Annotated in this window: 103 protein-coding genes and 1 pseudogene (2 of these 104 only partly in view); 59 read left to right on the top strand and 45 right to left on the bottom strand. The window is 66.2% G+C overall.

Annotated features, from left to right (window positions below):
- The 3 genes from ACR9Y6_RS09045 to hutG form a co-directional block, all read left to right on the top strand.
- Positions 1-25: the end of an NAD(P)/FAD-dependent oxidoreductase gene (locus tag ACR9Y6_RS09045; RefSeq protein ID WP_481280984.1), read on the top strand. The gene continues 1235 nt to the left of window position 1, outside the view; only the last 25 of its 1260 coding nucleotides appear in the window; its start codon lies off the left edge, out of view; it ends in the stop codon at positions 23-25.
- Between the two features lie 62 nt (positions 26-87).
- A complete protein-coding gene (gene gorA, locus ACR9Y6_RS09040; RefSeq protein WP_481280983.1) occupies positions 88-1449 on the top strand; it encodes a glutathione-disulfide reductase in 1362 nt (453 codons plus the stop codon).
- Positions 1450-1465: 16 nt separating this feature from the next.
- A complete protein-coding gene (hutG, locus tag ACR9Y6_RS09035) occupies positions 1466-2263 on the top strand; it encodes an N-formylglutamate deformylase (RefSeq protein ID WP_481280982.1) in 798 nt (265 codons plus the stop codon).
- Positions 2264-2363: 100 nt separating this feature from the next.
- Here the strand turns inward: hutG and ACR9Y6_RS09030 are convergent, their stop codons facing one another.
- The 6 genes from ACR9Y6_RS09030 to asnS are packed head-to-tail and all read right to left on the bottom strand — an operon-like array spanning position 2364 to position 7626.
- Positions 2364-2786 (bottom strand): RidA family protein, encoded by a 423-nt coding sequence (locus ACR9Y6_RS09030; protein WP_481280981.1) that lies wholly within the window; start codon positions 2784-2786, stop codon positions 2364-2366.
- Complete coding sequence (locus tag ACR9Y6_RS09025; protein WP_481280980.1) at positions 2776-4227, bottom strand: aldehyde dehydrogenase; 1452 nt, start codon at positions 4225-4227, stop codon at positions 2776-2778. The genes ACR9Y6_RS09030 and ACR9Y6_RS09025 overlap by 11 nt, the downstream gene beginning before the upstream one ends.
- Positions 4228-4237: 10 nt before the next feature.
- A complete protein-coding gene (locus ACR9Y6_RS09020) occupies positions 4238-5026 on the bottom strand; it encodes an SDR family oxidoreductase (RefSeq protein WP_481280979.1) in 789 nt (262 codons plus the stop codon).
- Positions 5027-5059: 33 nt separating this feature from the next.
- Complete coding sequence (locus ACR9Y6_RS09015) at positions 5060-5392, bottom strand: hypothetical protein (protein ID WP_481280978.1); 333 nt, start codon at positions 5390-5392, stop codon at positions 5060-5062.
- A 5-nt stretch (positions 5393-5397) separates the two neighbouring features.
- Positions 5398-6207, bottom strand: a complete 810-nt coding sequence (locus ACR9Y6_RS09010) for a MalM family protein (RefSeq protein ID WP_481280977.1) — start codon at positions 6205-6207, stop codon at positions 5398-5400.
- A 15-nt stretch (positions 6208-6222) separates the two neighbouring features.
- Entirely contained in the window at positions 6223-7626 is a 1404-nt protein-coding gene (asnS, locus tag ACR9Y6_RS09005; RefSeq protein WP_481280976.1) for an asparagine--tRNA ligase, read from the bottom strand.
- Between the two features lie 121 nt (positions 7627-7747).
- Here asnS and ACR9Y6_RS09000 point away from each other — a divergent pair, with 121 nt between their 5' ends.
- The 9 genes from ACR9Y6_RS09000 (at position 7748) to radA (ending at position 15891) form a co-directional block, all read left to right on the top strand.
- Positions 7748-8074, top strand: a complete 327-nt coding sequence (locus ACR9Y6_RS09000) for a HesB/IscA family protein (RefSeq protein ID WP_481280975.1) — start codon at positions 7748-7750, stop codon at positions 8072-8074.
- A 265-nt stretch (positions 8075-8339) separates the two neighbouring features.
- A complete protein-coding gene (rpsF, locus tag ACR9Y6_RS08995) occupies positions 8340-8762 on the top strand; it encodes a 30S ribosomal protein S6 (RefSeq protein WP_306851350.1) in 423 nt (140 codons plus the stop codon).
- A 15-nt stretch (positions 8763-8777) separates the two neighbouring features.
- Positions 8778-9008: a 30S ribosomal protein S18 gene (gene rpsR / locus ACR9Y6_RS08990; protein ID WP_029214018.1), complete on the top strand. Its 231-nt coding sequence runs from the start codon at positions 8778-8780 to the stop codon at positions 9006-9008.
- Positions 9009-9113: 105 nt separating this feature from the next.
- Complete coding sequence (rplI, locus tag ACR9Y6_RS08985; protein WP_481280974.1) at positions 9114-9560, top strand: 50S ribosomal protein L9; 447 nt, start codon at positions 9114-9116, stop codon at positions 9558-9560.
- A gap of 181 nt (positions 9561-9741) precedes the next feature.
- On the top strand, positions 9742-11157 hold the full coding sequence (locus tag ACR9Y6_RS08980) for a replicative DNA helicase (RefSeq protein WP_429197508.1): 1416 nt from the start codon (positions 9742-9744) through the stop codon (positions 11155-11157).
- Between the two features lie 210 nt (positions 11158-11367).
- Positions 11368-12141, top strand: coding sequence for an SGNH/GDSL hydrolase family protein (locus ACR9Y6_RS08975; protein WP_481280973.1), 774 nt, complete (start codon positions 11368-11370; stop codon positions 12139-12141).
- Between the two features lie 103 nt (positions 12142-12244).
- A complete protein-coding gene (locus ACR9Y6_RS08970; RefSeq protein ID WP_481280972.1) occupies positions 12245-13213 on the top strand; it encodes a CsgG/HfaB family protein in 969 nt (322 codons plus the stop codon).
- Positions 13214-13331: 118 nt separating this feature from the next.
- Positions 13332-14420 carry an alanine racemase gene (gene alr / locus ACR9Y6_RS08965; protein WP_481280971.1) on the top strand — a complete coding sequence of 363 codons (1089 nt, stop codon included), beginning with the start codon at positions 13332-13334 and terminating at the stop codon, positions 14418-14420.
- Between the two features lie 82 nt (positions 14421-14502).
- Entirely contained in the window at positions 14503-15891 is a 1389-nt protein-coding gene (radA, locus tag ACR9Y6_RS08960; RefSeq protein ID WP_481280970.1) for a DNA repair protein RadA, read from the top strand.
- A gap of 148 nt (positions 15892-16039) precedes the next feature.
- Here the strand turns inward: radA and ACR9Y6_RS08955 are convergent, their stop codons facing one another.
- Positions 16040-16837 carry a cytochrome C assembly family protein gene (locus ACR9Y6_RS08955; protein WP_481280969.1) on the bottom strand — a complete coding sequence of 266 codons (798 nt, stop codon included), beginning with the start codon at positions 16835-16837 and terminating at the stop codon, positions 16040-16042.
- A gap of 121 nt (positions 16838-16958) precedes the next feature.
- Here ACR9Y6_RS08955 and ffh point away from each other — a divergent pair, with 121 nt between their 5' ends.
- The 5 genes from ffh to rplS all read left to right on the top strand — a co-directional run bounded on the left by ffh (position 16959) and on the right by rplS (position 20451).
- Positions 16959-18347 carry a signal recognition particle protein gene (gene ffh, locus ACR9Y6_RS08950; RefSeq protein ID WP_481280968.1) on the top strand — a complete coding sequence of 463 codons (1389 nt, stop codon included), beginning with the start codon at positions 16959-16961 and terminating at the stop codon, positions 18345-18347.
- 126 nt (positions 18348-18473) lie between these two features.
- Positions 18474-18725 carry a 30S ribosomal protein S16 gene (gene rpsP / locus ACR9Y6_RS08945; RefSeq protein ID WP_029213716.1) on the top strand — a complete coding sequence of 84 codons (252 nt, stop codon included), beginning with the start codon at positions 18474-18476 and terminating at the stop codon, positions 18723-18725.
- A complete protein-coding gene (gene rimM / locus ACR9Y6_RS08940; protein ID WP_481280967.1) occupies positions 18725-19240 on the top strand; it encodes a ribosome maturation factor RimM in 516 nt (171 codons plus the stop codon). Before rpsP ends, rimM begins: the two co-directional genes overlap by 1 nt.
- A gap of 19 nt (positions 19241-19259) precedes the next feature.
- Positions 19260-20021, top strand: coding sequence for a tRNA (guanosine(37)-N1)-methyltransferase TrmD (gene trmD, locus ACR9Y6_RS08935; protein ID WP_371024937.1), 762 nt, complete (start codon positions 19260-19262; stop codon positions 20019-20021).
- A gap of 34 nt (positions 20022-20055) precedes the next feature.
- Positions 20056-20451, top strand: coding sequence for a 50S ribosomal protein L19 (rplS, locus tag ACR9Y6_RS08930; RefSeq protein WP_371024938.1), 396 nt, complete (start codon positions 20056-20058; stop codon positions 20449-20451).
- A gap of 192 nt (positions 20452-20643) precedes the next feature.
- Here rplS and ACR9Y6_RS08925 read toward each other — a convergent pair whose 3' ends face one another.
- Together ACR9Y6_RS08925 and epmB are read right to left on the bottom strand one after the other, a co-directional pair.
- Positions 20644-22707 (bottom strand): EAL domain-containing response regulator, encoded by a 2064-nt coding sequence (locus ACR9Y6_RS08925; protein ID WP_481280966.1) that lies wholly within the window; start codon positions 22705-22707, stop codon positions 20644-20646.
- 99 nt (positions 22708-22806) lie between these two features.
- Positions 22807-23832, bottom strand: coding sequence for an EF-P beta-lysylation protein EpmB (gene epmB, locus ACR9Y6_RS08920; RefSeq protein ID WP_481280965.1), 1026 nt, complete (start codon positions 23830-23832; stop codon positions 22807-22809).
- Between the two features lie 88 nt (positions 23833-23920).
- Between epmB and efp the strand changes: the two genes are divergently transcribed.
- The 7 genes from efp to folE2 all read left to right on the top strand — a co-directional run bounded on the left by efp (position 23921) and on the right by folE2 (position 29456).
- The gene (efp, locus tag ACR9Y6_RS08915) at positions 23921-24499 is read left to right on the top strand and encodes an elongation factor P (protein ID WP_481280964.1); all 579 of its coding nucleotides are present in this window, start codon (positions 23921-23923) and stop codon (positions 24497-24499) included.
- A 96-nt stretch (positions 24500-24595) separates the two neighbouring features.
- A complete protein-coding gene (locus ACR9Y6_RS08910; protein ID WP_481280963.1) occupies positions 24596-25933 on the top strand; it encodes a TRZ/ATZ family hydrolase in 1338 nt (445 codons plus the stop codon).
- On the top strand, positions 25930-26214 hold the full coding sequence (locus ACR9Y6_RS08905) for a YciI family protein (protein ID WP_481280962.1): 285 nt from the start codon (positions 25930-25932) through the stop codon (positions 26212-26214). The genes ACR9Y6_RS08910 and ACR9Y6_RS08905 overlap by 4 nt, the downstream gene beginning before the upstream one ends.
- Before the next feature lie 3 nt (positions 26215-26217).
- Positions 26218-26925 (top strand): bifunctional 2-polyprenyl-6-hydroxyphenol methylase/3-demethylubiquinol 3-O-methyltransferase UbiG, encoded by a 708-nt coding sequence (gene ubiG / locus ACR9Y6_RS08900; RefSeq protein WP_481280961.1) that lies wholly within the window; start codon positions 26218-26220, stop codon positions 26923-26925.
- Positions 26922-27602 carry an HAD family hydrolase gene (locus ACR9Y6_RS08895; protein ID WP_481280960.1) on the top strand — a complete coding sequence of 227 codons (681 nt, stop codon included), beginning with the start codon at positions 26922-26924 and terminating at the stop codon, positions 27600-27602. Before ubiG ends, ACR9Y6_RS08895 begins: the two co-directional genes overlap by 4 nt.
- Positions 27599-28435: a squalene/phytoene synthase family protein gene (locus ACR9Y6_RS08890; RefSeq protein ID WP_481280959.1), complete on the top strand. Its 837-nt coding sequence runs from the start codon at positions 27599-27601 to the stop codon at positions 28433-28435. Before ACR9Y6_RS08895 ends, ACR9Y6_RS08890 begins: the two co-directional genes overlap by 4 nt.
- A gap of 97 nt (positions 28436-28532) precedes the next feature.
- Complete coding sequence (gene folE2, locus ACR9Y6_RS08885; protein WP_481280958.1) at positions 28533-29456, top strand: GTP cyclohydrolase FolE2; 924 nt, start codon at positions 28533-28535, stop codon at positions 29454-29456.
- A 170-nt stretch (positions 29457-29626) separates the two neighbouring features.
- Here folE2 and ACR9Y6_RS08880 read toward each other — a convergent pair whose 3' ends face one another.
- Genes ACR9Y6_RS08880 through yidD form a run of 3 tightly spaced genes read right to left on the bottom strand, consistent with a single transcriptional unit; the run spans position 29627 to position 31951 of the window.
- Entirely contained in the window at positions 29627-30418 is a 792-nt protein-coding gene (locus ACR9Y6_RS08880) for a M23 family metallopeptidase (protein ID WP_481280957.1), read from the bottom strand.
- Positions 30415-31752: a dihydroorotase gene (locus ACR9Y6_RS08875; RefSeq protein ID WP_481280956.1), complete on the bottom strand. Its 1338-nt coding sequence runs from the start codon at positions 31750-31752 to the stop codon at positions 30415-30417. The genes ACR9Y6_RS08880 and ACR9Y6_RS08875 overlap by 4 nt, the downstream gene beginning before the upstream one ends.
- Positions 31745-31951, bottom strand: a complete 207-nt coding sequence (yidD, locus tag ACR9Y6_RS08870) for a membrane protein insertion efficiency factor YidD (protein WP_481282710.1) — start codon at positions 31949-31951, stop codon at positions 31745-31747. The genes ACR9Y6_RS08875 and yidD overlap by 8 nt, the downstream gene beginning before the upstream one ends.
- 170 nt (positions 31952-32121) lie before the next feature.
- On the opposite strand from yidD, the gene dksA reads away from it, so the two are divergent.
- Positions 32122-33237: an RNA polymerase-binding protein DksA gene (dksA, locus tag ACR9Y6_RS08865; RefSeq protein ID WP_481280955.1), complete on the top strand. Its 1116-nt coding sequence runs from the start codon at positions 32122-32124 to the stop codon at positions 33235-33237.
- Between the two features lie 70 nt (positions 33238-33307).
- On the opposite strand, the gene ACR9Y6_RS08860 is transcribed toward dksA, so the two are convergent.
- Together ACR9Y6_RS08860 and cysS are read right to left on the bottom strand one after the other, a co-directional pair.
- Entirely contained in the window at positions 33308-33745 is a 438-nt protein-coding gene (locus tag ACR9Y6_RS08860; protein WP_481280954.1) for a SufE family protein, read from the bottom strand.
- Positions 33742-35121 carry a cysteine--tRNA ligase gene (gene cysS / locus ACR9Y6_RS08855; RefSeq protein ID WP_481280953.1) on the bottom strand — a complete coding sequence of 460 codons (1380 nt, stop codon included), beginning with the start codon at positions 35119-35121 and terminating at the stop codon, positions 33742-33744. The genes ACR9Y6_RS08860 and cysS overlap by 4 nt, the downstream gene beginning before the upstream one ends.
- Before the next feature lie 204 nt (positions 35122-35325).
- On the opposite strand from cysS, the gene ACR9Y6_RS08850 reads away from it, so the two are divergent.
- A complete protein-coding gene (locus tag ACR9Y6_RS08850) occupies positions 35326-35889 on the top strand; it encodes a glycine zipper 2TM domain-containing protein (RefSeq protein ID WP_306851298.1) in 564 nt (187 codons plus the stop codon).
- Between the two features lie 306 nt (positions 35890-36195).
- Here ACR9Y6_RS08850 and ACR9Y6_RS08845 read toward each other — a convergent pair whose 3' ends face one another.
- A complete protein-coding gene (locus tag ACR9Y6_RS08845; RefSeq protein ID WP_481280952.1) occupies positions 36196-36354 on the bottom strand; it encodes a hypothetical protein in 159 nt (52 codons plus the stop codon).
- A 49-nt stretch (positions 36355-36403) separates the two neighbouring features.
- Here ACR9Y6_RS08845 and ACR9Y6_RS08840 point away from each other — a divergent pair, with 49 nt between their 5' ends.
- From ACR9Y6_RS08840 to ACR9Y6_RS08805, 8 genes are all read left to right on the top strand, one after another.
- A complete protein-coding gene (locus ACR9Y6_RS08840) occupies positions 36404-37438 on the top strand; it encodes an N-acetylornithine carbamoyltransferase (RefSeq protein WP_481280951.1) in 1035 nt (344 codons plus the stop codon).
- A gap of 42 nt (positions 37439-37480) precedes the next feature.
- The gene (locus tag ACR9Y6_RS08835) at positions 37481-38686 is read left to right on the top strand and encodes an argininosuccinate synthase (protein ID WP_426287278.1); all 1206 of its coding nucleotides are present in this window, start codon (positions 37481-37483) and stop codon (positions 38684-38686) included.
- A 9-nt stretch (positions 38687-38695) separates the two neighbouring features.
- Positions 38696-39793: an acetylornithine deacetylase gene (locus ACR9Y6_RS08830; RefSeq protein WP_481280950.1), complete on the top strand. Its 1098-nt coding sequence runs from the start codon at positions 38696-38698 to the stop codon at positions 39791-39793.
- The gene (locus ACR9Y6_RS08825) at positions 39783-41099 is read left to right on the top strand and encodes an acetylglutamate kinase (protein WP_481280949.1); all 1317 of its coding nucleotides are present in this window, start codon (positions 39783-39785) and stop codon (positions 41097-41099) included. The genes ACR9Y6_RS08830 and ACR9Y6_RS08825 overlap by 11 nt, the downstream gene beginning before the upstream one ends.
- Before the next feature lie 6 nt (positions 41100-41105).
- Positions 41106-42053 carry an N-acetyl-gamma-glutamyl-phosphate reductase gene (gene argC / locus ACR9Y6_RS08820; RefSeq protein ID WP_481280948.1) on the top strand — a complete coding sequence of 316 codons (948 nt, stop codon included), beginning with the start codon at positions 41106-41108 and terminating at the stop codon, positions 42051-42053.
- Positions 42054-42069: 16 nt separating this feature from the next.
- Positions 42070-43374, top strand: coding sequence for an argininosuccinate lyase (locus tag ACR9Y6_RS08815; RefSeq protein WP_481280947.1), 1305 nt, complete (start codon positions 42070-42072; stop codon positions 43372-43374).
- A 147-nt stretch (positions 43375-43521) separates the two neighbouring features.
- Positions 43522-44649 (top strand): glutamate 5-kinase, encoded by a 1128-nt coding sequence (gene proB, locus ACR9Y6_RS08810; RefSeq protein ID WP_481280946.1) that lies wholly within the window; start codon positions 43522-43524, stop codon positions 44647-44649.
- An 11-nt stretch (positions 44650-44660) separates the two neighbouring features.
- Positions 44661-45938: a glutamate-5-semialdehyde dehydrogenase gene (locus ACR9Y6_RS08805; protein ID WP_481280945.1), complete on the top strand. Its 1278-nt coding sequence runs from the start codon at positions 44661-44663 to the stop codon at positions 45936-45938.
- Here the strand turns inward: ACR9Y6_RS08805 and ACR9Y6_RS08800 are convergent.
- The 10 genes and pseudogenes from ACR9Y6_RS08800 to ACR9Y6_RS08755 all read right to left on the bottom strand — a co-directional run.
- A complete protein-coding gene (locus ACR9Y6_RS08800; protein WP_481280944.1) occupies positions 45935-46636 on the bottom strand; it encodes a hypothetical protein in 702 nt (233 codons plus the stop codon). The two genes, ACR9Y6_RS08805 and ACR9Y6_RS08800, sit on opposite strands and share 4 nt — an antisense overlap.
- On the bottom strand, positions 46633-47910 hold the full coding sequence (kynU, locus tag ACR9Y6_RS08795; RefSeq protein ID WP_481280943.1) for a kynureninase: 1278 nt from the start codon (positions 47908-47910) through the stop codon (positions 46633-46635). Before kynU ends, ACR9Y6_RS08800 begins: the two co-directional genes overlap by 4 nt.
- Positions 47911-47928: 18 nt before the next feature.
- Positions 47929-48426 carry a hypothetical protein gene (locus ACR9Y6_RS08790; RefSeq protein WP_481280942.1) on the bottom strand — a complete coding sequence of 166 codons (498 nt, stop codon included), beginning with the start codon at positions 48424-48426 and terminating at the stop codon, positions 47929-47931.
- 95 nt (positions 48427-48521) lie between these two features.
- On the bottom strand, positions 48522-49547 hold the full coding sequence (locus ACR9Y6_RS08785) for an amidohydrolase family protein (RefSeq protein ID WP_481280941.1): 1026 nt from the start codon (positions 49545-49547) through the stop codon (positions 48522-48524).
- A gap of 110 nt (positions 49548-49657) precedes the next feature.
- A complete protein-coding gene (locus ACR9Y6_RS08780) occupies positions 49658-51727 on the bottom strand; it encodes an FUSC family protein (RefSeq protein WP_481280940.1) in 2070 nt (689 codons plus the stop codon).
- 67 nt (positions 51728-51794) lie between these two features.
- Positions 51795-52361, bottom strand: a complete 567-nt coding sequence (gene efpL / locus ACR9Y6_RS08775; RefSeq protein ID WP_306847907.1) for an elongation factor P-like protein EfpL — start codon at positions 52359-52361, stop codon at positions 51795-51797.
- 20 nt (positions 52362-52381) lie between these two features.
- Complete coding sequence (locus ACR9Y6_RS08770) at positions 52382-53149, bottom strand: SDR family NAD(P)-dependent oxidoreductase (RefSeq protein WP_481280939.1); 768 nt, start codon at positions 53147-53149, stop codon at positions 52382-52384.
- A gap of 93 nt (positions 53150-53242) precedes the next feature.
- The gene (locus tag ACR9Y6_RS08765; RefSeq protein ID WP_481280938.1) at positions 53243-53812 is read right to left on the bottom strand and encodes an N-acetyltransferase family protein; all 570 of its coding nucleotides are present in this window, start codon (positions 53810-53812) and stop codon (positions 53243-53245) included.
- The gene (locus ACR9Y6_RS08760; RefSeq protein WP_481282709.1) at positions 53809-54219 is read right to left on the bottom strand and encodes a GNAT family N-acetyltransferase; all 411 of its coding nucleotides are present in this window, start codon (positions 54217-54219) and stop codon (positions 53809-53811) included. The genes ACR9Y6_RS08765 and ACR9Y6_RS08760 overlap by 4 nt, the downstream gene beginning before the upstream one ends.
- A gap of 75 nt (positions 54220-54294) precedes the next feature.
- A pseudogene (locus tag ACR9Y6_RS08755) lies at positions 54295-54780 on the bottom strand (GNAT family N-acetyltransferase); the annotation flags it as partial.
- A gap of 408 nt (positions 54781-55188) precedes the next feature.
- On the opposite strand from ACR9Y6_RS08755, the gene ACR9Y6_RS08750 reads away from it, so the two are divergent.
- A complete protein-coding gene (locus ACR9Y6_RS08750; protein WP_481280937.1) occupies positions 55189-56325 on the top strand; it encodes a hypothetical protein in 1137 nt (378 codons plus the stop codon).
- Here the strand turns inward: ACR9Y6_RS08750 and ACR9Y6_RS08745 are convergent.
- Positions 56322-56777: a hypothetical protein gene (locus ACR9Y6_RS08745; protein ID WP_481280936.1), complete on the bottom strand. Its 456-nt coding sequence runs from the start codon at positions 56775-56777 to the stop codon at positions 56322-56324. The two genes, ACR9Y6_RS08750 and ACR9Y6_RS08745, sit on opposite strands and share 4 nt — an antisense overlap.
- Here ACR9Y6_RS08745 and ACR9Y6_RS08740 point away from each other — a divergent pair.
- The 3 genes from ACR9Y6_RS08740 to ACR9Y6_RS08730 all read left to right on the top strand — a co-directional run bounded on the left by ACR9Y6_RS08740 (position 56776) and on the right by ACR9Y6_RS08730 (position 67895).
- Positions 56776-61449: an RHS repeat-associated core domain-containing protein gene (locus tag ACR9Y6_RS08740; protein WP_481280935.1), complete on the top strand. Its 4674-nt coding sequence runs from the start codon at positions 56776-56778 to the stop codon at positions 61447-61449. The genes ACR9Y6_RS08745 and ACR9Y6_RS08740 overlap by 2 nt on opposite strands.
- A 171-nt stretch (positions 61450-61620) precedes the next feature.
- A complete protein-coding gene (locus ACR9Y6_RS08735) occupies positions 61621-62691 on the top strand; it encodes a hypothetical protein (RefSeq protein ID WP_481280934.1) in 1071 nt (356 codons plus the stop codon).
- 50 nt (positions 62692-62741) lie between these two features.
- Entirely contained in the window at positions 62742-67895 is a 5154-nt protein-coding gene (locus ACR9Y6_RS08730; RefSeq protein ID WP_481280933.1) for an RHS repeat domain-containing protein, read from the top strand.
- 5 nt (positions 67896-67900) lie between these two features.
- On the opposite strand, the gene ACR9Y6_RS08725 is transcribed toward ACR9Y6_RS08730, so the two are convergent.
- Together ACR9Y6_RS08725 and ACR9Y6_RS08720 are read right to left on the bottom strand one after the other, a co-directional pair.
- Positions 67901-68809, bottom strand: coding sequence for a hydroxymethylglutaryl-CoA lyase (locus ACR9Y6_RS08725; RefSeq protein WP_481280932.1), 909 nt, complete (start codon positions 68807-68809; stop codon positions 67901-67903).
- Between the two features lie 11 nt (positions 68810-68820).
- Positions 68821-70815: an acetyl/propionyl/methylcrotonyl-CoA carboxylase subunit alpha gene (locus tag ACR9Y6_RS08720; protein ID WP_481280931.1), complete on the bottom strand. Its 1995-nt coding sequence runs from the start codon at positions 70813-70815 to the stop codon at positions 68821-68823.
- Positions 70816-71004: 189 nt separating this feature from the next.
- Between ACR9Y6_RS08720 and ACR9Y6_RS08715 the strand changes: the two genes are divergently transcribed.
- A complete protein-coding gene (locus ACR9Y6_RS08715; RefSeq protein WP_481280930.1) occupies positions 71005-71487 on the top strand; it encodes an FKBP-type peptidyl-prolyl cis-trans isomerase in 483 nt (160 codons plus the stop codon).
- 44 nt (positions 71488-71531) lie between these two features.
- On the opposite strand, the gene ACR9Y6_RS08710 is transcribed toward ACR9Y6_RS08715, so the two are convergent.
- Both ACR9Y6_RS08710 and ACR9Y6_RS08705 read right to left on the bottom strand, forming a co-directional pair.
- On the bottom strand, positions 71532-72599 hold the full coding sequence (locus ACR9Y6_RS08710) for a phospholipase A (protein ID WP_481280929.1): 1068 nt from the start codon (positions 72597-72599) through the stop codon (positions 71532-71534).
- Positions 72600-72737: 138 nt separating this feature from the next.
- Positions 72738-73265, bottom strand: coding sequence for a hypothetical protein (locus ACR9Y6_RS08705; protein ID WP_481280928.1), 528 nt, complete (start codon positions 73263-73265; stop codon positions 72738-72740).
- 118 nt (positions 73266-73383) lie between these two features.
- Between ACR9Y6_RS08705 and ACR9Y6_RS08700 the strand changes: the two genes are divergently transcribed.
- Positions 73384-74652, top strand: a complete 1269-nt coding sequence (locus ACR9Y6_RS08700) for a winged helix-turn-helix domain-containing protein (RefSeq protein WP_481280927.1) — start codon at positions 73384-73386, stop codon at positions 74650-74652.
- Here the strand turns inward: ACR9Y6_RS08700 and ACR9Y6_RS08695 are convergent, their stop codons facing one another.
- Positions 74653-75120, bottom strand: coding sequence for a hypothetical protein (locus tag ACR9Y6_RS08695; RefSeq protein WP_481280926.1), 468 nt, complete (start codon positions 75118-75120; stop codon positions 74653-74655).
- Between the two features lie 340 nt (positions 75121-75460).
- Between ACR9Y6_RS08695 and ACR9Y6_RS08690 the strand changes: the two genes are divergently transcribed.
- From ACR9Y6_RS08690 to ACR9Y6_RS08675, 4 genes are all read left to right on the top strand, one after another.
- On the top strand, positions 75461-75670 hold the full coding sequence (locus ACR9Y6_RS08690; RefSeq protein ID WP_371024729.1) for a cold-shock protein: 210 nt from the start codon (positions 75461-75463) through the stop codon (positions 75668-75670).
- A 1274-nt stretch (positions 75671-76944) separates the two neighbouring features.
- The gene (cspE, locus tag ACR9Y6_RS08685) at positions 76945-77148 is read left to right on the top strand and encodes a transcription antiterminator/RNA stability regulator CspE (protein ID WP_089973954.1); all 204 of its coding nucleotides are present in this window, start codon (positions 76945-76947) and stop codon (positions 77146-77148) included.
- A gap of 99 nt (positions 77149-77247) precedes the next feature.
- The gene (locus ACR9Y6_RS08680; RefSeq protein ID WP_481280925.1) at positions 77248-78114 is read left to right on the top strand and encodes a pirin family protein; all 867 of its coding nucleotides are present in this window, start codon (positions 77248-77250) and stop codon (positions 78112-78114) included.
- A 16-nt stretch (positions 78115-78130) separates the two neighbouring features.
- Positions 78131-78436 (top strand): Mpo1-like protein, encoded by a 306-nt coding sequence (locus tag ACR9Y6_RS08675; RefSeq protein ID WP_481280924.1) that lies wholly within the window; start codon positions 78131-78133, stop codon positions 78434-78436.
- Positions 78437-78463: 27 nt separating this feature from the next.
- Here the strand turns inward: ACR9Y6_RS08675 and cqsA are convergent, their stop codons facing one another.
- The 4 genes from cqsA to ACR9Y6_RS08655 form a co-directional block, all read right to left on the bottom strand.
- Complete coding sequence (cqsA, locus tag ACR9Y6_RS08670; RefSeq protein ID WP_481280923.1) at positions 78464-79729, bottom strand: alpha-hydroxyketone-type quorum-sensing autoinducer synthase; 1266 nt, start codon at positions 79727-79729, stop codon at positions 78464-78466.
- Between the two features lie 275 nt (positions 79730-80004).
- On the bottom strand, positions 80005-81042 hold the full coding sequence (locus tag ACR9Y6_RS08665) for a response regulator (RefSeq protein ID WP_306847883.1): 1038 nt from the start codon (positions 81040-81042) through the stop codon (positions 80005-80007).
- Entirely contained in the window at positions 81042-82418 is a 1377-nt protein-coding gene (locus ACR9Y6_RS08660; protein ID WP_481280922.1) for a sensor histidine kinase, read from the bottom strand. The genes ACR9Y6_RS08665 and ACR9Y6_RS08660 overlap by 1 nt, the downstream gene beginning before the upstream one ends.
- A 46-nt stretch (positions 82419-82464) precedes the next feature.
- Positions 82465-82854 carry a cytochrome c gene (locus ACR9Y6_RS08655; protein ID WP_481280921.1) on the bottom strand — a complete coding sequence of 130 codons (390 nt, stop codon included), beginning with the start codon at positions 82852-82854 and terminating at the stop codon, positions 82465-82467.
- 65 nt (positions 82855-82919) lie between these two features.
- On the opposite strand from ACR9Y6_RS08655, the gene ACR9Y6_RS08650 reads away from it, so the two are divergent.
- Positions 82920-83735: a tRNA threonylcarbamoyladenosine dehydratase gene (locus tag ACR9Y6_RS08650; protein WP_481280920.1), complete on the top strand. Its 816-nt coding sequence runs from the start codon at positions 82920-82922 to the stop codon at positions 83733-83735.
- Between the two features lie 4 nt (positions 83736-83739).
- Here ACR9Y6_RS08650 and ACR9Y6_RS08645 read toward each other — a convergent pair whose 3' ends face one another.
- On the bottom strand, positions 83740-84810 hold the full coding sequence (locus ACR9Y6_RS08645) for an aminotransferase-like domain-containing protein (RefSeq protein ID WP_481280919.1): 1071 nt from the start codon (positions 84808-84810) through the stop codon (positions 83740-83742).
- A gap of 46 nt (positions 84811-84856) precedes the next feature.
- Here ACR9Y6_RS08645 and ACR9Y6_RS08640 point away from each other — a divergent pair, with 46 nt between their 5' ends.
- From ACR9Y6_RS08640 to ACR9Y6_RS08625, 4 genes are all read left to right on the top strand, one after another.
- Complete coding sequence (locus ACR9Y6_RS08640) at positions 84857-85108, top strand: GIY-YIG nuclease family protein (RefSeq protein ID WP_481280918.1); 252 nt, start codon at positions 84857-84859, stop codon at positions 85106-85108.
- Between the two features lie 91 nt (positions 85109-85199).
- The gene (locus ACR9Y6_RS08635; protein ID WP_481280917.1) at positions 85200-86060 is read left to right on the top strand and encodes a 2OG-Fe(II) oxygenase; all 861 of its coding nucleotides are present in this window, start codon (positions 85200-85202) and stop codon (positions 86058-86060) included.
- 74 nt (positions 86061-86134) lie between these two features.
- Positions 86135-88387, top strand: a complete 2253-nt coding sequence (locus ACR9Y6_RS08630) for a M1 family metallopeptidase (protein WP_481280916.1) — start codon at positions 86135-86137, stop codon at positions 88385-88387.
- On the top strand, positions 88384-89295 hold the full coding sequence (locus tag ACR9Y6_RS08625; protein ID WP_481280915.1) for a hypothetical protein: 912 nt from the start codon (positions 88384-88386) through the stop codon (positions 89293-89295). Before ACR9Y6_RS08630 ends, ACR9Y6_RS08625 begins: the two co-directional genes overlap by 4 nt.
- 7 nt (positions 89296-89302) lie before the next feature.
- Here ACR9Y6_RS08625 and ACR9Y6_RS08620 read toward each other — a convergent pair whose 3' ends face one another.
- The 3 genes from ACR9Y6_RS08620 to ACR9Y6_RS08610 all read right to left on the bottom strand — a co-directional run bounded on the left by ACR9Y6_RS08620 (position 89303) and on the right by ACR9Y6_RS08610 (position 90768).
- A complete protein-coding gene (locus ACR9Y6_RS08620; protein ID WP_306847975.1) occupies positions 89303-89839 on the bottom strand; it encodes a GNAT family N-acetyltransferase in 537 nt (178 codons plus the stop codon).
- A 21-nt stretch (positions 89840-89860) separates the two neighbouring features.
- Positions 89861-90322, bottom strand: a complete 462-nt coding sequence (locus tag ACR9Y6_RS08615; protein ID WP_481280914.1) for an SET domain-containing protein-lysine N-methyltransferase — start codon at positions 90320-90322, stop codon at positions 89861-89863.
- 110 nt (positions 90323-90432) lie between these two features.
- Complete coding sequence (locus ACR9Y6_RS08610) at positions 90433-90768, bottom strand: ComEA family DNA-binding protein (protein ID WP_481280913.1); 336 nt, start codon at positions 90766-90768, stop codon at positions 90433-90435.
- Positions 90769-90962: 194 nt separating this feature from the next.
- On the opposite strand from ACR9Y6_RS08610, the gene ACR9Y6_RS08605 reads away from it, so the two are divergent.
- From ACR9Y6_RS08605 to ACR9Y6_RS08590, 4 genes are all read left to right on the top strand, one after another.
- Positions 90963-92405, top strand: coding sequence for a M20 family metallopeptidase (locus tag ACR9Y6_RS08605; RefSeq protein WP_481280912.1), 1443 nt, complete (start codon positions 90963-90965; stop codon positions 92403-92405).
- The gene (locus ACR9Y6_RS08600; RefSeq protein ID WP_481280911.1) at positions 92402-93109 is read left to right on the top strand and encodes a YggS family pyridoxal phosphate-dependent enzyme; all 708 of its coding nucleotides are present in this window, start codon (positions 92402-92404) and stop codon (positions 93107-93109) included. Before ACR9Y6_RS08605 ends, ACR9Y6_RS08600 begins: the two co-directional genes overlap by 4 nt.
- A 264-nt stretch (positions 93110-93373) precedes the next feature.
- Positions 93374-94075, top strand: coding sequence for a C40 family peptidase (locus ACR9Y6_RS08595; RefSeq protein WP_481280910.1), 702 nt, complete (start codon positions 93374-93376; stop codon positions 94073-94075).
- A gap of 1039 nt (positions 94076-95114) precedes the next feature.
- Positions 95115-95951 (top strand): pseudouridine synthase, encoded by an 837-nt coding sequence (locus ACR9Y6_RS08590; protein ID WP_481280909.1) that lies wholly within the window; start codon positions 95115-95117, stop codon positions 95949-95951.
- On the opposite strand, the gene kbl is transcribed toward ACR9Y6_RS08590, so the two are convergent.
- The 3 genes from kbl to tdh all read right to left on the bottom strand — a co-directional run bounded on the left by kbl (position 95911) and on the right by tdh (position 101884).
- On the bottom strand, positions 95911-97110 hold the full coding sequence (gene kbl / locus ACR9Y6_RS08585) for a glycine C-acetyltransferase (protein WP_481280908.1): 1200 nt from the start codon (positions 97108-97110) through the stop codon (positions 95911-95913). The genes ACR9Y6_RS08590 and kbl overlap by 41 nt on opposite strands.
- An 80-nt stretch (positions 97111-97190) precedes the next feature.
- On the bottom strand, positions 97191-100778 hold the full coding sequence (locus ACR9Y6_RS08580; protein ID WP_481280907.1) for a DUF748 domain-containing protein: 3588 nt from the start codon (positions 100776-100778) through the stop codon (positions 97191-97193).
- Between the two features lie 83 nt (positions 100779-100861).
- Positions 100862-101884 (bottom strand): L-threonine 3-dehydrogenase, encoded by a 1023-nt coding sequence (gene tdh / locus ACR9Y6_RS08575; RefSeq protein ID WP_481282708.1) that lies wholly within the window; start codon positions 101882-101884, stop codon positions 100862-100864.
- Positions 101885-102056: 172 nt separating this feature from the next.
- Between tdh and ACR9Y6_RS08570 the strand changes: the two genes are divergently transcribed.
- The gene (locus tag ACR9Y6_RS08570) at positions 102057-104222 is read left to right on the top strand and encodes a S46 family peptidase (protein ID WP_481280906.1); all 2166 of its coding nucleotides are present in this window, start codon (positions 102057-102059) and stop codon (positions 104220-104222) included.
- Positions 104223-104297: 75 nt separating this feature from the next.
- The gene (locus tag ACR9Y6_RS08565) at positions 104298-105071 is read left to right on the top strand and encodes a hypothetical protein (RefSeq protein WP_481280905.1); all 774 of its coding nucleotides are present in this window, start codon (positions 104298-104300) and stop codon (positions 105069-105071) included.
- Between the two features lie 44 nt (positions 105072-105115).
- Here the strand turns inward: ACR9Y6_RS08565 and ACR9Y6_RS08560 are convergent, their stop codons facing one another.
- Positions 105116-105805: a type 1 glutamine amidotransferase domain-containing protein gene (locus ACR9Y6_RS08560; protein ID WP_481280904.1), complete on the bottom strand. Its 690-nt coding sequence runs from the start codon at positions 105803-105805 to the stop codon at positions 105116-105118.
- A 183-nt stretch (positions 105806-105988) separates the two neighbouring features.
- Here ACR9Y6_RS08560 and ACR9Y6_RS08555 point away from each other — a divergent pair, with 183 nt between their 5' ends.
- The 4 genes from ACR9Y6_RS08555 to ACR9Y6_RS08540 all read left to right on the top strand — a co-directional run bounded on the left by ACR9Y6_RS08555 (position 105989) and on the right by ACR9Y6_RS08540 (position 112139).
- Positions 105989-106894 carry a LysR family transcriptional regulator gene (locus tag ACR9Y6_RS08555; RefSeq protein ID WP_481280903.1) on the top strand — a complete coding sequence of 302 codons (906 nt, stop codon included), beginning with the start codon at positions 105989-105991 and terminating at the stop codon, positions 106892-106894.
- Positions 106895-107097: 203 nt separating this feature from the next.
- On the top strand, positions 107098-109260 hold the full coding sequence (locus tag ACR9Y6_RS08550; RefSeq protein ID WP_481280902.1) for a S46 family peptidase: 2163 nt from the start codon (positions 107098-107100) through the stop codon (positions 109258-109260).
- Positions 109261-109303: 43 nt separating this feature from the next.
- On the top strand, positions 109304-110155 hold the full coding sequence (locus ACR9Y6_RS08545; protein ID WP_481280901.1) for a helix-turn-helix transcriptional regulator: 852 nt from the start codon (positions 109304-109306) through the stop codon (positions 110153-110155).
- A 1000-nt stretch (positions 110156-111155) separates the two neighbouring features.
- Positions 111156-112139 carry an alpha/beta fold hydrolase gene (locus tag ACR9Y6_RS08540; protein WP_481280900.1) on the top strand — a complete coding sequence of 328 codons (984 nt, stop codon included), beginning with the start codon at positions 111156-111158 and terminating at the stop codon, positions 112137-112139.
- Here ACR9Y6_RS08540 and ACR9Y6_RS08535 read toward each other — a convergent pair.
- Together ACR9Y6_RS08535 and ACR9Y6_RS08530 are read right to left on the bottom strand one after the other, a co-directional pair.
- A complete protein-coding gene (locus ACR9Y6_RS08535) occupies positions 112134-112946 on the bottom strand; it encodes a DUF4198 domain-containing protein (protein ID WP_481280899.1) in 813 nt (270 codons plus the stop codon). The two genes, ACR9Y6_RS08540 and ACR9Y6_RS08535, sit on opposite strands and share 6 nt — an antisense overlap.
- 32 nt (positions 112947-112978) lie before the next feature.
- On the bottom strand, positions 112979-113055 hold the end of the coding sequence (locus tag ACR9Y6_RS08530; protein ID WP_481280898.1) for a hypothetical protein. 145 nt of this gene lie beyond the right edge of the window; 77 of the gene's 222 nt are visible here — the last part of the coding sequence; its start codon lies off the right edge, out of view — the gene reads right to left on this strand; it ends in the stop codon at positions 112979-112981.

Genomic DNA, 113055 nt, shown 5'->3' with positions numbered 1-113055 from the left:
TTCACCCGCGCGATTCGGGCTGTAGACGCGAGGATCTTCGCAGTCGCATTTGCTACGGTGTCTCCTCCCCATCCCAAGGAACATGGCATGACTTCGGAAGCTTTCGACCTGATCGTGATCGGCGGCGGCTCGGGCGGACTCGCCGCGGCGATCAGGGCATCGAAGCACGGCGCGAAGGTCGCGCTGCTGGAACCGAACGAGCTGGGTGGCACCTGCGTCAATTCCGGCTGTGTTCCGAAGAAGGCGATGTGGTACGCGGCGCAGATGGCCGAGGCGCAGTACATCGCGGTGGACTACGGTTTCCACGACAAACCCGGCAGCCTCGACTGGCCCCGCTTCATCGAGCGGCGCCAGGCGTACGTCGAGCGCATCCGGGTGAAGTACCAGCAGGCGCTCGACACGGGCCACATCATCGTCCTGCGTGAATACGGGCGCTTCCTCGCGCCCGGTCGCGTCCAGGCGGGCACGCGCGAACTGACCGCGCCGCATGTGCTCATCGCCACCGGTTCGAGGCCCAATCGGCTGGACAAGCCGGGCTTCGACCTCGGCATGACATCCGATGGCTTCTTCGACCTGCGTGCCTGCCCGCGCCGCACGGCCATCGTGGGCGGCGGCTATATCGCGGTGGAACTGGCGGGCGTGCTGCGCGCCCTGGGCAGTGACGTGGACATGTACGTGCGTGGCCGCCTGATGAGCGGCTTCGACGAGGAAATGGCGTATGGCCTCGGCGACGAGATGCGCCAGCATGGCATCCGTGTCCACTACGAATGCCAGATCGACGCGGTGCACGAGAAGGACGGCGTGCTCCTCCTGGACTGCGACCGTGGCGACCATCCGGGGCCCTACGACGCCTTGATCTGGGCCGTGGGCCGGCATGCCGATACCTCCTCGCTCGACATCGGCCGCATCGGACTCGTCACCGGCGACGACGGGTACGTGGAGATCGACGATTACCAGAACACCAATGTGCCCGGTGTCTACGCGGTGGGCGATGTGACCCAGCGCATGGCGCTGACGCCCGTGGCCGTCGCGGCGGGCCGCAAGCTCGCCGATCGCCTGTTCGGCGGCAAGCCGGATGCGAAGCTGGACTACCAGAACATTCCCAGCGTGGTGTTCTCGCATCCGCCGCTGGGCACCATCGGCATGTCGGAGCAGCAGGCACGCGAGCAATACGGCGCCGACGTGCACCTCTACAAGCAGTCGTTCGTACCGATGCAGCTGGCGCTGGCGCATCGGCCGATCACCACGCGCTTCAAGCTGATCTGCGTGGGGGAGGATTCCCGCATCGTCGGCATGCAGATGCTCGGTCCGGGCGTGGACGAGATCCTGCAGGGCTTCGCCGTGGCGATCAAGATGGGCGCCACCAAGGCCGACCTCGACGCCACCCTGGCCATCCATCCGACCTCGGCCGAGGAAATGGTGCTGATGGGCGATCGGGTGCCCGGATGAGCGGTACACTCTTGCCATGAGCCCGTACACCCTTCATCGCGGCACCGCGCCGCTCCTGATCAGCCTGCCGCACAACGGCAGCGCGATCCCCGATGACCTCGCCGCACGCATGAAGCGTCCGGCGCGCCGCTCGCCGGACACCGACTGGCACGTGGCCGAACTGTACGATTTCGCCCGTGGCATGGGCGCGAGCGTGATCAAGCCGTTCGCCTCGCGCTACGTGGTCGACCTGAACCGCCCTGCCGACGGTCATGCCCTCTATCCGGGGCAGAGCGAGACCGGCCTCGTACCCACCGTGCTGTTCAACGGCGAGCCGATCTACCGCGCCGGCGCCGAGCCGGATGCGGCGGAAATCGCCGATCGCGTGAAGCGGTGGTGGAAGCCTTATCACCGCGCGCTCGCCGACGAACTGGCACGCCTGAAAGCGGAGTTCGGGCATGTGGTGTTGTGGGAAGGACATTCCATTCGCAGCCATGTGCCGATGCTCTTCGAGGGCCGCTTGCCGGACCTCAACCTCGGCACGGCCGATGGCGCGAGCTGCTCGCCCGCCTTGCAGGCGAAACTCGCCGCCGTGCTGGAGGGGCAGGACGAGTATTCCTTCGTGGTGAACGGCCGTTTCAAGGGCGGCTATATCACCCGTCATTACGGCAAGCCCGCGCACGGGATCGACGCCGTGCAACTCGAACTCGCGCAACTGAACTACATGGACGAGGATTCATTCGAGTACCTGCCGAAGAGCGCGGCGAGCGTGCAGGTGCTGATCGGGGAGATGCTGAAGGTCTGTCTCGACAGCGCGCGGATGGTCACTCCCTAGGCCGATCGCCGACAGGGTCGGCTCCCACCAGGTAGCTCAACCTGGTGGTGGGAGCCGACCCTGTCGGCGATGCTCTTGCACGCGTGGGAGCCGGCGATGCCTACGAAGCCAGTGCCGCCACGCACTTCAGTTCGATCGCTATCGGTGTAGGCAACGCATGGATCCCCACCGTGGTCCGGCAGGCATCCACTCCCTGGAACGCTTCCGCATAAAGCCGGTTATACGCGGCGAAGTCGCGCCCCATGTCGGTCAGGTACACCGTGACATCCACCAGGTCTTCGAAGCGCGCGCCACTGGCTTCGAGCACCGCGCGTACATTGGCGAACACCTGCCGGCACTGTGCCTCGATGTCGTACGACACGAGCGTTCCCGTGTCGTCGACGACGTTGCCGGGAATGGCATCGGTGGACGGCACTCGCGGACCGATACCCGAAAGGAACAGAAGGGAACCGACACGCCGTGCGTGCGGATAAGCGCCGACCGGCGCGGGTGCGCCCTCGGCGCGGATGACGTCATTGCCCATGGTCGATGCAGATATTCCTGGCTTCGGTGAAGAAACGCATGGCTTCGAAGCCGCCTTCGCGGCCGACGCCGGATTGCTTCGTACCGCCGAACGGCGTGCGCAGGTCGCGCAGCATCCAGCAGTTGACCCAGACGATGCCGAACTCCAGCCGCGCAGGGAAACGATGCGCGCGCGACACGTCATGGGTCCACACCGAAGCGGCAAGGCCGTAGGGCGTTCCGTTGGCGATGGACAACGCCTCGTCCTCCGTATCGAACGGGATCAGCGTGACGACCGGGCCGAAAATTTCTTCCTGATTGGTGGCCGTGTCGGGGCCGAGGCCCTCGATGACCGTCGGAGCGATGAACCAGCCATCGGCGCAACGGCCTCCCACATCCACCTGACCGCCCCCGACGAGGATGCTGCCGCCTTCCGCACGGGCACGCTCGATACAGCCGCTGACCTTGTCGAAATGCGCCTTGGAGACGAGTGCGCCGAGCTGGTTGCGCTCGTCGAGCGGATCGCCCACCCGTAACGTCCGCACGCGCTGCAGGTATTCGCGACGGAAACGTTCGTAGATCGGGCGCTGGACCAACAGCCTCGATCCACAAAGACAGATCTCGCCCTGGTTGGCGAAGCCCGAGCGGACGATCGTCGCCATCGATGCGTCGGCGAAGTCGAAATCGTCGAAGACGATGGTCGGATTCTTCCCGCCCAGCTCCAACGAGACCTTCTTCAGGCGTGGCGCCGCCGCCGCGGCGATGGCCACGCCGGTGCGCGTGCTGCCGGTGAAGGAGATCGCCTTCACCGTGTCGTGGACGACGATGGCTTCACCGACCGCCGGGCCGCTGCCATGGACGATGTTCAGCACGCCGGACGGAAATCCGGCCTCCTCGGCGAGCGTGCCCAGCAACCAGGCGGTATACGGCGTGACTTCGGATGGTTTGGCCACCACCGTGTTGCCGGCGGCCAGGGCAGGGGCGATCTTCCAGGTGAACAGGTAGAGCGGCAGGTTCCATGGACTGATGCAGCCGACCACGCCCAGCGGCAGGCGCAGCGTGTAGTTGATGGCCCCTTGTTCCATGGCATGCGATTCGGCGCTCCATTGGCCCGCCGCCGCCGCGAAGAAACGCAGGTTCGCCACGGCTCGCGGTATGTCGAGCGTGCGGGCGAGCGCCAGCGGCTTGCCGCTGTCTTGCGATTCGGCCGAGGCAAAGGATTCCAGCCGCGCCTCGATTGCATCGGCCAGTCGCCGCATGCAGCGGGCACGGTGTTCGGCCGGCATCGCCGCCCAGCCCGGCGCGGCACGCGACGCGGCATCCACCGCGTCGGCGACGTCGGCGGCGTCGGAATCCGGGCATCGTGCGAAGGCTTGCCCGGTCGCGGGATCGACGACGTCCAGATAACGGCCACCTCGCGGTGCGCGCGAATGCCCGTCGATCAGGTTGGCGAGGACGATCATGGCCTGCCTGTCAGTTCAGGCCGCGGGTGCGACCGCCATCGACGGAGATGCTGGTGCCGTTGACGTATCCCGCGGCTGGACTGGCGAGGAAGGCGATCATGGCGGCGATTTCGGCCGGTTCGCCGAAACGGGCGGCGGGCACGCTGGCGAGCAGGCCCCGTTCGACCTCGTCACGGCTGCGGCCGGCGTCCACGCTGGCTTTCACCAGGGCCTCCAGCCGCGGCGTACGGGTGTAGCCGGGAAGGATGTTGTTCACGGTGATGCCGTCGGGTGCGACCTCGGCGGCGAGGGTCTTGGCCCAGCCGGCCATGGCGGCCCGCGTGGTGTTGGACACGCCCAGGTTGGGGATCGGTTCCTTCACGGACGTGGAGATGATGTTCACGATCCGGCCGTAACGTGCCTCGCGCATGCCGGGAAGGCAGGCATGGGTGATCACCTGCGCGGCGATCACGTGCTGGCGGTACGCGGTGAGGAAGGCCTCCGGCTCCGCGTTCCACACCGGGCCGGGCGGGGGGCCGCCGCTGTTGTTCACCAGCACGTGTACGGCATGGTTCTTGACCACCTCGCCGATGGCCCGGGCCAGGGCGGCGGTGTCGAGCATGTCGACGGCGACATGGCTATGGGTCTGCCCGGGTTGCGTGGCCGGCAACTCGGCGGCGAGCGCGACGAGCGCATCGGCGGAGCGGGAGAGCAGGGTGACGCTGGCTCCGAGTTCCGCCAGCTCGAAGGCGGTGGCGCGTCCGAGCCCTTGCGAAGCGCCGCAGACCAGCGCGTGACGACCGGTGAGGCGAAGATCCATGCGGCGCTCCCTGGAGTGAGGGTGGTGGGGCGGTCAGCCCTGTTTCATTGCCCACCACTGTATCGCCATTGCGATGAACCAGCACGGCCAGGCGAACCACGGCGAGCGTTTCCACCAGGCCTGCCAGCGGCTGAGGGCGTCGTCATTGAACAGCGCCGGCGCGTCCGAGCGCAGCACCCGGCGCACGCGCAGCCAATTGGCCATGCCGTTGGGGCGGCCGGTGTCGGCCTCCACGATGGTCTTCCACTGGTCGGGATAACGCTTGCGCAGCAACGCGGTGAAACGCCACTGCGCGACGAAGTGCAGGACGAAGAAGGCGACCGAGCCGAGCAGGAGCAGCAGGTAGAGATAGACCGCGATCTGCATGTCGGTCAGCTACCTTTCTCTTTGTCTTTCTTCGTGTCGTCGGTACGGAGAAGGTCGGTGGTGACCACCTCGCGGATCGTCGAGATCACGCCGTTGCCCTGCTGGGCCTTCGAGCAGACCGCGTTGTTGATCGCCTTCTTGTAGGTGTCGTTCTGCATGCCGACATACAGCACGCCGTCGGGACCATGGGCGATCTTGAAGCTGCCCGCCGGGTTCATCTTCACCGGCGCCTCGGCCGAGAACGTGGTGGGCGACTGCTCCCAGTAGGTCTGGCTCTTCTGCTGTTTCGCCGACGAATACACCACGAGGTAGCGGGCCTTGTCGTCCACGACCTTGAACTTGCCGAACGCTCCCGTCGTCTCGCTCGTCCAGCCGATGTATTCGCACAGCTGGATATCTTCCGAATGCAGCGGCTGGAAGGCGTCGTCCAGCAGCACCACCGTGGGCGCGAAGAGGTAGCTCGAACTGAGCCAGCGGCCGTTGAGCTCGGACTTCATCGCGATGGTGTAGGGCAGGTGCGCACCCTGCGGCAGGCGGAAGGCGAGGAAGTAGCTGCGGTCGCCGTTGAGGTTGGCGACGGGACTGTCCTTGCTCAGTTCGAACCGCTGCGGCTGCCAGGGCAGCATGTCCTGGTAGGAAAGGTCGGCGAAGCTGCCGCAGCAAGGCGACGCGTCGTCGAGCGTCTTCCGGGCGATGTCGATGGTGTTCGTCGGGTTCTCCGGCGGACGGAAGTTCGGCGGCACGATCGTGCGGCAAGCCCCCAGCGCGATGAGCGCCAGGGCGAGGAGCAGGAGACGGGGGAGGGATGGGGGCATGATCGTCTCAGTGGGTCAGAACTCGGCACTCCCTGCCGCGCGGGGATACGGAATGGCGTCGCGAATGTTGGCCAGGCCACAGACGTAGACCAGCAGGCGCTCGAAGCCGAGGCCGAAACCGGCATGCGGTACCGTGCCGTAGCGGCGCAGGTCGCGATACCAGTCGTAGGTGGTCTTGTCGAGATGGAACTGGTCCATGCGCCGGTCGAGGTAGTCGAGGCGTTCCTCGCGCTGGGAACCGCCGATGATCTCGCCGATGCCCGGAGCCAGCACGTCCATCGCCGCCACGGTCTTGCCGTCGTCGTTGAGGCGCATGTAGAACGCCTTGATCTGTTCGGGGTAGTTCATGACGACCACGGGACGGCCGATATGTTCCTCGGCGAGGAAGCGCTCGTGTTCGGTCTGGAGGTCGACGCCCCAGGCGACCGGGTGCTCGAACTTCTTGCCGGACTTCTGCAGGATCGCCACGGCCTCGGTGTAATCGATACGCTCGAACGGCTTGGCGATGAAGGCTTCCAGTCGCGTGATGGCGTCCGGCTGCACGCGTTCGGCGAAGAACGCCATGTCGTCGGGGCGCTCATCGAGCACGGCCTTGAAGATGCCCTTGAGGAACAGTTCGGCGAGGTCGGCGTTGTCGTCGAGGTTGGCGAAGGCCACCTCGGGCTCCACCATCCAGAACTCGGCCAGGTGACGCGTGGTGTTGGAGTTCTCGGCGCGGAAGGTGGGGCCGAAGGTGTAGACCTTGCTCATCGCCAGGGCATAGCCCTCGACATTGAGCTGGCCGGACACGGTGAGGAAAGCCTCGCGGCCGAAGAAATCCTTGCGGAAATCGATGCCGCCCTTGTCGTCGCGTGGCAGGTTGGCGAGGTCGAGCGTCGACAGGCGGAACATGTCGCCCGCGCCCTCGGCATCGGACGTGGTGATGATCGGGGTATTGATCCAGAAGAAGCCCTGTTCGGTGAGGATCCGGTGGATCGCCGTCATCATCGTGTGACGAACGCGGGTCACGGCGCCGAAGAGGTTCGTGCGCGGGCGCAGGTGGGCGACCTCGCGGAGGAACTCCATCGAGTGCTGCTTGGGCTGGATCGGGTAGGTGAGGGGGTTCTCGACGAAACCGGTGACTTCGATCCGGGTGGCCTGGATCTCATAGGCCTGGCCCTTGCCCTGTGAAGGCACGAGCTTGCCGGTGGCGATCACGGCGGCCCCGGCCGAGAGACGTTTGACGTCAGTCTCATAATTATCGAGATCGGACGTGGCCACGACCTGGATCGGGGCGAAGCAGGAGCCGTCGCTCACGTTGACGAACGAGAGGCCGCCCTTGGACTCGCGCAGGGTGCGTACCCACCCGCGGACCGTGACTTCGTGTTCCCCCGCGGTCGTACCGCCGGCGAGGGCCTGCTTGACGCTTACCACCGTCATCGATTGAAACTCCAGAAGAGGCGCCGCATCTAAGGGCGCGTAGGACGCGACCTTGCATGATAATGTAAGGGTCGCGTGAACGGCACCGTTCATCGGTATACCACGGGCAGAAAACGTCTTCATGAGCATCCAGATCACCGCCGCCGCTTCCGACCGCATGCGCGCGTTCCTCGCCAAGGCGCCCGACGCCGCGGGCGTGCGCTTCGCCGTCAAGCGGATGGGTTGCTCCGGTTTCGGCTATGTGGTCGATCTGGCCGACACCGTCGCCGAGGACGACCGGGTGCTGGACATCGACGGCATCCGTGTCGTCGTGGACCCGAAGAGCATGCCGCTGGTCGATGGCACCCTGATCGATTTCCAGCGCCAGGGCCTCAACGCGTCCTTCGTCTTCCACAACCCCAACGCCACGGGCGAATGCGGCTGCGGAGAGAGTTTCACCGTTTCCTGAGCCATTTCATGGGCCGAAGGCCCAGTGGTGGGAAGTTCTGTGGGAGCCGCTTCAGCGGCGAAAAGCCAGCGGAGCGGCGTAACCCAGCGGCAATCGCCGGCATGGCCGGCTCCCACACAAGGCCCCCTCCGGCCTGTCCCTTGCGATAACCCCCCGTTTCTCCTTACAATGCGCGGCTGGCCCTCTCTCAGGAGGGTCTTCTTGCCTCACCGCCACGCGCGGGAGGCTGCCATCCCCGGAAGGGGTGCATCCACAAGGAGCCACCATGCGTCATTATGAAGTCGTGTTCCTGGTCCATCCGGACCAGAGCGAACAGGTGCCCGCCATGATCGAGCGTTACAAGACGCTGATCGAAGGCGACAACGGCAAGATCCACCGTCTCGAAGACTGGGGCCGCCGCCAGCTGGCCTACCCGATCGAGAACCTCGCCAAGGCTCACTACGTGATGCTGAACATCGAGGTTTCGCAGAGCGTCCTGAACGAGCTCGAGACGGGTTTCCGTTTCAACGACGCCGTCCTTCGCCACCTCGTGATCCGTCGCGACGAAGCCGACGTCGAGCAGTCCTTCATCCTCAAGAGCAAGGAGAAGGACGAGCAGAAGGGTTCGCGTCGCCGTGACGACGACAGCGACGGCGACGACCGCCGTGGTGGTCGCGACAACGACAACGATCGCGACAGCGACGACTAATCGGGGATCACAACCATGTCCAAGTTTTTCCGCCGCCGCAAGTTCTGCCGCTTCACCGCCGAGGGCGTGAAGGAGATCGATTACAAGGATCTCAACACCCTCCGCCAGTACGTCACCGAAAACGGCAAGATCGTCCCGAGCCGCATCACCGGCACGAAGGCCCGTTACCAGCGCCAGCTGGCGACCGCGATCAAGCGCGCTCGCTTCCTCTCGCTGCTGCCGTACACCGACAACCACGACGTCTGATCTTCCAGGCCCTTCCCGTCAGCGGGAAGGGCCCGATGAAAGACACTCGGACAACCATTATTGGCTGCACGGGGCCCATCCCGTGCTAACGAAAAGGAACATCCCATGGAACTCATCCTCCTCGAGAAGGTGAAGAACCTCGGCAACCTCGGCGACAAGGTCACTGTCAAGCCGGGCTACGGCCGTAACTTCCTCCTCCCGACAGGCAAGGCCGCCCGCGCGACCGCCGCCAACCTCGAAGCGTTCGAAGCCCGTCGCGCCGAGTACGAAGCCAAGGCCAAGGAGCAGCTCTCCGGTGCCGAGGCTCGTGCCGCCAAGCTCGATGGCGCCGAAGTCACCATCGAAGTGAACGCGTCGCCGGAAGGCAAGCTGTTCGGTTCGGTCACCCCGCGTGACGTCGCCGAGGCGCTCACCGCCAAGGGTCTGGACGTCGACAAGAGCGAAGTGATCCAGTCCGAAGGCCCCTTCCGCGTCGTGGGCGAATACGAGGTCGTCATCGTCCTCCACGCCGACGTGCAGCAGACGGTCAAGGTGAAGGTCGTCGGCGCGTAAGCTCCGCGCCACCCGCGATCCCGAGACGGGCGCCGAAAGGCGCCCGTTTTCGTTTCCACCCACAAGTTATCCACAGATTTACCACAGACTTATCCTCTCAACGGGTGAGACGAGCCCGCGTATGATCGACGTCGCGGCCAGCCGTTCCGGCGTGGGCGCCGTCTGCAACACGAGGTAATCCATGTCCTTCAATCCCGAGCGAGGCGAGCGCGGCGAACGCAAGCGCCGTCGCGAGCCCTCCGCCATCGATTCACTGCGCATTCCGCCGCATTCCATCGAGGCCGAACAGGCCGTGCTGGGTGGCCTGATGCTTTCGCCGGATTCCCTGGACAAGGTCGCCGACAAATTGTCGGAGGAAGATTTCTACCGTAGGGATCACCGCCTCATCTGGCGTGCGATCAATGAACTGGCGAACAAGGGCATGCCTTGCGACGCCATCACGCTCGGCGACTGGTTCGTCGCCAACGAGACCGCCGAGATGGTCGGCGGTGCCACCTACCTGATGGAACTGGCGAACTCGACGCCCAGCGCCGCGAACATCGGCGCGTATGGCGACATCGTTCGCGAGAAGTCCGTGCTGCGGCAGTTGATCGATGCCGGTACGTCGATCACCGAGGACGGCTTTCGCCCGGAGGGCAAGAGTGTCCAGGAAGTGATGGAACTGGCCGAGCAGCGCGTCTTCCGCATCGCCGAGTCCGGTGCCCGTGGCAAGAAGGACATCGTGTCGGTGCGCGAGGCCGTGGGCGAAGCCTTCCGCATGCTCACCGAGCGCTACGAGAAGCGCGGGCAGCTCACCGGCCTGTCCACGGGCTTCACCGACCTGGACGAACTGACCTCCGGGTTGCAGCCGTCCGACCTGGTCATCATCGCGGCGCGTCCGTCGATGGGTAAGACCGCGTTCGCGCTGAACCTCGCCGAGGCCGCCGCCATGCGTGGAAAGAAGGCGGTGGCGGTGTTCTCGATGGAAATGTCCGCCTCGCAGCTGGCCTTCCGACTCATCTCCTCGCTGGGCCGTGTCCACGCGCAGCACCTGCGCAACGGCGATCTCGCGGAAGAAGACTGGCCGCGCGTCACCTCCGCGATCACCATGCTTTCGGACGCGAAGATCTTCATCGACGACACGCCGGCGATGTCGCCGGTGGAAATGCGCTCGCGAGCCCGCCGCTTGCAGCGCGAGCACGGTCTGGGCCTCATCGTCATCGACTACCTGCAGCTGATGCAGGTACCCGGCAACTCCGAGAACCGTGCGACGGAGATCTCCGAGATCTCACGCGGCTTGAAGGCGCTGGCGAAGGAACTCAACGTGCCGGTGATCGCCCTCTCGCAGTTGAACCGCTCGCTGGAGCAGCGTGCCGACAAGCGCCCGATGATGTCCGACCTGCGAGAATCCGGCGCTATCGAGCAGGACGCCGACGTGATCATGTTCATCTACCGCGACGAGTACTACAACAAGGAATCGCCCGATAAGGGCCTGGCCGAGATCATCATCGGCAAGCAGCGAAACGGCCCCACGGATACGGTGAAACTGGCCTTCCTCGGTCACTACACGAAGTTCGAGAATTGGGCGCCGGATTCCTACGTGGGCTCGTTCGACTAGGCACCACCAGGCCGTGGGAGCCGCTCGATCTTCTGTGGGAGCCGCTTGATCCGTGGGAGCCCCTCGATCACTGGGATCCGCTTGACCTGTGGGAGCCGCTTCAGCGGCGATCCCGCGGCAGCGGGCCAGGTCGAGGCAAGCACCCATCGCCGCTGAAGCGGCTCCCACACCACCATACGACCGCACGATAGGAACGCGAGGGGACCCGGGATGAAGCGCATCGGTTTCTGGATGGCTGTGTGGTGTCTCGTCTTGGCCGTGGCGTCCGTGGCGACAGCGTCGGCCGCGAATCGCATCGTCCTTCCGGAACATCCCACCCCCGACCAGCGCGCGGACATCGAGCAACGGCTCAACGACTGGCCCTTGCTCGCCCGCTACGCCAGGGATAACGCCACCTACCCGCCACCGAAGCCCGGCGAGAAACGCGTGGTGTTCATGGGTGACTCGATCACGGATTTCTGGGGGCGTCCCGTTGGCGAGTTCTTTCCCGGCCGCGGATACATCAACCGGGGCATAAGCGGACAAACGACGCCGCAGATGCTCGTGCGTTTCCGCGCGGATGTGATCGCGTTGAAGCCGGCGGTGGTGGTGATCCTCGCGGGAACCAACGACATTGCCGGTAATACCGGTGCCTCCTCGCTGGAAATGATCGAGGACAACCTCGCCTCCATGACGGAGCTGGCGCGCGCGCACGGCATCCGTGTCGTGCTGGCCTCGCTGTTGCCTGTCAACGATTACGTGGTGAAGGATCAGACGGCGCGCCGGCCGCCGGCGACGATCCGTACGCTCAACGCATGGATTCGGGAATACGCGGCGCGCGAGCAACTGGCCTTCATCGATTACTACGCCGCGATGGTCGACGCCCACGACGCCTTGAGGAAGGAACTCAGCGACGATGGCCTGCATCCGAACGCGGCGGGCTACAAGGTGATGGCGCCGCTGTCGCAGAAGGCGATCGATGGCGTGCTCGACAGCGGACACTGATGAATCGTGGCGGGCGATCGCTTGCCAATTTTAGGACGACATCCTACTGACCTTCGGGTTGCGGTTCCTTAGCATTTCCGTCGCCCTCAGCAAAGGATCGACCATGGAATTTTTCATCAGGCCGGCCGCCGTCGTCGCGGCTGCGGTGTTCTGCGCCTCGCTGGCCTCGCCCGCCCATGCGGGATTGCCCTTCTTCAACAAGAAGAACAAGGAGCACGACGCGAAGGTGGCGCAGATTCCCCACTGTGCGAAGAAGCTGGGTTCCATTTCGGTCATCGAACCGGAAGCGGGCTTGAAGTGGTGGACGGGGCAGCAACTCCCGGCGCCGTCGAAGCTCATCAAGGTGTTCGTCTCGAAGTCGGGCTGTTTCACCCTCGTCGATCGCAGCAGTGGCATGGACGCCGCCATGCGTGAACGCGCGCTGGCGTCGGGCGGCGAATTGCGTGGGGGCTCGAACATCGGCAAGGGTCAGGTGAAGGCGGCCGACTACGTGCTCGTGCCCGACCTCGTCGACAGCAATCGCGATGCCGGCGGCGGTGGCATTTCCGGCCTCGCGCAGAGCGTGCTCGGCGGGACGGCGGGACGTATCGCCGGCTCGGTCAAGCTCAGCTCCAAGACCGCCGACGTCACTCTTACCGTCACGGACGTGCGTTCGTCCGAGCAGGTGGCGATGGTGGAAGGCCACGGCGAGAAGAACGATATCGGGTTCGGAGGCCAGGGCAATATGTGGGGTAGCCAGAGCCTGGGCTCCGCGGGCCTCGGCGGATACACGAATACCACCCAGGGGCAGGTCATCACCATGGCCTACCTCGACGCGTATACCAAGCTGGTTTCCGAGTTGGGTGGCCTGCCGTCCGATGCGTCGGCGGCGAATAGCCGGCAGTCCGGCACGATGCGCGTCGCCAGCCGCATGTCCGCCAAGGCGGACGGCAAGGGCAACACGATCCGCTCGCTCGAACCCGGCATGCTCGTATACCCGACGGGCGACCGGATCGGACTCATGTGGGAAGTGGAGGACGAACACGGTAATCGCGGGTGGGTATCGTCGGCGGACTTCGACCTCGCTCGATAACCTGGGGGACGCAGGGGGACGCGCTATCCGCCGTGACGCGCCATCTTTGCGCCATACGGTCGCCCAATCGTTACGGCTAGACTGGGCGACCGATCACTACCGCGTTGCTTCGATAGCCATGAGCCGTACCACCGTCGCGACCATCCATCTCGGTGCCCTGCGCCACAACCTCGCCCGCGTCCGCGAGCTCGCGGGCAGCGCCAGGGTCATGGCGGTGGTCAAGGCGGATGCCTACGGCCATGGGCTGGAACGCGTGGCCCGCGCGCTCGATGGCGAGTCCGAGGCGTTTGCCGTGGCGGCCATCGCCGATGGCTTGCGCTTGCGCGCGGCGGGGCATCGGCAGCGGATCGTCGTGCTTTCCGGGCCGGACACGCCCTCCGACATCGCCGAGATGCAGCGCCTGCGTCTGGAGGCGTTGATCCATCACGACGCACAGTTGCCCTGGCTGGCCAGAGCCGATCCGGCCCGTGGACCGCTGCGGGTCTGGATCAAGGTGGATACCGGCATGCACCGGCTCGGTTTTCCACCGGAGCGCGCTCGCGAGGTCCATGCCGCCGTTCTCGCGATGCCCGCGATCGATCGCGAGGTAGGCCTCATGACCCATTTCGCTTCGTCGGAGGAGTTCGAAGGACGAGACACCGCATTGCAGATCGCCCGCTTCAGGGAGGCCACCGAGGGTCTCCAGGGCCCGCGCGCGCTGTCCAACTCGGCGGCCGTGCTCGGCTGGCCGGACGCGCGTGGTGACTGGGTGCGCACCGGTGGCCTGTTGTACGGATTGTCGGTCGTGGAAGGACGTTCGGGCGCCGATTTCGGTTTCCGTCCCGCCATGTCGCTGACGACGCGCCTCGTGGCGATCAACCACCTCGCGAAAGGCGAACGCGTGGGCTACAACGGCACCTACGTCTGTCCCGAGGACATGGCGGTCGGTGTCGCCGCGATCGGCTACGGCGATGGCTACCCACGCAGCGCCATGGTCGGCACGCCGGTGCTGGTCAACGGGCGGATCGCGCCGCTGGTCGGAAGGGTTTCGATGGACCTGATCACGTTGGACCTGCGCCTGGTCCCGGATGCGCGTGTCGGCGACAGGGTGACGCTGTGGGGCGATGGCCTGCCGGTGGAAACCGTGGCGGCCTCGGCCGGCACGATCTCCTACGATCTCACCTGTGGCATGACCCGGCGCGTGCTCTTCGTCGAAGACGAGGCATGACCGCTGCCGAGTTCTTCGCGTATCGTCCCTTGCGACGGCCACGCGCTATATAGCGTCTACTTTTCCACGGATATCTCGAACGATGGCCAAGGCCAAGACCGCCTACGTCTGCACCCAGTGCGGCGCCGAACACAGCAAGTGGCAGGGCCAGTGTGCCGAGTGCAACGAATGGAACGTCCTGTCCGAGTTCGTCGTCCAGGCGGCGAAGCCGAACGCGGTGTCGACCGGTGCGCGTCGTGGCGGCTACGCCGGCGAGGCGGCGGGCGCGCCCAGGATCACGCCGCTCACCGAGGTGTTGCTTACCGCCGAGGCGCGCACGAACACGGGCATCGGTGAACTGGACCGCGTTCTGGGTGGCGGCCTGGTCGATGGATCGGTGGTGCTGATCGGTGGCGATCCCGGCATCGGCAAGTCGACCCTGCTCCTGCAGATGCTCGGTACGTTGGGCGCGGTCCTGCCTAGCCTGTACGTCACCGGCGAAGAATCGCTGGCGCAGGTCGCCGGGCGCGCCCAGCGACTGGATCTTCCGCTCGCCCCACTGCATGCGCTGGCGGAGACGTGCATCGAGCGCATCCTGGAGCAAGCCGCGTCGGCCCGGCCGCGGGTCCTGGTGATCGACTCGATCCAGACGATCTGGACGGAGCTGCTCACGGCGGCCCCGGGATCGGTCAGCCAGGTGCGCGAATCGGCGGCAAAGCTCACGCGTTTCGCCAAGGAGACCGGTACCTCGGTGTTCCTGGTGGGGCATGTGACCAAGGAGGGCGGCATCGCCGGCCCGCGCGTGCTCGAACACATGGTCGACGCGGTGCTGTATTTCGAGGGCGAATCCGGTAGCCGCTTCCGCGTGCTGCGAGCCTTCAAGAACCGCTTCGGTGCGGTGAACGAACTCGGCGTGTTCGCGATGTCCGAGAAGGGTCTGCGCGAGGTCCCCAATCCGTCGGCGATTTTCCTTTCCGCGCACGCCGGCCCCACGGCCGGAAGCGCCGTGATGGTGACCCGCGAGGGCACCCGTCCGCTGCTCGTGGAAGTGCAGGCGCTGGTCGACCAGTCGTCGTTGGGCAATCCTCGCCGCGTCGTGCTGGGCCTGGAACAGAATCGTCTGGCGATGCTGCTCGCCGTATTGCACCGCCACGGTGGCGTGGCCGCCTACGACCAGGACGTCTTCGTCAACGTGGTCGGCGGTATCCGTGTGCAGGAAACCGCATCGGATGTCCCGGTGCTGATGGCGGTCCTGTCGAGCTTGCGCGACCGGCCCTTGCCGGAAAAATCCATCGCCTTCGGCGAGGTCGGCCTATCCGGCGAGATACGGCCGGTGCCCAATGGCGAAGAACGCCTGAAGGAGGCGGCGACGCACGGTTTCCGCCGCGCCGTGGTTCCGGCGGCGAACGCTCCCAAGCGCGGACGGGTGGGCGAGATGGAAGTCATCGGCGTGGAACGCCTCTCGCAAGCGATCGACGCCAGCCGGGAGTGACGGCGAGCCAGGTCGAGGCAAGCATGGTGGGAGCCGACCTTGTCGGCGATCCCGCGGCAGCGGGCCAGGTCGAGGCAAGCACCCATCGCCGACAAGGTCGGCTCCCACCCCTCCACCACGGCGGATTCGCACTGGACGGACGCGGCAACTACGCCGTGCGGTGCAGGATCAGTTCCAGCACCGCCTTGGTGCCGAAGAAGGCAAGCAGCAGGATGCCCATCCCGATCAGGGTGAGGTAGACCGCGCGGATGCCACGCCAGCCGTATTTCCAGCGGCCCCACAACAGTACCCCGAAGACGATCCAGGCGATGATCGACAGCACCGTCTTGTGCACCAGGTGCTGGCTGAACAGGTCGCCGACGAAGAGCGCGCCGGTGATCAGCGTGAGCGTCAGCAGCACGAAACCCACCGCGATCAGGCGAAACAGCAGCACCTCGGTGAGCGTGAGAGGGGGCAGGGCGCGCAGCCAGTGCCCGAAGCGACTGCGGCGCAGCGCGCGTTCCTGGATCGCGAGCAGGATCGCCAGCGCCGCGGCGATCGAGAGGATGCCAAAGGCGAATACCGCGATCGTCACGTGCAATTCGATCTGCCAGCTCATCGACTCCGGCGCCGTGCGCGGCGCCAGGAAGGCATCGACGGCGAGGAAGGCGGCGGACAGCGGGAAGATCAGGATGCCCAGCCCGGCGACGGGCCGCGAGAGGTTGACCACCAGGGTCAGGGCCGATGCGATCCAGGCGACGAGCGACAGGGCGGCGAAGAAGTGCAGGTCCAGGGTGCCGCGATGCGCCGTGAGCAGCAGCGCGGCATGCGCCAGTGCGGCGATCGTCGCCAGTGCCATGCCGACGCGGGCCAGCGGTTGTCCGCCTGTCGCCAGCGGCCGCGCGAGCACGCCCGCGGCGGACAGGTAGAAGGCGACGGCGGCCAGCGAGAGGATGGTGACGATCATGGACGCGCAGTGTGGCATAGCCATCCCGCAGCGTGAATGCGACACGTTGGCATTCGAAGCGTCGCGGCATGGCGGGAGTCCGCTATAATCCGTCGTTTACAGCATTCCGACCCGAATCCCCATGTTCGAATCGCTCAGCCAACGCCTTTCCGAAACCGTCAACCGCCTGCGTGGTCGCGGCCGGCTGACCGAGGAAAACATCCGCGAGACCCTGCGCGAGGTGCGCATCGCCCTGCTCGAGGCCGACGTGGCCCTGCCGGTGGTGAAGGCGCTCATCGAGCGCGTGAAGGTGCGCGCGGTCGGCCAGGAAGTGCTGAAAAGCCTTTCGCCCGGCCAGGCCCTGGTCAAGGTCGTCAGCGACGAACTGACCACGCTGATGGGCGCCGCCAATACGGAACTGAACCTGGCGGCGCAACCGCCGGCGGTCGTGCTGATGGCGGGCCTGCAAGGCGCCGGCAAGACCACCACGGTGGGCAAGCTCGCCCGGTTCCTCAAGGAGCGCAAGAAGAAGCGCGTGATGGTCGTCAGCTGCGACGTCTACCGTCCGGCGGCGATCGAACAGCTGCGCACGCTGGCGGCCCAGGTCGAGGTCTCGTTCTTCCCTTCGGAAGCCGGCCAGGACCCCGTCGCCATCGCGAAGGCGGCCGTTGCCGCCGCCCGGCGCGAGGTGATCGACGTGCTGCTGGTCGATACCGCCGGCCGTCTGCACGTCGACGAGGCGATGATGGGCGAGATCAAGGCCCTCCATGGCGCCCTCGACCCCATCGAAACCCTGTTCGTCGTCGATTCGATGACGGGCCAGGACGCCGCCAACGTGGCCAAGGCCTTCGCCGACGCGTTGCCGCTCACCGGCGTCGTGCTGACCAAGACCGATGGCGACGCCCGCGGCGGTGCGGCGCTGTCGGTGCGTTACATCACGGGCCGTCCGATCAAGTTCCTCGGTGCCGGCGAGAAGAGCGACGCCCTGGAGCCCTTCCACCCGGACCGCGTGGCCCAGCGCATCCTCGGCATGGGCGACGTCTTGTCGCTGGTCGAGGAAGTCGAGCGCAAGGTCGACCAGGAAAAGGCGCAGAAGCTCGCCGAAAAGGTCATCAAGGGTAAGCGCTTCGATCTCAACGATATGCGCGACCAGCTCGAGCAAATGAGCAACATGGGCGGCCTGGCCGGCCTCATGGACAAACTCCCGGGCATGTCCGGAATTCCGGACAGCGTGAAGTCCAAGGTCAACGACAACGAACTCAAGCGCATGGTCGCCATCATCGGCTCCATGACCAAGAAGGAGCGCCGTCACCCGGATCTCCTCAATGGATCGCGCAAGGCTCGCGTCGCCAGGGGCTCGGGGACCCAGCCGGCGGACGTGAACCGCCTGCTCAAGCAGTTCATGCAGATGGAAAAGATGATGTCCAAGCTGTCCAAGGGTGGCAGCAAGGGCCTGCTTCGCCAGATGCGCGGCGCCATGAAGGGCATGGGCGGCATGGGCGGCATGGGCGGGATGATGCCGCCGCGCTGAGCGCTATTCACGGAAGGGGCTGAACCCCCTTCCATTTTTGGAAACTTTCGCTAAAATGTCCGGCTTTACCGCGCCCGCTTCTCGCGCGCGCCTTGCCGGTCTGCGGCATTCTGGAGCTCGTAACTTATGGTCAAGATTCGTCTTTCGCGCGGTGGCGCCAAGGGCCGTCCGTTTTATCACGTCGTCGTGACCGACCAGCGCAGCCCGCGCGACGGTCGTAACATCGAGCGTGTCGGCTACTACAACCCGGTTGCTTCGGGCGCCGACAAGCGCCTCGAACTCGACGTCGCCAAGGTCCAGGCCTGGGTGGCGAAGGGTGCGCAGCTGACCGACAAGGTCCGTGCCCTCGTGAAGGAAGCCGGCAAGCTGGCTGCTTGATGTCGACGGAGTCCGGTAAGCGCGTCCGGGTCGGACGCATTGTCGGGCTCCACGGCGTGCAGGGTCAGGTCAAGCTCGAAAGCTGGACCGAGCCCCGCATCCAGATTTTCCGTTACCAGCCCTGGCTGCTGACCGCGCCGGGCGTGGAACGGGAGATGGACGGAATCCGAGGACGCGCGCAGGGCAAGGGCATTGTCGCCAGCCTGCCGGGTATCGAGGATCGCGACCAGGCGGCTGCGCTGGTCGGCTGCGAGATCACGGTCTCGCGCGATACACTGCCGCCGCCCTCGCCGGGCGAGTTCTACTGGACCGACCTCGAGGGTCTCGAGGTCGTCACCACGGAGGACACGAACCTGGGACGGGTGAGCCATCTTTTCGCCACCGGCGCCAACGACGTCATGGTGGTGAAGGACGGCGACAGGGAGCGATTGATTCCGTTCGTCCAGGGCCCCTACGTGCATTCGGTCGATTTCGACGCCGGGCGCATCGTGGTGGACTGGGACCCCGAGTTCTGAACAGCGATACCTGAAGATCATGCGCATCGACGTGGTTTCGCTGTTTCCCGATTTCGTCCGCCAGTCGGCCGCGATCGGGGTGGTCGGCAGGGCGCAGCAGCGCGAACTGTTACAGGTGGAAGCCTGGAACCCTCGCGACTTCGCCACCGACAACTACCGCACCGTGGACGGCCGGCCCTTCGGGGGTGGACCGGGCATGGTGATGCTGATCGAACCATTGCGGGCGGCGCTCGCGGCGATTCGCGAGGCGGCACCGGAACCGGTGCACGTGATTTACCTCAGCCCGCAAGGTGCGCGGCTGACGCAGAAGCGGGTGGAAGCGCTGGCCGAGATGCCGCGAATCGCCCTCATCTGCGGACGTTACGAGGGTGTGGACGAACGCCTGCTCGAGCACGAGGTCGACGAGGAGCTCTCAATCGGCGATTATGTGCTGTCTGGCGGTGAACTCGGCGCAGCGGTGATCATCGATGCGGTGGGTCGTCTACAGGAAGGCGCGTTGAACGACGCGCAATCCGCCCAGCAGGACTCCTTCTCGGATGGCTTGCTGGATTGCCCGCATTACACCCGTCCCGTGCAGCACGACGCATGGGGTGGCGTGCCGGAGGTGCTGCTTTCCGGCGATCACGCGGCTATCCGTCGCTGGCGTCGCAAGCAGTCGCTGGGTCGTACCTGGCTACGCCGGCCGGATCTGTTAACGCAGTGTGCGCTCGACGATGAGTCGAGGGCATTGCTGGATGAATTCCGCCGTGACTATGCACGGCCAAACGGTGCGGCCGAATAACTCGGTCGCCGTAAACAATTGCGACAGGTGTGCCATGAACAAACTTCTCCAACAGTTCGAAGCCGAGCAGATCACCCGCCAGCTGCCGGATTTCGGTCCTGGCGACACCGTGATCGTCAACGTCAAGGTGAAGGAAGGTAACCGCGAGCGCGTCCAGGCGTTCGAAGGTATCGTCATCGCCAAGCGCAGCCGCGGCCTGCACTCCGCCTTCACCGTGCGCAAGATCTCGCACGGCACCGGCGTCGAGCGCGTGTTCCAGTCGCACAGCCGTGCGATCGACTCGGTCGAAGTGAAGCGCAAGGGTAAGGTCCGCGGCGCGAAGCTGTACTACCTGCGTGGCCTGGAAGGCAAGGCTGCCCGCATCAAGGAAGACGTCGCCGCCGCCGCTGCCGCCAAGGCCGCGAAGAAGGCCGCTGCCGTCGCCGAGTAATCGGTTGCCGCAAGGCGAAGAAAAAGCCCGCGAGCGATCGCGGGCTTTTTTGTTGTCCCGCGCTTGGTGGGAGCCGACCCTGTCGGCGATGGTTGCTTGCCGTAACCTGGCCCGCTGCCGCGGGATCGCCGACAAGGTCGGCTCCCACCAGTCACTGGATGGCTGGTTCCCGGATGGCTGGGCAGTCGCCGGTCAGACCGGCATGTATTCCTCGGCCAGCACTTTCGCTGGCTCTTGCAGGAAGTTGCCTTGGATGAAGTCCACGCCGCAGGCGAACAGCAGCGACGTGCTGACGGCGTCCTCGACCCACTCGGCCACGGTCTGCTTGCCGGAGGCATGGCCTTCCTTGCAGATCTCCGCGATCTTCTTCTGGTTTTCCGGGTGCTGCGGCAGGTCGGTCATGAAACTGCGGTCGATCTTCAGGAAGTCGGCTTCGACGTGGTTGAGCATCTGGAACGAGTTCAGGCCGGAGCCGAACTGTTCGATGGCGAAACCGCCGCCCGCCTTGCGCCAGCCGCTCACGAATTCCTGGGTGGGGCGCAGGCTCGTGAGCACTTTCGATTCCGGCATCTCGATCACCAGCTTGCTCCGGCGCAGGTTCGCCGATTCGAGGCGGCGGACGAGCCAGGGAAGCAGGTCGGGATCTTCCAGCGACTGCAAGGTCATCTTCACGAAGTAGGTCGTGGTCAGGCCATCGTTCTCGCGGTGGGCGAGGGCGTCGATCGCATGGCCGAGTACCCAGCGGTCGATCGCGGGAAGCAGGCCGTTGCGTTCCGCCACCGGGAAGAAATACGACGGCAGCACGTCGCCCTTGGGCCCCCGCATGCGGACCAGGATCTCGTAGAACTCGCCCGCGGCGTCCTGCAGGCTGATGATCTGCTGGTGGTACAGGCGCAGGCCATCCTCGGCGAGCGCCTGGCGAACGAGGTCGAGCCAGTACTGCTCGCGTTCCGCGTCGGCTTTCTCGCGCGCGCTGGGGTCGTGCAGTTCCACGCGGTTGCCGCCCTGGTTCTGCGCGGCCCGCAACGCCGTACTGGCCTGGTCGAGCACGGTCTCGGTATTGGCGTTTTTCTCGGCCAGCAGCGTTCCGCCGAGCGTGATGGTGACCGTGAGCGAGCGCGAGCCGGCGTCGAAGATGCTTTCGGCAACGGCATGGCGCAGGCGTTCCGTGAGCGCGGCGTGCTCGAGGTCGCCACGCGAGTGGAGAACCAGTCCCAGCGTGTGATCGCCGAGTACGCCGGCGATGTCCTCGTCGTCGATCGATTCGTTGACCTTGGTGGCGATCGCGGCCAGCAGATGGTCGGCGTTACCGATGCCCGCGCTGGCGACGATGTCTTTCCAGTTGTCCGGTTCGAGCAGGATCACGGCCTGTCCGGCACGTCCCGCCGCTGCCGCCGCCACCGCCTCGTCGATATGCGCGAGCGTGTGGGCGCGATTGAACAGGCCGGTGACGGGATCCCGTTGCAGTTGCGCCACCAGGGCCGCGTCCACCGTTTGCTGGCGGAACACGATTTGCAGGCAGGACTCGCCTTCGAAGGTGGCATGGGCGAACTCGACCATGGCCTTGAAGGTACCGCCATCGTCGCGGCGCGCGAGCAATTCCATCGGCGGTGGTGTCTTGTCGCCCTTGGAAAGGCCGCGCAGGACGGCCTTGAACTCATCGGCATGCGTGCCGGCGACCAGGTCGAGGATCGGCAGGCCGATGATGTCGTCGAACTCGGCGAGCCCGAAGGCCTCCAGGTAAGCCTGGTTCACGCGCACGTGCATGCCTTCGTGGACATAGGCGATGGCGTCGCGCGAGGAGTCGAGCAGCGCGTCGCAGCGGCGCTCGGTCTCGCGCAGCGAGGTTTCCAGCCGGCGCACCTGGCGGCGGGTGGACAGGGCGTCGAATTCACGGCGGACCACGGCCAGCACCTGGTCCGGACGCTTGCGCAAGGCCACGCCACGGCAGCCATTGGCGAACAGGTCGGCGATGGCGTCGTCGTGCAGGCTGTCCACCACGGCGATCAAGGAGAGGTCGCGACCGCTGGCATCGAGCTGGCGCATCACCGCGCCGGCATCGATACCCGGCACGCCGGGGTTCATGAGAACGAGGTCCGGCCCGATATCGTCGAGCGCAGTCCGGATTTCGTCCGCGTTCGTCGCGCGGGCGGGGCGAACGGCGATGCCACCGTTGCGCAATACGTTGATCAAGAGTTCGGCGTCTTCCACCGAGTTCTCGATGAAGAGGATCCTGATGACGTTGTCGTGTTTCATGCCGTTCCGAATGACCGCTTGCCCACCCCGCGAACCGGCTTGCCGGCCCGCTCCCCCCAGCGCGTCCGGACAGGTCATGCTGACCGGATGCCGCCCATACTAACGCGCGAAATCGGCAATAGGTCGCTTGGAGGCATCACCCTGCAGTTCGCGTACCAGCCTGGGCACGAGGAAACCCGGCAAGCGGTTGCGCAGTTCGGCCATGAGGGCGAGGGCCCGGTCGTCGTCCACCTCGAAATGGGCGGCCCCCTGTACCTTGTCGAGCTGGTGCAGGTAGTAGGGCAGCACGCCGGCCGCGAACGAACGTTCGCACAGGCCCACCAGCGCTTCCGCGTCGTCGTTGACGCCACGCAGCAGGACCGACTGGTTCAGCAAGGTGGCGCCCGCGGCACGCAGGCGGGCGCAGGCGGCATCCACCGCATCGTCGAACTCGTTCGCGTGGTTGGCGTGCAGCACGACCACCTTCTGCAGGGGCAACGCGGCCAGCCACTCGGTGAAGCCCTCGTCGACCCGCTCGGGCAGGACCACCGGCAGCCGGGTGTGGATGCGCAGGCGGATCACGTGGGGCAGGTGGGCGAGCCCGCGGGTGAGTTCCTGGAGCTTGTGCGTGGACAGCGACAGCGGATCGCCGCCGGACAGGATCAATTCGCGGATGGACGTGTCCGCCCGCACGTGTGCCAGTGCCTCGCGCCATTGGGCCGCCGCGGCGATTTCCTCGCCGTAGGGGAAGTGCCGGCGGAAGCAGTAGCGGCAATTCACGGCGCAGCTGCCGCTGGCGATCAGCAGCGCGCGCCCGTCGTATTTGTGCAGCAGGCCGTGCCCGGCGCGCGCCGCCATGTCGCCGACCGCGTCGATGGCGAATCCCTCCGCCACTTCGTGCTCGGCCGCCCGGGGCAGCACTTGCAGGAGCAGCGGATCGGAAGGATCGCCGTGGCGCATGCGCGCCACGAAGCCCCGTGGCACGCGAAGCGGGAAGCCCGCGTCGTCCGGGGGAAGCAGGTCGGGCCGGTGGCCCAGGCCCACGGCGGTCAGCAGCTCCCCGGCATCGGTGATGGCGTCCCGCCACAGCTCGCGCCAGCCAGGAAGGGGCGGCGATAGGCGGGAAGTGGGGCTTGCGGTTATCATTACGGACCTTGGATCGGGCCCAGGAGCCCGTGACAGACCCCATTTTAGCCGCCCAGCGGGGCGGATTTAACCCTGGAGCAGAAAGCGCATGGCGACCCTTGGCCTCAATGATGTCAAAACGGGCAAGAAGATCCTTCACAACGGCGATCCGTGGATCATCACCGAAGCCGACTTCATCAAGCCGGGCAAGGGCCAGGCCTTCACCCGCATCCGCATCCGTAATCTCAAGGATGGCCGCACCACCGAGCAGACGCTGAAGTCCAGCGATTCGTTCGAGGAAGCCGATGCCGTCGATACCGATGCCCAGTTCTCGTACGTCGAGGGCTCCGGCAACGAACGCGAATGGGTCTTCATGCACTCGGAAACCTTCGAGCAGTACCGTGCGAACCTCGCCGCGATGGGCGACGCCTGGAAGTGGCTCAAGGGCGACGAGGAATGCGTGGTGACGCTGTTCAACGGCAATATCATCGCCGTGACGCCGCCGAAGTTCGTCGAACTGAAGATCGTCGAGACCGATCCTGGCGTTCGTGGCGACACCTCGGGCGGTGGCGGCAAGCCGGCGACCCTCGAGACCGGCGCCGTGGTTCGCGTGCCGCTCTTCGTGAACCAGGACGAAGTGATCAAGGTCGATACCCGCACCGGCGAGTACGACAGCCGCGTCAAGTAAGGCCACCGGCGTTTTGCCTGGTATCGCGGCACGGCGGCCCCCGAGGGCGCCGTGCCGTTCTTGTATGAGGCTCCCGTTTCCCCACCGAGGCCCCGAATGACCGCCAGCCCCACCGACATCGACCTCCTCATCGAGGCCCGTTGGATCGTCCCCGTCGAGCCCCACGCCGTGGTCCTCGACGACCACGCGGTCGCCGTGCACGGCGGCGAGATCCTGGCCGTGCTGCCGGTCGCCGCCGCCCGCGCGGCCTACGCGCCGCGAGAGCGGATCGAATTGCCCGAGCACGCGCTCATCCCCGGCCTGGTCAACGCGCATACACACAACCCGATGACCTTGCTGCGCGGCCTGGCCGACGACCTGCCGTTGATGACCTGGTTGCAGCAGCATATCTGGCCGGCGGAAGGTCGCGTGATGGGTCCGGAATTCATTCGCGACGGCGTCGAGCTCGCCGTGGCCGAGATGATCCGTGGCGGCACCACCTGCGCCAACGAGAACTATTTCTTTCCCGACGTGATAGCGGCCACCTACCGCCGGATGGGTTTTCGTGCGGTCATCGGTTTGCCGGTGATCGATTTTCCCACCGCCTGGGCGACCACGTCGGACGAATACTTCAGCCGCGCCGTCGAGGTACACGATGCCTTGCGCGGCGAGTCCCTGCTCACGACGGCATTCGTGCCGCATGCGCCGTACACGGTCTCGGACGAGAACTTCGAGCGCATCCGCATCCTCGCCGACCAGCTCGACATCCCGGTCCACCTGCACACGCACGAGACGGCGCACGAAGTGGAAGAGGCCGTGGCGAAAGACGGCATCCGTCCGTTCGCGCGCCTGCAGAAGCTCGGCATCGTCAATGAGCGCCTGGTGGCGGTGCACATGACCCAGCTGACGGATGGCGAGATCGCCGCCTGCGCCGTCGCCGGGGTTTCCGTGGTGCATTGCCCCGAATCCAACCTGAAACTCGCCTCGGGCTTCTGTCCGGCGGAAAAACTGCGTGCCGCCGGCGTGAACGTCTGCATAGGCACCGATGGCTGCGCCTCGAACAACGACCTGGACATGTTCGGTGAAATGCGCACCGCCGCGCTCCTGGCCAAGGCCGTGGCGGGCGACGCCGCCGCCTTCGACGCCGCCTATGCGCTGCGTGCCGCCACGCTCAACGGCGCAAAGGCGATCGGCCTGGGCGACCGCGTGGGCTCGATCGAGCCGGGCAAGCGAGCCGATCTCGTGGCCGTGCGTCTCGACGCCCTGGAAACCCAGCCGCTCTACCATGTGGCATCGCAGCTGGTCTATGCCACGGGCCGCCACCAGGTCAGCGACGTGTGGATCGATGGCGTGCGCAAGCTCGCCTCGGGCGAACTCCTGGGCATCGACACCGCCGCCATCCGCGCCAAGGCACGTGCCTGGCGCGAACGCATCGCCGCGGAGGATCCGGCATGAACGAACCCTTGCACCTCTATCTCGTGCTTGCCATGCGCAATCCAGGCTTCAAGCCGGAAGCGGGCGAAGCGCACCAGGCCTTCCTTGCCGACCTGATCGAGCAGGGCCTGCTCGAACTCACCGGGCCCTTCACCGATGGCAGCGGCGGCGCATATATCCTGCGCGCGACCGATCTCGCCACCGCGATGCGGATCGCGCACTCCGATCCACTGCACATCACCGGCTCGTCCACGCTCACCGTGCATGAATGGCGTGCGCGGCGCCCCGTGACGGAGGACTGAATCATGCAGAACAACACCAACGTCAGCGCGGAAGAAATCGCGCGCTTCGAAAAGCTCGCCGCGCGCTGGTGGGACCCCGATGGCGAATCGCGTCCCTTGCACGACCTGAATCCGGTGCGCGCCGCCTATGTCGCCGGCCACGCCAACCTCCGTGGCGCCAAGGTGGCGGACGTCGGTTGTGGTGGCGGCCTGCTCAGCGAGGCGCTGGCGCGCGCCGGCGCGAACGTCACGGCCATCGACCTCGGTGAAAAGCTCATCGAGATCGCGAAGCTGCACCTGTTCGAGTCGAACGTGCAGGTCGACTACCGCGTGCAGTCGTCCACCGCGCTGGCGGAAGCCGAACCGGCCTCGTTCGACGTGGTTTGCTGCATGGAGCTGATAGAGCACGTGCCCGACCCGGCCGAACTGGTCCGCGATCTCTCGGCGATGCTCAAGCCCGGCGGCCAGCTGTTCCTGTCCACGCTCAATCGCACGCCGGCCGCGTTCGGTGCGGCGATCGTGGGCGCCGAATACCTCATGCGCCTGCTGCCGCGTGGCACGCACCATTACGCGCAGTTCCTCAAGCCTTCCGAAGTGGCCACGATGCTGCGCCGCTTCGACCTCGAGCTGGAGGACATCAAGGGCCTGGCCTACAACCCGCTCACGCGCAACGCCAGCCTGTCGGCCAACACGGCGGTGAACTATGTGCTGGCGGCCAGGAAGACGGCATGAGCCGGCTTCCCTTCAAGCCCGAGGGCGTGTTCTTCGACCTCGACGGTACCCTGCTCGATAGCGCCCACGAGCTGTACGCGGCCTTGCTTGAACTGTGCGAGGAGCAGGGTGTCGCACCGCCGCCGTACGAGCGCGTGCGTCCCGTGGTCTCGCGTGGGTCGCGCGCCATCATCGGCGCCGGCTTCCCGGGCATCGCCCCGGACGAGCTGCTGAAGCTCGTTCCGCGCTACCTCGAACTGTACGAGGCGTGCATGGCCAGCCACACCGTGGTCTTCGATGGCGTCGAGCCCCTGCTCGCGGCGCTCGGCGCGGCGGGCATCCGCTGGGGCATCGTCACCAACAAGCCCGGCTTCCTCACCGACGCCTTGCTGCCGCGGGCCGTTCCGCACTGGAAGCCCGCCGCCGTCGTCTCCGGCGATACCCTGCCGGTGAAGAAACCCGATCCCGCACCCGTGCTGCATGCCTGCGCACTGGCGGGCTGCGATCCCACCCGCTCGGTGTACGTCGGCGACGACCGCCGCGACGTCCTCGCGGGCCATGCCGCCGGGCTCTTCACCGTGGCGGTGCGCTGGGGCTATCTCGACGGTGGCGATCCGGATGCCTGGGGTGCCGATGCCGTGCTGGATCATGCCGATGAACTGGCCGTCCTGCTCGGCGTGGGGGAGGTTGCCGCGTGATCGACGGTGCGACCGGGAGCTTCGTCGACAAGTGGCTCGCCGTGCAGCCGCAACAGCGGGTCGCGCTCGGCTTCGTGGACGAACGCATGCGCGACGAACGGGTCGCGCTGGCCGCGTTCGAACAGGAGCTGGTCTCCTCGGCCTACGGCATTCGCGAGCCGCAGGTGGCCGCGGCCAAGCTGCAATGGTGGGCGGAGGAACTCTCCGGCGCCGCCGCCAGCGGTGGACGCCACCCGCTTACCAAGCTGCTGTTCGGCGGCGATCGCGCACGCGCCATCCCGGCGAACATGTGGCTGGCTCCCGTGCTCGCGGCCATGGCGCAACTGGAACAGGGCACGCCGTCGGATTTCGGCGCCCAGGTCGCCGCGTCCCGTGGCCTGCACGGCGCGCTGGCGACCCTGGAAAACGCCTGGTGGTTCGGCCCCGGCGCGCCAGTGGAATCGGCGTCGCGGATCGCCACGCTGTCGCACCTCGTCTTCGCGTTGTCGCGGCTGGAACTGGACGCCGAGCGTGAGCGCCTGCCATTGCCGATGACGCGGCTGGCCCGCCATGGCCTCGCGCGCGCGCACCTGAAGACCGATTCCCCGGCGCGGCGCGAGGCGCTGCGCGCGCAGCTGGGCGAACTCGCCGGCGGGCTGCGCGAAGCGTTGGCGCTGGGCGAGCCGCTCAGCACCTTTCGCGGGCTGGAGGGCCGCACGGCGCTGTCCACGGCCCGTGGCGCGGCGCGCGCGGGCGAACCGCTGGCCGAGCTGCACCGCCGCCAATCGCGCTCCGGTCCGGCCACCGCCCTCCGTGCCTGGCTCGCGGCGCGCCACGCCGCGCGATTTACCTGAACGGATCGTTTCCCCGCAAGGACCATTGAGCCCACCCTCCTGGCCCCCATGTCGGGCACGGTAAGCCGCATACCGGCACGTCCCAAGGACCTTCCCGATGTACATCCACGATTCCCCGACCCGCCTGCTGCCCGACGTGGCGTCGCAGGAGCATGCCCTGGCCATCGGCACGCTCGACTGGGTCGGGATGGACGGCATGGAGATGCCCGTCGCTTTCGACGCGGGGGATGGCGACGTGCGCTCCACGGGGGCTCGGGTGGGGGCCTTCGTCAACCTCAACAAGCCGGAAGCGCGTGGCATCCACATGTCGCGGCTCTACCTGCTGGTCTCGGATGCCCTTTCGGCCGGACCTCTCACGGTGGGCGGTATCCGTGCGCTCCTGGAATCGTTCCTGGCCTCGCACGAGGGCCTCTCGGACCACGCCCGGATTACCATCGGTTTCGAGCACCTGGTGCGCCGCAAGTCGCTTCGCAGCGAAAACAGTGGCTGGCGCGCCTATCCGATCACCATCGACGCGACACTCAGCGGCGACGCTTTCCGCATCGAGATCACCACGGACGTCCTCTATTCGTCGACCTGCCCGGCCTCGGCGGCGCTGTCACGCCAGCTGATCCAGGATAATTTCGCGAAGACGTTCTCGGCGGGCGAACCACTGGACCGCGAGACCATATTGGCCTGGCTGGGCACGGAGCAGGGCATCGTCGCCACGCCACATGCGCAACGCAGCACTGCCACCATCCGCGTGCGCCCCACGGGCGAGGGCGTCTTCCCGCTGATCGGCATGATCGACAACGTGGAATCGGCGCTGGGCACGCCGGTGCAGACGGCGGTGAAGCGCGCGGACGAACAGGCCTTCGCGCTGGCCAACGGACAGAACCTCATGTTCTGCGAGGATGCCGCGCGACGTATCCAGAAAGCGCTGGAAGCCGACCCGAACATCGCCGACTTCCACCTTCGCGTGGCACATCATGAGAGCCTGCATCCGCACGACGCGGTGGCGTTCGCTTCGAAGGTGCGCTGAAGCCGCTAACCAGTCCTGGCGCGGACCAGGTCACAACAACCTGGTGGGAGCCGACCTTGTCGGCGATCCCGCGGCAGCGGGCGAGGTTACGGCAAGCCTCCATCGCCGACAGGGTCGGCTCCCACCAAGACCTGCCTCACCAAGGCCTGTCATCAGTCGGTTGCTGCGTCTCAGTGGATGCCCGGCAGCAGCAGCGGGTCCAGGCGCGTGCCGAACCAGTTGAAACCCCAGTGCAGGTGCGGACCGGTGGCACGCCCGGTCTTGCCCGCCGCGCCGATCACCTGGCCCTGGCGCACCCGCTCGCCGACCTTCACATCGATCCGCGACAGGTGCAGGAAGTTCGACGACAGGCCAAAGCCGTGGTCGAGCAGCACGGTGCCGCCGGTGAGGTAGAGGTCCGGTTTGGCGAAGGTGATCACGCCATCGGCCGGGGCTTTCACCGGGGTGCCTTCGGGCACGGCGATATCCATGCCCGAATGCGGCGCCTTGGGATCGCCGTTGTAGATCCGCTGGTTGCCGAAGCGTCCGCTGATGCGTCCGCTCACCGGCCAGGTGAAACCCCGGACGAAGTCCTCGCGGGCATCGTCGCGATCGCGCGCGGCGACCACCTCGGCCTGCTCGCGTTCGATCCGCGCGGCGATCTCCGGTGGCGGGTTCACCGTTTTCGGCGGGACGCCATTCACGCGCTCGACAGGCCAGTCACGCGGCGAGACCGCGACACTGCGCCGCGTATTTCCGAGGGTGACGACGATAGGCCCGCGTTCGTCGCGTCCGGCGCCGAAGACGAAGAGGCCGTCGTCGCCCACATGCACCGGCTTGCCGGCCACGGTGACGCGCGTGCCGGGCACCGCATGGCCGATGACGAGGCCTCCTTGCGAGACGCTGGCGGGCAGGTCGGGGACGGCCGCGACCGCGAGCGCGGGAAGCACGAGCGTGGCGAACACGCTTGCGAATCCTCTCATCGATCGAACGCGAGACGCTGGCCGCGGATGTTGCCGTCCACGTTCCGGCCATCCCACACACGCTGGCCATTGACGAAGGTCGCGGCGATGCTGCTGCTGAACGTCGTGCCTTCGAACGGCGACCAGCCGCACTTGGACAGGACTTCCTCGCGCGTCACCGTGTGCCGGCGTTTCGGATCCACCAGCACGAGGTCGGCCGCGTAGCCTTCGCGGAGGAAACCGCGCTTGTCGACGTCGAAAAGCTTGGCCGGTGCATGGCTGACCGCCTCGACGACGCGCTCCAGGGTGAGCTTGCCCTCGAACACGCGCTCCAGTGCCGCCTGCAAGGCGAACTGCACCAGTGGCAGGCCCGACGGCGCCTTGTCGTACTTCTGCGCCTTTTCCTCGAGCAGGTGCGGCGCGTGGTCCGTCGCGAGCACGTCGAGCCTGCCCTCGGCCAGCGCCTTGGTGATGGCCTCACGGTCGGTTTCGTCCTTGATCGCCGGATTGCACTTGATCAGGAAACCGAGGCGCTCGTAATCCGGCGCCGCGAAGTGCAGGAAGTGCACGCAGGTCTCGGCGGTGATCTTCTTGCCTTCGATCGGGCCCGGTTCGAACAGGGCCAGTTCGTCGGCGGTGGAGATGTGCAGCACGTGCAGGCGGGTGCCGTGCTTCTTCGCCAGGGATATGGCCAGCCGGGTGGACTTGATGCAAGCCTCCCGCGAACGGATCAGGGGATGTTCGCGGGCCGGGATGTCCTCGCCGTAGACCGCATGCGCCTTTGCCAGGTTGGCGTCGATCATCGGCGTGTCTTCGCAATGCGTGATGATCGGCGTGGGCGCGTCGCGGAAGATGTGGTCGAGCGTTTCCGGGTTGTCGACGAGCATGTTGCCCGTCGACGCGCCCATGAAGACCTTGATGCCGGGAGCGCTCTTCGGATCGAGCGCGCGGATCGCTTCCAGGTTGTCGTTGCTGGCGCCGAGGTAGAACGCATAGTTGACCACGGAGGTTTCCGCGGCGCGGGCGTACTTCGCCTCCAGCGAGTCGCGGTCCAGGGCGGGCGGCTTGGTGTTGGGCATTTCCATGAAGCTGGTGATGCCGCCGGCGGCGCAGGCGCGGGATTCGCTGGCGATATCGGCCTTCTGGGTGAGGCCGGGCTCGCGGAAGTGGACCTGGTCGTCGATCATGCCGGGCAGCAGCCACAGGCCGGAGGCGTCGATAACCTCTTCGTCACGATCTTTTTCCAGACTCTGCGCGATGGTCGCGATTTTTCCATCGCGGAGGCGGACGTCGGCGGTGAAACGCCGGCCTTCGTTGACCAGTTCGGCGTTCTTGATGAGCCAGGCGTCAGTCATGGGTATGTGCTCCTTGGGCGCCGCAGCGGCGCAGGATGAAATGTTCCGGAACGGGGTCGTGGCCGCCTTCGCAAAGCGGCTGGCAGCGCAGGATGCGCCACGCACCCAGGGTCGCGCCGCGCATCGGGCCGAAGCGCGCTATGGCAACCCGTGCATAATCGGAACAGGATGGATGGAACCGGCATCGAGCCCCCAGCATCGGGCTCAGCCATCGTTTGTACGCAGAGAGCAGGGATAAGAGGAGGCGGGTCACTGTGAGTCCGGTGTCGACCGGCGTAGGGCCAATCGACAGTATCCCAGAAGATAGGTTGCTGGGGTAACGCATCTGGGCTATAACACCCCGCCGCCACGGCCACCGAGGTGAAGGAAATGGCGAAAATTGCTCGTAGTTCCACAGCTGCCAAGGGTGCCGCCAAGAAGGGCGGGGCCGGTGATGTGAAGGCGACCAGGAAGACAACGGCCGCGGTGAAGGCGGCCAAGGCGCCGGCGAAGAAGGCCGTCCAGGCCGCGGTCAAGTCCGCGACGAAGGCGGCCGCCAAGGCAGCCCCGAAGAAGACAGCCGCGCCTGCCAAGAAGACGGCACCGAAACCCGTGGCGAAGAAAGCCCCGGCGAAAGCCCCTCCGAAGGCGGCGTCGGCGAAGACGGCCAAGACGGCGGCGCCCAAGGCGACACCGAAGCCGGCTACGAAGGTGGCCACCAAGGTGGCGGCGAAGACCGCCCCCGCCGCCCCGGCGAAGAAAGCCGCGCCCGCCGTGACCAAGGCGCCGGCGAAGAAGACGCCCGCGACGCCCGCGAAGAAGACATCCGCGGCGCCTGTAAAGGCCGCACCCGCTCCGGTATCCACGCCGGCAGCCAAGAAGACCGCACCGGCCACCCCCGCCGCCGCGCCCGAGAAGGGGCGCACGGCATCGGCCGTTGCCACTGCGACACCCCGGACGGCGTCCGCGGTGGGCAGTTCCACCTCATCCAGAAACGAGAAGTCCGCTCAATCCAGCATGAATAGCACTGCCTCCAATACCGCCGACAACGGCATCACGCGCGAAGACGGCCGCTATGCGCTGCCGGCTTCCACCGTCATCGACCTGCCCAAGGGTTACAAGCCGAACGACGACGAGGAGTACATGAATCCTCGTCAGCTCGCCTATTTCCGCAACAAGCTGAAGGACTGGCGCGAACAGCTGGTCGAGGAATCGCGCCAGACGATGGACAACCTCCGTGAGGAAGTCCGTGACGTGGGTGACGAAGCCGAACGCGCCACGCGCGAGACCGAGAACTCGCTCGAACTGCGTACGCGCGATCGTTACCGCAAGCTGATCTCCAAGATCGACAAGGCCCTTCGCCGGATCGAGGAAGGCCGCTATGGTTTCTGCGAGGAAACCGACGAGGAAATCGGCGTGGACCGTCTCGACGCCCGCCCGATCGCCACGCTGTCGCTCGATGCGCAGGAGCGCCGCGAACACCTGCAGAAGCAGATGGGCGACTGATTCCATCCTGTTGTGGTTGCGCCACGAGACGGCTCCGCATCGCGGGGCCGTCTTGCTTTCCGGCGTCCGCTCAGCTCCGGGCCAACGTCTCCGCCGCGTAGGCCTTCAACTTCGCGAGCATCGCCGCGAGCCCGTTCGACCGGGTGGGCGAAAGGTGCTTGGCGAGGCCGATCTCCTGGATGAACGAGGGCTCGGTGTCGACGATCTCGCGCGCGGAACGGCCGGAGTAGACCCGCAACACCAGGGCGATCAACCCGGAGACGATGGCGGAGTCGCTGGCGGCGTCGAAGTGCATCCTCGATGCGTCGCCCGATGGAATCAGCCAGACCATCGACTGGCAGCCGTGCACGCGGTTTTCCTCGGTCTTCCGCTCGTCGGGGAAGGGCGGTAGCTGGCGGCCGAGGTCGATCAGGTACTGGTAACGCTCGGTCCAGTCACCGAAGAAGGCGAATTCCTCCGCGATCGCGGCCTGTGCTTCGGTGGCCGTGGCTTCCATCGGCTCGTTCATGCCTTCACCACGCTCCAGCGCGTGCCTTGCGCGCCGTCCTCGATCGCGATGCCCCATGCCTTGAGCTGGTCGCGGATGGCGTCCGAGCGGGCGAAATCCTTCGCCGCGCGTGCCGCGCGGCGCTCCTCGAGCAGCGCCTCGATGGCGGCCGCGTCGACAGCCTCGCCCGGGTTGCCCTGGCGGAACCAGGCTTCCGGCTCCTGCTGCAGCAGGCCGAGCAGGGCGGCGCCGCCTAGCAGCGCGGCCTTGGCCGGACCGCGTGCCGCGCCGGTGGCGCGGCGGGCCGCATCGGCCAGCTGCGATATCTCGGCCAGCGCCTGGGGCGTATTCAGGTCGTCGCAGAGCGTGCTTTCGACGGACTCGGGCACGACCGCCTCGCCGGCGTCCACGTCGGCCATGTCGCGCAGGACGCCGTACCAGCCGTCGAGCGTACGTACGGATTGGGTCATCGCGGCTTCGGACCAGTCCAGCGGCTGGCGGTAATGGCCGCGCAGGAGCATGAGGCGCAGCGCCTCCGCAGGGTGCTTGCCGAGCAGCTCGTGCAACTGGAGCACATTGCCCAGCGACTTGGACATCTTCCGGCCCTCGAACGTGAGCATGCCGTTGTGCAGCCAGTACCGGGCGAAGGTCTTGCCGCCATGCGCGCAGACGCTCTGGGCGATCTCGTTCTCGTGGTGCGGGAAGGTGAGGTCCACGCCACCGGCATGGATATCGATCGTCTCGCCGAGGTGGGCCTCGCTCATGGCGGAGCACTCGATGTGCCAACCCGGGCGGCCGCGGCCCCAGGGGCTGTCCCAGCCGGGGAGGCTCGCGTCCGAGGGTTTCCACAGCACGAAGTCGCCCGGACTCTTCTTGTACGGCGCCACCTCGACGCGCGCGCCGGCCAGCAGTTCTTCCGGGTCGCGCCCCGACAGGGCGCCATAGGCGGGAAACGACTCGACGTGGAACAGCACATGGCCTTCGGCCTCGTACGCGTGGCCGCTGGCGATCAGGCGCTCGATCATCGTCACGATCTGCGGGATGTGCGCGGTGGCGTGCGGCTCGACATCGGGCGGAGCGACGCCGAGGCGGGCCATGTCGTCGCGGTAGGCCTGGGTGTAACGATCGGTGATCGTCGCGATCGGCACCCCGGCGGCGGCCGCGGCGGCATTGATCTTGTCGTCCACGTCGGTGATGTTCCGGGCGTAGACCAGGTTCGGGTAATGCCGGCGGATCAGGCGGGCCAGCACGTCGAAGACGACCGGTGGCCGGGCGTTGCCGATGTGGATGTAGTTGTAGACCGTGGGCCCGCACACGTACATCGTCACCCGCTGCGGATCGAGGGGGGTGAACGCCTCCATGCGGCGTGACAAGGTGTTGTAGAGCGAAATCGGCATCGGGAATCCGTGGACGGGAGCGGCGTGCGGGCCATCCGGAGATGATAGCAAGCCCACCCGGAGGGGACGCACGCGCGGGGCCGGAATCGGTTGACACGGGACGTCATGATTTCGCCCGCCGGTTCTAAGCGTGGATTCAGCGTGAACTTGCTGAAATGCTAGCCAGTAGGCGCCATTCGTGCGCCTGGCTGGAGGTTTTCCTAAATGTCTCGCCTGCTCATCCCCGCGCTCATTCTCGCCCTGTTCGCCACCGGCGTCAGTGCCCAGGACGGTCGCTACGTTCCCGGTCCTCCGGGCCCCGGCCCCTCCGCGGGCCCGGACGACAATACCCATTACGGCTGGGCGGACGTCCTGCGCGTCGACCCGGTGTACGGCGTGGCCCGCATCGAGACCCCGCGTCAGGAGTGCTACGACCAGCCCGTCGTCCGCCGTGAATCCAGCGGCAACAGCACGGCAGGCACCATTCTCGGCGCCGTCGTGGGTGGCGTGCTCGGCAACACCGTCGGCAAGGGTGACGGCCGCAAGGCCGCCACGGTGGTCGGTGCCGTCGCCGGCGGCGCGGTCGGCAACGGCATAGCCCGCAATGGCGACCGCACCTACGAAAGCACCGAAACGCGTTGCCGTGATGTCAGCTCGGTGTCCGAGCAGCGCCGCATCGCCGGCTACGACGTCGAATACCGCTATCGCGGGGAGGTCTACGTCTCCCGCCTGAACTACGATCCGGGCGAGCGCCTGCGTGTCCGCGTGAGCGTGGCGCCGGCGGACTGACCTCCGTCCCGCCTCTAAACAAGAAAGGCCGCGAGCGATCGCGGCCTTTTTTTGGTTCCCGGTTTTGGTAGGGGCCTTTTGATTCCGGTGGGAATCCTTGGGTACCGGTGGGAGCCGACCTTGTCGGCGATCCCGCGGCAGCGGGCCGGGGTAGGGCAAGCACCCTTCGCCGACAAGGTCGGCTCCCATCTGGAGCTCTCCCGCCTGAGCTCTCCCGCCAGGGAGAACCGGGCGTGTTGCGCGCCGCACCAAATCCCGGCATGATCGCGGTTCCACCTTTCCAGACCTTGCCGTGACCCACGCCGTCTACACCGCGATCATCCTTACCAGCGCCCGTATGGCCGCAGGAATGACCTCGCGTGCTCGTCGACCGTACATCGGACCACTGGCCGGGTAGGCTGTCGCGCGCGTTTCATTCGTACCGACTAAAAACCCGGCCATGCGCCGGGTTTTTTTGTTTTTCATTCCTCTCTCTCCTTCACGGCCCCGCGGCCACCGACCGAACTGGATTGCCATGACCGTTCGCCACTTCCTTTCCACCCAGGACTACAGCCGCGCCGAACTCGACGCCCTGCTTGAGCAGGCCGCGGAGTTCAAGCGTTCGCCACAGGGCCAGCAACTGGCCGGCAAGTCGATCGCGCTGATGTTCTTCAACTCGTCCATGCGCACGCGGACGAGCTTCGAACTGGGTGCCTTTCAGTTGGGCGGACATGCGGTGGTGCTTTCGCCAGGCAAGGATGCGTGGCCGATCGAGTTCGAGGTCGGATCGGTGATGGACGGCGACACCGAGGAACATATCGCCGAGGTGGCCCGCGTGCTCTCGCGCTACGTGGACCTCATCGGCGTGCGCGCCTTCCCGAAGTTCGTCGACTGGTCGGTGGATCGGCAGGACAAGGTGCTGGCGGCCTTCGCGCAGTACGCCACCGTGCCCGTGATCAACCTCGAGACGATTACCCATCCGTGCCAGGAACTGGCCCACGCACTGGCCCTGAGGGAGCACCTGGGCGACCTGCAGAACAGGAAATACGTCCTGACCTGGACCTACCACCCGAAGCCGTTGAACACGGCGGTCGCCAATTCGGCCTTGTTGATCGCGACGAAGATGGGCATGGACGTGACCTTGCTGTGCCCGACGCCGGAATATGTCCTCGACGAGCGATACATGGCGTTCGCCAGGAGCAACGCACGTGAGAACGGCGGTTCGCTGCAGGTGTCGCACGATATCGAGGCGGCCTATCGCGGGGCGGATGTGATCTACGCGAAGAGCTGGGGCGCCATTCCCTACTTCGGCCGCTGGGACGAAGAGAAGGCGATACGCGACGCCAACAAGCATTTCATCGTCGACGAGGCCAAGATGGCGCTGACCAACAACGGTCTTTTCAGCCATTGCCTGCCACTTCGCCGGAACATCAAGGCGACCGACGCGGTGATGGACTCGCCGGCCTGCATCGCCATCGACGAGGCCGAGAACCGCCTGCACGTGCAGAAGGCGGTCATGGCCTCGCTCATCTCACAGTCGTCGGGCGTGAAGTCCGGCCTCGGTTTCTGATTCATCTTTCCCGATCGTCCATCGCTTTCCTTCGGAGCCAGCATGTCCAGCAAAGATATCGTCCTCGCCTTCTCGGGCGGCCTCGACACCAGCTTTTGCGTCCCTTACCTCATCGAACGCGGCTATGCGGTGCATACCGTGTTCGTCGACACCGGCGGCGTCTCGTCCGAGGAGCGTGAGTACATCGAGCAGCGCGCCCATGAGCTGGGCGCGGCCTCGCACCGCACCGTGGATGCCGCCCAGGCGATCTGGGACAGCTTCGTCACTCCGCTGATCTGGGCCGGGGAGTTCTACCAGGGCCAGTACCCGTTGCTGGTGTCGGATCGCTACCTCATCGTGAAGGCCTCGCTCGAGCGCTGCGACGAACTCGGCACGAAGTTCTTCGCGCACGGTTGCACCGGCATGGGCAACGACCAGGTCCGCTTCGACCTGACCGTGAAGGCGCTGGGCGACTACACCATCGTCGCTCCCATCCGCGAGATCCAGCGCGAGCACACCCAGGTTCGCGCCTACGAGCAGAAGTACCTCGAGGACAAGGGCTTCGAAGTACGCGCCAAGACCAAGCACTACACCATCAACGAGAACGTGCTCGGCGTGACCATCTCCGGTGGCGAGATCGACGCATGGGAGATCCCGGGCGAAGGTGCCGTGGGCTGGTGCGCGCCGCGTTCCGAATGGCCGTCCGAACCGTTGCGGATCGAACTGGGTTTCGAGAAGGGCACGGCGGTGTCGCTCGATGGCAAGCCGGCGTCGGGTCCGGAGATCCTCGGTTTCCTCAACCGTGAGCTGGCGAAGTATGGCGTCGGCCGCAGCATGTACACAGGCGATACCAACATCGGCCTGAAGGGGCGCATCGTGTTCGAGGCGCCCGCGCTCACGGCGTTGCTGACCGCGCACCGCGCGCTGGAGGAAACGGTGCTGTCCAAGCAGCAGAACCGCTTCAAGCCCGAGATCGGCCGCAAGTGGACCGAGGTGGCGTACGAAGGGTTCTTCAACGATCCGGTCAAGACCGATCTCGAAGCCTTCCTCGTCTCCACCCAGCGCAAGGTCGACGGCAAGGTGATCATCGAGACCCGCGGTGGCACCGTCTACGCGGTGAAGGTGGAGTCGAAGAACATCCTGCAGTCGGCCAAGGCGACGTATGCCCAGGCCGCCGACTGGGGCGTGGCCGAGGCCGAGGGCTTCATCAAGCTCTACGGCATGAGCTCCACGCTCTGGGCGGAAGTCGACCGCGCCAACGGGAACTGATCCGTACCCATGGATACGCTACTCAAGGACACGCTCACCCATCTGCGCGCGCTGGTCGGCTTCGACACGCGCAACCCGCCACGAACCATCGGCACCGACGGGATCTTCGATTATCTGCGCGCGAACCTTCCGGGCTTCGACGTGCGGGTGACGGATTTCGGTGCCGGTGCCGTGAATCTCTACGCCGTGCGCGGTACGCCCCGGTACCTGTTCAACGTGCACCTGGACACCGTGCCCGATTCCCCGCACTGGACGGCCAGCCCGTTCGAGCTGCGGGTGACGGAAGACCGTGCCATCGGCCTCGGCGCATGCGACATCAAGGGTGCCGCGGCCGCGCTGGTCGCGGTCGCCAACGCCTCGCAGGGCGACATGGCATTGCTGTTGTCGACCGACGAGGAAGCCAACGACGCGCGTTGCATCGACGGCTTCCTGAAGACGCCGCGCGACTACGAGGCGATCATCGTCGCGGAGCCGACCAAGGGCGAGGCCGTGCTGGCGCATCGGGGCATCCATTCCGTGCAGATGCGGTTCCAGGGCAGGGCGGGCCACGCCTCCGGCGAGCAGAAGCCCTCGGACAGCGCGCTGCACCAGGCGATCCGCTGGGGAGCCGCCGCGCTCGACCACGTGCAGGCGCAATCGCACGAACGCTTCGGCGGCCTCACCGGCCTGCGTTTCAATATCGGCAAGGTCGAGGGCGGCATCAAGGCCAACGTGATCGCGCCGACGGCGGATGTCCGTTTCGGCTTCCGTCCGTTGCCGTCGATGGATGCCGACCACCTGCTTGAAGCCTTCCGCACCCTCGTCGAGCCGCATCCTGTCGAGTACGGCGAGACGTTCCGTGGCGATTCGTTGCCGGCGGGCGACACCGCGACGGCCGAGGCGCGCCGCCTGGCCGCCCGCGACCTCGCCGATGAACTGGGTATCCCTGTCGGCAACGCGGTCGATTTCTGGACCGAATCCGCGCTGTTCTCGAAGGCCGGCTACACCTCCTTCGTCTATGGCCCCGGCGATATCGCGCAGGCGCATAGCGCCGACGAGTGGGTCGCGCTCGACCAGCTGGCTCATTACGCCCAGACCATCCATCGGATCGTGGACAGTGGACTCTAATAAACATACCCGCAGAACCATCGTGCGCCTGCTGTCCTCCATGGGTAGCGCACGCGAGATACAGCAATACCTGAAGCGCTTCTCGCAGCTGGACGCCGCGCGGTTCGCCGTGGTGAAGGTCGGTGGCGCGGTGCTGCGAGACGAACTGCCCGACCTCACCTCGTCGCTGTCGTTCCTGCAGCAGGTGGGCCTCACGCCCATCGTGTTGCATGGCGCCGGTCCGCAACTCGACGAGGAACTCTCCGCGGCCGGCATCGAGAAGAAAACCGTCAACGGCCTGCGGGTGACCTCGCCGGAAGCACTGGCGATCGTCCGTCGCGTGTTCCAGGCGCAGAACCTGCGCCTGGTGGAAGCACTGCAGGAAGCCGATACACGCGCCACCTCCGTGCCCTCCGGCGTGTTCACGGCGGACTTCATGGACCAGGCGACCTTCGGCCTCGTGGGCCGCGTGCGCGCCATCAACCTGGCTCCCATCGAGGCCAGCCTGCGTGCGGGTTCGATCCCGGTGATCGCCAGCCTGGGCGAGACCGATTCGGGGCAGATCCTCAACATCAACGCCGACTTCGCCGCGAACGAGCTGGTCCGCGTGCTGCAGCCGTACAAGATCGTATTCCTGACCGGCACGGGCGGCTTGCTCGACGGCGACGGCAACGTCATCGATTCGATCAACCTCTCGACCGAATACGAGCAGCTGATCCAGCAGCCGTGGCTGCACTCGGGCATGCGCCTGAAGATCGAACAGATCAAGGATCTCCTCGACGACCTGCCGCTGACCTCGTCGGTCTCGATCACGAGGCCGGCGGAACTGGCCAAGGAACTGTTCACGCACAAGGGTTCCGGCACGCTCGTGCGTCGTGGCGAACGCGTGCTCCGTTTCGAGTCGTGGGAGGGCGTCGACCTGGCCCGCATGCGGCAGCTGATCGAATCGAGCTTTGGCCGTACCCTCGTGGACGACTACTTCGAGCGTACCGACCTCTACCGTCTCTATGTCTCGGAAAACTACCGGGCGGCGATGGTGCTGACCGCGGAGGAAGGGTTCGCCTACCTGGACAAGTTCGCGGTGCTCGATGAAGCCCAGGGCGAAGGTCTCGGGCGCGCCGTATGGCAGGTGATGCGGGACGAGAATCCCCGGCTGTTCTGGCGGTCGCGTCACGGCAACGTGATCAACCATTTCTATTACGCGGAGTCGGACGGCTGCTTCAAGCAGGCCCGTTGGAAGGTCTTCTGGTACGGCCTGGACAACTTCGCCGACATCGAACGTTGCGTCGCGCATTGCGCCACGCGCGAACCCACCCTGCAGGACTGAACGCTCATGGCCAAGAAGACCATCGGCATCGTCGGCGCACGCGGTCATACGGGCGCGGAACTGATCAAGCTCATCGCCAGCCATCCGGGCCTGGAGCTGGCCTTCGTGTCCTCGCGCGAACTGGACGGCCAGCGCCTGGCCGATCATAGCGATGCCTACGAGGGCGAACTCACCTATGGCAACCTCGATCCCGCCGCCGTCGCAGCGGCGGCGGCCGACGTGGTGATCCTGGCCCTGCCCAATGGCAAGGCCGCTCCTTACGTGGAAGCGATCGACAAGGCCGCGGTCGCGACGGTGATCGTCGACCTCTCCGCCGACTATCGCTTCGACGAGCGCTGGTATTACGGCTTGCCCGAGTTGTATCGCGATCGCTGGCGCGGCGAGAAGCGCATCAGCAATCCGGGGTGCTACGCCACCGCGATCCAGGTGTCGATCGCGCCGGTGAAGGACCTGCTGGCCGCGCCACCGGTCTCGTTCGGCGTGTCCGGCTATTCCGGGGCGGGCACGACGCCATCCGACCGCAACGATCCGGAGAAGCTGCGCGACAACCTGATGCCGTATTCGCTCACCGGCCACATGCACGAGAAGGAGGCCAGCCGCCACCTTGGCCTGCCCGTGGAATTCATGCCGCACGTGGCGCCGCACTTCCGCGGCCTGACGGTCACCACCAACCTGTACCTCGCCAAGCCGGCCAAGCGCGAAGAGATCGTCCGCCGCTTCGAGGCACGCTTCGAGAAGGAAAAGCTGGTCCACGTGGTGGACGAGGCGCCGTGGGTGAGCCAGGTGGCGCATAAGCACCACCTGGACGTGGGTGGATTCGCCCTCTCGGCCGACGGCCGTCGTGTCGTCGTGGTCGCCACGCTGGACAACTTGCTCAAGGGCGCCGCCACGCAGGCGATGCAGAACGTCAATCGCGCGCTCGGTTTCGACGAGCTGACCGCCATCCCGCTCTAAGCGGAAGGAATCCACCATGACCCAACCGCTCTGGCAGAAATCCGATACACAGGTGGACGCGCGCATCATGCGTTTCCTCGCCGGCAACGACGTCGTGCTCGATCGCGAATTCTTCCTGTACGACATCACGGCGAGCAAGGCGCATGTGGAAGGCCTCGCCAACATCGGCGTGGTGTCCATGCAGGAGCGCGATGCGCTGCTGCGGGAGCTCGATATCCTCGCGGCGGATTTTTCCGCGGGGGCCTTCGTCCTCGACGAGCGTTTCGAGGATGGCCATTCGGCCATCGAGGCGCGCCTGACCGAACGCCTCGGCGATGCGGGGCGGCGGGTGCATACCGGGCGTAGCCGCAACGACCAGATCCTGGTCGCCACGCGATTGTGGCTGAAGGAAAAGCTCCTGGCGCTGGAGTCGCTGTGCCGTCGCGTCGCCGAGGTCTGCCTCGACCGTGCCGCCGGCGAACCGTTGCCGATGCCGGGGTATACGCATATCCAGCGGGCCGTGGTGTCGTCGACCGGCATGTGGTTCGCCGCGTTCGCCGAAGCCTTCATCGACAATACGCTGCGGGCCCGCCAGGCCCTGGAACTGATCGACGCCAATCCGCTCGGCACGGCGGCGGGGTACGGGGTGAACATCGCTCTCGACCGCGCGCATACGACCGCGGCCCTCGGCTTCGGACGGATGCAGGTCTCGCCGATCTATGCTCAGCTGTCGCGCGGGAAATTCGAGATGGCCTCGCTCGATGCTGTCGGTACCGCGCTGCTCGATACGCGTCGCCTCGCGTGGGATCTCTCGCTCTTCACCACGGCGGAATTCGATTTCGTGAAGCTGCCGGCGGAGTACACCACCGGCTCCTCGATCATGCCTAACAAGCGCAATCCGGATGTCGTGGAACTGTTGCGTGCCAGCTACGCCAGCGTGGCCGCGGCGCGCACCGAGATCGAGCAGCTGCTGTCGTTGCCTTCCGGCTACCAGCGCGACCTGCAGCTTTCGAAGGGCTCGCTGTTCCATGGTTTTTCCATGGGATTGGGCGCACTCGAGCTGCTGCCGGACATGCTCGCCCGTTTCGAGTGGAAGGCGGACAGGATGCGTGCGGCCATCGAGCCGGCGATGTATGCCACCGACGTGGCGATCGAGCAGGCGGCGGCCGGCGTGCCCTTTCGCGACGCGTATCGCGCGGCGGCGGAAACGGCGGCCTCGGCCGGTGACGGACGCACACCGGAATCGAGCCTGGCAGCGAGGACCTCGCCGGGGGCGGGTAACGCTTTGATGCTGGATATGTTGCGGGCGCGGTTGGCCGCCTTGGCCGCCTTGGCCGGCTGAGGGCGGCCATCGCCGACAAGGTCGGCTCCCACCAGGCTGCCGCGACCAGGGTGGCTTCGACCAGGGCGCATCGGCTCCCACCAGGGCACGGTGACCGGCATCGTTCGGTGGGAGCCGACCCTGTCGGCGATAACGAGGGTGCGAATCATGACCAGGTCGACCGGCTTCACCGAACAAGCGCTGCCTCCCTGGCGCCGTGCCGTCCTCAAGGTCGGCAGCAGTCTGTTGACCGCGCCGGGTGGCGCGCTCACCGGTACGTATGCCGAGGCACTGGCGACCTTCGTCGCCCGCAGTCGCGAGGCCGGCCGCGAAGTCGTCATCGTCTCCTCCGGCGCGGTGGCGGCGGGACGCGGCCTCGCCACGCCCGAGCGCGGCGCGGGCCTGGCCGGACGACAGGCATTGGCCGCGCTGGGCCAGACGCGGCTGATCGCCCTCTGGCAGGGGTTCTTCACCGACTCCGTCGCCCAGGTCCTGCTCACCCACGACGACCTGCGCAACCGCCGTCGTTATCTCAATGCCCGCTCGACGTTGCGGGAACTCCTCGCCCTTGGCACGATCCCGGTCATCAACGAGAACGATACCGTCGCCGTCGATGAGCTCAAGCTAGGCGACAACGACAACCTCGCCGCCATCGTCGCCGCGCTCGTGGACGCGGACGTGCTGCTCATCGCCTCGGACATTGGCGGCCTATACACGGCCAATCCCCGCATCGATCCGGACGCGCGGCCTGTCGACGATGTCGCCGAGGTCACGCCCGGCCACTTGGCCAGCGCGGGTGGCGCGGGCAGTGCCGCGGGTACCGGAGGCATGCGGACGAAGCTGGAAGCGGCGATCAAGGCCGCGGCGGCCGGTATCGAGACCGTCGTGTTCGATGGTCGCGATGCCGCCTGCGTGGGCCGCCTGGCGTCGGGCGTGCTCACGGGAACCCGCCTGCGCGCGCCGCGAAACCGCCTTGCCGCGCGCAAGTACTGGCTGCGGCATACGCCCGCCGGAGGCCGCATCGTCGTGGATGACGGTGCTGCGGACGCACTTCGATCGCGTGGTGCGTCGTTGTTGCCGGGCGGTGTCATCGGTGCCGAAGGCGAGTTCGCGCGAGGCGATGTCGTCGAGATCGGCGACGGCCACGCCGTATTCGCACGAGGCGTCTCGCAATATGCCGCCGGCGACGTCCGCCGCATCGCCCGGCGCCATACGCGGGAGATCGACGGCGTGCTCGGCTACAGTTACGGTGAGAGCGTCGTGCACCGCGACGATCTCGTGGTCCTTCCCGAATGAGCGAGGTCGCCATGCCATCTTCCCTGCGTGAACGTGCGATCGCCTGCCGGGACGCCGCCTCCGTGGTGGCTGGCCTGGATACGGCGGCGAAGCGGCGCCTGCTTCACCGGATGGCCGATGCATTGGCTACCGATGCGGCCCTCGTCATCGCGGCGAATCGACGCGACATGGACGCGGCGGTGGCGAACGCGACGAGCGGCGCGATGCTCGACCGCCTGCGCCTGGACGAAGGGCGTGTCGACGCCATCGTCGGCGCCATTCGCGAGGTGGCCACGTTGCCCGACCCCGTCGGCGTGATCACCCGTCGCGAAACGCGGCCCAACGGCATCGTCGTCGAGCGCGAACGTATCCCGCTGGGTGTGATCGCCATGATCTACGAAGCCCGTCCCAACGTCACCGCCGATGCCGCCGCCCTGTGCCTCATGGCGGGCAATGCGGTGATCCTGCGTGGCGGATCGGATGCGATGCATTCGAATGTCGCCATCGCCCGGGCCCTGTGCCGGGCGTTGCGGGAGGAGGGCGTGCCCGAGGCCGCATTGACGCTCCTGGAGGATCCTCGTCGCGAAACGATGGTGGAACTCCTCAAGCTCACCGATATCGTCGACCTGGCCATCCCGCGTGGCGGCGAAGGGCTGATCCGCTTCGTTGCCGAACATGCCCGCGTGCCCGTCATCAAGCACTACAAGGGTGTCTGCCATCTCTACGTCGACGTGGATGCCGACAAGGACCTTGCGTTGCGCTTGCTCATGGATGGCAAGACGACCCGGCCCGGCGTATGCAACGCGCTGGAAACGATGCTGGTTCATCGCGATGTCGCCGCCTCGTTCCTGCCGCGGGCTATCGCGCGCTTGCGTGAACAGGGGGTCGAAGTACGCGGCGACGACCGTGTCCGCGCCGTGGTGGCCGATGTCGCCACCGCGACTGAAGACGACTACGCCGCCGAATTCCTCGACCTGATTATCGCGGTCCGTGTCATCGATGACGTCGACGAGGCGATCGCGCACATCCGCCGCTACGGCTCCGATCACACGGAAGTGATCGCGACGCGGAATGGAGCAACCGCCGAACACTTCGTGCATTCACTCCGTTCGGCGGTCGTCATGGTCAACGCCTCGTCGCGCTTCAGCGACGGGGGCGAGCTTGGCCTCGGCACCGAGATCGGCATCTCGACCACGCGCTTGCATGCCTATGGCCCGATGGGCACCGAATCGCTCACGGTCGAGCGCTTCGTGGTGCGTGGGGAAGGGCAGGTGCGGCATCCGCCCGGACCAGCCAGGGAGGGCGGTTAAGCCGGCCGCCCAAGCTCCGCACGGATACGTTCCGAGACATCCATCATCGCGTACCATGCGCGTTCGATGGCATCCGCCAGCGCATTCCGGTTCAGCGCGACCGTCTCCGCACGTCCACCTTCATCGGGCGTGTATTCGATCAGCACGCGCTCGCCATCGATCCATGCCTGTTCCCCCGCGAGGAACAAGGGATCTTCGAAACTGCCCATGCCGGGTTCCAACGGCATGGCGAACGCCGTGCGTGTATCGCGCGGAGCGTCGCGCAGCAGTTCGAGGGCGCGCGGAAACGAGCCGTCCTCATCGTCCAGCTCCAGGTTGACGCGGTCGAGGCGCGGGCCCGCGAACAGTTCCACCGAGCCCATGAAGATGGCATGCGTGGCATAGCCGTCCAGCCGCACGCGAGGCTGCTTCAGGACCTCACGAAGCGCGGCCACATAGCGATCGCACACGTCCGGGTTTTCGCGCAGCCATTGGCTGCTGACATCGTCGATGGCAGTCTCGTAGCCATTGGCCTTCGCCTGGATGCCGGGATGGCTGAGGCCCGCGGGGCGCGCGGGCAGGGTGACGGGAAAGCCGCCGGCCTTCAGTCCCAGCAGCACCCGCCCAGGCACGACGCGCAGCCAGTGCGTGACGCCCTGCACCGCGAATCCGCTGCCGCGTTCGCTGTAGGGCGAGGGATAGATATCGCTTTCACTCATGCCTGCGAGCGCCATGCTTCGATGGCTTCGACGGCGCCCAGGCAATCCGAGTAGCGGTTGTAGAGCGGCGTGGGCGAGAGGCGTATCACGTCCGGTTCGCGCCAGTCGCCGATGACGCCTTGTCCTTCCAGGTATTCGAACAATGCGCGTCCCGCGTCGCGCCCGGCGCGCACGCGCACCGACAATTGCGCACCGCGCTGCGCCGGGTCGTTGGGAGTGACGATGTCCAGCGCGTCGTCGAGGCGTGCGCGGATCAGCCAGTCGAGGTAGGCGGTGAGCCGGCGGCTTTTTTCGACGAGGCGCGGCATGCCCGCGCGACGGAATACATCCAGCGAGGCACGCAACGGCGCGAGCGCCAGGATGGGCGGATTGGAGATCTGCCAACCGTCCGCGCCCGGCGTGGGGACGAATTGCGGGCCCATCTTGAAGCGCGTGTGTTTGTCGTGGCCCCACCAGCCCGCGAAGCGCGGCACGTCCGCATGGGCGTGCCGATCATGGACGAAACAGCCGGCGACCGCGCCAGGGCCCGCATTGAGGTATTTGTACGTGCACCATATGGCGAAGTCCGCGCCGCTGTCGTGCAATGCCAGCGGCAGGTTCCCCACGGCATGAGCGAGGTCGAAGCCGACGACGCAACCTCGCGCGTGGCCGAGGCGCACGATCGATGCGAGATCGAAAACCTGGCCGGTACGATACTGCACGCCCGGCAACACGATCAGGGCCACGCGATGGCCGTGCTCGGCGATGGCGCGCTCGATCGCCCCCATGGATAGCGTGCCGCCGGCGCCGTCGGGCTGGATTTCGATCAGGTCGGCGGACGGATCGAAACCATGGAAACGTACCTGGGACTCCAGGGCGTAACGGTCGGTGGGGAAGGCACCGGCTTCCATCAGGATCGCCGGCCGCTCCGCCGTGGGGCGGTAGAAACTGACCATCATGAGGTGCAGGTTCACCCCCAGGGTGTTCATCGCCACGACTTCATGCGGTTGCGCACCCACCACGTCGGCCATCGTCTCGCGCACATACTCGTGGTAGTGCATCCACGGCGAGCGCCCGCGGAAATGGGCTTCCACCGCAAGCTCGGACCAGTCCGCGAGTTCCGCCTCGATCGCGGCGCGCACGCCCTTCGGTTGCAGGCCGAGCGAATTGCCACAGAAGTACAGCGTGTCGCGTCCATCGTGGGACGGAATGTGGAATTCTCCGCGGAAGTCGCGCAGCGGATCGGCGGCGTCCTGGGCATCGGCCCACGCGCGCGTCGCTTCGAAAGCAGTCATGAACGATAAGTCCCGGGATCAGGAAGGCATGTGGGCGGCCACGTCGGCGCAACCCTTGTCGAACGCCGCGCTGAATTTCGCGTCGCCGGCAGGACGGACGCAGCGCAACTGGATCGCGTAGCCCTTGCTGTAGAAATAGCGCTCGAAATAGTCGAGCTTCACCGATCCTTCCTTCGCCGTGTAGACGTTCTCGGTCGGTGAATTCGCCTTGCCTGGCGCGTATTCGGGCAAGGCCGTGGCATGGCTGCGCAGGTTGCCGGCGAACTGCTGGAAGCCGTTGAGGTTGGGTACCTTCTGCACCGCGATCGAGACGCGGGCCAGGGTCGCGTCGGCGGCGCTGGAACCGGGTACCTGGAACACCTGGGTTTCCTTCTCGCCCTCGGACTGCATGATCGGGACCCAATGGTCGGGTACCGCGAAGCGGATATCCCCGCCCGCCATGGAGACATCGGCCGCGTAGAGGGCGGGGCTCGCCAGGACGGAGGCGATCAGGAGGGCACGCAAAGGGCGGTTCACGATGAGGGGTCCCTGGAGATGGCGGCGCTGCCGCGTTACCAGCGGCATTCTTGCACAGCGGCCGTCGGCGCATGGCGCAGGCGCTGTGCTCCCGGTCACGCCACGGCGGCTACCGCCTGGAAACGCGTCTTGGGCACGCCGAGCCATTCCAGGGCGGTGCCGTGGAACAGGCGGGCTCGCGCGGTGTCGTCGAGGCCGAGGGCCTCGATCCCGCTGCCGGGTTCCTGCTCGCCCAGCGGGAAGGGATAGTCCGTGCCGAGCATCACCCGGTCCGTGCCCGCGGTTTCCAGCAGGTAGCGCAGCGCGGCGGCGTCGTGCACACAGGAGTCGAAGTAAAGGCGCGACATGTACTCGCGCGGGTTCCGCGCGTTGTCGGTGGCGACGAGGTCCGGACGCATGCGGAACCCGTGTTCGATGCGGCCGATGGAGTAGGGAAAGCTGCCACCGCCGTGGGCGAGCATGATCTTCAGCTCGGGCAGCCGTTCCAGCACGCCACCGAAAATCAACGCGCAGGCCGCGCGCGATTGCTCGGCGGGCATGCCGACGAGCCACGGCAGCCAGTACTTGGGCATGGAGTCGGTGCCCATCATGTCCCAGGGATGGACCAGGATCGCCGCGCCGAGGTCGGCGGCGGCTTCGAAGAAGGGGAACAGCTCCGGCGCATCGAGGTTCCACGCGTTGCAATGCGAACCGATCTGCACGCCCTGCAAGCCGAGTTCGTCGATGCAGCGTTCCAGTTCGCGGATGGCCAGGGCGGGCGACTGCAAGGGCACCGTGCCGATGCCGGCGTAGTGGCGCGGGTGTGCTTCGCACACGGCGGCCATGGCGTCGTTGAGGTGTGTGTGCAACTCCAGTGCCTGGTGGCCCTTGGCCCAATAGCAGAACATCACCGGTACGGTGGAGACGACCTGCACGCCGACGCCGAAGCGTGCGTAGTCGGCGATACGATGCCCCGGGTCGAAGGCCGAGTCCCATACCTCGCGGAAGAACTTGCCGTCCTTGTAGATCCGGTGGTGACCGCCGGAATGGGTCATCACCGGAAAGCGGTCGTCGCCGTGGCGGGCCGCCAGATCGGGCCAGTCACGGGGCAGGATGTGCGCGTGGGTATCGATCTTGAGCATGGGGTCGAGTGTAGCGCCGGGGGCATGACGGGGCCTCTCGCGGTGCAACAAGCGACCGCGACGGGCGGTGGCCGGCAGGCGATCGCCTTGTGGGAGCCGTCCAGCGGCGATCAGGCCGGAGCCGTGCTTCGGCGGTTGACCACGTGCGCGATCGTATCGACGTTGTCGGTGAGGCGGTCCGTCAGGCGCCCCACCGCTTCGGCCAGTTCGCGATCCTTCGTCCGCGACAGTGCCTCCACCAGCGCGCGCTGGTGTTCGCGAAGGCCCGGTGGCATGGCGATGGCCTCCACCCGGGTCAGTGCCTCGGCCTGCGCGCGCAACGCCACCGAGGCTTCGCGGATGAACGGGCCGACATGTGCCCATTCATCCGGCACTTCGTCGGCATCGATGAGCGACTCCAGGCTCATGGCGGTGCGGGCCAGGCGATTGCCGTTGGCGTAGAGGGTCTCCGCCAGTTCGAGCAGCACCGCGGGTGTACCGGGTTCGGCGCGCATGCGGTCCAGCGATGCCTGGGCGTTGGTGCGCGCGGTGCGCGTGCCCATGCGCACTTCGTGACGGGCGCCGCGGTCGGCGGGTCCGACCAGCGCATCGAGGTAATCCGCGTAGGCGCTGAGCATTTCCGAAAGGGCGCTTCGCGCGCGATGCCGCTCCCACGAAGGCCAGAGTACATAAGCGATCAGGGCCAGGCCGCTGCCCAACGCGGTGTTGAGCACTCGGTCGGACATCGCGGAGAACGGGTCCACGCCCTCGAACGAGAGCAGGACGACCACCGTGCCCGTCAGCGCCGCGACGGCGACGCCGTAGTGAGCCACGGCCAGATAACGGAAGGCGACGCAGAGCACGCCCATCACCGCGAGATGCGCCCAGGCCGCGTCCGGGGTGAGGCGGAGCACGAACGTGGTCAGCATGAGGCCGAGCACGGTGCCGACAACGCGCAAGAGGCCGAAGTTGAAGGTGGCCGCGAAGTCGGGGCGCAGCACGATGGCGGCCGTCATCGGCAACCAATAACCGTGCGGCAGGGCGTAATAGCGCGATACGGCGAAGGCGAGGGTGAGCACCACCGCGCAGCGCACCGCATGGCGGAAGGCCACCGAGCCGGACGTCAGGTTGGCGCGCAGCGTCGACAGCGCCGATGCGCTGCGCAGCGTTTCCGGCAATGCCGTCTCGGCTCGTTGCGCGCGTTCCTCGCCGCGCGAGCCGGCCCAGTTGGTGTTGCGCACCACGGCCGCGAGCTGGCCGGACAGGGCCTGGATATGCGCACCCAGGCCCATCCCGGCGGACCCGGCCAGCAACGCCCGCTCGCTCGCCTGCAAGGTGGCCAGCGCACGTTCGGCCCGTTGCGGTGGTTCGGCGGCGTCGAGGGCATCGGCGGTCGCGGCCAGGACCCGCGCGGCATCGTTGCGGAACATCTCGCCCATGCCGTCGCGACGGGTTTCCAGCTCCGCCATGGCGATCAATTCCAGGCGGATGCGCTCGGCCAGTTCCAGCAGCACCCGAAAGGCTTCCATGGCGCGGCCACGTGCGTGGTGGCGGCCGAGCAGGGTGCTCTGCAAGGCGTTCATGGCGTCGGTGAGGCCGGGCGCCTCGCCGTCCTTCTGCGGCTTGCGGGCGAGTTCGGCGAGGCCACGATAGACCGTGGCCAGGGCGAGCCGTTCCGGACGGTAGCGTTGCAACGGCCACGCCGCTATCGAGAACACCGCCAGCAACATGCCGCCGGCGAAGATGAGGCTTCCGCCGGCCATCGACCCGGCCAGGTCTTTCGGCGTGGCCGCGGTGATCACGAGCAGCAGCATGCTCGTCATGCCCACCCTGGCGATGTCGGGGCCGAATACGACGAGCATGCCGCCGAGGAAGCCGCACACGGCGCAGGCGACGCTCATCGGCAGGATCCAGTCGCCGATGAGGAAGCCGACCAGCGCGGCCGCACCGGCCGCCAGCGCGGCGAGGAAAAGCCGGCTCAGGCGTTGCTGGTACGGGCCCGGTTGATCCGAGAACATCGTATCGAGCGCGCCGGCGGCGATGCCGATGCCGACCTGCGGATAGCCCAGCCATATGCCGAGCGCCAGTGGCAACACCACCGCCGCGGTGTTGCGCAGCGCGACCCGCAGAGGGACATCGGGTCGTTTCGTCCGGATCAGCGCGTCGATGACGCTGGCACGGAACGAGTAGCCATTGCTCATGATGCGTGTGGGCTGGCGAGCGGCGAAGCGGGACGGAACCGGGTGGTCACGATTCCGTCCCCGGCGTTCACGAGGCGCGGCCGGCGAACTCGCCGGTGAGGGTGTTCACGGTCACCTTTTCGCCCGTGGTGATGTATTCCGGCACCTGTACCTCGATGCCGGTCTGGAGCGTGGCGGGCTTGGTCCGCTTGGTGGCGCTGGCGCCCTTCAGTTCCGGCGCGGTATCGGTGACGACAAGGACCACCGAGGTGGGCACCTGGAGTCCGACCGGCGCATCGTCGATCACCTGCACGAAATAGCCTTCGAGGTCTTCCACGACGTAGCCGGCGTTGTCGCCGACCACCTCGGGGCCGAGGACGTACTGGGTATAGTCTTCGTCGTCCATGAAGACGAATGCGTCGCCGTCCATGTACGAGAACTTCGCCTGGCGGCGACTGAGCTCGACTTCCTTCAACTCGTCGTCGGCGCGCAGGCTGAGGTCGTACTTGCGGTTGCCGGGAATGGAGTAAAGGGTGAAGCGGAAGGTGACGTTGCCGCCGCGCGCGGTGGGCGCGCTGCGTTCGATGTCACGGACCTGGTACACGGTGCCATCGTTCTCGACGACATTACCCTTCTTTACTTCGGATGCTTTCATGGGGTTCGGCTTGGAGTGGATTATTTCGGTGCGAGACGAACGGCGCCGTCGAGGCGGATCGTTTCGCCGTTGAGGTAACGGCTGGTGAGGATGAAGGCCACGGTGTCAGCGAACTCTTCCGGCCTGCCAAGGCGCGACGGGAACGGGATCGACGCGGACAGGGACTCCTGCACCTGCGGCGGCATGCCGTCGACCATCGGCGTCCAGAAGATGCCGGGTGCGATCGTGTTGACGCGGATGCCGAAGCGCGACAGTTCGCGCGCCATCGGCAAGGTCATGCCCACCACGCCGCCCTTGGAGGCGGAATAGGCGGCCTGGCCGATCTGGCCCTCATAGGCGGCGACCGAGGCGGTGTTGACGATCACGCCGCGTTCGCCGTCGTCGCCGGCGGTATTGGCCTGCATGAGTTGCGCGGCCGCCTTGGCGACGTTGAAGCTGCCGACGAGGTTGACCATGACGGTGCCGGTGAAGGTCGACAGCGGCATGGGACCCTCCTTGCCGAGCACGCGCCCGGCGCCCAGGATGCCTGCGCAGTTCACGACCACGTTCAGCCCGCCCATCGCTTCGCGCGCCGCGCCGACGTTCGTCGCCACGCTCTCCTCGGAGGTGACGTCGGTGCGCTGGAACGTGGCGAGAGGGCCCAGGGCGGAGGCCGCGGCCTGGCCCTTTTCCTCGTTGACGTCGAAGAGCGTCACCTTCGCGCCGGCGGCGACGAGACGTCGGGCGACGGCGTGACCCAGACCGGATGCGCCGCCGGTGATGACGGCCCTGACCTGTTCGAGCTGCATGAAGACTCCACTGGTGCGACTGGCAAAGAGGCACATCTTAGCCGAGGGTGCCGCCGATGGCTTTGTGCATCGGCACACGAACGTGCGAGGTGGTCAGGATGCGGCAAGGAACGCATGCAGGGCGTTCGATTCCGCCAACCCGGCGAAGGGAACGACCGCGGGTGGGGGTGTGGTCGGTTCGGCCAGGAACAGGCTCCATACGCCCACGTCCCACCACCGGCCGAGCTTGTAGCCGGCTTTCGGCCACACGCCGGCCGGCGCGAAGCCCATGGATTCGTGCATGGCCACGCTGGGATCGCCAGGGAGCGTGATCACGCCGACGGCCTGGTTGATGCCTTGCAGGCGCATGGTCCCGAGCAACGCGCCGTAGAGACGGCGGGCGATGCCACGGCGGCGGGCTTTCTCGTGCACGTAGATCGAGGTCTCGGCGATCCAGTCGTAAGCCGCGCGCTCACGGAAGCGGCCCGCGTAGGCATAGGCGATCACTTCGCCTTCATCTTCCCATACCAGCCAGGGGTGGTTCGCCAGCTTGCCGCGGATACGTGCGCGCATGGCTTCCTCGCCGGGAAGTTCGGTCTCGAACGTGATCGCGCTGGTCTCCACGACGGGCGCGTAGATGGCATGGCAGGCGGCGGCGTCCGCCTCGGTGGCAATGCGGATCACAGTGGCTTTTCCATGAAGATGCTGGCGGGATGGGCGTGATGGTCGCCGAAGGGCGGGCAGCGCCGGTAGCCGGAACGCTCGTAAAGCTCGATCGATTCGGTCTGCGCCGTGCCGGTCTCCAGTTTCACCTTCGTGCCGCCAGCCGCGCGTACCTGGGCCTCAAGCGCTTCCAGCATCTGCTTGCCGAGTCCCATGCCGCGGCAGGCGGGTACGACGTACATGTACTTCAGTTCGACGTAGTCTCCATGGTCCACGCCGGCACCGCAGGCCAGGGGGATGCCGTCGACGCGCGCCGTCATGAAGGTCACATGGGGCTGCCGCAGGCTTTCCACGCCCACGTACCGGGGTGGCGGCTGCTGGTAGAGGTCGGAGAGGTAGCCGTGCAGTTGTTCGATCAGGGGCAACACGTCGGCGCGGTCCGGGTCGTCGATCGCGAACAGGAGTACAGGCGGCTCGGGCGCGACGATGAGGTCGCCATCGTTGAGGTGGCGCAGGAAAAAGCGGTCGCAACTGAAATGTCCGGTGCCGCCCATGGGCGCGTCGATGCGCGCGAAGCCATGGCGCAGGTAAAGCGCCTGCGCGGCATCCATGCCGGTCAACGTTTCCAGGTAGATGCGCTGGAAACCGGCGCGGCGAGCGGCATCCAGGCAGCGGCGCATGAGTCGTGAGGCCGCTCCGATGCCGCGTGCCGCCGGCAGGAAGTACATCTTGCGTAGTTCGCAGGTGTTCTCGTCGCCGCCTTCCAGAGGGGCGATGCCCGCTCCGCCGATGGCACGACCGTCCTTCTCGACGACGAAATAGGCATGGCGCGGTCGCGCATAGGCGGCGGACAGGCCGTCCACTTCGGGATCGTGGATGGCGAAGCCGGGGCCATCGGCACCGAATTCCGGCATGACGTGGCGAATCACGGCGGCCATGTCGGTATCGTCGCGGGGCTCGATGGGGCGGATGGTGAACGGCGTCGTCATGAGGTCATTGCGGCTCGGCGGGACGTTTCATCGTGATGTTAGCCGGATATGCCCACGGCGCGCACCGCCGCCCTCGGCGAGTACGCGCGGGCGCCATGCGCGCCTACAACGGAGGACATATTGCCAGGGGGGCGCACGCGGCAGAGGCTACCGGCTCAGCAAGGAACAGCTGATTCAAGGATGCCTGCATGAAGAAGGCGAAAACAACGGCGGTCGCGGCGCAAACATCGGGGGGAACCGCGGAGCGGGGTTCCAGCACCCGGCAGCAGGTTCGCAAGGAACCCTGCGTACCCGTCGAGCCACGGGACGGCTGGAACGGGTGCTCTCCAAGAGATAAGCGGCTTCGCGGAACCGCGCGCCCAGAGAACGAAACCGAGCAGGACGTCACGACAAAAAGGGAATGCCGTCATGAAGAAAAAGAGTCACGTGACCCCGTTAAAGGAACCCGGCAGAGGCACGGTGGGACGGGAGGAACAAAGTCCCTGGACGTATCTCCAGACCTTCTACGTCGAGCATCCGCCGCGGGCCGAGGATGGCAGCGTGCCAGTGGCGAAGGTGTACGCCAATGGTCGGCAGCAAGTGCGCTTGCGCGTGGTGCTTTCCGCGCGTAACGAGGACGGCGTCTGGGTTCGCCTGACGGAAGAGAGCAAGAGGTCGTTGAAGATCATCAACTATGAGACAGGACAGGAACTGGGGCCGCCCTGGCATATTCGATTCGAACCGAATGAGTACACATATAACGACACGCTCATCCCGGGAAGCGTGCTGGTCGCCGGGCATGCGGACGCGGCATCGCCCGCATGCAACGATAATTCGCTTCCACTACGGCTTGGGCCACTGCCTGCCGACCAGGATTCCATGGACATCTTTGTCGTGGTCGATGCGCCGGCCGTCCAGCGGATCGCGATATCGATCCTGCCACCTGGAAAGGATCAGCCGATCGAGACGCGGCCAGGAGCTGTGGGGAATGGGCCTGGAAGCTTCGATAGCTCCGTGTACATCGATGCGAAACCTCCGTTGACCCTGCCGGTGAGTCAGCTGGGCGAAGATGGATTCCATATTCGCGGAACCAACCGGCTGGAAGACAGTTGGCACCGTGTGAACGACTACTACATCTGGCTCACCTTTCGTCAGGTGCGAATCAGGCTGCTTCGACTGGAGTATGGCGCGGAGGGACCGAATATCTGGTGGCACGAGGGTGATTGGGGGCCGTGGGAGGCGGTGTTCACCATCATGGCCCAGCCGGGCGCGTGGCCCAGTATCGGCCAGGGACTGCCGCCGAGTGTTCACGTGCACGACGGGTGGCAGAACATTTCAACGTTATTCCCGGATCCACGAATCGTGCAGCCCGAGCCCGGTGCGTTGCAGGTGGTCGCTTCCAGCTTCACTGACAATATGCATTTCTATTGGAGCGGGTCATCGGCTGCGCCGCCACGGAAGGCCGCCAACGTGACGGTCGTCGACGAGTTCGGTAATTCCCATCGGTTGACGATCAAGTTCCGTTACCCGGAAATCGACGACATCGACATCGCAACCTGGGGCTAGCCTGACGAACGACGACATGGAATGCACATGGACAAGGGAATGAAGTCAGCGAAACGCGCCACTGCGCGGCCCGACCGGTCGCGCGAGGCGCCGTCCGCCAGGAAACGAAAACGTGATCCGCGGGCCGAGACGGGCGGGGTGCATTCGAACGCGTTCAACTTCCTGAGCAGCGTGACGACGGGAGTGGATCCGCGCACGGGCATGTATTCGTGCTCGATCGGCCTGCCGGGCGTGGCGGCCAATAACCTGTGCGGTCCGACCGTGGGCTTCCGCCTGACTTTCAGCGCGTTGAATTCGGTCGATGCGGGTTTCGGACTTGGCTGGTCGATATCGACCACGCGTTTCGATGGCCGGCGCAAGATCCTGACCCTGTCCAGCGGGGAGTCGTTCCGGGTGGACACGGTCAGCGGCACGGCGACCTTCAAGGATCGCAAGCTGCGTTCGTTCGACATGCGCCAGGAGGGCGACGACTACCGGATCGTGCACAAATCGGGGATGTCGGAGTTGCTGCGCGGCGACCTGGGCAGCGACGGCATTGCGGTGTTACGCGAAGTTCGTTCGCCGGAAGGCTATGTGGTGACGCTTGAGCAGCGATCGGCGAATGGGGTGACCCGGCTGATGAGTGCCTCCGACACCACGGGCAAGCTGCTGGAGATCGACTACCAGACCATCGGTCGGACGGTGGTTCACCTCCGTCCGGGGTCGGCGCGGGCGAGCGCGTTCGTCTTCCATCAGTCCAACGATGTGCTGGTGCGGGTGGACTTGCCGGAAGATTACGGCGACGGTTGGTCTTTCGGTTACGAGAAGACGTCCACGGGCCTGTTGCTGCTGAAGAGCACGACGGTACCGACCGGCGGTCGTGAAGAAGCCATTTACAAGCTGGAGGGCCATCTGCTCCCCGGGGGAACGAACCGGCCGTTGACTCACATGCCGGTGGTGTCGACGTTCCGGCGTGATCCCGGTCACGGGCAACCCCGGACCGAAATGCGATACACGTACTCGTCGCGCAATTTCTTCGGTTACGGCGCGCTGGACGACTGGACGGACGACGAGGACAACCTGTATCGGATCGTGGCGCCGGCGGGACAGGCGTACGTCTACAGCTCGACGGAAACGACCATGGACGGCTTGCACGCGGTGAGGACCGTGGAGCGGACCTTCAATCGCTTCCACCTGCTGACGCGCGAGGTGACCACGCAGGATGGCTGTGTCACCGAGGTGGTCACCGTCTACGACGAGGACCCCTCGCAATCGTTCGAGAGGCAGGAGCCCTGGTGCCAGTTGCCGATCGAGGCGCGAACGAAGTTCTACCGGCTGGCGGAACCCGAGCGTTTTCGCGAAGAAGTGGAAACGAGCACCTACGACGAGCACGGCAACTTGCTGGAGCACCGCGACGCCCGAGGCGCGTTGGAAACGCGCACGTACTATCCGATCGAAGGCGTCGAGGGGCAATGTCCGGCCGATCCGCTCGGGTTCGTCAGGTCCCTGAGGGAGAAGCGCGCATCGCCGCCGGACGGTACGGTCGGGCCGGTGCGGTCGACCCTTTACCGTTACGAACCGCTTGTCTCCCTGATCGCCGACGACCCGGATCATCTGGTCCCCCGAAGCGCGGTGTCGTATGCGGACAACGGCGATGGCGGGTCGATCCTGCTGAGCGACGAAACTTACGCCGTCATCGACGATCGCGGCATGCATCACGGTCGTCCCCTCGGCACGTTGCGCGTGGTCGGCGACATAGGCAGGACGACGATCGCCATGACCTATGCGATACGTGACGCCGAGAGGGATGCAAGGGGCGAGCCATTTCCGGTGCTGGTCACGACGACCACGCGCATCGGCAGCGATGGCGCGGATAGCCAGACAGAGGTCAGCATGGATGCCCGCTCGCTCTTCGATGGGCGTGCCGTCATGGAAGAAGACGCGAGGCACGTCATCAAGCGAATCGCTTACGACGGGCTGGGACGCCTGGTCGAGGAGACAGCTTCCGCCGATTCCGAGTTTGCCGCCAGCATGACGAAGCGCTATATGTTGGCGCACGCGGGCAGCTGGGTGGAAACGACCGACGTGGTGGGGCGACGGACCCGCGTGGAGCTGGATGGCTTCGGCCGCGAGGTCAGGCAGGTGGCCGTCGACTGGAAATCCGACGGCCGCGAACACGAGATCCGGAGCGCCACGTTCGATGTGCTCGGCCGCACCGTGTCGGAGACCACCGCCGACGTCGATGTGCCCGTCTCCGGCTGGAAGTCGAAAAAGGCGCGACACGTCGCACTGGTCCTCAAGACCTTCTATCGTTACGACGGATGGGGCAACCGCGCGGAAACGCTTCATCCTTCCGGCATGCGCTCGTTGAGCCGTGTCGACCCGATCGGTCTCGTGACCGACGAGTATGACGAAGTCGTTGCCGACGGATCGGTAGGTCGCAGTCGTCGCAAACGTACGACGACCAGCCAGAGCGGCAAGCCCTTGCTGATCGAGCGGCTCGACAGCCAGGGCACGCAAGTCGACCGGCGCTACGAGTACGACGGGCTCGACCGGTGCGTCGCGGAAACGGATGCCGAAGGGCATGTCACCCGTTATGTCTACGATGCATACGACAGGCTCAGCGAGTCGATATTGCCCGACACGTCGGTCGTCAGCCGCAGGTACGCGCCGCATGGCGATCAGCCATGGCTCGAGAGCCTTGTCGTGCACCACGTTTCGATCGGCGGCAGGGGTGTCGAGCTCGGCAAACAGACGTTCGACGGGGCAGGGCGACTCACGATGCGGCGGGCAGGCCGGCGCGAGACCGGCTATACCTATGAGCCAGGTTCGACGGAGCCGCGACAGATACACCTCCCATCCGGTGAATTGCTGACATGCGGATATGAGAAGTACCTCGACGATCGCCTTGTCGAACTGTCGAGCCGAGGCCAGCTACCGCAGGAGCGAACGGTATTCGAACATGACAAGGTGCATGGCGGATTGCTGCGGGCGAGCAACGATCTCGGCACCCAGACCATGGAGTACCTTCCATCTGGCCGTCTGGCGAAGACGACGTTCATCCATGAAGGTCAATCGCGGATCGCGGTTTGTTCCGACTATACCCTCAAGGGTGAACTTACCCGGTACACGGGCGTCGACGGCGCCGAATGTCGGCTGTCCTTCGACCCGCTCGGACGACTTCACGCGCTGGAATCCGACGAGATCGCAACGGAAATCGCCTACGATGCCTTCGGCAGGACGCTCCGCGTCGCCACAGGAACCGTCGACGGCTCCCTGTCCTCGCTCATGGCCACGGCATACGACGAACACGGTCGCGAGTGCCGGCGGGACATCACGGCACGCGCCGGGCCGATCGTCAAAACGCAGCAGTGGGTGCAGACGTATACGCCTGGCGGCGAGATCGCGACGCGCACGCTGGTGACGGAAGAGGGTGTTCGCGAAGAACGTTATGGCTACGATGCCCGTGGACGGCTGGTCGAATACGATTGCGAGGGCATGCATGGACCACTCGATCCGTCGGGTCATGCGATTGCGCAACAGCGGTTCACGTTCGACGCCCTGGACAACGTTCGCGAAGTGGTCACCCGCTTCGTGAGTCCGTTCGAGCCGGAAAAGTACAGCAGGTTCGACTATGCGAAGGACGATCCGACCCAGCTTGCGCGTCTGGTGGAAATACAAGCCGGCCGGCCGGATGTCATCCTGGAGGTCGCCCATGACGCGTCGGGCAACCTCGTGCGAGACGAGGCCGGGCGGAAACTCGAGTACGACGCGCTTGGCCGTCTCGTGGGCTGGACGCACGGGCAGGCGGGACGGTCCTATCGGTATGACGCCCTGGACAGGGTGGGCTGTATCGTCGAAGACGATGATCGACGATACCGCTACTACGAGGGCGACCGGGTGGCCCACGAGTCCGGCGAGCGCGCCTCGTGCACCTACCATCGCGTGGCTGGCGACACGCTGGCGCAAAGCACGATCGCCGGCGCCATCCGCAAGGTCATCTTGCTTGCCAGTGACGCGCAGGGCTCGGTAGTTTGCGAAGCATCGGATGACATGAAGCAACCGGTCTATACCGCCTATGGAGACCGGGCGGAGGCTTCGGGCGACAGCGACGTCGCATTCGCCGGCCAGCTGAGGGACCGCGATACCGGCTGGTACCTGTTGGGCAGTTATCGGGCATACAACCCTCGCTTGATGCGATTCCACAGTCCCGACGCCTCGAGTCCCTTCGGAAAGGGTGGCTTGAACGCCTATGCGTACTGCGCGGGCAATCCAGTGAGCCGGGCGGATCCCACGGGAAAGAGCTGGATCGATACCCTGACGCTCATAACGCTTGGCGTGATGGCCCTCGCTGCGACGGTTACTGCCCCGGGCGTCGGGGCCGCCCTCACAGCGACCATGTCAGCCGCACGTGCGGTAATGACAGCGGCACCCCTCGCAGTCGCCGGATCCACGGCCGCCGCTGCCGAGACGGGGGCGACCGTGTCCGCAGCGCAAATCTATACGACGTTTTCAGTCATCGGGGCTGTCGCGGGCGCGGCAGCGGATACGACATCTGTCATTGCCGAGCGGGCGGGTTGGAGCGAAGGAGCCGAGTGGTTTGCGGGCGCCGGCGTCTTCGCAGGAACCCTCTCGGCAGGATGGGCGTGGAAAGCGTCGGTCCTCGAATTGGGAAGGACCACGAGTCGCTTTGTCAGAACGAGCGCGCGTGTGGTCTCGCAGAGGATCGTCAACGTGGCCGAGGCGGCCGGCAGCGCAGCGCGCGAGGCGGGATCCGCCATGGGTCGCGCGGTATCGCGCGCGGGCAGTCGCGTGGCGTCCCGAGCCAGTCGCATGGCGTCCCGCGCCGGTGACGCGGCATCCCCCGTGAACAGGTCTCGTACGTCCTCGGTTATAAGTAACGCGACGTCTGGGGAGAGCCATGCGGGCCAGCGTCCTCAGCTAAGACGGCAAGTCAGGTTCGATAACCCGACGTCTCCATCGCCACCCCCGGGCGAGTCGGGCGCGGCATCGCCATCGCGGGTAATGTCACCGGAGGACTCGCTAGCGTCGGTGGATCTGCAGGAGTTCGGGATACACACGGAGAGCAGTGCTTTCAGGAAGGGTGTTCTCGATCGATTCCGCGACGGGGAGAGCGCCGTCTGATCGATGCGTGGTTGCCTCCCCGGCCGGGAGCGGAATGGGCGGATTCGATGTCCCTTGCCGATACCGGCCAGCGAATTATCGCAGCGGTCATCCACGGCCTATTGCCGATCCCGTCCGGGTCAAGAGGGACTCGAATCGGCCATCACACACTCGCATGCCAGGAGGCTCAGGGTGAACAACGAGATAATCACGAAACGCGCCGAAACCAGGCCGGCCTGGGAGATCACGACGTTCAAGCTCGTCCGTGTTTCGGCCAGTGACAAGGCGTATACGAACGGCGTCCAACAGATCAAGTTCAAGATCGAGCTGGCATTCAACGACACGTTGACGGGCAAGCCGGGTGTACCGACCGAAACGGAACTGGCCAGCCTGACCATCGCGTTCGCCGATGAAAGTCGCCGTCTTCCTCCTGATACGGGCACGGCGACGGGATGGATGACAAGCCCGGGCGTGGCCGGCGCCGAGGACACGACCTATGACAAGGGCTACCTTTCCCATCCGGCTGCGGCGGCGCGCCCGGATGCCTCGTATCCCGGACCGGCATCCTCACCGCAAGCCAGCGTGTTCCGCTACTTTCATATCGCCAATCGGGGAGGCTCCGCCCAACGCATGTCGTTGTGCGCGTACGTGGAATGCGACGACGGGTGGACGTACCTGACAAACGGCAGGCGCTTCGATGATGAAGGTGTCGAGCATGACGCGGACCATGATTCCAGGGAGGATGTCGAGGGCGTGACGCCGGAGGTGTGGGCGATCGATAGTTATCCCTGGGAGCGCGACATTCTTTCCGGCGACGAGGGAGGCAGCGAGTCCCCTGGCCAGCCCGACTACAACCCCGACTCCGTCCATCGCTACACGTTGTCGTTCAAGGATCCGCGGGGGATCGTGATCGGTATCAGGTCGATGGTGGTGTCGCCCGGGGGCATGATCCAGTGGCATGACAAGGTGCACGGCGAGCACCGTGCGTGTTTCACGGGGTATGCCCAGCCGGGAAGCACCGAGTTGATCTGGGATGACGCGGTACCCGTGGGGCCGACGGCTTTGCCCACCCTGCCTTCCGCGGACGAGAAGCAAGGCGTCATCGTCCTGGTGGGGCGGCAGGACATCGCCTACGAAAGCGGCAAGCCGAATGGCCCGCTCACCTTGACCACGACCGATTGGTACGGCAACGCGAATACCTTGAAGGTGCGGTTCAAGAGCACGCTGGGCGAGGGACGATGGACCCTGGTCCTTTATAGGTAAATCGCTTGCCGGGATCGGCAAGGATCGATGTGCAGCGCATGGAGGCATGTATGACGGACGACGGCAAAGCGCTAGTCCCCGCCGAAACCGGCGGCATCCACTCGAATGCCTATAACTTCCTGAGCGCGGTGAACACGGGTGTCGATCCGCGCACGGGTATGTACTCCTGCACGGTCAGCCTGCCGGGCGTGGCGGCGAACAATCTGTGCGGCCCGACGGTGGGGCTGGGCCTGGGTTTCAGTGCGCTCAATCCGGTGGATGCGGGTTTCGGCATCGGCTGGTCGCTGGCGAGCACACGCTACGACACGCGGCGCAAACGGCTGTCGCTGTCCAGTGGCGAGTCGTTCCGGGTGGATACCTTCGTCGATGACAGGGCGACATTCAAGGACCGCAAGCTGCGCACGTTCGACCTGATCCGGGAGGGGTTCGACGGCGACTACCGCATCGTGCACAAGTCGGGGATGTCCGAGCGCCTGCGCACCGATGCGGGAAGCGACGGCGTGGCGGTGTTGCGCGAGGTACGTTCACCGGAGGGCCATGCGGTGACGTTGGAGCAGGGCGCGGCGAACGGGATCGTCAGGCTGCGGAAGATGATCGATGGTACCGGGCGGGTGCTGCTGGCCGTGGATTACGACCAGGAGGGTGCCACGGTGGTGCGCCTGCATCCGGAGACGGCGCAGGCCATGGCGTTCACCTTTCGCTTCACCAACGGCCGGCTGGCGGAACTGGCCTTGCCGGATGGTTACGGCGATGGCTGGTTGTTCGGATACGAAGCGACGACCACGGGCTTGCTCCTACTCACGAATACCACGGTGCCCACGGGCGGCCGGGAAGAAGTCGTCTACCGACAGGACGGCCATGCGCTGCCGGGCAGCGGCAACCAACCGCTGAGCCATATGCCGGTGGTCGTGGCATGCCGTCGCGACCCGGGCCACGGGCAACCGGTGATGGAAACACGCTATACGTATTCGACCCGCAACTATTTCGGCCATGGGGCGCTGGCGACCTGGCTGGACGACGAAGACAACCTGTACCGGGTGGTGATGCCAGAGGGGCGGCGTTACGAATACAGCTCCACGGAAACGCAGTACGACGGCATCCAGGCGGCGCGCACGGTGGAACGGACCTTCAACCGTTTCCACCTGCTGACGCGGGAACTTGCCTCGCAGGCCGGTTGCGTGACCGAGACGGTGACGGTGTACGACGAGGATCCATCGATCTCGTTCGCCAGCCAGGTGCCGTGGTGCCAGCTGCCGGTCGAGGTGAGGACGCGGTACTACCGCGAAGGCGAGCCCGACCGGGTTCGCGAGGATGTGGAAACGCGCGCCTACGACAACGACGGAAATTGCATTGTCCATGGCGACCCTACCGGTGCCCATGAATACTTTTCCTACTATCCCGTCAGCGGTGAAGGAAACGATTGTCCCGCCGATCCGTTGGGTTTCGTGCGTTGCCTCAAGGAGAAACGCATGCGGCCGCCGGCCGGCGCCGTGGGCGACATCAAGGTGACACGGCACGCCTACGAGGTGATCCCCGCCGTCGACGGCAAAGGGCCGGGGCACTTGCTGTCCGTCTACGAGGGCATCCATCGCGAAGTCGACGGGCGCGTGCTCGCCGAACCGTTGAGCGAGACCCGGCAGTCGTTCGTCGCCGATGGCGGCGCGCACCACGGAAGACTGCTGGAGGTGGTGTCGACGGTGCATGGCGTGGACGCCAAGACCGATTATGCCTATGTCGTGGGAACCGCGAAGAACGCCGGTGCGAACGCGGCCGACGAGGCGGTGCTGTTCATGACGACCACCGTGACCGCCAGCACGGGCAACGACGATGCATTGTCCCTGACGACCCGCAGCGCGCGGTCGCTGCTCAGTGGAACGATCGTGATGGAGGAAAGCCCGGACGGCTCCGTGATGCGCCATGCGCATGACGCTTTCGGTCGAAAGGTCAGGCAGACGATGGCGGAAGACACGGCCTTCGCCGCGACGAGCGAGGTGCATTACGCGCTCTCGCATGCCGGAGGCTGGTACGAGGAAACGAGCGTGACGGGCGTGCGCACGCGTACCGAGCTGGACGGCTTCGGTCGTGCGGTGCGCCGGTTGGCGGTGAACTGGCTGGACGACGGTATCGAGCGTGAGATCTCGCGTACGAGCTTCAATGCGCTCGGACAAACGCTATCCGAGACCACGACGGACCACGCGGTGCCGTTGGCCTCCGGCACATCGGGCGAGCTGTCCCTGACGACGCGGCACGTCTACGACGCGTGGGGAAATCTCCAGATGTCGATCGCACCGGATGGCGTCGTCGCCCATGTCCTGGTGGATCCCATCGAGCGCACCGAGGATCGCTGGAGTGAAGCGGTAGGTTCCGGCGTGCGTGAGCTGAGCGAGCATTCGTATGTGACATTCGGTATCCATGGCTGGCCGTTGCGGATCGAGCGGCGCGACGCGCAAGGCGTGCCCCGATCGTGGCGAAGCTACACGTACAACGGATGGGGGCATTGCCTTTCCGACACCGAATCCGCGCCCGGCCTGCCGGACAAGGTGACCTGTTATAGCTACGACGAGTACGACAGGGTGGTGGAGATCACCTTGCCCGACGGTTCGGTCGTGTATCGGACGTACGCCAGGCACGCCGACCACGAGCTCGTCGAAACGACCGGCGTTCGCCATACGCCGGCTGGCGGGACGGTGGAGGTGGATGCCAAACTCGGCCGGCAGGCATTCGACGGCCTCGACAGGCGCACGCTGTTTCGCAGCGGCTCGCGCGAAATCCGATACGTCTACCGGACAACCCGTTCCGGTGAGCCGGATGAGATCCACCTGCCATCGGAGGACGTACTTTCCTGTACGTACGAGAAGCAGTTGGGTCACCGCCTGACCGCGATCACGGATCGGGCGAGAACGGTGGAATGTCTTTTCGACTACCACCCTGTGCTGGGTCAGCTCCAGTCCGCGGCCAATGCGCTCGGCCAACACGATATCGAATACCTGCCCAGCGGACGCGTGCGGGCCGAGCGCTTTCGCTTCGGCACGCATGATGAGCACGCCACCTACACCTATACCCTGCTTGGCCTGCCGGCGACGTATACCTTTGTCGACGGCGAAACGAGCGGCCTCCGGTATGACGAATGTGGAAGGGTCTCGAGGGTCGACAACGACACGCTGGGAGTCGAGTTCGTATACGACGCGTTCTCGCGCACGCGAAGGATCAAGACCGAATCCGCCGACCGCGAGCGTTCCATCGACATGTCGCTGGCCTACGACGACGGTGGCCGTGAAATCGAACGCGTGCTTGTCTCGCGGAGTGGAGCGGCCACGCGAACGCAGACGCTGGCCCAGACGTATACCGCCGATGCAAAGCTCCGCACGCGAACCTGGCTTTCCGAGGACGGTTCGCGCGAGGAGTCGTATGACTACGATATCCGTGGGCGCCTGCTGGAATATGCCTGCACGGGTATCCATGCGCCCATCGATCCGTGGGGTCTCGCGATAGCCGGGCAACGGTTCACGTTCGACGCGTTGGACAACATGCTCACGCTGGAGACGACGTACGCGGACATGGACGTCCCACCCAGGAAGAGCAGCTTCACCTATGCGCTGGACGATCCGACCCAGCTCATCCGGATCGAACGCGTGCAGGGTGCCAGCGAAGAGATCGTCCCGTTGGAATACGACGCTTGCGGAAACCTGAAGTACGACGAGGCCCAGCGCCGGATGGAGTACGACGTGGCGGGACGGCTGGTCCGCTGGACGCGCGGGAGCGCCTGGCAGGACTATCGTTACGACCCGTTGGACCGGGTGGGCGCGGTCGGTGGACCGGCTCCGACACGGTTCCGTTATTACCGGGATGGCCGGGTGGCCCGGGAGAGCGACGGCGTGACGTCGTCGTCGTTCCATGCCTTCGACGGCGCGTGCGTGGCGCAAAGCACGTCCGATGCCGTGGGGACGCATACGGTCCTGCTGGGTACCGATGCACAGGGTTCGGTCGTGAGCGAAGTGGGGGCCACGCTGGCCTCGCCAGCCTATGGTGTCTACGGGTACCGCCCGGAAGAGGAGGGCGGCAGCGATATCGCCTATGCGGGGGAACTCAAGGAGCGTGACGTGGGTTGGTACCTGCTGGGCAGCTATCGGGTCTACGACCCACGCTTGATGCGCTTCCACAGTCCCGATGCGGCCAGTCCCTTCGGGCACGGCGGACTCAATGCCTATGCCTATGTCTCTGGCGATCCGGTCAACCGCATCGATCCCAGCGGCGAGGGCTGGCTGGACTGGCTGATCGTCGGCATCGGCGCGATCGGCACGGCGATCGGCGTGGCCGCCTCGATGGGTACGCTCGCCCCAGCCGCGGCCGCGTTGTGGGCCGGCGCGGCGGTGACCTTCACCCAGGCGGCGGCCGTGGTTTCGACCGGAGTCGGCGTGTTGTCGGTCGCGACGGGTGCCGCGTCGGTCGCGCTCAATGAAACCGGGCACGAATCCGAAGGCAACGTGTTGGGGTGGATGTCCATGGGTTATGGCATCGGTTCGGCCGCCGTGGGCGCGGCGCCGGCGGTGGCCGCTTCGCGTGTCGGCCGTGCGATGGCTTCAGGAGCCGGCAAGGTACGCGGTGCTTATAAATCGCTCAGTGAACTGCCCTGGCGGCTCCGCAATGCCGGTGGGAAACCCAGCAAGGTGAGCGCGATCGGGTCACGCGGGAATCCCACTGCGCCACGGGGGCGGGTAAATCCCGGCTTTGCCGGGGAGGCGGCAGAGGGCGTCGTACCGTCATCGAACCCTTGGGGCGGGATGACGGGTGCCTCCAGGGTGAACCTGGCCGCGCAGCGGTTGAGCCGGGGACTATCCATGCCCGAGAACCTCGTTACTCCACGCATGGCGGAGGTATTTCCGGACGGCATCGGCAATGAATGGAACCATGTGGCGACCTTGCTCGGTGCCAGGAGAACACCTTCACCCGCCCCGTTCAACCAGCTCTCGCAGGGCGACCTCGTGGGAAGCGGATTCACCGACAACGAGCTTGTCGGCGCGATTGAAGGGATGAACATTCCCCGCGACAACGCGTTTGCGCAAGAGCGCCTGGCGGAGTCCGCCGGCCTCTTTCGACGATTCATGCAGACCGGAGAGATGGATGCCCTCCGCCAGTCGAGCGAAGCCCTGCGCCTGGCTCGCGATGGGACGCGAACACATATGGTCGTGCCGCCGCGCCGGTGATCCGTCTATCCTTCCTCACGTGCGTTGCGTGCCCGCGTGACCCTGCTGGCTGTCTCCTTGCCTAGCCGTGCGGCGAGCCACGCACCGGTTTCGATGAGCTTGTCCAGGTCGATACCCGTCGTCATGCCCATGCCATGCAGCATGTACACGACGTCCTCGCTGGCGACGTTGCCCGTGGCGCCCTTGGCATACGGGCAACCGCCCGTTCCAGAGACCGCACTGTCGACCACGCGCACGCCTTCGTCCAGGCAGGACAGGATGTTCGCCAGCGCCTGTCCGTAGGTGTCGTGAAAATGGACGGCCAAGGCATTCATCGGCACTTCGCCGGCCACGGCGCGCAGCATGTCGCGTGCCTTCGTCGGGGTGCCGACGCCGATGGTGTCGCCCAGCGAAATCTCGTGGCAACCCAGCTCGTGCAGGCGACGCGCGACGCGCACGACATCGGTCACGGCGACCTCACCCTGGTAAGGGCAGCCGAGCACCGTCGACACATAGCCGCGCACGGCGACGCCATCGGCACGCGCTCGTTCGAGGACGGGCATGAAGCGATCGATGGACTCGTCGATCGAGGCGTTGATGTTGGCGCGGTTGAACGCCTCGGACGCCGCGGTGAACACGGCCACCTCGGTGGCCCCGGCGTCGCGGGCACGTTCGTAACCTTGCAGGTTCGGCACGAGCACCGGGTAGACCACGCCAGGCGCCTTGCGGATGCCACGAAACACCTCGGTGGCGTCCGCAAGCTGGGGCACCCATTTCGGGCTGACGAAACTGGTGGCCTCGATGGTGGCGAGGCCCGTGGCGGAGAGGCGGTCGATCAGCTCGATCTTCACCGCCGCGGGCAACAGGGTCTTTTCGTTCTGCAAGCCGTCGCGCGGGCCGACTTCGACGATGCGGACGTGATTCGATGCGTTCATGCGGGTTTCCATCAGGCCGTTTCCGTGAAGCGGACGAGGATCGCATCGGCATCCACGAAATCGCCTTGCGCGGCGGATACGGACTCGATCGTGCCGGCACGGGGCGCCTTCAAGGCCAACTCCATCTTCATCGCTTCCATCACCAGCAATTCCTGGCCTTCCTCGACCACATCGCCTGCCGTGGCGCGGACCAGGACGATGCGTCCCGGCATCGGAGCGACGAGTTGGCGTGCGCCCGTGGAGGCCTCGCCGGCCCACGCGTAGGCGGGAGCGCGTTCGAACGTCCAGCGGCGGCCCTCGTCGTCGTGCAAGCGGATACGCGTCCCTTCCATCGACAGGGGGACGCGCCGTGCCCGGTCGTCGAACCGGGCGGACAAGATCCCGTCGCCCAGGCGCGCACCTGCCACGGTGCACGAATGATCACCCTGGTGGAGGACGTAGTGGCCGTCGTGTCCGTGCGCGTCGATCTCGTGGCGGGTATCGCCCTCCATCAAGGCGACCACGCGCTTCCCTGGGTGACCCAGGCGCCAGGCATCGGCGTTGGCCCACGGCGAGTGCGGGTCGCCGGCGGTTGCAGCCGGTGTCGCCTCGTCGGCGAGCAGGATGGCCGTGGCGGCGGCGAAACGCTCCAGGTCGCCCGCACGCGTGGTGCCGGTCAGGAATTCGTCGGGATGGCGGTCGAGGTAGCCGGTGTCGATGCGGCCTTCCACCACCGCGGGGTGCCGGGCAAGGCGCTCGAGGAAGGCGACGTTCGATTTCGGCCCGGCGATGTCGGTCTGGGCGAGCGCCTCGCGCAGGCGTTCGAGCGCCTGTACGCGGTCGCGGTCGTGGACGATGAGCTTGGCGATCATCGGGTCGTAGAAAATCGTCACCGTGTCGCCGGCGACCACGCCGGCATCCAGGCGCACATGCCTCGATGGCCGGGGCAGCGTCAGCGCCGCAAGGCGGCCGGAACCCGGCAGGAAGTTCGCTTCGGGGTCCTCGGCGTAGAGGCGCACCTCGATCGCATGGCCGCTGGCCCGGACATCCTCCTGGCGGAGCGGCAGCGGCTCGCCATGCGCCACGCGCAGCTGCCATTCGACGAGGTCGAGGCCAAGGGTTTCCTCGGTGACCGGATGCTCCACCTGCAGGCGCGTGTTCATCTCCATGAAGAAGAATTCGCCATCCTGGCCGACGATGAATTCGACGGTGCCCGCGCCCACGTAGTCCACCGCGCGCGCCGCGGCGACCGCCGCCGCGCCCATCCGCGCACGGCGTTCCTCGTCGAGGAAGGGCGAAGGCGTCTCTTCGAACACCTTCTGGTACCGGCGTTGCGCGGAGCACTCGCGTTCGTTGAGGTGGATGATGTTGCCGTGGTTGTCGCCGAACACCTGGAACTCGATATGTCGCGGATGCTCGACATATCGTTCGAGGATCACGCGCGTGTCGCCGAAGGCATTCGCTGCTTCGCGCTGGGCCGAGGCGAGCGCCTCGGCGAAGCCGGCCGCGTCGCGCACGATACGCATGCCCTTGCCACCGCCCCCCGCGGCGGCCTTGATCATCAGCGGGAAGCCGGTCTTCGCGGCTTCGGCGGCCAGGTGCGCCGGGTCCTGGTCCTCCCCGTGGTAACCCGGCACCAGCGGCACGGCGTGTTTTTCCATCAGCGCCTTCGCGGCGGCCTTGGAGCCCATCGCATCGATGCTTTCGGGGCGCGGGCCGATGAAGACGATGCCGGCGGCGGCGCAGGCCCTGGCGAAATCCGTGTTCTCGGAAAGGAAGCCGTAACCGGGATGGATGGCCTGGGCGCCGCTACGCCGCGCCACGTCCAGGATGGCCTCGCCACGCAGGTAGGACTCCGCCGGCCGGGGTCCGCCGATCGGCCAGGCTTCGTCCGCCAGGCGCACGTGCTGGGCGTCGGCGTCGGCCGTGGAATAGACGGCGACGGTGCGGATGCCCAGGCGGCGGCAGGTCCGGATCACGCGGCAGGCGATCTCGCCACGATTGGCGATCAGAATGCAGTCGAACATGCGGCTCCCGTCGGGGTTTCGGAGGGGGATGGGAAAAGCGGGAAAGCTAGCAGATCGCGGCGTCGCGGCGGGTTGCGGCGCAGCATCCGGGCCACCATGGATTTGCAGTACGCGGACGGGTCGCCTAGCCTTGGAGGTCCCGGAGGGCATCCACGTCTTCCCTTATCCCCTCCAGAGCGAGAATTTTTCATGCAGATCGCCAATCGACACGCCGTTTCCTTCCACTACACGCTGACCGACGACCAGGGCAACGTCATCGACAGTTCGGACGGGCGTGAGCCGCTGGCCTACATCCATGGCGAAGGCCATATCGTGCCGGGCCTGGAAAAGGCACTGGAAGGCCGCTCGGCCGGCGACCAGTTCAAGGTCGACGTGGCCCCGGAAGAGGGCTACGGCCCGCGCCACGCGGAATTGATCCAGGTGGTGCCGCGCGCGGCATTCCAGGGTGTGGAGGACCTACAGCCAGGCATGCAGTTCCAGGGTCGCAACGACCAGGGCAGCATCAACGTGACCGTGAGCAAGATCGAAGGCGACAACGTCACCGTCGACGGCAACCACCCGCTCGCCGGCCAGACGCTGCATTTCGCCGTCGAGATCACCCATGTCCGCGAGGCCAGCGAGGAAGAGCTGTCGCACGGTCATGTCCACGGCGAAGGTGGCCACCACCACTGATCGTCCGTCGAGCAGCCTGTGGGGGTCACCCCACAGGCGCTGGATCAATACCAGTCGAGCAACGACACGCCGAGGCCCAGGTACGTCGCCCGGTGGTTGTAGTCGATCAGGCTCTCGCCGTAGCCGTTGAATATCTCGAGGTAGCCGCGCAGGTTGCCCGCCACCGGGAAGCTCCATGTCCCGCGTAGCGACCCGTGGGAGCGGTCCCCGCCACGGAACGAATGACGCGCGGTCAGGCCGAATTCCTGGCGGCCCACCTCATGTACCACCTGGATCTCGCCGCGGCCCATGTAGTCCTGGATGTCGGGGTTGTCGTCGTCCTTGCGATCTTCCGGAATGCGCCACCAGGGACGCAGCATGATCGTCCAGCCTTCGCGTTCCAGGCCGATGTCGGCGACCACGCGGTTCCAGCTGCGCGAGAGCGGATCGGCGCGCCCGTTGGACTGATGGTTGATGCCGATGCCGGCAAGGCGGCCGGTCCAGCCCAGCACCTGATAGTTCGTATTGAAGACCAGCAGCGCCTCCGGCTCGTAGTTCGTCTCGCGGAAGGGACGTGAGTTGTCGGAGTTGTAGACCTGCCACCGCGACGACTGCGTGTAGCCGACCCAGACGTCGCCGTTGTCGTCGAAGAGGTTTTCCGCGACCTTGGTCTTCAGGCTGATCTGGAACTTGGCCTCGACGCTCTGCAATTCCTGCGGTGTCGTGACCGTGTGGTCCGGAGCGGGGCTGTGCGGCGTGGTGTTCTGCTTCGTGGTACCGAAGAACGGCAGCGCGTAGGTGGGCTTGTAACCGCGCAGGTTGAAGGTGCCGAGCTTGGATTCGGGGGAGAGCTCCCAGCGGCTGTCGAGCAGCGAAAGCGGCCTGGCGAGGTTGCCCGAATTACGCGTGGCCAGGTCGACGCTGACCGATTCCCCGCTGCGGTCTTCCTTCTTGATCGCCTGTGGCAACTGGTCGCGACCCACGGCCTTGTCATAGCAGAGCAGGCGCTGCGAATCGGTCTCGATGCCGGCGCAGGCGCGGATGTCGATGGGGCTCGGGTTCTGCGCGAGCGCGAGGCCCGTGTGCAGGCACGCGTAGGCGCCGATGGCGCCGGCGGCGCGAAATGGCTTCATGTTGGTGTGACTCCCTGCGAGCCGGGCTAGCACCGGCGAGGGAGGAGTGTAGCGGGCGTGGCCGTGTGAAGAACGTGCAGCGTTACTCGTCGCGGGAGCCGGCTCCGGGTTTCCAGCCCGGAGCCGGATGCGAGAGGTTTACTGCCCGCTGGCGCCCGACTTGCTCACCCAGCGTTGGTACTCGGCCTTGGAGATTCTTCCATCGCGGTTGCTATCCGCGTACTGGAAATCATTGGCCAGCAGGGGATAGGCGGACGCCTGTTCCGCGCTGATCGAGCCCTTGCCACCGGCGAGCGTGGCGAAATCCGGCGCGGGTCCCGCCGGCTTCGCCGGCGCGGGGCCACTGTTCACGGAGACCTGGCCCTGCGGTGTCGACAGGGTCGTGCCGGACGTGCTTCCCTCGGCGCCTGGAGCGGGTGGCGGCAATGGCGCGTTCGCCGGAGGGGGCGGTGGCGGTGCGCTGGTCGCCTGTGGGGGCATGCCCGGATCAGGCGTTGCCTGTGTGGTCGGTGGCATGTTGTCGGCCGGTGGCGCGGGGGGTACGGCCCCCGGCGGTGGGGGTGGCGGAGGCGGAACCCGTCCCGACGGTGGGGCATCCTGGGCGAATGCCGCGCCTGCCAGCAGCAGCGATGCGCCGAAGGCGACGGCGCGAACTTGCTTCTTCATCGAAAGCCTCCTTTCGTCAGCGTGGTGGACATACCGGGACGCGTCAGCGCACGGCTATCGTTGCCCACGCTAGCAAGGGGCGATTTAATGGCGGCCCAATTGCGATAAGGCCTCCACCGTGTCGTCACGCCTATCCGACGGCGCCTCCACGGGCGACGTGCTCCACCTTTCATCCCGGTCCGCCCAACTCCTGCACCTCGCCGCGCAAGGCTTGCTGAAGCGGAGTACCCGCAAGGCACGCAAAGCCGACATCACGACGACCATCGCGCGGATGGGATTGCTTCAGATCGATACGATCAACGTCGTCGCACGCAGCCCCTACATGGTCCTGTTCTCGCGCCTCGGTGGCTACCGCAACGAATGGCTCGACGAAACCCTGGCCGAGGGCCTCATCGCCGAATGCTGGGCCCACGAAGCGTGTTTCGTGCCGTCCGGCCAATTCCGCTACCACCGCGACTATCGCTCGGGGCGCGCGGGCCATTGGGCGCACAAGCACGCCGAACGCAGCCATGCCGAGGCGCGCACCGACATGGATGCGCTACTGGAGCGGATTCGCCGCGAGGGTCCCCTGCGTGCCGCGGATTTCGAACGTGATGTTCCGGCGAGCAAGGGCTGGTGGGGCTGGAAACCGGAGAAACGCTGGCTCGAGGCATGGTTCGCACTGGGCCGGCTCATGGTGACGCGCCGGGAGCGTTTCCAGCGGGTCTACGATCTCGCCGAGCGGGTGACCTCCCGTTGGCCCGAGCCTCCACCTCCTGGCACCCTGGACGAGGCGGTCGTGCGCCGATATTTCATCGCCGAAAGCGTGCGCGCGCTCGGCATCGCGAAGGCGCGCTGGGTAGCGGATTACTTCCGTCTGCGTCCGCGCGTGACGGACGAGGAACTGGTGCCGATGCTTGCCGATGGCTCACTGGTACGGGTAGCGGTCGACGGCTGGGACGAGCCGGCCTACGTGCACCGCGCGCACGCGTCCCTGCTCGACGAGGCGGCACGGGGAAGCCTGAGGGCGACGCGGACCACGTTGTTGTCCCCGTTCGATCCCGTCGTCTGGGATCGCGCCCGGGCGATGGACCTGTTCGGTTTCGAATACACGATCGAGTGTTATACGCCCGCAGCCAAGCGCAAATACGGCTACTACGTTCTCCCCATCCTGCATCGCGGCCGGCTGGTCGGGCGCCTGGATGCGAAAGCCCATCGCCAGGGTGGCTTGTTCCAGGTTCTGGGCATCTGGCTGGAGCCAGGCGTGGCCCTGTCCCCGGCGCTCGTCGAGGGGCTGGCCTCGGCGATCGGCGAATGCGCCGCCTGGCACGGCACGCCTCGGGTGGTGGTGGAGCGAAGCCAGCCCCGGGGGCTGGCTTCGCTCATCGGCAAGGCCTTGGCCGGTTGATCAGCGGGTGGAAGCGGGGGCAGGCACGTCCGTGCACGACTTGCCGTGCAGCGCTTCCTTGAGCTGGTTGGCCAGCGATGTGCAGCGGTTCGCCAGTTGATCGCGCATGTCGGCATCCTGCGACTGCCGCAGCAGGCTGGTCCGCATGAGCTCGTAGCGGTTTTCTATCTGGTCGCGGGCGTAGATGCCGGCGGCCAGATGGCAGCTCTTGTAGCTGGCCAGGTATTCGTCGCAGGATGCGATGCCGGTGTTGTCGGGCAGGGGAGCCTGCTTGCCACTCGTGCGGGCGCCGCCACTCTTGGGAGCGGTGTTCGTCGACGTCGTGGAGGTGGCGGCCCTGGTACCGCCACTCGCCGTGGTGGTGGTCGAAGTCACGGTGCGGCTGGTGGTGGGCTCCGGCTTGGTCTTCTGGTCCGAGCAGGCGGCCAGCGCGAGGGCGCCGATCAGGAATGGGGCAATGCGGATCATGGAGCGGTTCATGGGTCGTCGGTCCCCCTTGGCGAGCGTGGACGGATGGTAGCCAAAGTCGCACCGCTAGTGCGACGCTGGGCAAGGATGTCCCCAACCGGGGTGAAATCCGCGTCAGCGATGGCGCCGCCGGGGGCAATTCGGGGTCATCGCTATTTCCTTCAGGTACGAGTATAGTCTCCGGACTGTGTTTGCCGGGGTCATAGAGTTATGTTGACCCGATGCAGCTGATCACGTATCCGCAACATCGCTTCGCTCCTCGCGTTTCCTTGCACACCAGTAATGCGGCGACTTAAAACAAGTCGCTGGTTTCATTCGTAAATCGTATTGGAGTGTTTCTATGTCGGATCGTGAGATCGGCACCGTTAAGTGGTTCAACGATGCAAAGGGTTTTGGCTTCATTTCCCGTGAAGCTGGCCCGGACGTGTTCGTCCACTTCCGCGCTATCCAGGGCAACGGCTTCAAGTCCCTTGCCGAAGGCCAGAAGGTCTCCTTCAAGGTCGTGAATGGCCAGAAGGGCCTGCAGGCTGAGGAAGTCCAGGCCGCTTAATCGGCCGGGGCAACCCAAGTTTTGCGAAAAGCCGGGCGGCGACGCCCGGCTTTTTTTGTTTTTCGCGGAAGAGCGGCGGCGCTTTGCACTTCAGCTCTCAGGCTCGGCTTTGCCCTCGCGGTTGGGGGTGTGCGGGGCAGAGCCGTCGGCCGCCACCCTCGTCGCTCCGGTTGCACCGTCGCTCGGGAAGGGATGCCGCTGCGCGGCCATGTTTGATGGCTGCGCCCCGTCGCGCCCGTCGCGCCGGGCGGGGTTTTCGATTCGCCCCCCTGGCTCAGCGAAAACGGCCGGCCATCCCTGGCCGGCCCCCTGACGGGCCTTTTCGCCCGTCGCTCCTCGGTTCCACACGTCGCGACGAGGGTGGCGGCCGACGGCTCTTCCGAGCACTGAGGGGGCGGGCGACAAAGGCAACGCCGTTTACCTGGGGGGATACCGTTCCCGGACGAATGCCGTCTTCGGGTGAGATCCCCTCGCGCGGGTGGGAAGCGGGCTGGCCCGCGATTCGCCACCCTAATTTCGAGCGAATGAGGCCATGCATCGCCACCGAGCGAGCGGTGACAAGCCTCGCCCGATCAGTGCAAGGCCTCCTTCGCCACGGTAGAGGTTGAGGACTCGCGGGCCAGCCCGCTTCCCACCCGGGTGCGGTAGGCAACACGGAGAGCGGCACGCGACACGTGGCGAGCGTCGCTTTTCCCACCAATCCCCCCCAGGGTCGAGAGAGCTGCCGGGCGCCACCCTCGGCGCGACATTAGGAGCCGAGGACGGGCGGGCGGAAAAGGCCCGTCAGGGGGCCGGCCAGGGACGGCCGGCCGTTTCCGCTGAGCCAGGAGGGCGAATCGGAAACCCCCGCCCGACCGTCCGAGCCCGAAGGGGCGCCAGCCATCAGACACGGCCGCGCCAGCGGCATCCTTACCCAAGGGACGGCGACTACCGTCGCGCCGAGGGTGGCGCCCGGCAGCTCCCCTCGCCGCACACGACCAACGCGAGGGCGAAGCCGAGCCCCCGACACCGATCAATAGAGGCGAAGGATCCCATTTCCCCGCTTCTTCACGCTTTTCTACGTGATCGACGTCAAAAAATCGTCTCCTGTAGGGGTTCCCCTACAGAACTTCCGAAAAATGTGGTTATTATCTGATCCACTGTGTCTGCGCGGTCACGCGAGTGACCCGATGTAAGCGAGCAGTCTGACGCTCCATCGCTTCACCCGGTCCTGCATTCCCAGTAAGTCGCCGGCTCGCGAGCCGGTTTTCGAGTGTTGGATAGAGGTGTGTGTGATGGCAACAGGTACTGTGAAGTGGTTCAACGACGCCAAGGGCTTTGGCTTCATCACCCAGGATGAAGGTGGTCCGGATGTGTTCGTGCATTTCCGTTCCATCCAGGGCAACGGCTTCAAGTCGCTGCAGGAAGGCCAGAAGGTGGAATACACCGTGACCCAGGGCCAGAAGGGCCCGCAGGCGGATAACGTCGTCCCGAAGTGATTCGTTCGGGTTGGCCTTGAGCCGCCCGTCCTTGCATGACTTCCGCCCCTTCGGCGCAGCCGCGCCGGAGGGGCTTTCGCGTGTCCCGCGGAGCCACCCATGACCACCATCCCCATCGACGGCAAGCCGCGCGATCTCGGCAACGGATTCGTCGTACGGCGCATGCTTCCGCACCTGAAGGCGCGGCACGTCGGACCCTTCGTATTCTTCGACCAGATGGGCCCCGCGGCGTTCGCCGACGACGCGGGACTCGATGTTCGTCCGCATCCGCATATCGGCCTCGCCACCGTCACGTGGCTGTTCGATGGCGTGATCCGCCACCGCGACAGCCTTGGCAGCGCGGTGGACATCCATCCTGGCGACGTGAACTGGATGACCGCCGGCCGCGGCATCGTGCATTCCGAGCGCACCCCGCCGGAGGCGCGGCACGGCGGCAACCTGCACGGCATCCAGGTATGGGTGGCCTTGCCGAAGTCGCACGAAGGCATCGATCCGGAATTTCACCATCACGCCGCGGGCGAGTTGCCGAAAGTGGAGCGTGACGGTGTCCGGCTCGTCGTCATCGCAGGCGATGCCTTCGGCGAGACGTCGCCGGTACGCGTGTTCGCTCCCATGTTCTTCGTCGAGGCGCGCCTCGAGAAGGGCGCCCGTCTGTCGATGCCCGCTCAGCATGCGGAATGGGGCGCCTACGTGGTCGAGGGCGCCGCGCGCTTCGGCGAGACCGATCTCGCCGCGCTGGAGATGGCCGTGGCACACGAGGGCGAGCCGCCGGTGCTGGAAGCGAAGGAGCGATCGCTGGTGATGTTGTTCGGTGGCGCCCCACTCGATGGCGAGCGCCACCTGTGGTGGAATTTCGTGGCCAGTTCGAATGCGTTGATCGAGGCAGCCAAGGCCGACTGGTCCGCCGGCCGCTTCCCGGTCGTGCCCGGCGACGAGTACGAGCGGATTCCCCTGCCCACCTACTGATCGGAGCAGCAAGGGCATGGCCAGGTTCGCCAGTTTCCGCGAGTTCTATCCCTACTACCTCGGCGAGCATGCCGACGTGCGTTGCCGCCGCCTCCATTTCGCCGGGAGTTGGGTCGTACTGGTGGCGTTGGTCATGCTCGTCGCCACCGGCCAGCTCCGTTGGTTGGTGCTGGCGCTGGTCGGTGGCTACGGTTTCGCCTGGATCGGGCACTTCGTGTTCGAGAAAAACCGGCCGGCGACCTTTCGCCATCCGATCTACAGCCTCATGGGTGACTGGATGATGTTCGCCGACATCTTGCGCGGGCGCGTATCGTTGCGCTGAGCTGGCCGGGGTCGGGCCGGGCGTCCATCATGCGACCTCGGCGGAGGCATCCTGGCGATGGCATTCGCGCTGCGCGCGCCGCGCCGCGCTCCACGAATCGATCGCCATCTCGCCGCGGGCTCGCCGGCACACCTCGACCAGCCTTTCCACGTCCGCGTCGCTCATGCCGGCGTTCAGGGTCAATCGCAGCAGTGAACGGTTGACCGTCGTCGCCGGCGCGCTGAACACCGAGCCGAACACGCCGTGGCGCTCCATGATGTCGCGCACGCGGCCGGTCAGGATTTCCTGCCCCGCCTCGAACGCGACGATCTGCTCGGTGCCGTCCCCGATGGGGTAGCCCAATGCGGCCAGTTCGCGGCGCACGTGGCGGGTGATCCCGCGCAGCCGGCGCCTGCGCCAGCCTTCGGCCTGAATGACCCGGTGCGCGGCCGAAAGGCCCGCCAGTTCATAGGGCAACAGGGACGAACTGAAAATTGCGGGCAGCGCCTCGCAGCCGAAGTAGTCCTTGAAATGCGTCGTGCAGGCGATGAAGCCCGCGCGGGAGCAGTAGGCCTTGGCCAGGCTGGCCGTGATGAAGTGCACGCGATCGTTGAGACCGAGGCTGGCCACGAGGCCTTCGCCGCGGCGCCCGTGCGTACCGAGCGAGTGGGATTCGTCCACGACGAGGACGCAACCGTGCTCCCGGGCCACGCGCGCGATCTCGACCAGCGGAGCCACGCTTCCGTTGGTGCTGTAGACCGCATCGACGACGATCACGCCCTGGCCGTTGCGCAACACCTGCCGTTCGAGGTGGGCCACGTCGTTATGCAGCACGGACACGGCCTTGGCGCCCGCGCTGCGGATGCCTTCCCACAGTGACGCGTGGGCCAGCATGTCGACGTACACCGGCACGCGTTCCGTGGCGATGGATTGGATGAGGCCCACGTTGGCCGCGAAACCGGATTGGGCCAGGATGCCGTCCTCGCTGCCGACGGCTCGCGCCAACTCGGCTTCCACGCGGTGCAGCGGCAACCCGGCATCCTGCTGGAACAGCGCCGACATCATCATTCCCAGGCCCCCTTCGGCCAGGGACGTGCGCTGCGCTTCGACGATCCCGGGATGCCCCGCGATGGAGAGATAGTCGTTGCTCTGGAGCATGAGGTCGCCATCGCTCGGCCGCCGGCCCCTCAAAATGTGACGCCCACCCCAGTCGACCGCCACGCGTTCGTTGTGGAATCGATCGACCCTTCGTGCGACGAAATCAGGAAGCGCGGGTGCCTTGGCAGGGCGATGCAGGACGGAAACGTTTTCCATGGTTCATCTCTCTCTGGTGAATGGATGGGCGAATTCAGGCGCCGCCCGAGGGGCGGCACGCGTCGGCCTCGCCCGGGCAGACGCGAATTCGTTAGAGAGGGAGGCGTCCCGCCAGGGCACCGCCGTGCGGAACCCCCTGCCTCATGCCATTACCAGAGAGACGTCCCGGGGACCGGGTGGTCCGAACGTGACGATGGATTTTCGGGCCGAACGGCTACCGCGCGCGCCGGAAGCTCCGCCACGGGAAGGTGAACTCGTTTGGATTCAGGGCCCGGCTAGATGAAGCGCGGTCTGCTGTCGGCGGCCAGGCTCAGGTCCTGTTCGCGTAGCCATGTGCGGTAAGACTTCACATGCTGCAGGCGGAACCGCTCCACGTCGTCGATGAGAGCGTAGTAGTACCACTGTTCGCCGGAAATGGCCGTTGCCGGGTACAGGTGCGATTCCGGGTGGCTGACGCCCTTGTGGTAGAAGCCGTCCCGTGAATTGAACCAGGGCAGGGCCTCGCCACTGCGCAGGGCTTCCAGGACCGTGGCCGGCGCCCCCAGATCCGCCGCGATTTCATAATGCGTGCGCAGGTCCTCGTCCGTCTGGACGAGGAGGAAACGGCCGATGCCCCATGCGTCGACCAGGAGCAGCCCGGTGGGATTGCAGTGCACGTAGCATTCCACCGGCTGGAACGTGGCCGTGACGCTCTGCAGGACTTCGCGGAAGGCCGGGTCGCGCAGGAAACGGAAATTGCCCAGGGCCAGGGTCTCGGCGACGAAAGCGCTGGCGCGTTCGAAGTAACGGTGCTGCAGTTCGGTGATGGCGGTCTGCAATTTTTCGATCGCGAGCGGGTCGTTCTTCCGGATGAAGCGGTCGATCACCCCTGAATTGAAGGCATCGATAGCCGTCGCGTCGTCGGCGCGGCCGGTCAGGAGGATCTTGCCGATATGCGGATTCGGCAAGCGCTTGCAGAAGGTGATGCCGTCCATCTCGGGCATGGCCTGATCGACCACCACCACGGAGATCTCGGCGAACCGCTCGGGGTCGTAGACCACCCGGTGGATCGAGTCGATGTCCAGGGCGACCAGTTCCTGCGTTTCCGAAGGACGGTCTTTCCAGCGGTACAGCCAGCCGCCGCCAGGCACGGGGCGGCTGCCGTTGTTGCCCAGCGTGGCCAGGGCGCTTCGCGGGGAACTGAACGTGCGCACCCGCACCATCGGGTCGAGCAGCAACGGGACGACGTCGAGGTATTCCTCGTGGTCATCCACGAGTACCGTCGTGGTCGGGAAATGGAAGGGCTGGATATCGCCCTGTGAGTTCAGCGTCATCACTGCCGGTCCCCGGTCTCCGGATGCGGGAAGGTAAGGGTGAACTCGGTGAATTCGCCCAGGTTGGTACGGCATGCGATGCCACCGCCCATATGCTCCATCGCCGCGCGACAAAAAGCGAGACCTATGCCCAATCCGGTGATGGTTCCGCTCCCGGCGCTGTCGCTCGAATAGGAATAGAAACGGTTGAAGATACGGGGGAGCACGTCCGGCGGGATGCCGGGGCCGGTGTCGAGGACCCGTATCCGGTTGGCCTGTTCGTCCGGCTCGATATACACCCCGATCTCCCCCTTGCCGGCCCGATCGATGTGGAACAGGGCGTTGCGCAGCAAATTGAAGAGCACATGGACCACCAACGCTTCCTCCCCGAGCAGGCGAAAATCGCCCGTGGGTGACAGAGTGATCCTTTCGCGCTCCGCGCGCGAGCCATAGGGGAAGCGGCGCAGGGCCTGTTCCACGCATTCGCGCGCCCCCAGCGGGGTGAGCGGTACCTCGCCGATCGGCCGGGCGGAGAGCAGCAGCATGTCGATGATGGTGTTCGCGTAGGTGACCTCGCGCTCCATGACGCCGATGCTGCGCTCCAGCGCGTGCAGGTTCTGTGCGCGCACGTCGGGTACGGGCAGCCCCTGGCTCTCGGCCAGCCGGTGGCTGCGGAGCAGGTCCGGCATGAAGCGGGCGACGGCGCGCGCGGCGATGCGCAAGGAACCCAGGGGGGTGCGCAACTCATGGGCGATGTTGTTCGAGGCGGCCGTCAGGGCGTCGATCCTCGACTGTTCGGCCATGTTGGACGACACGGTACAGGTGGCTCCGCCGACCATCGCGAACAGCAGGAGAGGGATGTACTCGAGCATCGTCTGGGTGTGCAGGTGCGCATCCGGCGAAAGCACGAACGCCAGCGCGGCGATCAGGCTGCCCAGGGTGAACACCACGAGGAAGCTGGCGATGTCGAACAGCATCATCAGCAGCATCACGCAGGCGAGGTGGGTCATGAGCCATGCCGGCGTGGCGTTGCGCAAGGTCATGTAGCCGACGAAGAACGGCATCGCCACGGTCATCGCGAAGTACCAGTACGTCGGCAGGTGCGTGCGCAGGCGCCGCGGCCACCATGGCAACAAGGCCAGCGGGATGAAGGTGGCGCTGCAAAGCAGCCGCATGGGCAGGTTCTCGTACGGCTGCGGGAACAGGTACGCCCATACCGGGTAGTACACGGCGAGGGAAAAACTGCCGACCACGCCGATCGCGACCATTTTCGGTTGCGAATAACGCGTGCGCAGGAACATCGTCGTTTCGAACCGGGCCATCGCGCGCAGCAGCAGCCATAACCGCATGCGGAAGAACTGCCGGGGGCGGGTCGAATTGTCCGGAGGCGTGGACATGGAGGGCATGGCGTCCGTCACAGGTTCGAGGGGCAGGCGAACGCGTTCATCGGTACCGCTGGTGGCAGGCCTGGCAGGCCTCGCCGATGGGGGCGAGCACGCCGGCCAGGGCCGCACAGCTGCCAGGGGCATGGGAAATGGCGTCGTCGAGCGCCACGACGAGTTTGTCCCCTCCGTCGTAGAAGGGCGCGTCCATGCCGGGGAAGGCCTCGCGGACATCCCCGGCGTTTTCCCGCATGCGCGACAGGTGGGCCAGCGAGCTCTTGGCATCGCATTGTTTCGCCCGCACGTTGGCGCGCAGGACGCCCATGTGATGCTGCATGACCGCCATCACGCCGAGATGGTACGGCGTTCCCTGGCGCAGCGCGGACAAGGCGAAGGTGGCACCCATCGCGCCGACCACGAGTCCGAGGATGACGAGTAACAACGGGCGCATCGGTGGTCCATGGCAGCACGAGGCCGCCAGCATAGCCGACGGTCCCATTCTTTCGATATGAGACAATGAACACGGATTCCTTGATCGAGACCCACGTGAGTACTGCCCAGGCAGAACGTTTCGCCGGCATCGAGCGGCTGTACGGCCGCGGCAGCCTGGACCGCCTCGCGCATGCGCATGTCTGCGTGATCGGCGTGGGTGGGGTGGGCTCCTGGGCGGCCGAGGCCCTGGCCCGGAGCGGCATAGGCCGGCTCACCCTGATCGACGGCGACGACGTCTGCCTGTCGAACACGAATCGCCAGCTGCACGCGCTGGACGGCCAGTACGGAAAACCCAAGGTGGGCGTCGTCGCCGAACGCGCGCATGCGATCAGCCCGACCATCCGCCTGGAAGCGGTAGAGCGTTTCCTCACCCCGTCGACCCTCGACGACTTGCTGGACCGCAACTACGACGTGGTGATCGACGCCTGCGACGCACTCAAGGTCAAGCTCGAGACCATCGTCTGGTGCCGCCGGCGCAAGGTCCCGCTGGTGACCGTCGGCGCGGCGGGCGGACGTACCGACCCCACCCAGGTCCGCGTTCGCGACCTTTCGCGGACCGAGCACGACGCCATGCTCAGCATGATCCGGAAGAAGCTTCGCCAGGAACATGGATTCCCCCGCAACCCGGACCGCTTCTTCGGTGTTTCCGCGGTCTACTCGCTGCAGAACGTGCGCTATCCGCAGGCCGACGGCAGTGTCTGCGGGGTGCGTCCGCCCGGTGGCGACGCGCTCAAGCTCGACTGCGGCGGTGGGTTGGGCGCGGCCACGCACGTGACCGGGGCGTTCGCCTTCGCGGCGGTAGGCAAGGCACTCGAAAAACTGACATCGGCCCGAGGCTGATCCTTCAGCGCTCGGCGGCCACGATCCGCAAAGCTTCTTCGAGCCGGCTGGGATCTTCCTCGGCACCCATGGCGAGGCGGATGCCGGCAGCCGGTTGCCCCGTGCCGACGAAGTGCTTCGACGCGGCGACGTGGACGCCGCGTGCGAGGAGGCGTTCCTCCATGGCGGACGCCTCCGGCAGCGGAAGCCACGCGTGCAGGCCGCTTCCGGATGTGACCAGGTTTTCGCCGATGATCCGGCGCGCCATTTCGGCGCGCGACGCCATGGCGAAGGTCAGTTCGTCGAGTAGCGTCTCCGCCGTGCCGTCGTCCATCCAGCGGGCGACGATGGAGGCCGGAAGCGCTGGCAGGCCGTCCTGCTCGAGCTGGATTCTGGCCGATGTAGCCGCCTGCGCCGCCGTGTCGGCATGCAACATCCAGCCGACCCGCAGTCCCGGGCCGAGGATCTTGCCGATGCCCCCGCAGTGCACGGTTCGGTGGGGAGCGAGGCGGGCCAGTGGCGGCAGGCCCTCGCGCACCGGCCGATGCAGCGGTGAGTAGACGTCGCCCTCGACGATGGTCAGGCCAAGGCGCTCCGCGACCTCCACGATGTCCAGGCGCCGCTCCAGCGGCATGGTCGCCGTCGTCGGGTTCTGCAACGTGGGCTGGACATACAGGGCCCGGGCGCGGGATCGCACGGCCGCCTGCATCAAGGCATCGGGCCTCATGCCATGCCGGTCCATCGCCACGTCGACGCAACGCGTGCCGAAGTGCCGTGCCATGCGACGGACGCCATGGTACGTGTGTTCCTCGACGAGGATGGCCGCATGCCTCCCGGTGGCGGACGCGGCCAGGGCGAAGGCGAGCGCGTGCCGCGCGCCGATCGTCAGGGCGATGAGCCGGGGGTCGACCGGGCCGTGCCCTCCCACGCGTTCGAGCCAGCGCGCGATCGCCTTCCTGATCCACAGGGCGCCGGCGGGATCGGGATACGCGAGCGACTCGGCATCCACCGGCGTGGTGGCCAGCGCGGCGCGAAGGCGGGTCACGACGCTTCCGCGAAGGGGGAGGTTCACCGCCAGGTTGTAGCTGGGTTCCATGGTCGCATTGTAGGGCCCCCCGCCAGGGCTGCTAGGCTTCGCCACCATGTGGTGCGTCTATCTGATCGAATGCCGGAACGGCGCATGGTATGCGGGGATCTCCAACGACCTCGACGCACGCTATGCCGCCCACATGGCGGGCAAGGGAGCGCGTTACACGCGGGCCAATCCGCCGGTACGGCTACTGGGCTTTCGCCCTTTCCCCGACCGCTCGGCGGCGTCGAAGGCCGAGTACGAGGTGAAACGCCTGCCGAAGGCGAGGAAGCTGGCCTGGCTGAACGCCCAAGACGGCACATAGCTCCGGGAGCATCGGGTACCCGTCGATGTTGGACTGGCATAGGATGGGCCCGATGAGAAACGGAATTCCACAAACATAAGGAGGCCATGCCATGGAAGCTCGCCTGCACACGAAAATCACCCCCGATTGGTACCGCTGGATCGGCGAGTCGCTTGCCGCCGGCCACGCTCCCGCTGACATCCTCGGGATCATGAAACAGAATCGTTTCGACGAATGGGCGGCACGCGACGCGATCGCCGAGGCCCTGTTCGGCGGTATCGCCCCGCGGCAACCGGCGCAGGCACCCGAACCCGCCGCGTTCAGCAGCCGCCTCGAAGATGGCCATGTCCTCCATGTGGGCGATCGCGGCGTACGTGTACTCGTTCGGGTGTCCCGTCCGACCATCGCCGTGCTCGATGGCGTGCTGGACCCGGTCGAATGCGACCAGCTGCGCAGCCTGGCCACCACGCGCCTGGCTCGCTCCGAGGTGGTCAGCCCGGGCACCGGTTTCGGCGTCGTGCAGGACATCCGGACGAGCGAAGGTGCCAACTTCGGGCGTTCGGAGAACGAGCTGATCGCTCGTGTCGATGCGCGCGCCGCCGCGATCATGCGGATGCCCGAGGACCATGGGGAGGGCCTGCAGGCCATGCGTTATGGCGTCGGCGCCCAGTACGTGCCCCATTTCGATTTCTTCCCGCCGGACGATCCGGGCAGCCAGTCGCACCTGAAGAATGGCGGCCAGCGCGTATCGACCCTGATCATGTACCTCAACGATGTCGAGGCCGGTGGCGAAACCGTCTTCCCCCGGATCGATTTCAGCTATGTGCCGCGCAAGGGGCAGGCCCTGTATTTCGAGTACACGGCGCCCGACGGATCGCTCGATCCATTGTCGTTGCATGGCGGGGCACCCGTGATCCGCGGCGAGAAGTGGATCCTTACCAAGTGGATGCGCGAGCGGTCGTTCCCTGGCTGAACCGTGACCTCTGGCCTATATCCGGCCCACGCCACAGCCCGCAATCTCATCTGCTTCAAGGGGAGGGTCGATCGATGCGCCGCCAGGCAGCCAGAGTCGTTCGTTTCGTCGCGCTTGGCGCATTCGCGTGCGCACAGGGCGCATGGGTGCAGGAACCTGCGCAAGCACGGCCCGCCACGCCGGTCCCCGCCACCGGGGCCACGGTCGCCGCACCGGCTGTCGTGGCGATCGAGCCGGTCGAGATTCCCTTTGCCTCCGCGCACGCCGCTTTCGTGCGCACGCCCAGTGCGCCGACCGCCTGGGGCGGACCGCGCACCGGTAGCGAGGCGACGCTGTCCGATCGCGTCGTGTCCTACCGCATCCAGGCTCGCCTCGATCCGGGGAAACACACCGTGGACGGCCAGCAGCAGCTGACCTGGCGCAATCGGAGCGACCGGCCCGTCGGCGCGGTGTTCCTGCACCTCTATCTCAATGCCTTCGAGGGCGAGGGGAGCACCTTCTTTACCGAACGGCGTGTACTTGCCGCGCACGGGGGCTCGCGTGGCGTCGCCGAGGTGAAAAAAGGCGAGTGGGGCTATATCGACCTGGGCAACGTGGAACAGGATGGCGCGGCGCTGAAGTGGCGCTACGTCCATCCCGATGGCGGCCCCGATACCGACCATACCGTGGTTCGCGTCGACCTGGCCCGGCCGGTCCCGGCGGGCGGAAGCGTCACGCTGGACATGAATTTCCACAGCCAGTTGCCACGCGTGATCGAGCGGACCGGCTATGTCGGCACGTTCCACCTCGTCGGCCAGTGGTTTCCCAAGATCGGCGTGCTGGAACTGCCTGGTGAGCGAGGTGCCACGGAGCCGCGCTGGAACGTGCACGAATTCCATTTCAACAGCGAGTTCTATGCGGACTTCGGTGAATACGACGTTCGCATGACCGTACCCCGGGATTACGTGGTGGCGGCCGTCGGCGAACAGCAGGGCGATCCCGTTCCGGAAGGCAACGAACTGACCTGGCATTTCTCCCAGGCCGATGTCCACGACTTCGCCTGGATGGCCGCGCCCCGCTACAAGACGCTGGAGGGCGGGTACACCGGTCCCGGCAGCCCGCCCATGAAGGTGAAGGTGGTCTATCCACCCGAGTACGAGGCAAGCGCGAAACCCGTCCTGAAGGCGACCATCGATTCGCTCGGTTACTTCTCGTCGACACTGGGCCCTTATCCCTACAAGACGGTGACCGCCGTGGTGCCGCCGTTCAACGCATCCGAAGCGGGCGGCATGGAGTACCCCACGTTCTTCACCGCGGATAGCTTCACCGAGGTGAAGCCGAAGACGCTCGACGAATACATCCTCGACTTCGTGACCATCCACGAGTTCGGCCATGGCTATTTCTACGGCTTGCTCGCCTCGAACGAATTCGAGGAGCCGATGCTGGACGAAGGCCTCAACGAATACTGGGACGACCGCATGCTGCGCGAACGCAAGCAGCGGGTATACCTGACCAAGCCGCTGTGGCAATTCTTCGGCGTGGAAGCGCCGATGGACGTATTCGCGCTCGAGCGGATGTTCGCCCTGCTGCCGCGTCCCTCCGACCCGCTCGGGCAGAACGCGTGGGACCGCCTGTCCAGCGCCGACTACGGCACGGTGTATTCGCGCACCGCCACGGCCATGCATGACCTGGAGGAACGCCTCGGCAAGGACGTGACGGAGAAGGCGTATCGCCAGTACTACGCGAGATGGCACTTCCGTCATCCGTCGATCGCCGACCTCCAGGCGTCGATCGCCGAGGTTTCGGGAAAACCCGATGTCGTGGCGCAGGTATTCGACCAGTACGTCTATGGCACGGCGCGTATCGACGACCGCGTGAAAGAGATCGTCAGCGAGGAAGTCTTGCCGCTCGCGGGAACCACGATAAAGGACGGTCATCGCGTCGAACTGTCGTCCGAGCAGAACGAGGAGGCTGTTTCGAAACAGCGAGAGGCATGGAAGAACGCACATCCCGATGCGGCCGACGGCACCGGTCCCTTCCCGTGGAAGACGACGGTCACGGTGTGGCGAGACGGTGCGCGCGTGCCGCAAACACTCAAGGTGTCGTTCGCGGACGGATCGGTCGAGACCGTCCACTGGGACGACGACCGTCGCTGGGCCCGCTTCGTCTTCACCCAGCCGGTGAAGGGCACGTCGGCCGAACTCGATCCGGACAGGAAGATCTACCTGGACGCGAACAAGCTCGACGACAGCCGTACCGTGGATGCCAACCACGCCGCATCGAATCGTTGGGGCGCCGATTTCGCGGCCCTGCTGCAGGGCCTCTACGCTTTCCTGGTGACGCTATGAACGACCGTCAGAAACGCTCGGCCATCGCGGCCATCGGCCACGGCGCACTCGGCGGCCTGCAATGGCGGCTGGTGCTGTTGTGGATACTTATCACCTTGCTGCCGACCCTGGTGGTCGCCTTGCCGTTGTGGAAGGTGCTCGACCGTCTGCTCGGGTATTCGGTGCATGCCGATACGTGGGCGGCGCACTTCGACGGACTGATGTTCTCCGATGTCTTCTCCGCCTTGCGCGATGCCAATGGATGGACGGGCATGGCCTTCGTGGCGGGGGTCCTGCTGACGCTGGCGGTGTCGCCATTCCTGACCGGCATGGCGGTGGCCGGTGGCCGAGCGAACCGGGCGCTCGGCTTTGGCGGACTGCTTCAAGGCGGGGCTATGGAATACGGACGCATGCTTCGCCTGATGATCCTGTCCCTGGTCCCTTATGGCTTGTTCGTCGTGGTGGCGCAGGGTGCGTCCACGTTCGCGGAGCGCAAGGTCGATGCCGCGTTCCTGCCCTCGACCGCCGACCTGTACCAGCACGGTGCGCTGGCGGTCGGCTTGTTGTTTTTCGTGATCGCCCAGGCGATCGTCGAATCGGCCCGCGCGCAGTTCATCGCCGACGTCGGCTTGCGTTCGGCCTTCCGCGCGCTGGGCAGGGGATTCATGCAGTTCGTCCGCCGCCCCTTTGCGAGCGTTTTCGTCTACCTGACGATCACCCTGGCGGGTGGCGTCCTGGCGGTGCTCATCGCCGCCTGGCGGGGACATACCACCGGTGCGGGTAGCGGGCTTCTGGCGGGCTTACTGATCGTCCAGCTCGGCGTGGCCGTCGTGGCATGGATGCGCACGTCGCGCCTGCTGGCACTGGCGGGGCTGGTGGCGGTCAATCCGCATCGGCGCCGCCGTACGGACTTCGCGCCGGCCTTGTAAGGGCACTTCAGCCGGCGCGGCGTACTTCGCGGTGCGGCGGGTAGTACGCGAACAGGTGTGTCGCGCCGCCGAGAAAATCGATGTTGTCGATGTGCTCGCCGCCCAGGCGCTCGGCGACGTGGTCGGAGGCTTCGTTGCCGATGCGCACGAGGCTGATCACACGCTGGGCGTGCATCTGCTTCCAGGCGAAATCGAGGATGGCTTCACCGGCTTCGGTGGCGTAGCCGTGGTGACGGTGCTCCGGCTTGAGCATCCAGCCCAGTTCGAGGTCGGGCCAGCCTTCGGGTTTCATCAGGCCCGCGCGGCCGATGAATTCGCCGGTGTCCTTCAGCTCGATCGCCCACATGCCGCAACCGCGCAGGGCCCAATGGCCCAGCAGCATGGCCATCGAGCGCCACGCGTTCATCCGGTCGAGCGGTTGCCCGTCACCGATCCAGCGCGTGCTTTCGGCGTCCGCGAGCATGGCCGCGTAATCGTCGAAATGGCGTTCGGTAAGGGCGGTGAGCCGCAGGCGCGGCGTTTCCAGAACGGGAATGTCTGCTATTGCCATCGAAGTGACCAAGTGTCAGCCGAGCAGTCGAGCCAGAGCGTGAGTGCTCAGCGCGAGGCTTTCCTGCCAGGACAAGCCGGTTATTTTCTCACCAGTGGCCGCGTCTTGGAAGCTTTCATCCTGGCCGGGGGACAGGAGGTGGCGGTAATCCACTGTGATTTCAGTGCCTTGCGGAAGGTCTTTAGCGGCGAAGATGAAGCCGAGGTGCCAGATGCCGGTGGGTTCGAAGCTATGGTTCACGTAGCACTCGTCCGGCCATTCGGGCGAAACGGTGTAGCGGTCCTCGAACCAGCGCGCGGCGGCGTGCAGGTCGGCGGACAGCGCGGGGGAGGCCATGATGTCGGCCCAGGCGTACGTGCGATCGATCTGGTCGGGGGCGGTGACGACACGCCCCGCGGCCACGAATTCGTCGACGAACAAGCCCTTGCCGGCGCCGGGAATGGCGGAATCGGCGATACGGTAACGCGGCAGGATCATTGGATCATCAAGCCCCTGTTCCTGGCGGGGGCGCAAGTGCGCCGCCGGCATGGGGCGCGAGTGTAGCGCGTTCGGCCGGCGGCGGTAGTGGCGAGGGGAGGAATAGGGGCTCAGTCTTCCTCGGCACCCGCCTTGGCCTTGGACGGCCTGGTCGCCTTGGTCTTCCTGGCCGCCTTGCCGCCATCCACCTGGATGGCGTCACGGTTGCGCTCGACCAGCGACGCCCCGATGCCTTTCACCTCGGCGAGCTGGTCGGCCGACTCGAAGGCGCCGTTCGCCTCGCGCCAGGCGACGATCGCCTGGGCCTTGGCCAGGCCGACACCGTCCAGCGACTGCGCGAGGGTCGGCGCGTCGGCGGTGTTGATGTTCACGGGTGACGAAGCGATAGCGAGCGGGGCGAGCAGCAGCAAGGCGAGCGCGGCGAGGGTGGCGAGATGACTGTTCACGTGGATTCTCCTCTTGGACAGCGTCGGACGACGCAGGGGCACTCTGCGTCGTGCCAGGGTTCGCGCGAACTGGCGCGACGACGAAATCCGGGTGAGGCGATGCCGCCGCGCATGCCGTGGGTGTGCCGACATCGCCCAAGGCGTCGCCGTCGTCGCTGTTACAATCGGCCTTTGCCCAACGAGTCCGGCCCGCCATGGATACCTCCCGCATTTCTTCCTTCGTCAGCGGCCTCTGGGACGCGGAAATCGTCCCGCAGCTGGTCGAGTACATCCGTATCCCGAACAAGTCGCCGATGTTCGACGCGCGGTGGCGGGAGCATGGCTACATGGACCAGGCGGTGGCGCTGATGGAATCGTGGGCGCGCTCGAAACTGCCCGCGCTCGAAGGCGCGTCGCTGGAAGTCATCCGCCTGGAAGGCCGTACGCCGCTGATCTACATCGACGTGCCCGCGCAAGGCTCGCAGGGCAAGGGCACGGATGAAACCGTCGTGCTTTACGGCCACCTCGACAAGCAGCCGGAGATGACGGGATGGTCCGAAGGCCTCGGTCCGTGGACGCCCGTGCTCAAGGGCGACAAGCTGTACGGCCGCGGTGGCGCGGATGACGGTTACGCCATCTTCGGGTCGCTGGCGGCGCTCCTCGCTCTGCGCGACCAGGGCGTGCCGCATGCGCGTTGCGTGATCCTCATCGAGGCCTGCGAGGAATCGGGCAGCTACGACCTGCCGTACTACGTGGACCATCTGGCCGGCCGCATCGGCAATCCCGCGCTCGTGGTCTGCCTCGACTCGGGCTGTGGCAACTACGACCAGCTCTGGCTGACCACGTCGTTGCGCGGCATGACCGGTGGCAACCTGACGGTGCAGGTGCTGGAAGAGGGCGTCCATTCCGGCGATGCCTCGGGCGTGGTGCCTTCGAGCTTCCGCATCCTTCGCGAGATCCTCGACCGCCTGGAGAATCCGCGGACGGGCGCGATCGTGCCGCCGGAACTCTACGTCGACATCCCGCCGCAGCGTCTCGAGCAGGCGCGGCGGTCGGCCGAGGTCCTGGGTACCGCCGTGTACGACAAGTTCCCCTTCGTCGAAGGCATGAAGCCGGCGACCGACGATCTCGCCGAACTCGTGCTCAACCGCACGTGGCGTCCCCAGCTCGCCGTCACCGGCGTCGGCGGCATGCCCGCGCTCGATAGCGCCGGCAACGTGCTGCGCCCGAAGACCTCGGTGAAGCTCAGCCTGCGCGTGCCGCCGACCCTCTCCGGCGCGGAAGCGGGCAAGTTCCTCAAGCAATTGCTCGAGAAGGACCCGCCGTATGGCGCGAAGGTCACCTTCGACCTGGAAAAGGACGGCAGCGGCTGGAACGCGCCGGCGTTGTCGCCCTGGCTCGAGGAAGCCGTCGCGAAAGCCTCGGAGCATTACTTCGGCGCGCCGGCGGCCTACATGGGCGAGGGTGGCAGCATTCCTTTCATGGGCATGCTCGGCGAGAAATTCCCGCAGGCGCAGTTCCTCATCACGGGCGTGCTGGGTCCGCACTCGAATGCCCACGGTCCGAATGAATTCCTGCACATTCCGACGGGCAAGCGCGTGAGCATGGTCGTGGCCGACGTCGTGGCGCGTCACTTCCAGGAAGCGGCGAAGGCATGAGCGACGACGCCGGCACGCTGGCCACGCGTCTCGCGGCGGTGCGCGAGTCGATCGCCACGGCTTGCCGCGAGGCCGGCCGCGACCCGGGCGAGGTGACCCTGCTGCCGGTCAGCAAGACCTTCGGCGAGGACGTGGTGCGCGAGGCGGTGGGGTTGGGCCTGCGTCGTTTCGGCGAGAACAAGGTGCAGGAAATCCAGGCCAAGGCCGCGGCGCTGGCCGACGAACGGCTCGACTGGGTCGTGATAGGCCACCTGCAGACCAACAAGGCCAAGGCGGTGGCGAAGCTTGCCGCCGAGGTGCAGTCGCTGGACCGGCTGGACCTCGCCGTGGCGTTGGACAAGGCCCTGCAGGCGCGGGGCCGGGCCATCGACGTGCTCGTCCAGGTGAAGACCTCGCGGGAGGAAAGCAAGTTCGGACTGGCACCGGAGGCCCTTCCCGGGTTCCTCGACGAATTGAAGGCCTTTCCTTCGCTTCGGCTACGGGGGCTGATGACGCTCGCCGAAGCCTCGTCGGACGAAGCCGTCGTAAGAGCCTGTTTTCGTACGCTGTATCGTCTTCGTGACAGGGCGCGTGACGCCGGCCATCCCGCCGATCGCCTGTCGATGGGCATGAGTGGCGATTTCGCGCTCGCGATCGCCGAGGGCAGCACCGAGGTGCGTATCGGCAGCGCGATCTTCGGAGCAAGGTCCTACAAGCCGGTGTGAGACCTGATGCACAGATTCGGTAACCGCCCCGCCGTGACGGCGCCGCCGGACCCTCACATAGGTGAAAGCAAGTCCTTATATCCGTTCAGAAATTAGCCTCTGTAGCCGCAGTTTCCTGCGACTTCTCTGAATGTTTCCTAGGAATGACCGTTTTTAACCTTATGCGAACAACTTGTTGAATCCGGTTTGGTAACTTCACCCCTCGTTCACGGTCGTCTCACCTTCACGGCGGCTTAACTTCACGATGAATAGGCCTTTTCGCTCATGCATTTAAAGCGACTGACCGCTCTCGCGTTAGCCACGTTTTGTATCGCCGCCGTAACACCCGTCATTGCCGACACGGTCACCGTCCCGCAGGGCCTCGACCAATCCGCCGCACTTCTCCTGACCGACCTGCCGGTGTTCGCCCCGGCCACTGCGCTCGCCCAGTCCGCCGTTCCCGATGCCACCTCGCTGATCGCACCCGCGCCAGCCGCCGCCAGCCAGGTCGCCGCCAACGACGACACCACCGCCGACGATGACGACGACAGCCTCGTCGCCGCCGCCACCGCCAAGCTGGCCGGCCACGTCGACGGTCATGCACGGGAGGCGCTTCTCGCCTTCGCGATGAAGCTGCGCGACATCCGTTACCACCGTGGTGGCCGTGCTCCGTCCACCGGTTTCGATTGCAGCGGCTTCGTCCGCTATGTGTTCATGCACAGCATCGGTCTCGACCTTCCGACCAATTCCGCCAGCCAGTTCCTCGCCGGCCTGAAGGTCAAGCGCAGCGAGATGAAGACGGGCGACCTGGTCTTCTTCCGCACACGCGGCAAAGCCGTGTCGCACGTAGGCATCTACATCGACAACGGCCAGTTCATCCATTCGCCGTCGGCGGGCAAGACCGTCCGTGTCGATAGCCTCAACGAGGCCTACTGGGCCAAGCACTTCGTCGGCGCCAAGCGCCCCGAAGGCATCGCAAAGATCTGACGGGCACCCTTCAACGCATATTTCCGAAACGGCATGCCCCGGCATGCCGTTTTTTTGTGCTGGCATTTGTGCCCGGACCTACTGGTGGGAGCCGACCTTGTCGGCGATCCCGCGGCAGTGGGCCGGTTGCATGCACGGCTCGGCTTCGCCCTCGCGGTTGGGGTGTGCGGGGCAGAGCCGTCGGCCGCCACCCTCGTCGCTCCGGTTGCACCGTCGCTCGGGAAGGGAAGCCGCTGCGCGGCCATGTCTTATGGCTGGCGCCCCGTCGCGCCCGTCGCGCCGGGCGGGGTTTCCGACTCGCCTTCCATGGCTCGGCGGAAACGGCCGGCCGTCCAGGCCGGCCCCCTGGCGGGCCTTTTCGCCCGTCGCTCCTCGGTTCCACACGTCGCGACGAGGGTGGCGGCCGACGGCTCTTCCGAGCACTGAGGTGGCGTGTGGCACAAGCAACGCCCGCGGCCCGGGGTGATGCTGTCCCCGGGTGGATGCCGTCTCCGTGTGAAACCCCCTCACGCGGGTGGGAAGCGGGCTGGCCCGCGATGCGCCACCCTGGGGCGAGCGAATGAGGCCGTGCATCTAGCGAGCGGTGACACGCCTCGCCCGATCAGTGCAAGGTCTCCTTCGCCAGTACGAAGATCGAGGACTCGCGGGCCAGCCCGCTTCCCACCCGGGTGCGGCACGCGACACGTGGCGAGCGGTGCTCTTCCCACCAACCCACCCCAGGGTCGAGAGAGCTGCCGGGCGTCACCCTCGGCGCGACATTAGGAGCCGAGGACGGGCGGGCGGAAAAGGCCCGTCAGGGGGCCGGCCAGGGATGGCCGGCCGTTTCCGCTGAGCCAGGAGGGCGAATCGGAAACCCCCGCCCGACCGTCCGAGCCCGAAGGGGCGCAGCCATCAAACACGGCCGCGCAGCGGCATCCTTGCCCAAGGGACGGCGACTACCGTCGCGCCGAGGGTGGCGCCCGGCAGCTCCCCCACCACGCACACAACGAATGCGAGGGCGAAGCCGAGCCCTCAAACAACCCACAAAAAAAAATCCACGATGAAGCGTCGCCCGCCAGCCACTATCCTTAGACGCATGCCCCGCCAGCCACCCCGCTCGCCGACATCGCGTCCGCGTCGCACCGCTACCCCCGTGTTCGGCCTCGCCCGCGTGCTTTCCAAGCGTGGCATCTGTTCGCGCAGCCAGGGCGAGCGGCTGGCGCGCGAGGGGAGGGTCAGGGTCGATGGCAGGATCGTGCGCGATCCCGAGTTTCCACTGGCGGGAAACGAGCGCATCGAAATCGACGGCGGTGCCGCGCAGGCCGTGGCGCCCGTTTATATCGCGATGAACAAGCCACGCGGCATCGTGGTATCGGCCGCGGACGAGCGGGGTCGTGACACGGTTTATTCACTGCTCGACGGGGCGGGTCTTCCCTGGTTGGGACCGGTGGGAAGGCTCGACAAGGCGAGTGAGGGATTGCTGCTGCTGTCGAACGACACGGCATGGGCCGCCGGAATCACCGAGCCGGCGACGCATGTGCCGAAGACTTACCACGTACAGGTGGCGGGACAGCCGGATGCGGCGACGGTCGCCGCGATGTGCGAAGGCGTGGTCGACGCGGGCGAGACCCTGCGTGCGGCTGCCGCCTCGCTGTTGCGCCAGGGCGAGCGCAATGCGTGGCTGGAAGTGACGCTGGACGAGGGGCGGAACCGGCACATCCGGCGCTTGCTGGCGGCGCTGGGCTTCGACGTGTTGCGGCTCGTGCGCGTGGCTATCGGTGATCTTGTCCTGGGGGATCTGGCCAAGGGGCAATGGCGGCATCTCGGCGATGCGGAAGTGGCGGGGTTGCGGAGCCTCAGTTCTTCAGCACACCCAGCTTCCGGCCCACCTTGGTGAACGCCGCGATGGCCTTGTCCAGGTGCTCGCGCGTATGCGCGGCACTCATCTGCGTGCGGATGCGCGCCTTGCCCTGCGGTACCACGGGGAAGAAGAAGCCGGTGACGTAGATGCCTTCGTCGAGCAGTTCCGCCGCCATGGCCTGCGCCTGCTTCGCGTCGTAGATCATCACCGGGACGATCGGGTGCTGTCCGGGGCGGATGTCGAAGCCCGCTTCGGTCATCTTCTCCCGGAAGTAGCGGGTGTTCTCCTTCACCTGCTCACGCAGGTCGCCGGCGGCGGCGAGCATGTCGAACACCTTGCTGCCCGCGGCCACCACGTGCGGCGGCAGCGAGTTGGAGAACAGGTAGGGACGGGAGCGCTGGCGCAGCAGTTCGATCACTTCGCGACGGCCCGTGGTGAAGCCGCCGAGGGCGCCGCCGAGAGCCTTGCCGAGGGTTCCGGTGATGATGTCGATCTTGTCGAGCACGCCGTGCAGCTCCGCCGAACCGCGACCGGTCTCACCGAGGAAGCCCGTGCAATGGCATTCGTCGATGTGCACCAGCGCGTCGTACTTGCGCGCGAGGGCGGTGATTTCGGCGAGCGGCGCGACGAAGCCGTCCATCGAGAACGCGCCGTCGGTGGTGATGAGCTTGGTCCGGGCGCCCGCGGCATCGGCCGCCTGCAACTGGGCCTCGAGATCGGCCATGTCGCAGTTGGCGTAGCGGAAGCGCTTGGCCTTGCACAGGCGAATGCCATCGATGATCGAAGCGTGGTTCAGCGCATCGGAGATGATCGCGTCTTCCTCGCCCAGCAGCGGCTCGAACAGCCCGCCATTGGCGTCGAAGCAGGCGGCATAGAGGATCGTGTCCTCCTTGCCGAAGAAGTCGGCGATCTTGCGCTCCAGCTCCTTGTGCAGGTCCTGCGTGCCACAGATGAAGCGCACGCTGGCCATGCCGAAACCATGGGTGTCCAGCGCATCCTTGGCCGCCTGGATCACCTCGGGATGGTCGGCCAGCCCCAGGTAGTTGTTCGCACAGAAATTGAGAACCTTCCGGCCGCCTTCCAGCTCGATCTCCGCCGACTGCGGAGAGACGATGATGCGCTCGTTCTTGAACAAGCCCTGCTCGCGGATGGAGTCGAGTTCGCTGGCGAAACGGGTTTGGCCGGGGTAGGTCATGACGGAGGTTTCCGGGGACGGAGGAATCTCCCGATTGTGAGGCCTTTGCACGAATGAGAAAACCTCGATCCCGGATGGCGTCAGTGCAGGCCGAAATCCACCCGGGTCGTCTTGCCCCCGTCATCGATACCCTTGGCGTCCGTCTTGGGCGCCACGACGAAGACCCGCTTGTCGTCCGTCTTGCCTTGCAGCCACTGGCGGACCGCATTGGCCCGGCGTTCCGCCAGATGGCGCAGGGCGTCGGCGTCGACCGGCATGTTGGTCTCCATCAACGTGCGCATTTCCTCCGGCGGCTGCGACTTGGTCAGGCCGATCATGTTCTTCGGCTTGGGGAACGATGCATGGCGATAGGCCCGTTCCAGGTATTTTTCCTGCTCGGCGGCCGTCGGCGGCGTGGTGTCGTCCTCCTTGTCGGCGACCTGCTCCTGGTGGATCAGGTCGTCGACCATGACGGTGCGGAGGCCGGATTCATCCTTGGACGGATCGATGCGGCCGACGATGTCCAGGCTGATCGACGGTTTGTCGGCCAACACCTTGACGATCTCGGCCAGCTTCGCCTGCGCGGTCGCGTCGAGCACGGCGGAGCCGGGGGCGAACTCCACGTAGCCGAGGTCCTCGCGGCCGCCACCCGCCGAGGCGAGCAGGCGGAATGGAGAGGTGACCGCTTTCACGATCAGGTTGCCGATGGCGCGCCAGACCAGGCCGCCCACGCTGAAATGCGGATCGTCCAGCGATCCGGACACGGGCACGCGTACGTCGATGCGACCCTGGGAGTCCTTCAGCAGCGCCACCGCCAGCTTCACCGGCAGATGGCTGATCCCGGGACCTTCGAGCCTGTCGCCGAAGGTCAACTGGTCGATGAAGATATGGTTGTCCGCCGTCAGCTTGCGCTGGTCGAGCAGGTAGTGCACGTCGACGTTGAGCCGCCCCTTGGTGATCGGGTAACCGGCGTACTTACCCGAGTACGGCGAGAGGTTGGCGAGCTGGATGCCTTCCGCCTTGGCCGTGATATCCAGCGAGGCCACCGGCGCGAGCGGATTGATCGTGCCGGCGATGTCCACCGGCGCGTTGTCGTCGAGCTGGCCTTGCAGGGTCAGGTCGGCGGGCGGTGAACCGCCGTCCGTGCCGAAGGCACCGATCTTGCCGGTCAGGCGCGTCACGTCCGCGGTGTAGTTGGGCTTGATGAAGTTGTCGGTGTAGTTGAGGTGGCCCCTGGTCAGGGTGACCTGGCCGATGCGGATGTCCGCCGCCGGCGCGGCCGGCGTGGCGGCAGGAGACTCGGTCGTCGGTGCGGCCGGCGCGGGCGTGGCCTGCGCCTGGGTGACCGAGACGGCCCCGGGTGCTTCCGGATTGGCGACGACATCCTGGAGGTTCAGACGTCCGTTCGCGTTGATGATCACGCGGGCATAGAAGTCGTCCAGCGCCAGGCCGCCGATGGCGACATGGGGCACCGCCTCGCCCATGCGAATGACCATGTTGCTGGCGCTGAGCGAGGTCCAGCGAAGGAAATCGGCGTCGGTCAGCTTGTCCAGCACGCGCACGCGACCGAGCGTGGCCTGGCCGCGATAGGCGATCCGGGCGGGCGCATTGCCGCGATCGTTATAACGAACTTGTCCGTCGAGGCTGAGCAGGCCGCTGTCCACGCGCACGTTCAACGGTACCGTCACCAGCGATTGCAGCGGAGCCACGTCGAGTCGCGTGGTCTTGACCCGCAGGTCCGCATCGAGTGGTTGCGGTTTCACCTTGCCGGTGACCGCGAAAGCACCTTTGCCGAGGTTGCCCTTGAGGTCGACGGTGAGTGGGCGGGTCATGTCGTTGGACAGGCCGTCGATGCCGAACGACGTGGCCTGCATCGCGATCGTGTTGCGCTTGCCTGGTGCCTTGGCGTCGCGCAGGGTGACCGTCCCTTCGTTCACGCCGAGGTGAGCGATGCTCCAGCGCCACGCCGCTGACGGGGCTGCCGGTCTGGCGGGCGCGGCGGGCGTCTTCACGATGCCCGCGAGATCGAGGTTGCCGTTGGCGAGGCGTTGCAGGTCGAGTGCCAGGCCGTCGAGCGTGAGCTGGTCGAGACGTGCCTCGCTGGTGGCGAGATCGACCAGCGCGATGGACGCCGCCATCGATTTCCACGTCACCGGCGAAGCGCGTCCGTTCCGCGGCACGAGCTGGAATCCGTCCAGCTTCGCCTTGGCGTTCGAGATGCGGACGATGGCGGCGTTCTGCCAGTCCAACGCCAGGTCACCGTTCGCACCGACGCTGCCACCGGTGATGTCGGCGTTCAACAGCGGCGGCGTCAGCGGCATCAACGCGGTGAGCGATACGTCCGCCAGGGACAGCTTGCCCGCGTAACGGGCCGCGGCGAGGTCCAGCTTGCCTTGCGTGGCGATCGTGCCGCCGGCCATGCGGGCGGCGACGTCGAGCAGGGCGGTGGGCGCGGCGACGGTGCTGAGCCCGCGCAGGCTGGCTTGCACATGGTCGAGGACCAGGCGCGCGGGTGCCGGCGCGGCGAGGTCGGCGTATTCGATCCGCGAATCCTTGAGCGTGAGGTTGTCGATGCGGACGTCGGTCGCGGGCGCGTCCTTTGCCGGCGCGGCGGACGGCGCCGTCAACGCGTCGATATTGCTGCGACCGCCCGGAAGCCGCGCGTAGCGCACGTCGAGACCGTCGAGGGCGACGGTGCCGAGGCGATAGCGGGAGGTCAGCGGTTCCAGCGCCGTCAGCGCCGCGTCGCCATGGCCGAGCGCGAGCAGCGAAGCGCCACCCTTGTCGTTCACCTGCAGGCCGTCGATGGTCAGGCGGCCGCTCAACACCACGCGCGGCTTGTCCTCGTTCATCGTGAAACGCAGGTCGAGCAGGCCGGACAGTTTCCCAGCCGGCACGGCGACAGGAAGCGGGGCCGGCACGAAACCGAGGTAGCGGGGCAGGTCCAACTGGTCGAGCCGGAAACTGACCATGGACTCGCGGCTGCTGGCGAATGGCTTGGTCTGTCCCTGCACGCGCAGCGGGCTACCGTCGACGTTCATCGCCAGCAGCGGCTGCACGAAGATGTCCGTGGCGCTGGGCAGGCTGGCAATGAAGGGAATGCCGATGTCGATATGGTCGAGGCGATGGGTGGCGTCGAGCACGCGGTCGTCGAAATCGACCTGGCCGCCATGCACGGCGATATTGGATAGCGCGAACCTGGCCGGGCCCGTGTCGGGGGCGGCGGGGTCCGTCGCGAAGCGCTCGAGGATGTCCGAGAAATTGAAACGTTGCGGCGCGCTGCGTTGGAGGTGGATCCGGGGCTCGTCGATGCGCAGTTCGTCGAGGATCGGAGCGGCCCGGAACAGCGAGGCCCAGGAAGCGTTCGCCGTCAGTCGCTCGATATCGACGAAGGGCGTCTTGCCGTCGCGCTCGCCGATGTGCAATCGCTCGGCGGTCAGTTTCAAGGTGAACGGGTTGAGGCTGATCGAGCCGAGGGTGACCGGCCGGCCCAGCGCCGCGCTGGCGCGCGACTCGACCTGCGAACGGATCAGTGGCGGCGCGGCGAAGAAGCCGAGCAGGCCGAAGACGACGAGCGCGATCAACAAGCCGACGGTGATGCGCCGGGTCCGGCGTGACCGATAGACGGTGAGGGCGCGTTCGTGCCCCTTCCGCCAGTAAAGCTTGCCGCGTGTCTTGAATGTTTCCATACCGCCGCTCCTTCACCCCATGGCCCCCGGGGGGCAGTGTACCCGGCGGGGGCGCTGGTGGGAGCGCGGTCAGGCGACGTGGATCAGGTCCACGAGCAGACGACCTTGCCGCAGTTGCCGGCGTCCATCAGGTCGAAGCCTTTCTGGAAGTCGTCGATTGCGATCTGGTGCGTAAGCACCTTCTGCAGCGGGAAGCCGGTCAGCACCATCTGGGTCATCTTGTACCAGGTCTCGTACATGCGGCGTCCGTAGATGCCCTGGAGGGTGAGGCCTTTGAAGATCACCTTGTCCCAGTCGATCCCCGCGCCGCGCGGCATGATGCCGAGCATGGCGATCTTGCCGCCGTGGTACATGCATTCGAGCATGTCGCCGAAGGCACGCGGATTGCCGCTCATCTCCAGGCCAACGTCGAAGCCTTCGATGTGCAGGTCCTTCACCGTGTCCTTGAGCGACTGCTTGGACACGTTGACCACACGCGTGGCGCCCATGTCGGCGGCCAGCTTCAGGCGATAGTCGTTCACGTCGGTGACCACGACGTTGCGGGCACCGACATGCTTGGCGATGCCGGCGGCGATGATGCCGATCGGGCCGGCACCGGTAATCAGCACGTCCTCGCCGATCAGGTCGAACTCCAGCGCGCAATGCGCGGCGTTGCCGTACGGATCGAAGAAGGCGGCCAGCTCCGAGGGAATCTGGTCGGGGATCGGCCACAGGTTCGAGGCCGGCATGGTCATGTACTCGGCGAAGGCACCGTTGCGGTTCACGCCGATGCCGATGGTGTTCGGACACAGGTGCTGGCGCCCCGCGCGGCAGTTGCGGCAATGGCCGCAGACGATATGGCCTTCCGCCGAGACGCGGTCGCCGACCTTGTAGCCGGTGACGCCCGGCCCGATCTCCGCGATGCGGCCGACGAACTCGTGGCCGATGGTGAGGCCGGGCGTGATCGTGCGCTGGGACCACTCGTCCCACTTGTAGATGTGCAGGTCGGTGCCGCAGATGGCGGTCTTCTCGATCTTGATCAGGACTTCGTTCGGGCCGGCCTGCGGCACCGGAACTTCTTCCATCCAGATACCTTGCTCGGGCTTGCGCTTGACCAGCGCCTTCATCGTCTGCTGCATGGGGCTCGTGGGTTCCGTGCGGGGGAGGCCCGCGGCGCGGACCTAAACCGGCATTATAAGCCGCACCGGCCCCGGATCGTGGTGCGTCGCGCCATTGCCAGTGGCCCGCTGGGCCTCTATGGTCGGGACGCTCTGCACGACCCACAGGGGACGACGAAACATGCGAATCCGCTCGATGATGCTGGGAGCCGCCATGGCGCTGGCGCTGGACGCGAAAGCCGACGAGGGCATGTGGTTGCCCTCGCAACTGCCCGGAATTGCGAAGAACCTCAAGGATGCCGGCTTCCTTGGCGATCCGAAGGACCTCGCCGACCTGACCCGTGCGCCGCTCAACGCGGTGGTCAAGGTGGGCGGCGGGACGGGTTCCTTCGTCTCGGCCGACGGCCTGGTGGTCACCAACCACCACGTGGCCTTCGGCGTCATCCAGTACAACTCGAAGCCGGAACGCGACCTCATCGCCGATGGCTACGTGGCACCGGATCGCGCCGGCGAACTGCCGGCCAACCCCGACTACCGGCTTCGCGTCACGGTCGGTTTCGACAAGGTCACCGATCGCATCCTGGCGCAGGCCAGGGGCAAGACGGGCCGGGCCTATTACGATGCCGTCGATGCCGCGAGCAAGGCGCTGGTGGCCGAATGCGAGACCGAAGAGGGCATCAAGTGCAGCGTCGCCAACATGTTCTACGGGCGCGATTTCTACCTCGTGAAACAACTGGAACTGCGTGACATCCGCCTCGTCTACGCGCCGCCACGCGCGATCGGCAACTACGGCGACGAGATCGACAACTTCGTCTGGCCACGCCACGCGGGCGATTTCACCATCCTGCGCGCCTACGTCGGGCGCGACGGCAAGCCGGCCGATTATTCGCCGGACAACGTGCCTTACCATCCGCCCTCGCACCTCAAGCTCGCCACCGACGGCGTCGCCGAAGGCGACTTCGTGATGCTCGCCGGCTATCCCGGCATCACCTATCGCCATCGCACGGCGGCCGAGTTCGCCGACCAGGTGGAATGGCGGCTGCCGACGTCGGTGGCCGTGCTGAAGGCACTCCAGGACGTGATCGAAGCCCAGGGCAAGGCCGACAAGGAAGCCGGCATTCGTTATGCGTCGCAACTGCAAACGCTGAAGAACGGGATCAAGCGATTCAGCGGCGAACTGGAAGGCTTGCAGCGTAGCGACGCCGTCGCCATCCGCCGCGACGACGAAACCGCGATGTTGTCGTGGCTCGCGGGGCAGCCCGACGGGAAGGCGTTGAAACCGGAAATCGATCAGGTCATGACCCTGATCGCCCAGGGCAAGGACGTGCGCGAGCGTGACCTGCTGGTCGGGCTGCTTTCCACGCAGACCCAGCTCATGCGTGGCGCCCTGGCAGTCGATCGTCTTTCCGTGGAGCGGCCCAAGGCGGACGCGGCGCGCGAGACGGGCTACCAGAAGCGCGACGAGGAACTGATCCGGAGCCAGCTGAAGCAGGTGCAGCGCCGATACGATCCGCGCGTGGAGAAGGCACTGGTGACGTCGCTGATGCTTCGCTACCAGCGACTGCCCGATGCCCAGCGGCTTCCCGAAGTGGACAAGGTGTTCGGCCGCACGCCCACCGAACTCGCGCAAGCGCTGGATCGCCTCTATGCCGCGACGAAGTTCGGCGACGAAGCCGAGCGCCTGCGGCTGTTCACCGCCGCCCCGGCGGAGATCGAAAAGAGTGGCGACGCGCTGTTGGTGGCGGCACGCATCCTGCGTCCCGCCTTGCTGCGCATCGAGGACGAGCGCAAGGCCCGCGAAGGCGATCTGTTGCGCCTGCGTCCCGCCTACATGCAGGCCCTGATCGCTTACCGCGAGAAGCAGGGCAAGGCAGTATACCCCGATGCCAATGCGACCCTGCGCGTCAGCTACGGCAAGGTCACCCCCTTGATGGCCCGCGACGCGGTCACCTATGCCCCATTGACCACGGTCGCCGGCATCGTCGAGAAGAACACAGGCAAGGAGCCCTTCGACGCGCCGAAGCCGTTGCTCGACGCCATCCGGAAGGGCGATTTCGCTGGATACGCCGATCCGAAGTCAGGCGCCATGCCGGTCGACTTCCTGAGCAACCTCGACACCACGGGGGGCAACTCGGGTTCGCCGGTGTTGAACGCGAAGGGCGAACTGGTCGGCCTCAACTTCGACAGCAACTGGGAAGCGGTCAGCGCCAGCTGGATGTACGACCCGCGCTACAAGCGCGCCATCCATGTCGACATGCGCTACATGCGCTGGCTGATCGACAAGGTGTACCCGTCGCCCTCCCTGCTGCGCGAACTGGGCGTTCCGGCTGGTAGACGATCAATTTAAGCAGCTGATTCGTCCGCGCCCCGCCGCCGCTCCACAGCGAACTGAATATCTCGACATCCAACCGAATGGGAATGCATGGCACCGACATTTGATCTTCTGGGAAGGGCTGGACGGCTGCTTGGCTTTGCAGCCATCGCGGTGGCATCCGTGCACGGCAAGGCTGTCGCGATGGATGTCCAGCCGAATGCTCAAGAAGCCGTCACGGTCGACGGCGGAGAAACCATCGCCATCGGCGGCGTGAAGAACATTCTTATCCGCGCCCGCGATCCCAAGGGAAGCATGCTTCTGCTGACGGGTGGCGATGGCCGGCTGAATGTCATGGCCGGCGCACGGTTCACCGATGCCGCCGACAACGTTCTGATTCGCAATCGCGATGCTTTCGTGCGTGGGGGCTACAACGTCTTGCTGGTCGACCTGGGAGCGAATCTTGCCGGCGCTGTCGACTATATGGCCGGGCTGAAACGCCCGGTGATCGTCGTCGCGACCAGCAAGGGGACGCAGCGCGCGGCGGAAGGTCTGGCGCAAGGTGCCAGACCGGACAGGCTGGTGCTGTCCTCCGGCTTCCTCAGCGAGGCATCGGGGCCAGGGGACAGTGTGGTTTCCTTGCTGAAATCACCGGCGCTGCTGCCTCGGACGCTGGTGCTCCATCATCGCGACGATCACTGCCGTTGGACCCATCCCGCGGGTGTGGCTCCCTTCCAACAGTGGGGAGGCAGCCGCGTCGAGGTTGCCTGGATGAGCGGCGGCAAGGATGACGATGAGAATCCTTGCCGGTTCAGCGCCCATCATGGCTTTGCCGGCCAGGACGAAGCGTTCGTATCGCGCGTCCTGGAGTTCATCGGGCGATAGCGTCGTCGCGGGTGCACCAGGGTGGCACAAGAAACGTCCAGCGCTTATTTCAGAAGCGCATCGCGGATCGCCGCCCCCACGCCCGAAGCCGACTGCGGGTTCTGTCCGGTGATCAGGCGGCCATCCACGACGACCTTGCTGGTCCACATCGGCGCCGCTTCGTGCAGCGCGCCGACTTCCTTGAGCTTGTCGGCGAGCAGGAAGGGCACGACGTCGGACAGGCCCACGGCGTTCTCTTCTTCATTGGTAAATGCACTAACGTGCTTGCCGGCGACGAGATAGCTGCCGTCGGCGAGCTTGACGTTGACCAGCGCCGCGGGACCGTGGCAAACGGCGGCGACGATACCGCCTCGCTCATAGATGGCCTGAGTGACGCGCGCCACGTCGGGGCTGGCGGGGAAGTCCCACATCGCGCCGTGGCCACCGGCGAAATAGATGGCCGAATACCGCGACGGGTCGACCTGGTCGAGCTTGAGGGTGTGTTTCATGGCTTCGCGGAACGATGCGTCGTTCCAGAAACGGGCATTGATCTTGTCGCCGAGTTCCAGGCCATCGACCGGCGGCTCGCCGCCCTGGATGGATGCGAATTCGACCGGGATGCCTGCATCCTTCAGCTCGGCGAGCGGATGGGTCACTTCGCCGAGGTAATAGCCAGTGGGCTGGCCGGTGCTGCCCTTGATGCCGTGGCTGGTGACGACGAACAGGACGGGCTTGAGTTGGCTGGACGGCTTCATGGGATGGACTCCTTGGGTCTGGGAGGTGCCGGCAAAGGCGAGGGCGCTCATGGTTAGCAGGAGGAGAGGGGCTAGCAGTCGTTTCATCGCTGGACTCCTGAAGGGAATGGAGAGCACTCTATTGATCCCCATGAAGGCGATAAACCGGCATGCTGGACAATCATTAGTTCTCAAGGAGACAAGATGGGACGCCGGTTCGACTACCTGGACGACGTGGAAGCCTTCGTTGCCGTGGCCGACCACGGCTCGTTCACGGCCGGTGCGGCCGCACTCTCCACGACGGCGTCAGTGCTGAGCCGTGCGGTGGTCAGGCTGGAAACGCGACTGGGCAACCAGCTGCTGCGCCGAACGACCCGTCGCCTGAGCCTGACGGACGCTGGACGGCAATACCTGGAGCAAGTGCGCGCAGCCTTCGCCATGCTCGGTGATGCCGAACGGGATGCACAGGGCGCTGCCAGCCAGCTGACCGGGCAAGTGCGTCTCAGTGCGCCCACCAGCTATGGCCATTACCGCCTGCCGCGCCTGCTGGCCCGTTTCACCGAATTGCACCCGGATGTGCAAGTGGAAGTGAACATCACCAATCGCAACGTCGACCTCGTAGCGGAAGGATTCGATCTGGCCATCCGCATGGGGCAATTCCCCGACAGCGGCCTGGTCGTGCGCAAGTTGGAGGATGCCGCGCTTTGCCTCGTAGTCTCGCCGGCGTACCTCGCGCGCAAGGGCGCCCCTTCATCCCTGGAGGAACTGCAGGCGCACGACTGCCTGTCGTTCGTCATGCCGCGCACGGGACGCATCGCGGCCTGGTCGTTGCGGTACGAGGAAACGGACATCGAATGGACGCCCCCGGACCGCCTCCGGATTTCGGACGACGTGCTCGGCACGGCCTCGCTGGCCACCGCCGGCATGGGCATCGCGCAGACCTACGACTTCATTGCCGCGGAGCGGATCCGCTCCGGCGCCCTGGTCGAAGTGCTGCCGCGGCTGCGCGGCCGCACGCGGCCCTTCTCCGTGGTCTATGCGCCACATCGGCGCCAATCGACGGCGACGCGCTCATTGATCGAACACTTATGCGCGACGGGCGGGTTCTAGCAGACGTTCAGAAAGGAGCGATGGGCGAGTTGTCAGGGTCGAGGACACAAGCGTGACCTCCGGCACGTACGCGCCGGAGCGCGATTCGCCAGGATTGGCGTTACATTATAACAATTACTTCAGTATCGCAGCTTGGTGGGAGCCGACCCTGTCGGCGATCCCCACCGCCCAGCGCGCGCCCGGAAAACCAAAGGAGATCCATCATGCGCCGAGCCCTACTGGCTACCGCCCTCGCGGCAGGCCTCATCCCCGCCGCCCATGCCGTCGAAGGCATGTGGCAGCCGGCCCAGTTGCCGAAGATCGCCACCATGCTGAAACAGCATGGCCTGAAGCTCGATCCGACCACGCTCACCGACCTCACCGCCTATCCCATGGGTGCCATCGTGAGCCTCGGCGGCTGCACGGCCTCCTTCGTTTCGCCCGATGGCCTGGTCGTCACCAATCACCATTGCGGCTACGGCGCACTGCAGTACAACTCCACGAAGGAAAAGAACCTCATCGAGCAGGGCTTCCTCGCGAAGACCTTCGCGGAGGAACTGCCCGGTTCGCCCGACATGCGCGTCTTCGTCACCGAAGAGATCCGTGACGTCAGCCGGGACGTGACCGCGAAGCTCACCCCGGCGATGACCGGCCAGCAACGCTACGACGCCATCGATCTCGCCAAGAAGACGCTGGTGAAGGAGTGCGAGACCGACGGATATCGTTGCGATGTGTACACCTTCCACGGCGGCTACAGCTATCAGCTGATCAGGCAGCTCGAAATCAAGGACGTGCGCCTGGTTTACGCACCGCCCGAGTCCATCGGCAAGTTCGGCGGCGATGTCGACAACTGGATGTGGCCACGCCACACCGGCGACTTCAGTTACCTGCGCGCCTATGTGTCGAAGGACGGCAAGTCGGCCACGTATGCCAAGGACAACGTGCCCTACCATCCCAGGCACGTCATCAAGCTCAACCCGCAAGGCGTGGAGGAAGGCGACTATGTGATGGTCGTGGGCTACCCGGGCAGGACGAACCGGTACCGTCTCGCCCAGGAGGTGAGCAGCGCGATCGACTGGCAGTACCCGACCCAGATCAAGCTCTACCAGGAGCAACTCGACACCATCGCGGCGAACGGCAAGGTCAACCCCGACGTCACGGTGAAATACGCCAGCCTCGTCGCCGGCCTGAACAATTACTTGAAGAACTTCGGCGGCCAGCTGGAGGGCCTGCGCCGCGCCGATGCGGTCGCGGTGAAGCAGAAGCAGGAAGCCGATCTCGACGCATGGTTGAAGAAGCAGGGCGGCGCGGAGAACCAGGCACTCGTCGTCGACATCGCCGAACTCAAGGCCAAGCTCGCCACCTACCAGGCCACCCGCGAGCGCGATGTCGACCTCGCCCTCATCTCGCGCACCCAGCTCTTCGCCAGCGGTGTACGCCTTGCCCGTCTCGCCGACGAACGCACCAAGCCGGACATGGAACGCGAGGCGGGTTACCAGCAGCGCGACGAGGTACGCATCGAGGGCGCGCTGAAGCAGATGGAACGCCGCTACGACGCGAAGACCGACCAGGACTTGCTGGTCAACGCACTCGTTCGTTACGTCGGCTTGCCGAAGGACCAGCGCCTGCCGGCGCTCGATACCTGGCTCGCCGGCGCATCGACGCGTTCGGCCATCCAGGGCAAGGTGTCGGCGCTCTACAAGGGCAGCAAGCTCGGCGACACGGCCGAGCGCATGAAGTGGTTCAAGGCCGACAAGAAGGCGATCGCCGCGAGCGACGACAGCATGCTGAAGCTGGCCAATGCGGTGCTGCCCGAGTTGAAGAAGATCGAAAACGAAGAAGAGGCCCAGGATGGCGAACTGGCCCGGCTGCGTCCACGCTACATGCAGGCGATCATCGCGTGGAAGGAGTCGCAGGGCCTGCCGGTGTATCCGGATGCCAACAGCTCGCTTCGGGTGACCTTCGGCAACGTGCAAGGCGTCGCTCCGCGTGACGGCGTGAGCTACGCGCCCTTCACCACGGCCGAGGGCATCGTCGAGAAGAACACCGGCGAAGAGCCGTTCAACGCACCCAAGGCCGAGATCGATGCGATCAAGGCGAAGGCCTTCGATGGCTACGCGTCGAAGAAGCTCGGCACGCTGCCGGTCGACTTCCTCGCCGACCTCGACATCACCGGGGGTAACTCGGGCTCGCCTTCGCTCGACGCGCAGGGCCGTCTCGTCGGCCTCGCCTTCGACGGCAACTGGGAGTCGGTCAGCGGCGACTGGCTGTTCAACCCGAAGCTCAACCGCTCGATCCAGGTCGACGTGCGCTACATGTTGTGGGTGATGCACCACCTCGATCACGCCGACAATCTCCTGAAGGAGATGGGCGTTCCAGCGAAATGACCGGCAGTCGCGGGGACCGCACGCCTGTGCGATCCTCGCGGCCATGGCCCGGTCCGACCCCACCGCGAACGAACTCAGCGTAAACGCGTCGCTGGAAACGGCGAGCGTTTCCGTGCGCAACGTGGTCTGCCACGGCGGGTGCGCGCATCGCGGCCCCGAGGAATGCGCGGCGTCCACCTACCTCGTGTTCCCTTACCGCGGGCTCTACGTGCGCCACGTTGGCAGCGACCAGGCCGTCGCCGACGCCAACCACGTGGTGTTCTTCAATGCCGACGAGGGCTACCGGATCGCTCATCCGGTGGAGGGAAGCGACGCCAGTCTTTCGGTCCAGGTGGCCGCGCCTCTGCTGGAGGAACTCGCTCCTGCCAGCTTGCTGGAGCAGGGACCGGTATCCGGTTTCCGCGCCCATCATCGGCGCATCGATCCCGGCGCCCAGGCCATGGTGGCCTTGCTCCGGCACAGGTTGGAGCAGGGGACGATGGAACCGCTGGAGGCGGAGACCCTGTTGCTGAACCTGGTCGGCCGCAGCCTCGGCCCGCGGACCTCGCACGCACCGGAGGCCACGCAGGGCCAGCGGCGCCTGGCCGACCGGGTGAAGGTGTTGCTGGCCAGCGACGTGTCGCGTCGCTGGTCGTTGGCCGACGTCGGTGCGGAAATAGGCGCGTCGCCGGTGTATCTCACCCAGGTGTTCCAGCGCGTGGAAGGCATGCCGCTGTATCGCTACCAGTTGCGGCTCCGCCTGGCCCGTGCGCTGGACCTGATGGCCACGCAAGACGATCTCTCGGCCCTCGCGGCGGACCTGGGTTTTTCCAGCCACAGCCATTTCACGGCCGTGTTTCGCCAAGCCTATGGCCAATCCCCCGCGGATTTCCGCCGCTCGGCCCGTCGCGCCTGACGGCCACTGAATTTCCCGGTGGGAGCCCCGACCCTGCCGGCGATCCCGCGGCAGCGGGCGGCGTGGGGCAGAGCCGTCGGCCGCCACCCTCGTCGCTCCGGTTACACCGTCGCTCGGGAAAGGAAGCCGCTGCGCGGCCATGTCTTATGGCTGGCGCCCCGTCGCGCCCGTCGCGCCGGGCGGGGTTTCCGACTCGCCTTCCATGGCTCGGCGGAAACGGCCGGCCGTCCAGGCCGGCCCCCTGACGGGCCTTTTCGCCCGTCGCTCCTCGGTTCCACAAGTCGCGACGAGGGTGGCGGCCGACGGCTCTCCCAGGCACTGAGGTGTTGCGTGGCACAAGCAACGCCCGCGACTCGGGTGGATGCCCTCTCCGTGTGACCCCCCACGCGGGTGGGAAGCGGGCTGGCCCGCGATTCGCCACCCTGTTTCGAGCGAATGAGGCCGTGCATCGCAACCGAGCGAGCGGTGACACGCCTCGCCCGATCATCGCAAGGCCTCCTTCGCTACCGGAGGGGTTGAGGACTCGCGGGCCAGCCCGCTTCCCACCCGGGTGCGGCACGCGACACGTGGCGAGCGTCGCTCTTTCCCACCAACCCACCCCAGGGTCGAGAGAGCTGCCGGGCGCCACCCTCGGCGCGACATTAGGAGCCGAGGACGGGCGGGCGGACAAGGCCCGCAGGGGGCCGGCCAGGGACGGCCGGCCGTTTCCGCTGAGCCAGGAGGGCGAATCGGAAACCCCCGCCCGACCGTCCGAGCCCGCCGGGGCGCAGCCATCAAACACGGCCGCGCAGCGGCATCCTTGCCCAAGGGACGGCGACTACCGTCGCGCCGAGGGTGGCGCCCGGCAGCTCCCCCGCCACGCACACGACGAATGCGAGGGCGAAGCCGAGCCCGATACAGTACATAACGCGCAAGAACCTAAATTTTCCGACAGCCGTAGAGTCGGCGGCATGGTCTGCTTCACCAGCCCCGTTGGGTGGGCAGCAAAGGAGACATCGTCGTGGGTAATGGGCATATCGGCATCGACCGCCGTTCTTTCATGAAGCTAGCCGCGGGAACGCTGGCGGCCGGCGTGGTGGCGGCGTGCGCACCCGGCATGGGCCGGATGGCCTTGAACGAGGACATGGACGCGCGGCGGTTCAACGCGGCGAGGACATTCGCCCGTACGTCGTTCGGCAACATCGCCTACGTCGAACAAGGAAGCGGTGACGCCGCGCTCTTCCTGCACGGCTTTCCGCTCAACGGGTTCCAGTGGCGTGGCGTGCTGCCACGGCTGGCGGGCGTCCGTCGCTGCATCGCACCCGACTTCCTCGGCCTCGGATACACCGAGGTGGCCCCGGGCCAAAGCGTGGCGCCCGTGGCACAAGCGGACATGCTGGTGGCTTTCATGGACAGCCTCGGCATCGCCCGGTTCGATGTCGTGGCGAACGACAGCGGCGGCGCGGTCGCGCAGCTGTTGGCGACACGCTATCCGCAACGCGTACGCAGCCTGTTGCTGACCAACTGCGATACCGAACACGAATGCCCACCTCCGGCGATGGCGCCGGTGATCGCCATGTCGCACGAAGGCACGTACGTCGATCGCTGGTTGCGGCCATGGCTGGCGGACAAGGCGCTGGCGCGCTCGCCCGAGGGCTTGGGTGGCATGACCTTCACGTATCCCGGTCATCCCACCGACGAAGCCATCGACATGTACCTGGCACCCCTGGTGGCGCATCCCGGGCGCACGCACGCCTATGCGCTGGCGCTGGAGGAAAACTCGCTGGCGGGCATCGGCCCGAAACTCGCCCGCAGTCCCGTACCGATGCGTGTCGTGTGGGGCATGGCCGATCCCATCTTCTCGCCCGCGGGCGCGGAGTACCTCGACCGTGCATTCAAGCACTCGCACGGCGTGCGCCGCATACCGAACGGGAAACTCTTCTTCCCCGAAGAATTTCCCGATGTCATCGCCGCCGAGGCCCGGCGACTCTGGGCGGTGTCATAGGAACCCGAAACTGAGGCTGGAGAAGTCCGTTTCATAGTCGGCCTCGGCATCCGTCGGCAGGGCGCGTATCCAGATCGTGTTGAGCAACCAGCGTCCCGAGGTGGGCATGGCGAAGGACGCCCGGCCCGCCGCGTCGGTAACGTGCACCTCGACGGGTGCGTCGTCGTGATCGAGGTTCGTGAATTTCACCGTGGCGCCTGGAAGGGCATGCCCCCGATAGAGGACGCGCACAGGTAGCGTGCGAGAGCGGGGCAGGGCGTAGGGATTGACGTCGGGAACGATTTCAAGCGCGAGGCCCAGAGGTGCCGTCACGGTGGCTTGTGCCGTGGCATCGAACAGACCGGCTTGCATGATCACCTTCGCATGACGGCTGTAGATTTCCGTCTCGTCCACGTCCATGCGATCGTCCCGCCGACGCCGTTCCAGCGCCGGCGTCAGGCCTTCCACCGTCAGGTAATCGTTGAAGCGCAACGACGGAAGATGGCTCTGCGCGCCGTTGTCGGTTTCCAATGCGACGAGGTAAGTGCCGGCGCGCGGCAGCGCGACGTCACCGTCACCGGTCACGTCTCCCAGGTGTAGCGCACCGCGAAGGTCCACGCGCTGGTCCGACGGCCCGAAGACCTGGAAGCGCACGATGCGTTGCGGCGCGATGGGCGAACGCTGGCGGTAGGGCCCATGGCCGACCTGTAGCGTGAGCGGCGTCGCTTGGGCGGCCCGTACCTGGAACGCTTGTGGCTGTACCCAGAAATCGTGGGCGTGTACCGCGCCCGTGGCGAGTAGCAGCATCGACAGGCAGCGACGGCCCATGGGCGATGAACGATGACGAGACATGGCCAGGCCTATTCGAGGTGATCGGGCTCGTAGCCCGGGGTGACGGGTAAGAACGAGAGCGTCGCGACGAGCAGGGCGATCGCGA

It is taken from the genome of Luteibacter sp. TLI7-4A, from assembly GCF_056754745.1.
Note: the sequence above shows the minus strand (reverse complement) of the source record. Positions and strands in the feature narration are given on the sequence as shown.

Bases quoted from the DNA above. Each gene is read 5' to 3' on its own strand.
- ACR9Y6_RS08590 (WP_481280909.1), top strand. From the start codon at position 95,115: ATGAAGCGTCGCCCGCCAGCCACTATCCTTAGACGCATGCCCCGCCAG.
- epmB (WP_481280965.1), bottom strand. From the start codon at position 23,832: ATGATAACCGCAAGCCCCACTTCCCGCCTATCGCCGCCCCTTCCTGGC.
- ACR9Y6_RS08605 (WP_481280912.1), top strand. From the start codon at position 90,963: ATGGATACCTCCCGCATTTCTTCCTTCGTCAGCGGCCTCTGGGACGCG.
- ACR9Y6_RS08600 (WP_481280911.1), top strand. From the start codon at position 92,402: ATGAGCGACGACGCCGGCACGCTGGCCACGCGTCTCGCGGCGGTGCGC.
- hutG (WP_481280982.1), top strand. From the start codon at position 1,466: ATGAGCCCGTACACCCTTCATCGCGGCACCGCGCCGCTCCTGATCAGC.
- ACR9Y6_RS08800 (WP_481280944.1), bottom strand. From the start codon at position 46,636: ATGAGTGAAAGCGATATCTATCCCTCGCCCTACAGCGAACGCGGCAGC.
- ACR9Y6_RS08625 (WP_481280915.1), top strand. From the start codon at position 88,384: ATGAACGACCGTCAGAAACGCTCGGCCATCGCGGCCATCGGCCACGGC.
- ACR9Y6_RS08750 (WP_481280937.1), top strand. From the start codon at position 55,189: ATGAAGAAAAAGAGTCACGTGACCCCGTTAAAGGAACCCGGCAGAGGC.
- ACR9Y6_RS08720 (WP_481280931.1), bottom strand. From the start codon at position 70,815: ATGTTCGACTGCATTCTGATCGCCAATCGTGGCGAGATCGCCTGCCGC.
- cqsA (WP_481280923.1), bottom strand. From the start codon at position 79,729: ATGGAAAACGTTTCCGTCCTGCATCGCCCTGCCAAGGCACCCGCGCTT.
- ACR9Y6_RS08970 (WP_481280972.1), top strand. From the start codon at position 12,245: ATGGAATTTTTCATCAGGCCGGCCGCCGTCGTCGCGGCTGCGGTGTTC.
- ACR9Y6_RS08655 (WP_481280921.1), bottom strand. From the start codon at position 82,854: ATGCGCCCGTTGTTACTCGTCATCCTCGGACTCGTGGTCGGCGCGATG.
- ACR9Y6_RS08545 (WP_481280901.1), top strand. From the start codon at position 109,304: ATGGCCCGGTCCGACCCCACCGCGAACGAACTCAGCGTAAACGCGTCG.
- rpsP (WP_029213716.1), top strand. From the start codon at position 18,474: ATGGTCAAGATTCGTCTTTCGCGCGGTGGCGCCAAGGGCCGTCCGTTT.
- ACR9Y6_RS08740 (WP_481280935.1), top strand. From the start codon at position 56,776: ATGCGCCAGGAGGGCGACGACTACCGGATCGTGCACAAATCGGGGATG.
- ACR9Y6_RS08975 (WP_481280973.1), top strand. From the start codon at position 11,368: ATGAAGCGCATCGGTTTCTGGATGGCTGTGTGGTGTCTCGTCTTGGCC.
- cysS (WP_481280953.1), bottom strand. From the start codon at position 35,121: ATGCCGATTTCGCTCTACAACACCTTGTCACGCCGCATGGAGGCGTTC.
- ACR9Y6_RS08560 (WP_481280904.1), bottom strand. From the start codon at position 105,805: ATGAAGCCGTCCAGCCAACTCAAGCCCGTCCTGTTCGTCGTCACCAGC.
- ACR9Y6_RS08830 (WP_481280950.1), top strand. From the start codon at position 38,696: ATGGATACGCTACTCAAGGACACGCTCACCCATCTGCGCGCGCTGGTC.
- ACR9Y6_RS08785 (WP_481280941.1), bottom strand. From the start codon at position 49,547: ATGCTCAAGATCGATACCCACGCGCACATCCTGCCCCGTGACTGGCCC.
- ACR9Y6_RS08770 (WP_481280939.1), bottom strand. From the start codon at position 53,149: ATGCAGCTCGAACAGGTCAGGGCCGTCATCACCGGCGGCGCATCCGGT.
- ACR9Y6_RS08980 (WP_429197508.1), top strand. From the start codon at position 9,742: ATGTCCTTCAATCCCGAGCGAGGCGAGCGCGGCGAACGCAAGCGCCGT.
- kbl (WP_481280908.1), bottom strand. From the start codon at position 97,110: ATGACCTACCCCGGCCAAACCCGTTTCGCCAGCGAACTCGACTCCATC.
- ubiG (WP_481280961.1), top strand. From the start codon at position 26,218: ATGCAGAACAACACCAACGTCAGCGCGGAAGAAATCGCGCGCTTCGAA.
- cspE (WP_089973954.1), top strand. From the start codon at position 76,945: ATGGCAACAGGTACTGTGAAGTGGTTCAACGACGCCAAGGGCTTTGGC.
- rpsR (WP_029214018.1), top strand. From the start codon at position 8,778: ATGTCCAAGTTTTTCCGCCGCCGCAAGTTCTGCCGCTTCACCGCCGAG.
- ACR9Y6_RS08710 (WP_481280929.1), bottom strand. From the start codon at position 72,599: ATGAAGCCATTTCGCGCCGCCGGCGCCATCGGCGCCTACGCGTGCCTG.
- ACR9Y6_RS08680 (WP_481280925.1), top strand. From the start codon at position 77,248: ATGACCACCATCCCCATCGACGGCAAGCCGCGCGATCTCGGCAACGGA.
- ACR9Y6_RS08725 (WP_481280932.1), bottom strand. From the start codon at position 68,809: ATGAACGCATCGAATCACGTCCGCATCGTCGAAGTCGGCCCGCGCGAC.
- ACR9Y6_RS08925 (WP_481280966.1), bottom strand. From the start codon at position 22,707: ATGAAACACGACAACGTCATCAGGATCCTCTTCATCGAGAACTCGGTG.
- ACR9Y6_RS08715 (WP_481280930.1), top strand. From the start codon at position 71,005: ATGCAGATCGCCAATCGACACGCCGTTTCCTTCCACTACACGCTGACC.
- ACR9Y6_RS08815 (WP_481280947.1), top strand. From the start codon at position 42,070: ATGACCCAACCGCTCTGGCAGAAATCCGATACACAGGTGGACGCGCGC.
- tdh (WP_481282708.1), bottom strand. From the start codon at position 101,884: ATGAAGGCGCTGGTCAAGCGCAAGCCCGAGCAAGGTATCTGGATGGAA.
- efp (WP_481280964.1), top strand. From the start codon at position 23,921: ATGGCGACCCTTGGCCTCAATGATGTCAAAACGGGCAAGAAGATCCTT.
- ACR9Y6_RS08630 (WP_481280916.1), top strand. From the start codon at position 86,135: ATGCGCCGCCAGGCAGCCAGAGTCGTTCGTTTCGTCGCGCTTGGCGCA.
- ACR9Y6_RS08850 (WP_306851298.1), top strand. From the start codon at position 35,326: ATGTCTCGCCTGCTCATCCCCGCGCTCATTCTCGCCCTGTTCGCCACC.
- ACR9Y6_RS08910 (WP_481280963.1), top strand. From the start codon at position 24,596: ATGACCGCCAGCCCCACCGACATCGACCTCCTCATCGAGGCCCGTTGG.
- asnS (WP_481280976.1), bottom strand. From the start codon at position 7,626: ATGACGGTGGTAAGCGTCAAGCAGGCCCTCGCCGGCGGTACGACCGCG.
- ACR9Y6_RS08580 (WP_481280907.1), bottom strand. From the start codon at position 100,778: ATGGAAACATTCAAGACACGCGGCAAGCTTTACTGGCGGAAGGGGCAC.
- ACR9Y6_RS09015 (WP_481280978.1), bottom strand. From the start codon at position 5,392: ATGCAGATCGCGGTCTATCTCTACCTGCTGCTCCTGCTCGGCTCGGTC.
- ACR9Y6_RS08955 (WP_481280969.1), bottom strand. From the start codon at position 16,837: ATGATCGTCACCATCCTCTCGCTGGCCGCCGTCGCCTTCTACCTGTCC.
- ACR9Y6_RS08535 (WP_481280899.1), bottom strand. From the start codon at position 112,946: ATGGGCCGTCGCTGCCTGTCGATGCTGCTACTCGCCACGGGCGCGGTA.
- proB (WP_481280946.1), top strand. From the start codon at position 43,522: ATGACCAGGTCGACCGGCTTCACCGAACAAGCGCTGCCTCCCTGGCGC.
- ACR9Y6_RS08570 (WP_481280906.1), top strand. From the start codon at position 102,057: ATGCGAATCCGCTCGATGATGCTGGGAGCCGCCATGGCGCTGGCGCTG.
- ACR9Y6_RS08690 (WP_371024729.1), top strand. From the start codon at position 75,461: ATGTCGGATCGTGAGATCGGCACCGTTAAGTGGTTCAACGATGCAAAG.
- ACR9Y6_RS09030 (WP_481280981.1), bottom strand. From the start codon at position 2,786: ATGGGCAATGACGTCATCCGCGCCGAGGGCGCACCCGCGCCGGTCGGC.
- rplS (WP_371024938.1), top strand. From the start codon at position 20,056: ATGAACAAACTTCTCCAACAGTTCGAAGCCGAGCAGATCACCCGCCAG.
- ACR9Y6_RS08860 (WP_481280954.1), bottom strand. From the start codon at position 33,745: ATGAACGAGCCGATGGAAGCCACGGCCACCGAAGCACAGGCCGCGATC.
- ACR9Y6_RS09020 (WP_481280979.1), bottom strand. From the start codon at position 5,026: ATGGATCTTCGCCTCACCGGTCGTCACGCGCTGGTCTGCGGCGCTTCG.
- ACR9Y6_RS08805 (WP_481280945.1), top strand. From the start codon at position 44,661: ATGCCATCTTCCCTGCGTGAACGTGCGATCGCCTGCCGGGACGCCGCC.
- ACR9Y6_RS09025 (WP_481280980.1), bottom strand. From the start codon at position 4,227: ATGATCGTCCTCGCCAACCTGATCGACGGGCATTCGCGCGCACCGCGA.
- radA (WP_481280970.1), top strand. From the start codon at position 14,503: ATGGCCAAGGCCAAGACCGCCTACGTCTGCACCCAGTGCGGCGCCGAA.
- ACR9Y6_RS08905 (WP_481280962.1), top strand. From the start codon at position 25,930: ATGAACGAACCCTTGCACCTCTATCTCGTGCTTGCCATGCGCAATCCA.
- alr (WP_481280971.1), top strand. From the start codon at position 13,332: ATGAGCCGTACCACCGTCGCGACCATCCATCTCGGTGCCCTGCGCCAC.
- kynU (WP_481280943.1), bottom strand. From the start codon at position 47,910: ATGACTGCTTTCGAAGCGACGCGCGCGTGGGCCGATGCCCAGGACGCC.
- ffh (WP_481280968.1), top strand. From the start codon at position 16,959: ATGTTCGAATCGCTCAGCCAACGCCTTTCCGAAACCGTCAACCGCCTG.
- rplI (WP_481280974.1), top strand. From the start codon at position 9,114: ATGGAACTCATCCTCCTCGAGAAGGTGAAGAACCTCGGCAACCTCGGC.
- ACR9Y6_RS08840 (WP_481280951.1), top strand. From the start codon at position 36,404: ATGACCGTTCGCCACTTCCTTTCCACCCAGGACTACAGCCGCGCCGAA.
- ACR9Y6_RS08875 (WP_481280956.1), bottom strand. From the start codon at position 31,752: ATGACTGACGCCTGGCTCATCAAGAACGCCGAACTGGTCAACGAAGGC.
- ACR9Y6_RS08780 (WP_481280940.1), bottom strand. From the start codon at position 51,727: ATGAGCAATGGCTACTCGTTCCGTGCCAGCGTCATCGACGCGCTGATC.
- yidD (WP_481282710.1), bottom strand. From the start codon at position 31,951: ATGCTGGGGGCTCGATGCCGGTTCCATCCATCCTGTTCCGATTATGCA.
- argC (WP_481280948.1), top strand. From the start codon at position 41,106: ATGGCCAAGAAGACCATCGGCATCGTCGGCGCACGCGGTCATACGGGC.
- ACR9Y6_RS08650 (WP_481280920.1), top strand. From the start codon at position 82,920: ATGAACACGGATTCCTTGATCGAGACCCACGTGAGTACTGCCCAGGCA.
- ACR9Y6_RS08595 (WP_481280910.1), top strand. From the start codon at position 93,374: ATGCATTTAAAGCGACTGACCGCTCTCGCGTTAGCCACGTTTTGTATC.
- ACR9Y6_RS08660 (WP_481280922.1), bottom strand. From the start codon at position 82,418: ATGTCCACGCCTCCGGACAATTCGACCCGCCCCCGGCAGTTCTTCCGC.
- ACR9Y6_RS08550 (WP_481280902.1), top strand. From the start codon at position 107,098: ATGCGCCGAGCCCTACTGGCTACCGCCCTCGCGGCAGGCCTCATCCCC.
- ACR9Y6_RS08880 (WP_481280957.1), bottom strand. From the start codon at position 30,418: ATGAGAGGATTCGCAAGCGTGTTCGCCACGCTCGTGCTTCCCGCGCTC.
- ACR9Y6_RS08665 (WP_306847883.1), bottom strand. From the start codon at position 81,042: ATGACGCTGAACTCACAGGGCGATATCCAGCCCTTCCATTTCCCGACC.
- rimM (WP_481280967.1), top strand. From the start codon at position 18,725: ATGTCGACGGAGTCCGGTAAGCGCGTCCGGGTCGGACGCATTGTCGGG.
- ACR9Y6_RS08845 (WP_481280952.1), bottom strand. From the start codon at position 36,354: ATGAAAAACAAAAAAACCCGGCGCATGGCCGGGTTTTTAGTCGGTACG.
- ACR9Y6_RS08695 (WP_481280926.1), bottom strand. From the start codon at position 75,120: ATGATCCGCATTGCCCCATTCCTGATCGGCGCCCTCGCGCTGGCCGCC.
- efpL (WP_306847907.1), bottom strand. From the start codon at position 52,361: ATGAAAGCATCCGAAGTAAAGAAGGGTAATGTCGTCGAGAACGATGGC.
- ACR9Y6_RS08565 (WP_481280905.1), top strand. From the start codon at position 104,298: ATGGCACCGACATTTGATCTTCTGGGAAGGGCTGGACGGCTGCTTGGC.
- ACR9Y6_RS08745 (WP_481280936.1), bottom strand. From the start codon at position 56,777: ATGTCGAACGAACGCAGCTTGCGATCCTTGAAGGTCGCCGTGCCGCTG.
- ACR9Y6_RS08675 (WP_481280924.1), top strand. From the start codon at position 78,131: ATGGCCAGGTTCGCCAGTTTCCGCGAGTTCTATCCCTACTACCTCGGC.
- ACR9Y6_RS08635 (WP_481280917.1), top strand. From the start codon at position 85,200: ATGGAAGCTCGCCTGCACACGAAAATCACCCCCGATTGGTACCGCTGG.
- ACR9Y6_RS08730 (WP_481280933.1), top strand. From the start codon at position 62,742: ATGACGGACGACGGCAAAGCGCTAGTCCCCGCCGAAACCGGCGGCATC.
- folE2 (WP_481280958.1), top strand. From the start codon at position 28,533: ATGTACATCCACGATTCCCCGACCCGCCTGCTGCCCGACGTGGCGTCG.
- dksA (WP_481280955.1), top strand. From the start codon at position 32,122: ATGGCGAAAATTGCTCGTAGTTCCACAGCTGCCAAGGGTGCCGCCAAG.
- ACR9Y6_RS08640 (WP_481280918.1), top strand. From the start codon at position 84,857: ATGTGGTGCGTCTATCTGATCGAATGCCGGAACGGCGCATGGTATGCG.
- ACR9Y6_RS08555 (WP_481280903.1), top strand. From the start codon at position 105,989: ATGGGACGCCGGTTCGACTACCTGGACGACGTGGAAGCCTTCGTTGCC.
- trmD (WP_371024937.1), top strand. From the start codon at position 19,260: ATGCGCATCGACGTGGTTTCGCTGTTTCCCGATTTCGTCCGCCAGTCG.
- ACR9Y6_RS08835 (WP_426287278.1), top strand. From the start codon at position 37,481: ATGTCCAGCAAAGATATCGTCCTCGCCTTCTCGGGCGGCCTCGACACC.
- rpsF (WP_306851350.1), top strand. From the start codon at position 8,340: ATGCGTCATTATGAAGTCGTGTTCCTGGTCCATCCGGACCAGAGCGAA.
- ACR9Y6_RS08705 (WP_481280928.1), bottom strand. From the start codon at position 73,265: ATGAAGAAGCAAGTTCGCGCCGTCGCCTTCGGCGCATCGCTGCTGCTG.
- ACR9Y6_RS08645 (WP_481280919.1), bottom strand. From the start codon at position 84,810: ATGGAACCCAGCTACAACCTGGCGGTGAACCTCCCCCTTCGCGGAAGC.
- ACR9Y6_RS09000 (WP_481280975.1), top strand. From the start codon at position 7,748: ATGAGCATCCAGATCACCGCCGCCGCTTCCGACCGCATGCGCGCGTTC.
- ACR9Y6_RS09010 (WP_481280977.1), bottom strand. From the start codon at position 6,207: ATGCCCCCATCCCTCCCCCGTCTCCTGCTCCTCGCCCTGGCGCTCATC.
- ACR9Y6_RS08895 (WP_481280960.1), top strand. From the start codon at position 26,922: ATGAGCCGGCTTCCCTTCAAGCCCGAGGGCGTGTTCTTCGACCTCGAC.
- ACR9Y6_RS08615 (WP_481280914.1), bottom strand. From the start codon at position 90,322: ATGATCCTGCCGCGTTACCGTATCGCCGATTCCGCCATTCCCGGCGCC.
- gorA (WP_481280983.1), top strand. From the start codon at position 88: ATGACTTCGGAAGCTTTCGACCTGATCGTGATCGGCGGCGGCTCGGGC.